The 115,343-nt window shown below is 42.8% G+C and carries 105 protein-coding genes and 1 pseudogene (1 of these 106 running past the window's edge); 41 read left to right on the forward strand and 65 right to left on the reverse strand.

Annotation, left to right across the window (positions count from 1 at the left end; all coding sequences use genetic code 11):
* Positions 1-212 precede the first annotated feature (212 nt).
* The 4 genes from AY605_RS11235 to AY605_RS11250 all read right to left on the reverse strand — a co-directional run bounded on the left by AY605_RS11235 (position 213) and on the right by AY605_RS11250 (position 4,533).
* Complete coding sequence (locus AY605_RS11235; RefSeq protein ID WP_064096480.1) at positions 213-2,852, reverse strand: bifunctional aconitate hydratase 2/2-methylisocitrate dehydratase; 2,640 nt, start codon at positions 2,850-2,852, stop codon at positions 213-215.
* Between the two features lie 297 nt (positions 2,853-3,149).
* On the reverse strand, positions 3,150-3,419 hold the full coding sequence (locus AY605_RS11240) for a hypothetical protein (RefSeq protein ID WP_064096481.1): 270 nt from the start codon (positions 3,417-3,419) through the stop codon (positions 3,150-3,152).
* Between the two features lie 206 nt (positions 3,420-3,625).
* Positions 3,626-3,985 (reverse strand): hypothetical protein, encoded by a 360-nt coding sequence (locus AY605_RS11245; protein WP_064096482.1) that lies wholly within the window; start codon positions 3,983-3,985, stop codon positions 3,626-3,628.
* Positions 3,986-4,098: 113 nt separating this feature from the next.
* Positions 4,099-4,533, reverse strand: coding sequence for an I78 family peptidase inhibitor (locus AY605_RS11250; protein WP_064096667.1), 435 nt, complete (start codon positions 4,531-4,533; stop codon positions 4,099-4,101).
* Positions 4,534-4,881: 348 nt separating this feature from the next.
* On the opposite strand from AY605_RS11250, the gene xseA reads away from it, so the two are divergent.
* Both xseA and xseB read left to right on the forward strand, forming a co-directional pair.
* Positions 4,882-6,153 (forward strand): exodeoxyribonuclease VII large subunit, encoded by a 1,272-nt coding sequence (xseA, locus tag AY605_RS11255; RefSeq protein ID WP_064096483.1) that lies wholly within the window; start codon positions 4,882-4,884, stop codon positions 6,151-6,153.
* Positions 6,143-6,337, forward strand: coding sequence for an exodeoxyribonuclease VII small subunit (xseB, locus tag AY605_RS11260; protein ID WP_064096484.1), 195 nt, complete (start codon positions 6,143-6,145; stop codon positions 6,335-6,337). The genes xseA and xseB overlap by 11 nt, the downstream gene beginning before the upstream one ends.
* Positions 6,338-6,555: 218 nt before the next feature.
* Here the strand turns inward: xseB and AY605_RS11265 are convergent, their stop codons facing one another.
* From AY605_RS11265 to AY605_RS11290, 6 genes are all read right to left on the reverse strand, one after another.
* Positions 6,556-6,756: a hypothetical protein gene (locus AY605_RS11265; RefSeq protein WP_064096485.1), complete on the reverse strand. Its 201-nt coding sequence runs from the start codon at positions 6,754-6,756 to the stop codon at positions 6,556-6,558.
* 623 nt (positions 6,757-7,379) lie between these two features.
* Complete coding sequence (locus tag AY605_RS11270; RefSeq protein ID WP_064096486.1) at positions 7,380-7,661, reverse strand: hypothetical protein; 282 nt, start codon at positions 7,659-7,661, stop codon at positions 7,380-7,382.
* A 449-nt stretch (positions 7,662-8,110) separates the two neighbouring features.
* A complete protein-coding gene (locus AY605_RS11275) occupies positions 8,111-8,380 on the reverse strand; it encodes a hypothetical protein (protein ID WP_064096487.1) in 270 nt (89 codons plus the stop codon).
* Between the two features lie 262 nt (positions 8,381-8,642).
* On the reverse strand, positions 8,643-8,846 hold the full coding sequence (locus AY605_RS11280; protein WP_064096488.1) for a hypothetical protein: 204 nt from the start codon (positions 8,844-8,846) through the stop codon (positions 8,643-8,645).
* 319 nt (positions 8,847-9,165) lie between these two features.
* Complete coding sequence (locus tag AY605_RS11285; protein WP_064096489.1) at positions 9,166-13,689, reverse strand: translocation/assembly module TamB domain-containing protein; 4,524 nt, start codon at positions 13,687-13,689, stop codon at positions 9,166-9,168.
* A 36-nt stretch (positions 13,690-13,725) separates the two neighbouring features.
* Positions 13,726-16,482, reverse strand: coding sequence for an autotransporter assembly complex protein TamA (locus tag AY605_RS11290; protein WP_064096490.1), 2,757 nt, complete (start codon positions 16,480-16,482; stop codon positions 13,726-13,728).
* A gap of 174 nt (positions 16,483-16,656) precedes the next feature.
* Between AY605_RS11290 and AY605_RS11295 the strand changes: the two genes are divergently transcribed.
* Complete coding sequence (locus AY605_RS11295) at positions 16,657-17,976, forward strand: MFS transporter (protein ID WP_064096491.1); 1,320 nt, start codon at positions 16,657-16,659, stop codon at positions 17,974-17,976.
* Between the two features lie 3 nt (positions 17,977-17,979).
* Entirely contained in the window at positions 17,980-18,615 is a 636-nt protein-coding gene (gene coq7 / locus AY605_RS11300) for a 2-polyprenyl-3-methyl-6-methoxy-1,4-benzoquinone monooxygenase (RefSeq protein ID WP_064096492.1), read from the forward strand.
* A gap of 146 nt (positions 18,616-18,761) precedes the next feature.
* Here the strand turns inward: coq7 and AY605_RS11305 are convergent, their stop codons facing one another.
* Positions 18,762-19,463 (reverse strand): DUF1003 domain-containing protein, encoded by a 702-nt coding sequence (locus tag AY605_RS11305; protein ID WP_064096493.1) that lies wholly within the window; start codon positions 19,461-19,463, stop codon positions 18,762-18,764.
* Positions 19,464-19,746: 283 nt separating this feature from the next.
* Here AY605_RS11305 and AY605_RS11310 point away from each other — a divergent pair, with 283 nt between their 5' ends.
* Entirely contained in the window at positions 19,747-20,448 is a 702-nt protein-coding gene (locus tag AY605_RS11310) for a VIT1/CCC1 transporter family protein (RefSeq protein ID WP_064096494.1), read from the forward strand.
* A 593-nt stretch (positions 20,449-21,041) separates the two neighbouring features.
* Here AY605_RS11310 and AY605_RS11315 read toward each other — a convergent pair.
* From AY605_RS11315 to AY605_RS11330, 4 genes are all read right to left on the reverse strand, one after another.
* A complete protein-coding gene (locus tag AY605_RS11315; protein WP_064096495.1) occupies positions 21,042-21,479 on the reverse strand; it encodes a 2-amino-4-hydroxy-6-hydroxymethyldihydropteridine diphosphokinase in 438 nt (145 codons plus the stop codon).
* Positions 21,436-21,816: a dihydroneopterin aldolase gene (folB, locus tag AY605_RS11320; protein WP_064096496.1), complete on the reverse strand. Its 381-nt coding sequence runs from the start codon at positions 21,814-21,816 to the stop codon at positions 21,436-21,438. The genes AY605_RS11315 and folB overlap by 44 nt, the downstream gene beginning before the upstream one ends.
* A 169-nt stretch (positions 21,817-21,985) precedes the next feature.
* Positions 21,986-23,284, reverse strand: a complete 1,299-nt coding sequence (locus AY605_RS11325) for an ABC1 kinase family protein (RefSeq protein WP_064096497.1) — start codon at positions 23,282-23,284, stop codon at positions 21,986-21,988.
* A gap of 58 nt (positions 23,285-23,342) precedes the next feature.
* Positions 23,343-24,128, reverse strand: coding sequence for a HesA/MoeB/ThiF family protein (locus tag AY605_RS11330; RefSeq protein ID WP_228138652.1), 786 nt, complete (start codon positions 24,126-24,128; stop codon positions 23,343-23,345).
* Between the two features lie 686 nt (positions 24,129-24,814).
* On the opposite strand from AY605_RS11330, the gene AY605_RS11335 reads away from it, so the two are divergent.
* On the forward strand, positions 24,815-25,327 hold the full coding sequence (locus tag AY605_RS11335; RefSeq protein WP_064096498.1) for a pyridoxamine 5'-phosphate oxidase family protein: 513 nt from the start codon (positions 24,815-24,817) through the stop codon (positions 25,325-25,327).
* A 196-nt stretch (positions 25,328-25,523) separates the two neighbouring features.
* Here AY605_RS11335 and AY605_RS11340 read toward each other — a convergent pair whose 3' ends face one another.
* The 3 genes from AY605_RS11340 to AY605_RS11350 all read right to left on the reverse strand — a co-directional run bounded on the left by AY605_RS11340 (position 25,524) and on the right by AY605_RS11350 (position 29,508).
* On the reverse strand, positions 25,524-27,170 hold the full coding sequence (locus tag AY605_RS11340) for an AMP-binding protein (protein ID WP_064096499.1): 1,647 nt from the start codon (positions 27,168-27,170) through the stop codon (positions 25,524-25,526).
* Positions 27,171-27,437: 267 nt separating this feature from the next.
* A complete protein-coding gene (locus tag AY605_RS11345; protein WP_064096500.1) occupies positions 27,438-28,574 on the reverse strand; it encodes an acyl-CoA dehydrogenase family protein in 1,137 nt (378 codons plus the stop codon).
* 163 nt (positions 28,575-28,737) lie between these two features.
* Positions 28,738-29,508 (reverse strand): 3-hydroxyacyl-CoA dehydrogenase, encoded by a 771-nt coding sequence (locus AY605_RS11350; protein WP_064096501.1) that lies wholly within the window; start codon positions 29,506-29,508, stop codon positions 28,738-28,740.
* Between the two features lie 135 nt (positions 29,509-29,643).
* Between AY605_RS11350 and AY605_RS11355 the strand changes: the two genes are divergently transcribed.
* Together AY605_RS11355 and AY605_RS11360 are read left to right on the forward strand one after the other, a co-directional pair.
* Complete coding sequence (locus AY605_RS11355) at positions 29,644-30,666, forward strand: AraC family transcriptional regulator (protein WP_064096502.1); 1,023 nt, start codon at positions 29,644-29,646, stop codon at positions 30,664-30,666.
* 223 nt (positions 30,667-30,889) lie between these two features.
* Positions 30,890-31,243 carry a hypothetical protein gene (locus tag AY605_RS11360; RefSeq protein WP_064096503.1) on the forward strand — a complete coding sequence of 118 codons (354 nt, stop codon included), beginning with the start codon at positions 30,890-30,892 and terminating at the stop codon, positions 31,241-31,243.
* 183 nt (positions 31,244-31,426) lie between these two features.
* On the opposite strand, the gene prmC is transcribed toward AY605_RS11360, so the two are convergent.
* Together prmC and prfA are read right to left on the reverse strand one after the other, a co-directional pair.
* Positions 31,427-32,245 carry a peptide chain release factor N(5)-glutamine methyltransferase gene (gene prmC, locus AY605_RS11365; protein WP_064096504.1) on the reverse strand — a complete coding sequence of 273 codons (819 nt, stop codon included), beginning with the start codon at positions 32,243-32,245 and terminating at the stop codon, positions 31,427-31,429.
* Positions 32,245-33,333 carry a peptide chain release factor 1 gene (gene prfA, locus AY605_RS11370; protein ID WP_064096505.1) on the reverse strand — a complete coding sequence of 363 codons (1,089 nt, stop codon included), beginning with the start codon at positions 33,331-33,333 and terminating at the stop codon, positions 32,245-32,247. Before prfA ends, prmC begins: the two co-directional genes overlap by 1 nt.
* 346 nt (positions 33,334-33,679) lie before the next feature.
* Here prfA and AY605_RS11375 point away from each other — a divergent pair, with 346 nt between their 5' ends.
* The 4 genes from AY605_RS11375 to AY605_RS11390 all read left to right on the forward strand — a co-directional run bounded on the left by AY605_RS11375 (position 33,680) and on the right by AY605_RS11390 (position 36,962).
* Positions 33,680-34,096, forward strand: coding sequence for a glycine zipper 2TM domain-containing protein (locus AY605_RS11375; protein ID WP_064096506.1), 417 nt, complete (start codon positions 33,680-33,682; stop codon positions 34,094-34,096).
* Between the two features lie 244 nt (positions 34,097-34,340).
* The gene (locus AY605_RS11380; protein WP_064096507.1) at positions 34,341-34,796 is read left to right on the forward strand and encodes a hypothetical protein; all 456 of its coding nucleotides are present in this window, start codon (positions 34,341-34,343) and stop codon (positions 34,794-34,796) included.
* 156 nt (positions 34,797-34,952) lie between these two features.
* Complete coding sequence (locus AY605_RS11385; protein WP_064096508.1) at positions 34,953-35,957, forward strand: LLM class flavin-dependent oxidoreductase; 1,005 nt, start codon at positions 34,953-34,955, stop codon at positions 35,955-35,957.
* 447 nt (positions 35,958-36,404) lie between these two features.
* Complete coding sequence (locus AY605_RS11390; protein ID WP_064096509.1) at positions 36,405-36,962, forward strand: hypothetical protein; 558 nt, start codon at positions 36,405-36,407, stop codon at positions 36,960-36,962.
* Positions 36,963-37,212: 250 nt separating this feature from the next.
* On the opposite strand, the gene AY605_RS11395 is transcribed toward AY605_RS11390, so the two are convergent.
* On the reverse strand, positions 37,213-38,049 hold the full coding sequence (locus AY605_RS11395; RefSeq protein ID WP_064096510.1) for a pyruvate, water dikinase regulatory protein: 837 nt from the start codon (positions 38,047-38,049) through the stop codon (positions 37,213-37,215).
* A gap of 154 nt (positions 38,050-38,203) precedes the next feature.
* On the opposite strand from AY605_RS11395, the gene ppsA reads away from it, so the two are divergent.
* From ppsA to alr, 12 genes are all read left to right on the forward strand, one after another.
* Positions 38,204-40,582, forward strand: a complete 2,379-nt coding sequence (gene ppsA / locus AY605_RS11400; protein WP_064096511.1) for a phosphoenolpyruvate synthase — start codon at positions 38,204-38,206, stop codon at positions 40,580-40,582.
* 416 nt (positions 40,583-40,998) lie between these two features.
* Complete coding sequence (locus AY605_RS11405) at positions 40,999-41,793, forward strand: RDD family protein (RefSeq protein WP_064096512.1); 795 nt, start codon at positions 40,999-41,001, stop codon at positions 41,791-41,793.
* Between the two features lie 303 nt (positions 41,794-42,096).
* Positions 42,097-43,191, forward strand: coding sequence for a ubiquinol oxidase subunit II (gene cyoA / locus AY605_RS11410; RefSeq protein ID WP_064096513.1), 1,095 nt, complete (start codon positions 42,097-42,099; stop codon positions 43,189-43,191).
* Between the two features lie 3 nt (positions 43,192-43,194).
* Complete coding sequence (cyoB, locus tag AY605_RS11415; protein ID WP_064096514.1) at positions 43,195-45,183, forward strand: cytochrome o ubiquinol oxidase subunit I; 1,989 nt, start codon at positions 43,195-43,197, stop codon at positions 45,181-45,183.
* Positions 45,184-45,187: 4 nt separating this feature from the next.
* A complete protein-coding gene (gene cyoC, locus AY605_RS11420) occupies positions 45,188-45,808 on the forward strand; it encodes a cytochrome o ubiquinol oxidase subunit III (protein ID WP_004278786.1) in 621 nt (206 codons plus the stop codon).
* Entirely contained in the window at positions 45,808-46,134 is a 327-nt protein-coding gene (locus AY605_RS11425) for a cytochrome o ubiquinol oxidase subunit IV (protein ID WP_064096515.1), read from the forward strand. The genes cyoC and AY605_RS11425 overlap by 1 nt, the downstream gene beginning before the upstream one ends.
* Positions 46,135-46,144: 10 nt before the next feature.
* A complete protein-coding gene (cyoE, locus tag AY605_RS11430) occupies positions 46,145-47,023 on the forward strand; it encodes a heme o synthase (protein WP_064096516.1) in 879 nt (292 codons plus the stop codon).
* 439 nt (positions 47,024-47,462) lie between these two features.
* A complete protein-coding gene (gene rpsF, locus AY605_RS11435; RefSeq protein ID WP_004278789.1) occupies positions 47,463-47,849 on the forward strand; it encodes a 30S ribosomal protein S6 in 387 nt (128 codons plus the stop codon).
* A 12-nt stretch (positions 47,850-47,861) separates the two neighbouring features.
* Positions 47,862-48,089: a 30S ribosomal protein S18 gene (rpsR, locus tag AY605_RS11440; RefSeq protein WP_004278792.1), complete on the forward strand. Its 228-nt coding sequence runs from the start codon at positions 47,862-47,864 to the stop codon at positions 48,087-48,089.
* A gap of 9 nt (positions 48,090-48,098) precedes the next feature.
* Positions 48,099-48,545, forward strand: a complete 447-nt coding sequence (rplI, locus tag AY605_RS11445) for a 50S ribosomal protein L9 (RefSeq protein ID WP_064096517.1) — start codon at positions 48,099-48,101, stop codon at positions 48,543-48,545.
* A 215-nt stretch (positions 48,546-48,760) separates the two neighbouring features.
* Positions 48,761-50,203 carry a replicative DNA helicase gene (dnaB, locus tag AY605_RS11450; RefSeq protein WP_064096518.1) on the forward strand — a complete coding sequence of 481 codons (1,443 nt, stop codon included), beginning with the start codon at positions 48,761-48,763 and terminating at the stop codon, positions 50,201-50,203.
* Positions 50,204-50,252: 49 nt separating this feature from the next.
* On the forward strand, positions 50,253-51,323 hold the full coding sequence (alr, locus tag AY605_RS11455) for an alanine racemase (RefSeq protein WP_064096519.1): 1,071 nt from the start codon (positions 50,253-50,255) through the stop codon (positions 51,321-51,323).
* Between the two features lie 45 nt (positions 51,324-51,368).
* On the opposite strand, the gene AY605_RS11460 is transcribed toward alr, so the two are convergent.
* The 5 genes from AY605_RS11460 to AY605_RS11480 all read right to left on the reverse strand — a co-directional run bounded on the left by AY605_RS11460 (position 51,369) and on the right by AY605_RS11480 (position 55,589).
* Complete coding sequence (locus AY605_RS11460; RefSeq protein ID WP_064096520.1) at positions 51,369-51,800, reverse strand: BLUF domain-containing protein; 432 nt, start codon at positions 51,798-51,800, stop codon at positions 51,369-51,371.
* A 79-nt stretch (positions 51,801-51,879) separates the two neighbouring features.
* Positions 51,880-52,614 (reverse strand): proteasome-type protease, encoded by a 735-nt coding sequence (locus AY605_RS11465; RefSeq protein ID WP_064096521.1) that lies wholly within the window; start codon positions 52,612-52,614, stop codon positions 51,880-51,882.
* Positions 52,615-52,627: 13 nt separating this feature from the next.
* Positions 52,628-53,407 carry a transglutaminase family protein gene (locus AY605_RS11470; protein ID WP_064096522.1) on the reverse strand — a complete coding sequence of 260 codons (780 nt, stop codon included), beginning with the start codon at positions 53,405-53,407 and terminating at the stop codon, positions 52,628-52,630.
* Positions 53,404-54,006, reverse strand: coding sequence for an alpha-E domain-containing protein (locus tag AY605_RS11475; RefSeq protein WP_064096523.1), 603 nt, complete (start codon positions 54,004-54,006; stop codon positions 53,404-53,406). The genes AY605_RS11470 and AY605_RS11475 overlap by 4 nt, the downstream gene beginning before the upstream one ends.
* A gap of 23 nt (positions 54,007-54,029) precedes the next feature.
* Complete coding sequence (locus tag AY605_RS11480) at positions 54,030-55,589, reverse strand: circularly permuted type 2 ATP-grasp protein (protein WP_064096524.1); 1,560 nt, start codon at positions 55,587-55,589, stop codon at positions 54,030-54,032.
* 238 nt (positions 55,590-55,827) lie between these two features.
* Between AY605_RS11480 and AY605_RS11485 the strand changes: the two genes are divergently transcribed.
* Both AY605_RS11485 and AY605_RS11490 read left to right on the forward strand, forming a co-directional pair.
* On the forward strand, positions 55,828-56,835 hold the full coding sequence (locus AY605_RS11485) for a helix-turn-helix transcriptional regulator (RefSeq protein WP_064096525.1): 1,008 nt from the start codon (positions 55,828-55,830) through the stop codon (positions 56,833-56,835).
* A gap of 499 nt (positions 56,836-57,334) precedes the next feature.
* A complete protein-coding gene (locus AY605_RS11490; RefSeq protein ID WP_064096526.1) occupies positions 57,335-59,005 on the forward strand; it encodes an FMN-binding glutamate synthase family protein in 1,671 nt (556 codons plus the stop codon).
* Between the two features lie 86 nt (positions 59,006-59,091).
* Here AY605_RS11490 and AY605_RS11495 read toward each other — a convergent pair whose 3' ends face one another.
* The 4 genes from AY605_RS11495 to AY605_RS11510 are packed head-to-tail and all read right to left on the reverse strand — an operon-like array spanning position 59,092 to position 62,826.
* The gene (locus AY605_RS11495; RefSeq protein WP_064096527.1) at positions 59,092-60,135 is read right to left on the reverse strand and encodes an alpha/beta hydrolase; all 1,044 of its coding nucleotides are present in this window, start codon (positions 60,133-60,135) and stop codon (positions 59,092-59,094) included.
* The gene (locus tag AY605_RS11500) at positions 60,135-61,274 is read right to left on the reverse strand and encodes a YdcF family protein (protein ID WP_064096528.1); all 1,140 of its coding nucleotides are present in this window, start codon (positions 61,272-61,274) and stop codon (positions 60,135-60,137) included. The genes AY605_RS11495 and AY605_RS11500 overlap by 1 nt, the downstream gene beginning before the upstream one ends.
* A 1-nt stretch (position 61,275) precedes the next feature.
* Positions 61,276-62,316 carry a UDP-N-acetylmuramate dehydrogenase gene (gene murB, locus AY605_RS11505; RefSeq protein ID WP_064096529.1) on the reverse strand — a complete coding sequence of 347 codons (1,041 nt, stop codon included), beginning with the start codon at positions 62,314-62,316 and terminating at the stop codon, positions 61,276-61,278.
* 3 nt (positions 62,317-62,319) lie between these two features.
* The gene (locus tag AY605_RS11510; protein WP_064096530.1) at positions 62,320-62,826 is read right to left on the reverse strand and encodes a low molecular weight protein-tyrosine-phosphatase; all 507 of its coding nucleotides are present in this window, start codon (positions 62,824-62,826) and stop codon (positions 62,320-62,322) included.
* A 120-nt stretch (positions 62,827-62,946) separates the two neighbouring features.
* On the opposite strand from AY605_RS11510, the gene AY605_RS11515 reads away from it, so the two are divergent.
* A complete protein-coding gene (locus AY605_RS11515) occupies positions 62,947-64,107 on the forward strand; it encodes an iron-containing alcohol dehydrogenase (RefSeq protein ID WP_064096531.1) in 1,161 nt (386 codons plus the stop codon).
* Between the two features lie 41 nt (positions 64,108-64,148).
* Positions 64,149-64,583, forward strand: a complete 435-nt coding sequence (locus AY605_RS11520) for an acyl-CoA thioesterase (RefSeq protein WP_064096532.1) — start codon at positions 64,149-64,151, stop codon at positions 64,581-64,583.
* An 8-nt stretch (positions 64,584-64,591) separates the two neighbouring features.
* Here the strand turns inward: AY605_RS11520 and dnaX are convergent, their stop codons facing one another.
* The 5 genes from dnaX to AY605_RS11545 all read right to left on the reverse strand — a co-directional run bounded on the left by dnaX (position 64,592) and on the right by AY605_RS11545 (position 71,108).
* A complete protein-coding gene (dnaX, locus tag AY605_RS11525; RefSeq protein ID WP_064096533.1) occupies positions 64,592-66,724 on the reverse strand; it encodes a DNA polymerase III subunit gamma/tau in 2,133 nt (710 codons plus the stop codon).
* A gap of 133 nt (positions 66,725-66,857) precedes the next feature.
* Entirely contained in the window at positions 66,858-67,301 is a 444-nt protein-coding gene (locus AY605_RS11530; protein WP_064096534.1) for a copper resistance protein NlpE N-terminal domain-containing protein, read from the reverse strand.
* 78 nt (positions 67,302-67,379) lie between these two features.
* Positions 67,380-68,645, reverse strand: coding sequence for a serine hydrolase domain-containing protein (locus AY605_RS11535; RefSeq protein ID WP_081406366.1), 1,266 nt, complete (start codon positions 68,643-68,645; stop codon positions 67,380-67,382).
* Positions 68,646-68,704: 59 nt separating this feature from the next.
* Positions 68,705-69,559: a MaoC family dehydratase gene (locus AY605_RS11540; protein WP_064096536.1), complete on the reverse strand. Its 855-nt coding sequence runs from the start codon at positions 69,557-69,559 to the stop codon at positions 68,705-68,707.
* Between the two features lie 157 nt (positions 69,560-69,716).
* On the reverse strand, positions 69,717-71,108 hold the full coding sequence (locus AY605_RS11545) for a 3-oxoacyl-ACP reductase (RefSeq protein WP_064096537.1): 1,392 nt from the start codon (positions 71,106-71,108) through the stop codon (positions 69,717-69,719).
* Positions 71,109-71,348: 240 nt separating this feature from the next.
* Here AY605_RS11545 and AY605_RS11550 point away from each other — a divergent pair, with 240 nt between their 5' ends.
* Positions 71,349-72,866, forward strand: coding sequence for an acetyl-CoA C-acetyltransferase (locus AY605_RS11550; RefSeq protein ID WP_064096538.1), 1,518 nt, complete (start codon positions 71,349-71,351; stop codon positions 72,864-72,866).
* 53 nt (positions 72,867-72,919) lie between these two features.
* Here AY605_RS11550 and AY605_RS11555 read toward each other — a convergent pair whose 3' ends face one another.
* Both AY605_RS11555 and AY605_RS11560 read right to left on the reverse strand, forming a co-directional pair.
* Positions 72,920-75,109, reverse strand: coding sequence for a hypothetical protein (locus AY605_RS11555; RefSeq protein WP_064096539.1), 2,190 nt, complete (start codon positions 75,107-75,109; stop codon positions 72,920-72,922).
* Positions 75,110-75,273: 164 nt separating this feature from the next.
* Entirely contained in the window at positions 75,274-75,723 is a 450-nt protein-coding gene (locus AY605_RS11560) for an AceI family chlorhexidine efflux PACE transporter (RefSeq protein ID WP_064096540.1), read from the reverse strand.
* Positions 75,724-75,821: 98 nt separating this feature from the next.
* Here AY605_RS11560 and AY605_RS11565 point away from each other — a divergent pair, with 98 nt between their 5' ends.
* The 4 genes from AY605_RS11565 to AY605_RS11580 all read left to right on the forward strand — a co-directional run bounded on the left by AY605_RS11565 (position 75,822) and on the right by AY605_RS11580 (position 79,798).
* On the forward strand, positions 75,822-76,712 hold the full coding sequence (locus tag AY605_RS11565) for a LysR family transcriptional regulator (RefSeq protein ID WP_064096541.1): 891 nt from the start codon (positions 75,822-75,824) through the stop codon (positions 76,710-76,712).
* A gap of 89 nt (positions 76,713-76,801) precedes the next feature.
* A complete protein-coding gene (tal, locus tag AY605_RS11570; protein WP_064096542.1) occupies positions 76,802-77,779 on the forward strand; it encodes a transaldolase in 978 nt (325 codons plus the stop codon).
* Positions 77,780-77,854: 75 nt separating this feature from the next.
* Positions 77,855-78,514, forward strand: a complete 660-nt coding sequence (gene leuE, locus AY605_RS11575) for a leucine efflux protein LeuE (RefSeq protein ID WP_064096543.1) — start codon at positions 77,855-77,857, stop codon at positions 78,512-78,514.
* Between the two features lie 108 nt (positions 78,515-78,622).
* Positions 78,623-79,798, forward strand: coding sequence for a benzoate/H(+) symporter BenE family transporter (locus tag AY605_RS11580; RefSeq protein ID WP_064096669.1), 1,176 nt, complete (start codon positions 78,623-78,625; stop codon positions 79,796-79,798).
* Between the two features lie 39 nt (positions 79,799-79,837).
* Here the strand turns inward: AY605_RS11580 and AY605_RS11585 are convergent.
* Both AY605_RS11585 and AY605_RS11590 read right to left on the reverse strand, forming a co-directional pair.
* Positions 79,838-80,182: pseudogene (locus AY605_RS11585) on the reverse strand (SMR family transporter).
* Between the two features lie 88 nt (positions 80,183-80,270).
* Positions 80,271-81,257, reverse strand: coding sequence for an alpha/beta hydrolase (locus AY605_RS11590; protein ID WP_064096544.1), 987 nt, complete (start codon positions 81,255-81,257; stop codon positions 80,271-80,273).
* Positions 81,258-81,524: 267 nt separating this feature from the next.
* Between AY605_RS11590 and AY605_RS11595 the strand changes: the two genes are divergently transcribed.
* Together AY605_RS11595 and AY605_RS11600 are read left to right on the forward strand one after the other, a co-directional pair.
* Entirely contained in the window at positions 81,525-81,968 is a 444-nt protein-coding gene (locus AY605_RS11595) for a universal stress protein (protein WP_064096545.1), read from the forward strand.
* A gap of 146 nt (positions 81,969-82,114) precedes the next feature.
* Positions 82,115-82,561 (forward strand): universal stress protein, encoded by a 447-nt coding sequence (locus tag AY605_RS11600; RefSeq protein ID WP_064096546.1) that lies wholly within the window; start codon positions 82,115-82,117, stop codon positions 82,559-82,561.
* A gap of 43 nt (positions 82,562-82,604) precedes the next feature.
* Here the strand turns inward: AY605_RS11600 and AY605_RS11605 are convergent, their stop codons facing one another.
* Positions 82,605-82,814 carry a hypothetical protein gene (locus tag AY605_RS11605; RefSeq protein ID WP_064096547.1) on the reverse strand — a complete coding sequence of 70 codons (210 nt, stop codon included), beginning with the start codon at positions 82,812-82,814 and terminating at the stop codon, positions 82,605-82,607.
* A 207-nt stretch (positions 82,815-83,021) separates the two neighbouring features.
* The gene (gene pepN / locus AY605_RS11610) at positions 83,022-85,628 is read right to left on the reverse strand and encodes an aminopeptidase N (RefSeq protein ID WP_064096548.1); all 2,607 of its coding nucleotides are present in this window, start codon (positions 85,626-85,628) and stop codon (positions 83,022-83,024) included.
* A gap of 360 nt (positions 85,629-85,988) precedes the next feature.
* Here pepN and AY605_RS11615 point away from each other — a divergent pair, with 360 nt between their 5' ends.
* The 3 genes from AY605_RS11615 to thiM all read left to right on the forward strand — a co-directional run bounded on the left by AY605_RS11615 (position 85,989) and on the right by thiM (position 88,448).
* Positions 85,989-86,246, forward strand: coding sequence for a hypothetical protein (locus AY605_RS11615; protein WP_064096549.1), 258 nt, complete (start codon positions 85,989-85,991; stop codon positions 86,244-86,246).
* 160 nt (positions 86,247-86,406) lie between these two features.
* Entirely contained in the window at positions 86,407-87,567 is a 1,161-nt protein-coding gene (locus tag AY605_RS11620) for a hypothetical protein (RefSeq protein WP_064096550.1), read from the forward strand.
* Positions 87,568-87,599: 32 nt separating this feature from the next.
* Positions 87,600-88,448, forward strand: a complete 849-nt coding sequence (gene thiM, locus AY605_RS11625) for a hydroxyethylthiazole kinase (RefSeq protein WP_081406367.1) — start codon at positions 87,600-87,602, stop codon at positions 88,446-88,448.
* Between the two features lie 570 nt (positions 88,449-89,018).
* Here thiM and AY605_RS11630 read toward each other — a convergent pair.
* Complete coding sequence (locus AY605_RS11630; protein ID WP_064096551.1) at positions 89,019-90,542, reverse strand: TerC family protein; 1,524 nt, start codon at positions 90,540-90,542, stop codon at positions 89,019-89,021.
* Positions 90,543-91,288: 746 nt separating this feature from the next.
* Here AY605_RS11630 and AY605_RS11635 point away from each other — a divergent pair.
* A complete protein-coding gene (locus AY605_RS11635; protein WP_064096552.1) occupies positions 91,289-91,753 on the forward strand; it encodes a MarR family winged helix-turn-helix transcriptional regulator in 465 nt (154 codons plus the stop codon).
* 78 nt (positions 91,754-91,831) lie between these two features.
* Here AY605_RS11635 and AY605_RS11640 read toward each other — a convergent pair whose 3' ends face one another.
* The 5 genes from AY605_RS11640 to AY605_RS11660 all read right to left on the reverse strand — a co-directional run bounded on the left by AY605_RS11640 (position 91,832) and on the right by AY605_RS11660 (position 98,937).
* Entirely contained in the window at positions 91,832-92,494 is a 663-nt protein-coding gene (locus AY605_RS11640) for an SOS response-associated peptidase (protein ID WP_064096553.1), read from the reverse strand.
* 92 nt (positions 92,495-92,586) lie between these two features.
* Positions 92,587-94,035: an aldehyde dehydrogenase family protein gene (locus AY605_RS11645; protein WP_081406368.1), complete on the reverse strand. Its 1,449-nt coding sequence runs from the start codon at positions 94,033-94,035 to the stop codon at positions 92,587-92,589.
* A gap of 127 nt (positions 94,036-94,162) precedes the next feature.
* Complete coding sequence (locus AY605_RS11650; protein ID WP_064096554.1) at positions 94,163-96,328, reverse strand: malate synthase G; 2,166 nt, start codon at positions 96,326-96,328, stop codon at positions 94,163-94,165.
* A 365-nt stretch (positions 96,329-96,693) separates the two neighbouring features.
* Complete coding sequence (zapE, locus tag AY605_RS11655; protein ID WP_064096555.1) at positions 96,694-97,845, reverse strand: cell division protein ZapE; 1,152 nt, start codon at positions 97,843-97,845, stop codon at positions 96,694-96,696.
* Between the two features lie 84 nt (positions 97,846-97,929).
* Positions 97,930-98,937 carry a helix-turn-helix domain-containing protein gene (locus AY605_RS11660; RefSeq protein WP_064096672.1) on the reverse strand — a complete coding sequence of 336 codons (1,008 nt, stop codon included), beginning with the start codon at positions 98,935-98,937 and terminating at the stop codon, positions 97,930-97,932.
* A 144-nt stretch (positions 98,938-99,081) separates the two neighbouring features.
* Here AY605_RS11660 and AY605_RS11665 point away from each other — a divergent pair, with 144 nt between their 5' ends.
* Positions 99,082-100,578 carry a flavin-containing monooxygenase gene (locus AY605_RS11665; RefSeq protein WP_064096556.1) on the forward strand — a complete coding sequence of 499 codons (1,497 nt, stop codon included), beginning with the start codon at positions 99,082-99,084 and terminating at the stop codon, positions 100,576-100,578.
* A gap of 67 nt (positions 100,579-100,645) precedes the next feature.
* Entirely contained in the window at positions 100,646-101,554 is a 909-nt protein-coding gene (locus tag AY605_RS11670) for a lysine exporter LysO family protein (RefSeq protein WP_064096557.1), read from the forward strand.
* Between the two features lie 403 nt (positions 101,555-101,957).
* On the opposite strand, the gene pyrF is transcribed toward AY605_RS11670, so the two are convergent.
* From pyrF to AY605_RS11760, 18 genes are all read right to left on the reverse strand, one after another.
* Positions 101,958-102,638, reverse strand: a complete 681-nt coding sequence (pyrF, locus tag AY605_RS11675; protein ID WP_064096558.1) for an orotidine-5'-phosphate decarboxylase — start codon at positions 102,636-102,638, stop codon at positions 101,958-101,960.
* 249 nt (positions 102,639-102,887) lie between these two features.
* Positions 102,888-103,253 carry a lipopolysaccharide assembly protein LapA domain-containing protein gene (locus AY605_RS11680; RefSeq protein WP_064096559.1) on the reverse strand — a complete coding sequence of 122 codons (366 nt, stop codon included), beginning with the start codon at positions 103,251-103,253 and terminating at the stop codon, positions 102,888-102,890.
* A gap of 21 nt (positions 103,254-103,274) precedes the next feature.
* Positions 103,275-103,580 carry an integration host factor subunit beta gene (locus AY605_RS11685; RefSeq protein ID WP_064096560.1) on the reverse strand — a complete coding sequence of 102 codons (306 nt, stop codon included), beginning with the start codon at positions 103,578-103,580 and terminating at the stop codon, positions 103,275-103,277.
* 163 nt (positions 103,581-103,743) lie between these two features.
* Positions 103,744-105,420: a 30S ribosomal protein S1 gene (gene rpsA, locus AY605_RS11690; RefSeq protein WP_064096561.1), complete on the reverse strand. Its 1,677-nt coding sequence runs from the start codon at positions 105,418-105,420 to the stop codon at positions 103,744-103,746.
* Positions 105,421-105,530: 110 nt separating this feature from the next.
* The gene (cmk, locus tag AY605_RS11695; RefSeq protein ID WP_064096562.1) at positions 105,531-106,214 is read right to left on the reverse strand and encodes a (d)CMP kinase; all 684 of its coding nucleotides are present in this window, start codon (positions 106,212-106,214) and stop codon (positions 105,531-105,533) included.
* Between the two features lie 17 nt (positions 106,215-106,231).
* On the reverse strand, positions 106,232-106,663 hold the full coding sequence (locus tag AY605_RS11700; protein ID WP_064096563.1) for an SRPBCC family protein: 432 nt from the start codon (positions 106,661-106,663) through the stop codon (positions 106,232-106,234).
* Positions 106,664-106,722: 59 nt separating this feature from the next.
* Positions 106,723-107,238, reverse strand: coding sequence for a tRNA adenosine(34) deaminase TadA (tadA, locus tag AY605_RS11705; RefSeq protein WP_064096564.1), 516 nt, complete (start codon positions 107,236-107,238; stop codon positions 106,723-106,725).
* A gap of 6 nt (positions 107,239-107,244) precedes the next feature.
* Positions 107,245-108,366: an enoyl-CoA hydratase/isomerase family protein gene (locus AY605_RS11710; protein ID WP_064096565.1), complete on the reverse strand. Its 1,122-nt coding sequence runs from the start codon at positions 108,364-108,366 to the stop codon at positions 107,245-107,247.
* Positions 108,363-109,076: a uracil-DNA glycosylase gene (gene ung, locus AY605_RS11715; protein ID WP_064096566.1), complete on the reverse strand. Its 714-nt coding sequence runs from the start codon at positions 109,074-109,076 to the stop codon at positions 108,363-108,365. The genes AY605_RS11710 and ung overlap by 4 nt, the downstream gene beginning before the upstream one ends.
* 46 nt (positions 109,077-109,122) lie before the next feature.
* Positions 109,123-109,719, reverse strand: a complete 597-nt coding sequence (locus AY605_RS11720) for a 6-pyruvoyl trahydropterin synthase family protein (protein ID WP_064096567.1) — start codon at positions 109,717-109,719, stop codon at positions 109,123-109,125.
* A gap of 151 nt (positions 109,720-109,870) precedes the next feature.
* A complete protein-coding gene (gene gspK / locus AY605_RS11725; RefSeq protein WP_081406369.1) occupies positions 109,871-110,842 on the reverse strand; it encodes a type II secretion system minor pseudopilin GspK in 972 nt (323 codons plus the stop codon).
* A 12-nt stretch (positions 110,843-110,854) separates the two neighbouring features.
* Positions 110,855-111,490 (reverse strand): type II secretion system minor pseudopilin GspJ, encoded by a 636-nt coding sequence (gspJ, locus tag AY605_RS11730; protein ID WP_064096568.1) that lies wholly within the window; start codon positions 111,488-111,490, stop codon positions 110,855-110,857.
* A complete protein-coding gene (gene gspI, locus AY605_RS11735; RefSeq protein WP_228138653.1) occupies positions 111,487-112,005 on the reverse strand; it encodes a type II secretion system minor pseudopilin GspI in 519 nt (172 codons plus the stop codon). Before gspI ends, gspJ begins: the two co-directional genes overlap by 4 nt.
* Positions 111,995-112,546 carry a type II secretion system protein gene (locus AY605_RS11740; RefSeq protein ID WP_064096570.1) on the reverse strand — a complete coding sequence of 184 codons (552 nt, stop codon included), beginning with the start codon at positions 112,544-112,546 and terminating at the stop codon, positions 111,995-111,997. Before AY605_RS11740 ends, gspI begins: the two co-directional genes overlap by 11 nt.
* A 9-nt stretch (positions 112,547-112,555) precedes the next feature.
* A complete protein-coding gene (locus AY605_RS11745) occupies positions 112,556-113,170 on the reverse strand; it encodes a TetR/AcrR family transcriptional regulator (RefSeq protein WP_064096571.1) in 615 nt (204 codons plus the stop codon).
* 40 nt (positions 113,171-113,210) lie between these two features.
* Positions 113,211-113,984: a TatD family hydrolase gene (locus AY605_RS11750; protein WP_064096572.1), complete on the reverse strand. Its 774-nt coding sequence runs from the start codon at positions 113,982-113,984 to the stop codon at positions 113,211-113,213.
* Positions 113,985-114,011: 27 nt separating this feature from the next.
* On the reverse strand, positions 114,012-114,353 hold the full coding sequence (locus AY605_RS11755) for a PilZ domain-containing protein (protein ID WP_004278877.1): 342 nt from the start codon (positions 114,351-114,353) through the stop codon (positions 114,012-114,014).
* Positions 114,354-114,368: 15 nt separating this feature from the next.
* Positions 114,369-115,343: the 3' portion of a DNA polymerase III subunit delta' C-terminal domain-containing protein gene (locus AY605_RS11760; RefSeq protein WP_064096573.1), read on the reverse strand. Its footprint extends 6 nt past the window's final position; the window shows 975 of its 981 coding nt (coding positions 7-981); its start codon lies off the right edge, out of view — the gene reads right to left on this strand; its stop codon occupies positions 114,369-114,371.

Consider the following 115,343-nt stretch of genomic DNA (forward strand, 5'->3'; position numbering starts at 1 on the left):
CAGGATATCGTTTGCTACTGCTCATAAACACCTCGTTAATTAGCCATTTTATCTAACTAAAGAGTGTCTACAAAATCGGTGGCTATTCAAATAGACTTATTATTTATTTCTAAACTCTGAATTTCTAATGACTTCACTATAAATATCTCAAAAAATAAGGGCTGATAAATCAGCCCTTACTCTTAACTCAAATTAATTTAATTATCAATACATTAAGCTAATTGAGCAGCAGCAATTTTCTTAGTATCGATGTCTTTAGCAGCATCTGTATACTCGCTCATCTTGTCGAAGTTCAAGTATTGGTAGATGTCAGCAGACATGCTGTCGATTTGAGCAGCGTACTGTTGGTATTCTTCTGGAGAAGGTAATTTACCCAATACAGCAGCAACAGAAGCAAGCTCAGCAGATGCCAGGTAAACGTTCGCACCTTGACCTAAACGGTTCGGGAAGTTACGAGTAGAAGTCGATACACAAGTCGTGTTCGGTGCTACACGTGCCTGGTTACCCATACACAGTGAACAGCCTGGCATTTCTGTACGAGCGCCAGCTTTACCATAAGTATTGTAGAAACCTTCTTCCATTAACTGGTGTTCGTCCATACGAGTTGGAGGAGCCAACCATAGACGAGTAGATAAAGAACCACCAGGTACTTTGTCTAGAAGTTTACCAGCTGCACGGAAGTGACCGATGTTAGTCATACAAGAACCGATGAATACTTCATCAATTTTCACGCCTTGAACGTCAGAAAGAAGTTTTGCATCATCTGGGTCGTTCGGGCAGCAAAGAACTGGTTCAGTAATCGTAGAAAGGTCGATTTCATACACTTTAGTGTATTCAGCATCAGCATCAGCTTTAAGAAGTGATGGATTTTCCAACCATTTTTCCATGTTCTCAACACGGCGCGCCATAGTACGAGCATCGCCATAGCCTTGTGAAATCATCCATTTCAGCATAGTGATGTTAGAACGTAGGTATTCAGCAACTTTCTCTTCAGAAAGAGTGATCGCACAACCAGCAGCAGAACGTTCAGCAGAAGCATCAGAAAGTTCGAATGCTTGCTCAACAGTCAGGTCAGTTTCCATTTCTGTCAGGTCGATCTCAAGGATACGGCCAGAGAAGATGTTTTTCTTACCTTTCTTCTCAACAGTCAGGTCACCTTCTTGGATCGCTACGTAAGGAATTGCATGTACCAGGTCACGTAGTGTGATACCAGGTTGCATTTTACCTTTGAACTTCACAAGAACAGACTCTGGCATGTCAAGTGGCATAACACCAGTTGCAGCAGCGAACGCTACCAGACCAGAACCCGCAGGGAATGAAATACCGATTGGGAAACGAGTATGTGAGTCACCACCAGTACCAACTGTATCTGGAAGAAGCATACGGTTTAACCAAGAGTGGATAATACCGTCACCTGGACGTAGAGAAACACCACCACGGTTCATGATGAAATCAGGAAGCGTGTGTTGCATTTGAACGTCAACTGGTTTTGGATACGCAGCTGTGTGACAGAAAGATTGCATTACCAGGTCAGCAGAGAAGCCCAGGCATGCAAGGTCTTTAAGTTCGTCACGCGTCATTGGACCTGTTGTATCTTGAGAACCAACAGTTGTCATACGTGGTTCACAGTATGTACCTGGAACAACACCTTGACCTTCTGGAAGACCACAAGCACGACCAACCATCTTCTGAGCAAGCGTGAAGCCTTTGCCAGTTGCAGCAGGTTGTACAGGCGTACGGAACAATGTAGATACAGGAAGACCTAGCTCTTCACGTGCTTTAGTAGTCAAACCACGACCAATGATCAGGTTAATACGACCGCCCGCACGAACTTCGTCTAGAAGTACTGGAGTTTTAAGATCAGCTTCAGCAATTTGCGCGCCGTCTTTGAACGCAGTTACTTTAGCAGCAGCTTTGTCGATCTTAAGGGTGATCTCGTCGCCCATGTTCATGTTTGCTACATCGATTTCAACTGGTAACGCACCAGCGTCTTCCATTGTGTTGAAGAAAATTGGAGCAATTTTAGAACCTAGGCAGTAACCGCCTTCTTTCTTGTTCGGAATGTGCGGAATTTCGTCACCGAAGAACCAAAGTACAGAGTTAGTAGCAGACTTACGAGATGAACCTGTACCAACAACGTCACCTACGTAAGCAACTTTGTTGCCTTTCGCGATCAGTTCTTTGATCTGGTTTAATGGACCAACTTCACCCGGAACTTCTGGGTTGATACCATCACGTTCGTTTTTCAGCATTGCATTTGCGTGCAATGGAATGTCTGGACGGCTCCAAGCGTCTTGAGCTGGAGACAGGTCATCAGTGTTGGTTTCGCCAGTGACTTTGAAAACTGTCAGTTTGATTTCTTCAGGAACATCTGGACGGTTTGTGAACCATTCAGCATCTGCCCATGATTGAAGAACTGCTTTCGCATTTTCATTGCCTGCACGTGCTTTGTCAGCAACGTCATGGAACGCGTCAAATACAAGAAGCGTTTTTTTCAATGCTTCAGCTGCAAGTTCAGCAAGCTCGGTATTGTCTAAAAGTTCAACTAAAGGCGCTACGTTATAACCACCAAGCATAGTGCCCAGTAAGTAAACAGCACGTTCTTTAGAAACAAGTGGAGAGGTTGCTTCGCCTTTTGCCAATGCAGCTAAGAACGCAGCTTTTACATATGCAGCTTGGTCAACACCTGCTGGTACACGGTTTTCAAGCAAATCTACCAAGTATGCTTCTTCACCAGCTGGCGGGTTTTTTAGTAGTTCAACTAATGCAGCTGTTTGGGCATCGTCAAGTGGCTTCGGTGGGACTCCGAGTGCGGCACGTTCTTCAACGTGTTGGCGGTAAGCTTCTAGCACAGTGTTATTCCTCTTTTTTAAAAAATTACTTATGAATTCCTGCTTATTCCAAGCTTCACAAATAATATGGACTCCGAAATTTTACTAAATTTCCAGTTAAAAGTTAATGCAACTCAAGTGTTTCTTTGTGATGCTCGTTATTTTATAACTAAATGATGCCCTTAATGATTATTCCATAATCAGTTCCAGCTTACACCACATGAAACGAGCGCATGAATTGACTCTTTTAACGGAATTTAATGTATAAAAAAGGCAACCATGATGTTGCCTGATTTGAAGTGAAAAAGATACTCCACCTTAGTGTACAGTGGTTGAGTTTAAATACTGCTGATATGAGTTTCGGCAGCCTTGGAATTTCACCACGCATTCATCTTCACAGGTTGTACTGTGATTATTGCTGGCAAAGGAAATATCTATCTGATAAAGCTTTTTATCCTGTTCTAGCATCTTCTTTAAAATGACTTTATCACCGATGCTGAGTACATAGCGGCTTCCGCCAATAATCACTACACCATGTTCATCTTCTAATAGCAGATCCGAATGATGCAAATATCTTACGACTTCCATATAGTGCTACTCCTCGGTTAATTGGAGTTGAGTTCATTATTCAGTATTAAGATAAGCTTTTCTATATTTGAGATTTAGAAATTGTCACAAAGTGTGCGTTTGCTTAGGCTATTTTTATTCAGTCGTATTTTAAATGTTGATGGTTAAATATCTTGTAGTTGTAATATTTACCGAGTGATTTTAGTTATTCATAAAAAAACCGTTCCTTAGAACGGTTTGTAATCTGGTAATTCATCATGCGGAGTCGCAATACACTTTGCAGTAAATTCAGCGCGAACTTTTTCACGAGCTGCTTTTACATCTGTCTTGATCTCAGCTTCTGGAAGCGCATAAACTTCATCAATAATATCCAGTATAAAACCTTTAGTGGTTTCATCGTCAATCTTGTTGGCATGCTCGATTGCTTTTTCTTTCTCAATTGCATTCTGACGATCCAGCATAATGGTACGCGCTGCATTACCGACACTTCGACAATAACCTTGCCACTGCTCTTCAGGGGTTAAGGGTTTCTTCTCGGCACAACCAGCCAGAGCCAGCATAAACGATAAAGCCAATAACTTTTTCATGAATTTCTCCTTCCGAGGGGCAATATAAAAGATCGGAGAAGATTTGTCATTTCAAAATGCCGGTCATGCTAAATTTTAAAAAACTCCTCAACGGATTTCTTCAATCTGCATGATTACCCGCATGAGGCCTGAATAATCTTTTTACTTACAGGATCCACCGTTACAGTCACCCGTTCTTCACGATAATCCATGGTTACCGCTTGTCCCGGTTCGACCATACGTACAATTTGTGCTTTGGTTTTTTGCTTGATTTGTTCTTCAGTCAGATTAGATTGACCGACCAAAGCCGTTGCCTGATCAGCAATACATTTAGGTTGATTCAAGTGCAGCAACTCCCACTCCTCGACAACCTGACCATTCTTTAAATGACAATATCCAACCTGCCCCTTACTTTCAGTGCGGATTTCAATCTTACCACCCTGCTTGACACAATACTCACTTGCGGGATTTGCCATCCCTAATTTAGGAGTTTCCTTTTCTGATGATGGCATGGTAGTACATGCGCTTAAAGTGATAGCTAATATACTAAACAGTATTGTTTTTTTCATGAGAGCTAATTCTTTCTTAATCATTCTTTGTCAATCTAGCATATTTTTTAATCACCATCAGGCTGAAGTCTGTATAGATTTTTAGCCTTTCTAATTATTAAAAACTGAAAATAAAACAGCAATAAATTAGGCTCTATAATGCTTTGAAATCTCGATTAAAAGAATACATATCAAATAAAAAAATTGCTTTAGAATAAAATACAATCAATTAATCATCCCATGTAGATATTTATACATTCCAAAAGAATTACATTGTAATTACATCACTCCTATCTATTCTTACTTTTAAATTTGTGATCTCAACGGGATTGATTTAAGATTTGATTGAATTTTAAACTTTCTATTAGCATGACAGACGATCCTCAACTCTCCCTTAAGGAATATCTTGCTACGGTGCAGGAAGTGGTCAAACACACTTTCGATACACCGGTATGGGTCAAAGCCGAGATTCGAAATTTAAGTATTAAAGCCGGCCATTATTATCTTGAGCTGGCAGAAAAAGAAGCGGATAGTAATCAGGTCATTGCCAGTTGCCGTGCAACCATCTGGAAGTTTAGTGCCCAGAAAATGGTCTCGCAGTTTGAACGTGAAAGCGGGATTGAACTGAGTCGAGACCTAAAAGTGCTGATTAAGGTCAAAGCCAATTTTGATCCACAGTATGGATTTTCATTAAATATCGTCGAAATTGACTCGGGCTACACGTTGGGAGATATTGCCCGGCGCTACCAGCAGATTGTCGAGCGGTTGACGGCTGAAGGACTCATTCAGCGTAATAAAAATTTGCCCAGTCCCTTTGATCTAAACCGGGTTTTAGTGATTTCTCCCGAAAATGCAGCAGGACTTGGAGATTTTAGAAAAGATGCCGATGCATTACAGCGAGCACAGGTGTGTGAGTTTATTTATCATAGTGCGACTTTTCAGGGAAATACAGCCCCTCAAAATATTATGCAAAGTCTGGCACAAGCACTTAAACAATGGGTGCAGACCTATGAGGCTGCACCGGATCTGATCGTCATTATACGGGGCGGCGGTGTAGTCAATGATCTGGCTTATTTGAACGATTATGATCTGGCTGCCCTGCTCTGCAAACGCTCGGTACCCATTTGGGTCGGCATTGGTCATGAGAAAGACCGTACTATTCTGGATGAAATTGCGCATCGTTCCTTTGATACTCCAAGTAAAGTCATTGCAGGCATCCGCAATCATATAGTTGAACTGACTCAGGAGGTGGCGAATTGTCTACAGCGGATTCAGCGTTTATCTCAACAACAGATTCAGGCTTACCAGAACCAGAATGATCATTTTTTTAAACTGATTCAAACTCTGGCCAACAACCAGATTTTCGATGCCCTGCAACGTCTGCAACAGATCAAGTCTAATACTGCCAGTCTAGCCCAGCAGCATACCCAGCTCATGAATCAGCAGCTTGATGCCCTGATGCGAGAAACGCTGCTACAAAACCCTCAACACGTTTTATCCAAAGGTTATGCCATCGTTCGCCAGCAAGATCATGTGATGAGTTCAATTACTCAAATTGATAATCAGCAGCCTGTTCAGATTGAATTACACGATGGCCTATTTTCAGCACAGCTCATACAGGTACTTCCTCATGAATCATGATACTTTAAGCTTTGAAGAAGGTTATAACATCTTGAAAAAGAATGCGGAACTGCTGGAATCCCAGCAAGAACCAGATATCGACAACTTGATGAGAATCGTGGAAGAGTCCATGACAGCTTATAAAGCCTGTAAAGCACGCGTTGAAGCGGTGCAAACCGCTCTCAATGAGACCTTTAAAGAGTAAATCTCTTTTCACTCAAAAGATAACTTCGGCTATTTATTGTTTTATCTGATCTAGAAGATCTCGTAATGGAGAGCTTTTTATGAAGATGAAAAATAAGATTAGTGATCATTTTTTTAGGTATTTTTTATTCAATAGCTTGACTCATTAAATGAAAAATACTGCAGCTCATATTTCTTCTGCCATACAATAAAAAGCCCAATATTAAATTGGGCTTTTTATTACTCTTCTATTTCAATCGGGTCGCCATCTTCAGGTCGAATATGACGTGTCCCGTCATCTGCAGGATCAACACTTGAACCGTCTTTGGTAATAGCGTTGTACATTTCATCCTCTTTCTGATCATCGATAAATTCTTCATCTTCAAAATCTTGAGGCACATTATCATCGTCAAAGTTCAACGGCTTTTCTTCATCTATCATGGCGGTCCCTCATTTATTTAACCAAGAAAATATCATGCTCAAATATTTACGGGATTCATTCAATAGTTAACGATGATCATTTGTGTAACTGAATAAACAAAATAGAGGTTTGAATTTTGGTCTTCTCTGTTCAAAAAATCCTCCTTAGAAAGGAAGGCAACAACTGGAAGAAACTACAGCTATAGAATATAGAGTTCTTTAATATAAGATTACATCAGTTTTTCAATTAAAAAACCTCTTTAACCTTTTGAATAAGCAGGCTAATACTGTAGTCAATATCTCTATATTATGTACATTTTCTTATTTTTCATAAAACATATATAGCATTTCAAATTTATAAATAGAATATAAAGAGTATTAATAATCTTCACCTTTACATTCACTTTAAATTACATTTCGTGAAATGAAATGTAAATCTAAAAAAAAGCCTATCTAACGATAGGCTTTCCCCTTCCTCAATTTTGCGCTGATTCAGGTATGTTGTTAAAATGAACAACATGCAGAGCATAGGCAATTTCTAAATAAAAATATATAATTACCCATAAGCATATAAAAAAACTATAGTTGCATAATAAATAGCTATAGTTGTTGAATTAATTAAAGATTTTAACCATAAATATACTTCAAAATTTACTTAATTGACGATACATATATCTCATAAATAATCTTTTATCCTGATAATCAGGAATTTCAAACACCCAAAAAATATAATTCTTAGATCTTAACTTAAACTTAATATTTACTGTCTTTATCTGAATAGTTGCCTCATCATTACGCATCTCGACAAATAATTCTAAAATCAGGGCAAAGAATCTAAGTTTATCAATTGCCTTATAACTTGATGTTTTATGTAGTCTTAAAGCCTCAGAATATATAAGTTCACACCATTCATCTTCATCGCCCATTTTTTCTCATTTAATTATTTAAAATAGCCAATGTAATAGCTTTATAGCACGCTGAGTATAATAAAACTGCTTTTAATATGAATATTAAAGTTATAAGCTTTTAGAAAATAAAAAAGCTCACTATTTTATGAGCTTTTTTATAAAATAAATCAGGAATGTGAAGCTGCAAATTCTTGCAAGACAAACCGTTTTACACTTTCATCAAAGTCAGGCTTTGAAAGAGCGAGCTTGCCATTTTTCATAGTTTTATAACAATAACTTGCTGCAACTCCCATACCTACCAAAGTTAACAACCTCATTGTTCACCTCATCACTGGGAAGATTTAAATATAAAGTTATCATTCAAGTTTGTAGCTTTCCAATCCAGTTTTGATTATTTTCTGTACTACATGTTACTGAATGTATGAATAATAACTAGAATCCAGCCTATGATGAGTCAGTGTGAAGACTTAACAGTTAATCTGCGCATCAATCCAGTTAATGAAATTTTCTTTATCAGTGAATTTTGGCATAGATCCTAAATTTATGATTTCTTTAGCACCAAATTTTCCTGCTACAACATGAGGTGTTTGAACCCTGAAATCCAGAGGATCACTTTCATGTAGAGTTTTAAAATACTCTATTGATTTATCAAATTCGCTTTGATTTTTAAAATTTGGACGCTCTATTAAAAATTCATAAACTTGTTCTAGAGCTGGCAAATAGTTATTTCTAGGCATTCTTTTTTCTCTAAAATAATGAGTTATGATGAATCCCTATATTGAATGAGTAAGGATTGGAATATTCCACTATTTTTTAGGGTTTATGTAAATTAGATAATTACAAGCTTAAATCAAAACTATCAGATCAAGCCATAAAAAATGAGCATATACATGCACTCATTTTTTGACGTACTAAGGTGTCGTGTATTACTTAAAAAATTTATTAGGAATAAATTCACCAAAATGGCGGCTACTCTAACTTTTAGCTCAAGATTGGAGTCTAATTCACGCTATGAAGGTCCAGCTCTTCATTGGTCGCCAATACAACAGAAGCTAAAATTGGTATACCCAAAATGAAAGGCACAGCAAAAATCCATAGCACGATGGTTACATCTGGGCTAAAGAAGAATTTAATAACTAATGCCGCCAAAATAAGTATAGAAAATAGTATTGCAGAAAAACGGATGATAAATTTAGTCGACATACAAAGATGCTCTTATACAAAAAAAATTGTATTTCCAATATACACCTAATTTTATTATGGGTTTATTGATTTTTAGGCAGTTATTCTATCTTTTAATTAATTTTTTATATTTTATTGTGGTCATAACATAAGAAGTATTTAACTTTCTTAGGAGATAAAATCGCCAGGATTTAGTCATGTTGGATGAATTATTTATTTCTATTGAGCTTAATTTTAGACATTCATTGTTTCCACTGATTGATACTTAAACTGGATGATTTTATGATAAATAAAAATTTTCTACATAAAAAGCCCTCAGTTGAGGGCTTTTTTACTGCGCTTAGAAGCGCCAGTTATAGAACAAGTCTATTGCACGCTCTAAGGACTGACTAGCTTCTAAGTAAAGACGCTGATTTACCTGATAACGTAAAGTCAGTTTATTTACTGGTGTAAATACCCCAACTCCATAACGAAGATAGAGATCTGGCGTAATGTAACCAGTCACAGAAACCTGCGTATCATCTCCTGTTCCCTGTGCATCCAAGGCTAAGCCACTCAAGCCAAAACTACGCCCAATCTGGTTAGTCAGTGCACGGGTACCACCCAAGCCCAGACTGATACCTGCGGCAGCGATCGTATTATTTACATCAGACCTGAATCCTTCAGTCTGGTTTAAACCGGATGCACCTTCATTGATACGACCGGTAATCAAGGCATTTAAGGCTTCCTGCTCTGACAAGCCCGCATCATTATAAATCTGAATGCTTGGACTCGATGCAGTACCCGTTACGCGCACCCCAACCGTACTACCCTGAACCATTTTATTGGCATCAATGTCTAGCGTCGGATTGGTGAGTTCACCATTAAAACGCGCGATGGCACGATTCAAATCCAGACTCTGACCATAGGCTTCGATTTTCACCCGTTGTGATACCCCGATTGCACCATTGGCGCGCATTGCGGTTTCCAGACCACGCTGTGACAGGTTCACTCGGCCTAATAGCGGGATACGACTATCAAAGCCCTGGAAGATCACCTGATTACCCAAAGAAACAGCCACATCCGCCCGGATATCCCATGGACGTGCCGCTCTCAAAATCGCCAGTTGATCCTCACCTTCACGCACGACACGTACATCTGGGGATAAGCCGACTACCGGTTCCGAAGCTTCAGGCATTGAAATCAGTGCACGCGGTACATCTACCGTACCACTTAAACTCAGTTTTTTATTAAATGGATACATGTCCAAGGTCAGATCAGGCGTCACCATGGCCGTAATTAATGGTGCCTGACGAATCAGCAGATTTTCACCTTGCAGTTTTAACTGTACCCTTGGATCACCTTTCCAGTCGACTGAACCGGTTAATTTACCGACACCCTGACCACTGTTAAATGCCCCATTAATGCTGGCAGAGTTCTGACGTATGGATGAATATAGTTGTACATTGGTCAGATTCACGGGTAAAGAGATCATACTGATCGAGGCATCTTTGACCCGAAGCTCACCTTCCAGCAAAGGATCCGTTAAAGTGCCACCAATCTTTCCGGCATAGGATAAAGTTCCGTCTAGATTACGAATGTCCTCAATAAATGGTTTAAAGACCTTGAGCTGCACCTGGTTAAAGGCAATTTCGCCACGCATCGGTTTGCTGTCCCGATATGGGTCAATAATCACATTGGCATAACCTGCACCTATATCTGGAGTTTTTACATCCAGGCGAAGCTGCAAGCCTTGTGCCACACTTTTTGCTACCAAGCCAACTTCATCGTATTTTAGCGTAGAACCTAAATATTCCGGGTCTTCAGAAGATAAACCTACAACGCCATTTCGGGTGACCAGACGTGCATCAATTTTTGGTTTAGCCCCTTGTGCCCAAGCTGCCTTGGCATAACCATTGACTTTACCTGTCAACGCCAATCCATCAGGCAGGAATGCGCTGAAATCTTCCAGATCAAGGTTTTGGGTAATAAAAGAGACACTACCTCCAGTTTTATTGACCCGGATCGGCTGATCAAAACACAACTGGCTTTGTTGACTCATCCAGCAATGAGCACCGATAAACAGACTAGACTGGGCAGTATTATAAATCACTGCCGCATTTTGACGCTGCACCAAATGGGCGCGCAAAGAGTCGAAGTCACCTTTTTGAATCTGACCCAGCCAGTTATTTTGTGCATTAAAGCCACCAGCCAGCTGAACAAAGAATTTTGACAGTTTATTTTCTGCCTGAACTTTAAGTATATGCGCAGAACGTGTGCCGGCGAGTGATACTTCGCCTCGAACAATTTCCCGTGAGCCATTACGCAAGCGATCCATTGTTGCAGTTAATAAGGTTGGTGTAGTCTGCGATGTTGGCAACTGTCCACGAATACGGACTTTCTGTACGCTGAACAGGTTTTTAAAAGCAAAATTGTCGATTGAAAGATTTGCCGAAGCCTGCAAACGCGGTTGCGCCTGCATATTGATATAGCCCTGCGCACGACCTCTTAAGCCCGGATATAACTCATACAATGCCGGCGCATTCACCTTCAGTTGCAGGTTTTGTGCATTTCCAGTCGCCTGAATCTGGTTGCTGGCATAAGACAGGAACAGGTTATTGGCTTCAAATTGCTCTGGAACAAAACCGCGCTGATTTGAGTTAATAATCACCGATAAATTCCCTGTGCCGCGCACCAGTTTGTCATTCAGCATACCGGCCAGATTCAAACGCTGGATCTGAATACGTTTTAAAGCATCTGACCAAACCCCTTGGGTTTTCACATTGCCTGACAACTCACCCTTCAATTGGGCATTAAAGTATTGCGGCTTAAAGCGAATTAATGAAGCATTAATATCCCAGCCAATACCATTTTTCAAATTGACCAGACCGCTCGCGTTAATCTTGCCAGCCACCCCATCATGACGGAATTCATTGACTTTCAGTAGCTCGGGTGTACCTGAAACCCGAAGTTTCAGCATGCCCTGACTGGCTTTAAGCTGACTGGCATTTAAAGCGCCATCATAATTGACTGCATAGCCTTTAAATCCACCGCCAGCTTTTTCATTATGGAATAACAGGGCAATAGTACTGTTACCAGTCAGACGCACAGTTTCATTCTGCTCTGCCAAGCGTCCGGTCAGGTTGACATTATTCAGTTTAATAATCTGCTGATTCGGTTGTGCATAGCCATTGGCCTTGATCTGGCCATTCAAACGGTCTACCGGTGAAGCTGCTGCAATACTTTGGGTATTTAAATTTTTGGCATTTAATACCGCTGTCCATTTCAACTGACGTTTTTCTTGTGGCAGTTCAATCCGTGCATTGCCGCTTAAACTGCCTGCCTGTGCATTGCTACTATAATTATAACTTGGGACATTCAGGATATTATTTTTCAGATTCAGCTTGGCCTGATACATGCCTGCAGGCAAAAGACCTTGTTCATGCTGCTCGACTTTGGTCGCCACATGAATATTCTGCTGACCTTCAACCAGTGCCAATTTGACATCACCAGACTGGCTGCTGAGCCAGCCCACATAAGGTACGGCGCGATCAATATTTTTCCAGGCAATATCCAGTAGCATCGGCTGCGCTTTATTGCCCTTGGCCGGGTTTTGATCCAGCTTCAGATTCCAGCTTTCATAACGGTCGAAATCAACCAGTCCGGTAAGGTGCAGGCCATTTTCCAGGTTACCCGCAGAAGCAATATTGGCATCCAGACTTGGCGGCAAGAAATCCTGTACGACTTGCGGAATGCGCTCATGTTTAGGATCAATGCCATTTAAGCGCCCCGTCAGATCCCAACTGACCCGATCTTTCCAGCCCACTGTTCCAGCAAGGCTGACTGCACCTTTCATCAACTGGCCATTCAGGTCGGTAATATTCAGCTGATTGACCAGATCAGTAAACATCACCGCATTATATTGACCTTGCGGAATATTTTCCCCAATCAGGTCAGTATCAACATTCAGATCCAGACGCTTGATATCACCATTAAACTTGGCAACCCCGTCTTTGCTAAACAGTTTCTGCTCAGTCAGAATAGGCCAATGATAATCTTTGAACTGTAATTCACCGCGCATCGGTACCTGTGGACGCATTGGATGTACGATAACCCAACCCGTCAACAAATCAGGCGTATTGGTCGCTACTCCTGCCTGAATAGTATCTAGCGTTCCACGCGCCCGAACCTGAATATCATGAATATTCAGGCTTTCTCTTAAAGAAGGCAGATTGAGGATACCCGTGGCATCCAGAGGATATTTGCCTTCGAACTGCATTTTTCCCGTGGCTTCACGTAGCGAAAGATAGCCCATATCCATACGGGAGTCTTCAAAATTTAATTCGGTGCCGGACCAAAGTGCATCATTTAATTCAATATTGTAAAAATCTACGGCATTGGTCTGGGTGTTAATGACCAGATGATCCAGCAGCAGATGATCGACACGCAGTATAAAAGGCAAGCGGATAGCATTAAACTTGAATGGTTCGCCTGTAGACGGATTTTTATTAATAATTTGCAGATTGCGAACATCCGCCTCTGTAAGATGAATTTCTTTTTTGACAATTGCCCGCCAGCCCAGTTTGACATCAGCACGATCAATTTTGACATCCACCGGTTTTAAAGTGACGAGCACATTTTTAAGGATAATCCCACGCCATAAATTACCGCCTTCATATTCATAATGAATAATTTGCTGGCGTTGCAGAACCTGATCCAGCAGAAATTTACTGCCCTGATTGGTCGAAAACAAGAGGGCCAGCACAGACAGCAGAAAAATCAGGGAGAAAAGTACTGACAATAAGATACTTCTAAATATACGCCGCTTTTTCGGCACAACGCTATTTTGTGGTTCTTGTTCTGGCTGTGGTTGGTTCTCGACCATGATCTACCCAAATAACTATTTTTTAAAATTGAAGTTTTATAACTGTGATCCAATAAAGAAATGTAACCGAATCGGGTGATTGTCATCAGACAGCCCCGTCGCAACATCTACACGTATTGGCCCAATCGGTGAAGCCCAACGTAAGCCTACCCCCGCACCATATTCGGTCGGATTACTGAATTCCTTATTATAGGCATTTCCGGCATCTGCAAAGACCGCAGCACGCCAGCCTTCCTTAAACTGATAATTATATTCTAATGAAGCCACACCCAAGGCCTGACCACCCACTTTAAAGCCGTCAATTTCCGGAGAAAGACTCTTGTAGTCAAAACCGCGAATACTCTGGTCACCACCAGTGAAATATCTCAGGTTATATGGCACTTTGGCAAAATCATCGGTAAAGATATACCCTAAATCCATACGCCCAACAAACTGATAATCTGCATTTTCACCCAATGAATAGATAAAACGCCAGCCTGCATTCACAATGGCCATATCCGCATCGGATAATAAAGCCTCGCTACCCAGCTCAATCTTATAGGTTTGCTTGAAGCCCTTGGTCGGATTGACCCGACGATCGCTATCGGTACGTGAAACTTCATAACCCACCAGTAGCGATTGCTGTTCATCTTCGGTATTAAAGCGAAACGCTTCTGGAATCTGATTAAAATCGACAGAACCATCCTGTGTTAAGCGATCCAGACGATAACGGGCTCCAAAAGTACGCTGCCAGTTACCCAGTGGATTTTTAATAATCCGGTCTGCACCTAACACTGCTGATTCAATCATCAGTCCTTGGCCCTGTGCGACGCTATCACGTTCTTCACGTTCGTAGCCCCCCACAATACTGACATAATCATTCAGCGGATGGTTATAAGGAATATTATAACGTCCATCAATCGACTGGCGGATGCCTGACAACTCGATATTGGCATCAAAAGAGTGGCCACGCTTATTTACAATAGCGCGCCTGTATTGACCACGCAGACGGATATCGGTATCTGTTCCATAACCCAGACCCAGCTCTGCACTGTTTACCCGGTCTGCATTTAAAGTCACGATGACCGGGATTTTCTTCTCTTCCCGTGCCTGTTCCTTTAAACGATCCTGTTCATTTTCTTTGGTCTGCTGCTCAACCCGTAAGGTTCTTAAGTTTGGATTTTCCTGATCACGACTACCGGCAAACTGATCTTCATCCACGACATTCTGGGTCACCTCCTGAGAAGAGGCTGGCGAGCGGGCAGGTTTTTTCTCTACAGACTGATCTTCAGAAAGTTTTTGTTCTTCAATCAGCTGCTGAATATCCGGTGCCAATTCCAATTCCTTTTCAATCGGATCAGGGCGAACCGCATCGACCATGGTATAGTTAAAGTAGCGTGAATTGGTCAGATTGTTGGCCAGGCTATTGACTCGCCAGAAGGTATAATCCGCCCCATCTTTCCAGGTAACCAGACTTTCGAGTACATCGCGGTCGAGTGGGAGTTCCTTTTCAGGATCACTCATTCTGAACTCGACATTCCCCAGCTTATAACGATCACCAGTCTCAAAACGAAGATTCACATCTGCCGTATTCTGTGGCAATGCAATCCTGACATCATGCATACGCCAGTATGAATCAAAATAACCATTATTATTGGCTGCAGTAACAATCCGGTTCTTGGTCTTTTCATAATCACCATGATTAAAAATATCGCCATCTTGCTGTTCAGGCAAAATACTGATGACCTGAAATTGTGGCTGCTCTGCGCCAGCTCCGGTAAATTCCAGGTCATAACTGGTAATAATCACAGGTTCATTAGGTGTGACAAAAACACGAAGCCTGCTGTCTGATACTTTTTCAAACCTGAACTGGGCATCGTAATAACCCACCGCCTGAGCTGCCTGCCGTGACAGTGTCCGCAATTGAGGCAAAGCTGAATTAAAATCGCCAAAAGACTCCTGGGTAAAACTGGAGAGCTTGGCTTTGACATTATTTCTTAAATTCAGATAACCTTGGGATTCACTCTTGCGATTCAGTGTGCCGTTGCTTTGCGCCACACCTTCCTCATTCACAATGACGACGTCTGCATTAATCCGAGGAACTCTTGCCGTCATAATCTGGCGTGGCGGGCGGATCTTATAAAACAGTCTTTTAAAAATATTTGGCCGCTTGTCATTTTCAGGTGAAAGCGAGTCTGGTATTTCTGCTAAGGTCATGCCTGCTTCGTTGTTTTGCACCATAATCTGGCTGTCTGCCTGAATGGACTGCATCAACTGATCCACATTGACCGGCGCCTGATTGATTTCCAGCAGTTCTTGCTGGCTGATATCTGCGACTACAGTTTCGGTGGTCTGGCTATTGCGATAATTTTGCGCTTCCTGTTTGGCTTGTTCAGCCACACGATAAATTTCATTGGCCATGTTCTGGTCAATAGTCTGAACTGGCAATTCTTCCAGATCATCAAATTCGATTGGCGTAAATTCATCCAGACCCGATCCTGCATTTTGCTGTTGTTCCAGCATCAGCATACTGTCAACTGGCACTTCCTGTTCTAAAGCTTCTTCAACTTTTTCTTCTGCTTCTGTTTCAGACGTAACTAAGCCCTGACGAATCGCCTCTTTGGACAGCTCATCTACCATTTCTGCCTGGGAAATAGCCACGGGCGTTTCGGGCTGTTCGGTTTGTGCCATGCTCTGATGGGATAACATCATAAAAAAGATGCTCATACACAGCTGCATACCACTGTGCGGTGGTATATGAGGCCCCATACTGCGATTTAGCATCGTTTTTTTAAAATTTTTCTTTGCAGGCATAGCAAACTCTAAACGAATACATTCTTTAATTGATTATTTGACCGAAAAATATAAGCTAAGGAGCTTAATTAATTGGTTTTTACCTTTACATAGCTGAAAGTATCTTACATGATTTTTCTCAATGTTTACGCATAACTGACATTTCTTAATAAAACTTAATGTAGCACGGCCTATATGAACAAAAATGAACATTTGTTAGCTTCTCGGCGCTTTCTTCCGATGTTTCTGACTCAGTTTTTCGGTGCATTAAATGATAATGTATTTAAGCAAGCGTTACTGCTGGTCATCACTTATGGCTGGATTCAACAGCAATCAGCCAGCATCAGCACCTTGAATAATCTGGCGGCTTTACTATTTATTCTTCCTTATTTTATTTTTTCGGCCACTGCCGGTCAGATTGCCGACAAATACGAACGTTCACAGCTGATTCGCTATCTCAAGCTTCTGGAAATTGTCATCATGCTGCTGGGAACTATCGGTTTCCTGCTGGGCAATTTATGGATTCTGTTATTTGCCCTGTTCCTGATGGGAACCCAGTCCACTTTCTTTGGCCCGATCAAATATGCCATTTTACCTGAAGTCCTGAAACCGGATGAACTGATGTCCGGCAATGCCCTGTTCCAGTCTGGAACTTCTCTGGCAATCCTGTTCGGTATGATTCTGGGCGGCGCAGTTATTGCAGCTTCGGCTGGCAACCTGATTTGGATCAGTTTAACCATCATCAGCATCGCACTGATGGGTTATATATCAAGCCGTTATATTCTGAAGCAAAACATTTCCGCACCGGAGTTGCAAATAGACTGGAACTTTTTTCGTACCAGCTTGCAGACTTTGAAATATGCCAAAAGCTTACCATTGGTTTTTACCATTTTACTGGGCAATTCATGGTACTGGTTTTATGGTGCAACCTATCTGACCCAGATTCCTCAGCTGACGTTACAGAATCTGCATGCATCTGAAAATGTCGCCAGTCTGCTCTTAACCTTTTTCTCTGTCGGGATTGGGTTAGGCTCATACTTATGCCGTAAAATTGGTGGCAGTCAGGTCAATATCAAGATGGTGCCTTTTGGGGCAATCGGTCTAGTAGTGTTTGCCTTATATCTGGCCGCGAGTCTGGCCTTTGTTCCAGAACGTGCAGGTGCATTAATTGGTCTGGCAGAAGTGTTCCAGCAAGGCTGGAGTTATTATCATGTGATGCTAGCCATTACCTTGCTCGGTATTAGTGGTGGTTTTTATATTGTCCCGCTGTATGCCATGATGCAGGCGCATTCTCCACGCTCACATCGTGCGCGTGTGGTTGCAGCAAATAATATTCTGAATGCCGTTTTCATGGTATCTTCTGCTATATTTTCTATTATTATTTTAAGTATTCTAGAGCTTGATCTTAAAATACTTTTTTGTATTACTGCAGTATTAAGTGGCCTGTTTACTTTATGGTTACTTTACCGCCTAAAACCAATGATCAAAATCGCGAAAGCACCCTTGGAGGATTAATTCATGCGTCAATATACAGGTCTGGATAAGTTGATTCATTCTTTTGACCAGGCATTACGCAGTCTAGTCCCGGGCACGACTTCAGCGCAACGTGAAAACCCGGCCCAACCGGTAGAAACGCAGTTGACGGTCAGTGATGCACGACATGTGGCAGGGTTAATGCGGGTCAACCATAGTGGTGAGGTCTGTGCACAGGCGTTGTACCATGGTCAGGCCATGACGGCAAAACTCCCGAATGTACGTCGTGAAATGGAACAGGCTGCGATTGAAGAACAGGATCATCTGGCATGGTGTGAAGACCGCTTAAAAGAACTGGATAGCCATACCAGTCTGCTCAATCCGGTATGGTACGGTCTTTCCTTTGGTATGGGCGCAATTGCCGGAATCGCAGGTGATAAATACAGTCTGGGTTTTGTGGCTGAAACAGAACGTCAGGTCAGCATGCATTTACAGCATCATATTAGCCAATTACCCCCTCAGGATGAACGTTCTCGCCGTATTCTGAAACAGATGAACGAAGATGAACTGCATCATCGGGATACAGCTTTAAAGGCAGGTGGTGTAGATTTGCCCATTCCTGTCAAAATTGCAATGACTGGCATTTCCAAGCTGATGACCAAAACCAGCTATTTTATTTAAACCAGTTATTTTCATTCTTAGCCCACTCATTTGTGGGCTTTTTAATAAGTCTCAAATCTTGAGCAAGATAATATTAACTCAAGGCATGTGGTGATCTTATTACTTTTAAGCTCTATAAAATAATAGAGATTGCCTACAGTATCCTTTTAATCTTTTTTGTTCATTTCAGAAAGTAGGTCTAGCTGAATTTCCTGGATTTGTGCCAGCCTTTCCCATTGATGTAGCAGCAAATGATCTAATTTTTCATGTAAATACTGAATTTCCAGTTCAGCTTTTAAATTAATCTGATAATCATTTTGTGAACGTAAACGGTCTTTTGCTTCCTGTCTGTTCTGGCTCATCATAATAATAGGCGCCTGAATCGCTGCAAGACAGGACAGGATTAAATTCAACAGAATAAATGGATAAGGGTCTGCAGGCTGAGTCACCATCACCACAGTATTTATCGTAATCCATAGACCTAGAAAAATTGCAAAACAGATCAGAAAGACCCAACTTCCACCAAAAGTTGCAATTTTATCGGCCAGCCTTTCACCCAAGGTCCATTTTTGTTCCAATGCCGTTTCTACATTTTTGGTGATCAGCTCATGTTCATGCATGCTATGAATCACTTCAAACTCAAGATCAGTCAATTCACCCTTTTCTGAGCTTAATAATGAATGCACATACTGCATGCGATATCGGGTCAGATCTGTCTGGCAGATATAATTTTGCGGTGTCCAGTCAGGAATATCCTTTGCAATTTCTTCGGTAATGACCTTTCTGACAGTTCCCATCGGTGTAAGATTTTTTAAAGGAAAACGTTTGCCGCACACCAAGCAGCTATGATTTTCATTTTTTTCTTTCATGATAATTCTCTTTTATACCAGCTTTCCTAGCTATCATTTGGATATATCTTATTGGTTTATTGATTTTTTACTTTTATAATTTTTATATCAGTTCAGTATTACTTTCCCTCGAACTATTAAATTATTAAGTCCCAAATCGGTTAGATCTTTGGTTGATAAAATGCTTTGCCAAGTGCACTATGATCTGATCATTCAGGTTAATTTTCAGATCGATTTCATCTATCTGTCTCTACCTAACATAAATTTACTATAATCATAATAATAATAAAGAAGAGGCTTCATTATGCGCCACTCATACCATCTTGAAAAACATTATATTGAACGTGCGGGCTGGCTTCGCGCAGCTGTACTGGGGGCAAATGACGGAATTATTTCAGTCACCAGTCTGGTGGTGGGTATCGCAGCCAGTGGAGCATCCAAGGAAATTTTACTGGTGACCTGTGTTGCCGGATTGATTTCTGGTGCCGCCTCTATGGCAGCGGGTGAATATATTTCAGTCAAATCCCAGCAGGATATTGAAAAAAATGACCTTCTCATGGAAGAGCGTGAACTGCAACGCCATCCCAATAATGAACTAAATGAGCTGAAGACGATTTATATACAACGCGGCCTGGAACCAGGTTTGGCACAAAGGGTTGCTGAGCAGTTGACTGAACATAATGCTTTGGATGCTCATGCCCGTGATGAGATTGGTATTTCAGCGCATACCTCTGCCCGACCCTTTCTTGCGGCATTTTCTTCAGCTCTGGCATTTACCGTAGGCTCATTATTTCCTTTAATCTCGATTATGATTCTGCCAGATCGATATCTGGATAAAGGCGTCATGCTGATTGGCGTTTTAAGTTTGGGGATGATGGGTGCACTGGCGAGCTATGCCGGTGGAGTAAGTGTCTGGAGAGGTGCAGTCCGGGTGATGCTCTGGGGAATTATCGCCATGTTGTTTAGTGCCTGGATAGGATCATTATTTAATGTGTCAGTTGCCTAAATATGGGTTTATTTTTTAGTTAAATACAGAATAGGATTGAGCGGTTCTTCTATTAACATCACTGAAAAATGTTTTTTCGAAAAACTAACGGCTCTAACAAAACTTGAGTTTAATTAATATATGTTCGGTCTTAATTTAGATGCTTAAAACCTAAGATCTATGCCTGAGAGGTATTGTTATGGAAACTACGATCATTCTTGCCATCTTGGCGATCATTATCGTATTGCTGATCATTTTTTATAACAAGAAAAAGTGAAATAGCGATGATTCATTTCTTGCTACTTTGAGGTTTTTTATCGAGCTTAAAATAAATTCCAGAGCTTTAAATCAATCAAATATTAATTCCCTGTCGGAAAACCATGAAATCCCCATTGGATCACATAAAGGATCCCAAGGATTAAAATCACCGAAACCACAATTTCCAATATTTTCATTTTTAAATGATTCCTAAACTCTGCCTGAGCTATCTTATCTGAATTTTTCTTTTCATATAAAAACAAAAAACTGCATCATAAAAAAGCCTGATCTTGTTTGATCAGGCAATCCATCAATACTGAATAAAATGCATAAACAAAAAAATCATGGGATTTGATTTAAATAAACTGCTTGATTGTTGGAAAACTATGTTGTCCGTATTCAAATATGGCAGCATCCCAGATATCAAACATCGGAACTTTCACATCCAGAGCCAAAGGCAGTTTTTTTTCATTAAACTGCATATGCGTTAGATCTGTTCCCCAGGCGATCAAATCAACATCCAAAGTAATCTGATGTGATGGACGCACTCGCCCAGATGCCTTTTCTAGCTGTTTAAGCAGATCAATCATGTCTTCACTGGACACCGAACTTCGCAATAAACACGCAGCATTCCAGTAATTGGCTCCTATGCCATCACGGCAAGGAATCATATAAACAGGAGAAAACTGAACTTCCCCCCATTCGGAAATACGTTGCTGTGCAGCCTGAAAATGTTGTTGAGGATGACAATTACTCGCTAATGCTAGGGCGAAAATCGTTTCGGTGGCGTTCAAGACGTATTCCTACAGAATTGGCTTGCGCGATAATGGCAGGCTTACGGATCGTAATATTAATCGATTCAATTGCTGTAAAGGTAGTAAAAAGTGCATTTAGCACCAACTTTGCTGCATGTTCAATCAATTCAGGCTTGGCTTCTTGAATGACCTTGCTGGAAATCTCACAAATTTCTGCATAATTTAGCGTATCTGCAAGCGCATCTGAGTTTGATGCCTGTTCTAAATCGGTGTGAATAGTCAAATCCAGCATTAAAGGCTGAATAATCTGGCGCTCCCAGTTAAAGCAGCCCACAACTGTCTCGACTTTTAAGCCTTCAATAATAATGGCGTCCATTGGATTGCTCGATAAGATGATATTTACCACTAATTTCCCGAAGTCCCTTTTTATTAAAGAGGGACTTGCATTGCTTATATTTTATCAAGCAATGAGACACTCCTCCATGCGCTTTTTTAAAGCCCTGCTTTAAAATTTGCGAAAGAAAAGAAGGTCGGGAGAGATTAAATTAATGCTTTAACAGCAGATTTGGATCCATACTTTGCACCATTTGCAAACGCTGATCTGCATAAATGTCTGTATATGGCGCAAGAATCCGCATAAAACGATCGAAATACAGCATTTGCTTGAACAGTAAGGCAAAATCACGCGGGAAGCGGATGCCATGACGCTCACCCACAGCGACCATATCCATCATGATATCGTTGAGATCTGCAGGACTTGAGGTCAGCAGTTCCTGCGGATCGGCAAGCATCACCCCGCCAAACAGACGCTCAAGATCAGCAGCCAGCACTTTAGTGTCAATCTCAACTGCAGTCATGCCCATTTTCAGCATGTTTTCTGCCATCAAGGTATAATTGGTATGCTGCAAAGCATCCATAAAGGCCATACATGCAGTCCATACTTCAGGTTTGAGCTGCCCAACAATACCGAAATCAATAAAACCAACCCGGCCATCTTCAAGAAGCATCAGATTACCGGCATGCAGATCGGCATGGAAACTATTACACATCATCAGACTACCAAACCAGGTATTCATGGCTGTAATTAATACCTGTGACGGGTCCTTTGCGACTTTTTTCACCACTTCAAAATCGGTCAGTGGCACACCATACAAACGTTGCATGGTCAGGACACGACGAGTTGAATACTGATGATAAACTTTTGGTGCCGTGGCCGCCTTGTTGTTGGTAATATTCAGATAATTGACGAAGTCATCCAGATTTTGTGCTTCTTCAATAAAGTCGACTTCACGTACCATCCGGGTTTTGATTTCTTCGACAATATCGGCCAGTGAGGCAAATTTCACTTTTGGTACGGCTTTTTCCAGCAGCTTTGTTGCCCAATGCAGGACATTCAAGTCGGTATAAAGAATGGTTTCCACACCCGGCTTTTGCACCTTAATAACAACATCTTCACCCGATACCAGTTTGGCCGCATGTACCTGTGCAATTGAGGCAGAAGCCAGTGGTGTTTCCTCGATTGAGGCAAAAATCTCATCCAGATTACGGCCAGCAAATTCTGAGGCCAGTACTTCCTGAATATAGCTAAATGGCAAAGTCGGCGTCTGGTCCAGACAGCCCTGAAATTCTTCTACATATTCACGTGGAAATAATGACGGCGTACTGGCAATAAACTGACCGAGCTTGATATAAGTTGAACCTAATGATTCAAAAGTCTCGCGCATGAGTTTGGCGTTGCTTGGCTTTTCGGTAGCATATTTGATGCCTGCCTTTGCCGCAACCACCGCGGTTTCACCCATACGGGCAACCGAGCGTATTCCATCTAACCAGATATTGTTTTTCATAATGTCTTAGGAAAAATTAATTACATGCAGTGTAGCAAAAAAATTAAAAATTGCAGGTTTATCTTGCCTGACAGATTGGACAATCTGTATCTTTTTCGAAACTTAAAATTCGCTGCTTGAAGCTGAGACCATCCCAAAGCAGAAGTTTCTGTCTCAGTGGCATTACTCCCAAGCCCAAATATAGCAATGCATGATGTGCCTGCAGACTTGCCATCACGTTGGGTGTGGTTGCGAGTACACCAGAATCGGCACAGCGTAAACTAGTATCCTCTTGATGCTCTGGCGGGAAGAGGCAGGCATAACAGGCAGAATCACCTTCAATCATAAACATTTGACCTTGCATGCCAATGGCCGAGGCGCTGATTAAGGGTACATTGAGTTTTACACAGATCTGATTGACCAGGTAGCGTGTTTCAAACTGGTCACAGCCATCCAGCACCAGATCCTGCTGCCCAATAATACTTTCTGCATTGTTCTCAGTTAAGGCCTGATTGATATAGTCAATCCGCACATTCGGATTAATCTGCCCCAGCCTTTCTGCCAGTGTTTCTGCCTTATAAAAACCTAAATCCTGTGGAGTAAAAGCCAGTTGTCGTTGCAGATTACTCATTTCAATTGTATCTGGATCAATCAGGGTAATTTTACCGACACCGGCACGGGCCAGCAGTTCTGCTAAAGCACAACCAATCCCGCCACATCCCACAATACAGATATTAGAAAATTTCAGTTTTTCCTGTGCTTCGATATCCCATCCCTCTAAGAGGAGCTGTCGAGCATATAAGTGCATTTCTGCATCGCTCAGTTCGAATTCTGAAGATACAGTATCCGTATTAAATGTAGACAATGTCTTTCCCTGTTTTGAAAATATTTAAAAAGTAATCGTCATAGAAGTATGGGTACTGAAATTTCAATATATAGATATATTTCAGATAAATTGACTTCCCTGCGTATAACCAGCAAACCAATCAATGGTTTAGAAACGGCGCCAAATATCATATCAGTTAAATGCTCGCGATCAAGTTGCCAATATTGTGGTGCCACAGGATTTTTTAATGATACCAATTAGATCACAACTCGTGGAAAATTCTCATTTGTTTGATAGAAGCTATCAGAAATTTTAGATACTTACGTTGATTTAGAATAGCGTATGAAAATTTTTAGCTTCCTCTACTGTTGCAACATTGTGCCTGATGATCTGCTAAATATTTCTCTCAATAAGTTATATTGCCACGTTAAACATGCCGAATGTTAACTTGCTATAGGAGTGAGTTCATTTTTATAGTGCTCAACTCCTTCACTTTTCTTCATTTTCACTTGCGATTTCTTATAATTTTCTCTCATTTATTATCATATATTCACTCTTTACCACCCTGTAACTGCCCCCTGCTTGTTTAGTGCTTCTGTAGTCACTTTCTGCCATTCAGTATGAAAATGTATAAGTTCAGTGAGACCTTCTGTATCGGTTCTTAAATATGGTTAAGCTGCTTAAAGCCACAAAAAACTGAATCTTAAGAACCATGGAGCAATGATATGACTGAACAGCATTCAGAACATAATAACCGTGAAAAATTATGGGAATTGATCAAAGACGTCCGCTTTACCATGATCAGTCATCAGACCGATACTCAAGAACTTCACTCACAGCCAATGACCATGCTTAACTCTGAAGCGATGAATGAGGATCAGAATCTTTATTTTATTATGAAGGACACCAACGATATTGTTCAGGCTGTAAATGCGGGCCGTCGCCATTTGGGACTGTCTTTTTCCAAGCCCTCTGATGATATTTATGTATCCATTAGTGCACATGGGGAAATCAGTACAGACCGCATGCTGATTGAGAAGCTATGGAATCCCTGGGCAGAAAACTGGTTTCAGGGTAAAGACGACCCAAGCGTTCGTGTTCTGATTGCCAAAGCAGTAAGTGCTGAATACTGGAATGTGAAAGATAATAAAGTGACCCATTTACTCAAAGTTCTTAAAGGAAATGTAACAGGTAAACCGGAAGAACCAGATACAGAACATGAGAAAGTGACTCTATAAATTTTAAACTTTTCTCTCCTGTTTAGCCTCTTTTCATAAGAGGCTAAATATTTGATTATTTTAAATTTAAATGATTAAAAATTACATTGTAATGACTCAAATAGCGTGATTAATATTTTAAACAGCTCCTCAAAAGTAATCGGCTAAAAAATTAAAAAGGCCGCAATTGCAACCTTATAAATTTTCTTTAGTAAAATCAACTGACCTGTTTTATTGCTTGAATTTTAGCAATTTCCTGCTGTTTAAGCAGATTGCGCTGAATTTTACCACTGGATGTTTTGGGTAAATCACTAACAAATTCAATCTCTTTTGGATAGGCATGTTTAGACAAGCGGGAACGCACATAGTTCTGCAGCTTGATCATCAAGTCTTCATTGGCGGTATATTGTGACTTGAGCACCACGAAGGCCTTCACAATTTCAGTGCGTTCAGGATCTGGCTTACCCACTACGGCGGATTCCAATACTTCCTCACATTCCAGCAAGGTGCTTTCTACATCAAAAGGCCCAACCCGATAGCCCGACGTGGTAATGACATCATCTGCACGACCAATAAAATCAATGCCACCATATTCATTCAGTTTGACTGTGTCACCGGTTAAATAATACTGACCAATAAAGGCTTTCCGGTTATTTCCGCCATAGCCGTCAAACCACATCAAAGGTGAAGCTGAACAGTCTATTGCCAGGGTACCGACACCGCCTTTTTCTACTTCCTGATGCTCTTTATTCAATACTGCAAAACGATGCCCCGGAATCGCAAATCCAGCCGAACCAACTTTTTTATAATGCTCCAGAGCATGATGATTGGCAATCACCATCCCAAGTTCAGTCTGTCCATACTGGTCATAAATATTGACGTTTAGATCCAGATTGAACCATTGAATCACTTCTGGAGTTAAGGGCTCACCTGCACTGCTGACTACACGTAAATATGCACTGATTTCAGCATCAAATTTTTCTTTAAAGCCAAAGAACATCCTGAATGCCGTTGGTGAGCCCGTCAGGTTATTCACCTGATATTTTTTAATGATTTCAATTGCATTGTCTACACTAAAAGCACGCTCATCCATAATGATGCTATGCCCTAAGCTCAAAGGACCTGCAATGCCATAATACAGGCCATAGGCCCAACCCGGATCGGCCAGATTCCAGAATGAATCCTCCTCACGTAAATCGACAGCGTGTAGCATATAGCCTTTAAATGCCAGTAAAGCCTTTAAAGGAACAGGCACTGATTTCGCCAGTCCGGTGGTACCTGAAGTAAACATCATCAAAAAAATATCACTGAATCGGCCTTGAACCGGTTCAAAATCGCTTGGATATTCCTTGATTTCAGTCCAGAAATCGGCATCTTCTTCAGCACAATCAGGAGTTGGATGTACAGTTAAAATATGAGGAATACTCAGATCATTCAGTTTTGAATGCTGCTCCTGATTGGTAATAATCAGCTTGGTTTGAGCAGTATTGATCCGATGTTCAATAGCCTTGCTTTCAAAAGCAGTAAATAGAGGCTGATAAACCGCACCGATACGCCAGGTCGCCAGTATGGTAATCAGGAGTTCGGGAGTACGTGGAAGCAGACCGGCAATACAGTCGCCTGCTCGCAGCCCCAGTACAGTCATGTAATGGGCCAGTTGTCCTGAAGCTTCAGCCAGCTGCTCAAAAGTCCATTGTTGTGCGTTCCCATTTTTGCCTTGCCAGATCAGTGCAGTTCGGTTTTGACCCAGGTAGCGACCACAGCATTCGGTATAAGCATTGATGTTCTCTGTACTTCCAACCAGATGTTCCTGAACCATATTTTCAAAATTAAAATCAGCATATGCCTGCTCTAGTGTCTTCATGACGACAACCTCTTTCCTATTGTAGTTTTCAGGCGAGCTTGCCTGAGTTTATCCATTTGTATTTGTTGTTCCTGCTGATTCCATCAGCATAATTTTTCAAATCTGCATTCATGCCTTATAGCTAGGACCTGAATAAGGCTTATTTTCGATTATTCGCACTGTATGTCTTTAGAGCATCATATTCAGTTAAATCCTGCAATTTCCATATCCATCAATGTAAGTGCAGGATTTGAACATCCCTCAAAGTCTGTTTTTTTAAATTAAAAATCAGCGTTGACATACTTCACGCGCAATCACCAGTCGTTGAATATCTGATGCACCTTCATAAATCTGGCTCACTCGCACATCACGATAGATACGTTCAACCGGAAAATCCGACACATAGCCATAGCCACCATGAATCTGGATCGCATCCGAACAGACTCGCTCTGCGATAGTCGAAGCAAACAGCTTGGCCATAGAAGCTTCTTTTAAGCATGGCTGGCCAGCATCTTTGAGCGTTGCCGCATGCAAGACCAGTTGTCGCGCCGCTTCAATCTGGGTGGCCATATCGGCAAGCCGGAATGCCACAGCCTGATGTTGAACCAGTTCCACCCCAAAGGATTTACGCTGATTGGCATACTCTACCGCGGCATCCAGTGCAGCACGTGCCATACCGACAGATTGTGCTGCAATCCCGATCCGGCCCGACTCCAGATTAGACAAGGCAATTTTGTATCCTTCGCCTTCCTGCCCCAGCAGGTTGGCAGCAGGAATCCGGCAATTATCCAGAACGATGGTCGCGGTATCGGAACAATGTTGCCCCATTTTTTCTTCCAGACTGGACACGATATAACCCGGTATATCGGTCGGCACCAGAAAACATGAAATACCTTTTTTCCCTGCAGATTTATCGGTCACAGCAAATACTAGTGCAATCTGTGCGTGTTTACCTGTGGTGATAAATTGCTTGATGCCATTTAAAACCCACTCGTCGCCATCACGTTCGGCTTTACATTCCAGAGCGCTGGCATCCGACCCAGCTTGTGGCTCCGTCAGGCAAAAACACCCCAGCCATTCACCTGTCGCCAGTTTGGTCAGATATTTCTGTTTTTGTTCCTCTGTGCCATAGCGCTGGGTAATACCACAAGGCAAAGAATTCTGCACGCTGACAATCGTCGAGATCGCTCCATCTCCGGCAGCGATTTCCTCAAGAGCCAGTACCAGCGAAACATAGTCCAGACCTGCTCCACCCCATTGCTCGGAAACAGTCATGCCCAAAGCACCCAGCTCACCCAGTTCTTTGAGTTCCTGTGCAGGAAATTGTGCTGTTTTATCGCGCAAACCAGCGGTTGGTTTCAACTTCTGCTGCGAATAATTCCGCATCATTTCCTGAATCATTTTTTGTTCGTCATTTAAAATCACGGGTCTTTCCCTTCTTTATTCGTTCTATCCAGCATCAGCACAGACTTTTTAATTTTCAAAATGTGATATTTTTTTGGATGTATTCGGCAAATTCAACATACAACTTTCCCTGACACATCATTGCCATTTTGATGAATCAGAGAAAGTATCTTTATTTAATGAATTATTTTGGTGCCATACGGATTGCACCATCCAGACGAATCACTTCACCATTCAAATAACTATTTTCGAAAATATGACCAACTAACTGAGCAAATTCTTTTGGTTTGGCCAGCCGTGGTGGAAACGGGACCATCTGTCCTAAAGCATCCTGGACATTTTGCGGCATGCCTTTCAGCATTGGAGTTTCCATGATACCCGGCGCGATGGTCATGACACGGATCGCTTCACGAGCCAGTTCACGTGCCAATGGTAAAGTCATTGCGACTACTGCACCTTTGGATGCCGCATAGGCAGTTTGACCAATTTGGCCATCATAAGCGGCAACCGAAGCAGTATTCACAATCACGCCACGTTCTTCTTCACCCGATTGCAGCTCATATTTTGCGATTAAAGCCGCCGCATGACGCAGCATATTAAAAGTACCGCTCACATTAATATTCAGTACTTTCTGGAACATCGCCAATTCATGGATGCCGTTTCGTCCCAACACTTTGGCAGACGGGGCAATCCCGGCACAGTTCACCAGACCATTTAGCTGACCATAATTGCTTTCGACTTCAGCAAAGAAGGCTTCGACAGCCTGCTCGTCAGTGACATCCAGTTGTACAAATTCGGCCTGCTCACCCAGTTGCTCCTGCAGCGCGACACCCTGTTCCTGGTTCATGTCTACCAAAATGACCTTGGCACCTTGTTCCACCAGATAAGTTGCTGTGGCTGCACCCAGACCCGACGCACCACCGGTAACCACTATCACTTTTCCCTGAATTTTCATGTTTCTGTCCTTTAGATATTTTAAAAGTTACGACTTATGAAGAAGAGTAAACAGAGATTTTATTCTGTACAATTTCCAAATATTGCATCTTGATTGATGGATTTGGACAATATAAAAAAGGATATTTGACCGGCCATGCATTTACCTGTCTTGGAATATAGCAAGGGAACCATCTCGATTGATCTGGTTCATGAAGCATTATTGAATGCCAAAGCACAACATTACGATATTGCTGTTATCTTAAATAAAGCCGGTATTCCGTTAGAGATTCTGCACTCAGCCAAGGCTCGGGTTTCAGTGGCGCAATATGCAGCGCTATGGACCGCGCTAGCAGACAGCATGAACGATGAATTTTTTGGTATGGACAGCCATGCCATGCGCCGTGGCAGTTTCAAGCTGTTATCCAAAATGCTGTTGCAGACAGAGACACTAGAAAAAGCCTTGCAACAAATCCTGCAGTTTTTCAACCTGATTCTGGATGATCTGTACAGTACACTCATGGTCGAGGAAAACTTTGCCTATATCGTGATTTATGACCAGAAACAGACCAAACGCATGTTCAGTTATGCCACCTATATAATGCTGATCCACACCCTCTTATGCTGGTTAAGCGGCCAGCGAATTTTACTCAATCAGATTCAGCTGAAATGCACCGCGCCAATCAATGATTTTGACTATAAAGTCCGGTTTTGTGAACAGATTGAATATCAGGCCAGTGAAAACTATATCCAGTTTGATGCTGCCTATTTGCAACTCCCAGTAAAACAGGATCAGACTTCCTGGTATCAGTTTATTCAGCAGACGCCACATAACCTGCTGGTCCGTTTTAAAAATCCGTATGCTTTAAGCACCCAGATTCGCAAACAGCTATTAGATGTACCACCCGCAGACTGGCTGGAACTGAATGAACTTGCTTTGAAAATGAATCTCTCTGAAGCCACCATACAACGCCGTCTGAAAAATGAAGGCCTGAGTTATCAGCAACTTAAAAATGAAATTCGTTGTGATACTGCGATTGATCTCTTAACCCGTACAGAGCAAAGTCTGCAGGATATCAGTGATCAGTTAAATTTCCAGGAAGTCAGTGCCTTTCATCGTGCCTTTAAAAAATGGACTGGTGTCAGTCCGGGGGCTTACCGGCAAAATATTACAAAATAATCTATATATTAAGACTTAAAAACGATTAAAACTCAATCAATAAATTTAACCATATGTTTATTCAATAGTTATATAGTTCAAGGGTCGTAGTCTTAAATTACAGAACTATACAGTCACCCTAAAAGCTTTTATTTTCCTATTAATATGGGTTATTTTTCAATCAATTTAGAACATCCACTTTTGGCTGTATTTTTTATTTTCCTTTCTTGTTGAAGGTATCTCCATGTTAAAGATGACTGATGTATTTGAACAAAATCTTGTTCAAAATTTCTCGAAAGCTTTATTTTCTTCAACTGATCTCATCACAGAACAGTTGAATCAAGGGATTTTAAATGCATCGGATGCAGAACTTAAACATGCAATTCTGCACTTCTTTAATCAGGTAGACGCTGTAGAAGCTGCTCAAGCCCTTGAAATACCAGAAGAACGTATCAACGAATTACAGCAAGGTATTGCCTTGAAAGATGAAAAATCTTTGGCAGATACTTTGAAGGTTGTGGCACTTTGTCTGGCAATGGAAACCGGCAGTCTGGATCAGGTCGAAGTATATGACTGTCTACAAGACTATCCGATGTAATTCTTTTTAAGTATTCCTCGAAAGCAGTGCTCTGGCATTGCTTTTTTTATTTTTAGTTATACTGCCTTGGCGTGATGTCATTAAGAATGTTTAAGGTTTCAGATTCAGCTGGGAATTGATAAAAACTTGAATAAAAAAGCGACCATACCGGTCGCTTTTTAATAAAGAAAGATAGATTACAGATTAATGTGGCCACTTCGCCAAAGTCACACGATCATTACCACCATAATCTTTAACCGTGCGGACTTGCTTATAGCCCGCCTGTTTAAATAGATGTTGTACGGCGTCTGCCTGATCATAACCATGCTCAAGCACCACCCAACCATTCACAGTCAAATGCTTCTTGGCTTGAATAATAATGTCCTCCAGATCCGCCAGACCCTTTTTGTCTGCCACCAGAGCACGTTCCGGCTCAGTCGCCAGATTCGACATATGTGCATCATTCGCATCGATATACGGCGGGTTTGATACAATCGCATCAAAGAACTGACGGCCAAATGGCTTCAACCATGAACCGAGAACAAATTCCACATTCTCAATATCATGCTGCTCTGCATTATACTTCGCCACCTCCAGCGTAGGCGCGTAAATATCCGAAGCCGTTATGGACCAGTTTGGACGTTCAGAAGCAAGTGATAACGCAATTGCGCCAGTACCTGTACCTAAATCTGCCACACGGGCATCTTCAGGCAGGTCCAATTTCAACACAGTCTCAACCAGTACTTCAGTATCTGGACGTGGTACCAAAGTATCTTTGGTCACTTTGAGGTCCAAAGTCCAGAATGGCTGTGAACCAGTGACATAAGCCAAAGGCTCACCGGCAGCTATACGCGCCAGACCGTCTTTATACGCCTGTTCCTGTTCCGGCGTTAGTTCCTGATCCTTTTTCATCAGCAGATCAAATGAATCAATCTTGGTGATGTGTTCCAGTAACCAGGCATTTTCCTGACGTTCGTAACTCTCAGCTTCGCCGCGCAAAGCCAGCGCTTGTAAAATATTCATTATCCACCATTCTGCTGTGCAAGCATGGCCAACTGATCAGCCTGATATTCACGATGCAGACTGTCCAGCAATTCAGTCAGGTCACCTTCCATCACCGCATCAAGCTTGTATAAGGTCAAGTTAATACGATGATCGGTCATACGGCCTTGTGGATAGTTGTAGGTACGAATACGTTCTGACCGGTCACCTGAACCAACTAGGTCACGACGCATTTCAGAAGTAGCCGCATCCGCAGCAGCACGTTTGGCATTTTCCAGACGTGAAACCAGTAAAGCCATGGCTTTGGCTTTATTTTTATGCTGTGAACGTTCATCCTGACACTCAACCACTGTACCGGTTGGGAGGTGGGTAATACGAACAGCAGAGTCAGTTTTGTTAATATGCTGACCACCGGCACCTGAAGCACGGTAAGTATCAATACGCAAATCAGATGAATTGATTTCAACCGAAGTATCGACATCCACTTCCGGAAGAATCGCTACCGTACATGCAGAAGTATGGACGCGGCCCTGAGATTCGGTTGCAGGTACACGCTGCACACGGTGCGCACCACTTTCGAATTTCAGGCGACCATAGACACCTTCACCATTAATCAGACAAATGACTTCTTTATAACCGCCATGCTCGCCTTCATTTTCGGACAGGATTTCAAGTTTCCAGCCTTGAGACTCAGCATATTTACTATACATACGGAACAGGTCACCCGAGAAAATTGCCGCTTCATCACCGCCTGTTCCAGCACGGATTTCTAAATAAGCCGAGTTGGCATCATTCGGATCTTTCGGAATCATCAGGATATTCAGATCAGCTTCAAGCGATTCGATTAAAGCTTTATTTTCTTTAATTTCTTCCTGTGCCATTTCCTTGAAATCCGGGTCTGACAGCATGGCCTGAGCCGTTTCGATGTCTTCTTCAGCCTGTCTGTACTTGGTCCAGACATTGGTGATTTCTGTTAAGTCATTATGCTCACGTGATAATTGACGGAAGCGCTTGTTATCAGAAATGACTTCTACATCAGCTAGCAATGCGGTCAGTTCTTCATGGCGGTCAGAGAGCTGGTCTAATCGTAAACGTAACGATTCTTTCATTTTCTAAAAAATCTCAAACATATGGCTGCAGCTAAATATTCATTTAGCACAGCGAAATCAAAAAATTGCGCCTAGTTTAACGACTCTGGCCTCTAATGAACATCATTATTGAGTAAGTCCGGCTTGCTATTGTTCTCGTTCTAATGTCTTTGTTAATAAATATGATTAAAAATAGTAAAACTGCCTTTTTAGTAATCGATCTTATGCTTATTTACTGCAGATTTTACAATTTGCCAAATAAATCCAGTAATTATGAAGAAAGATCTTCATATTGTTTGCAGCATGATTTGTTACATTTTCTGCATCGAAATAACTACAGTCCCATAAATGGACACGGAGTAATGACATGAAGCTTAATGCACTTTTAATGAGTACAGTTTTAGCTGCTGGTTCAATGATGACTGTAAACGCATATGCAGACAGTACAGCACGCGTTGCAGCAGCAAGTGCTTTGGGTAGTGTTGCGGGTACAGCTTTAGGTAAAAATATGGGTGGCAATACTGGTGCAACCTTGGGTGCTGCTTTAGGTGGTGCTGGTGGTGCAGCGGTTGCAAGCAGCAAGAAAAACCGGACTGAATCTGCAATTGGTGGCGCTCTAGGTGGCGGTGCAGGATATACAGTAGGTAAAAATATGGGCGGCTCTAACGGTGGCTATATTGGATCAGCATTGGGCGCTGCGGGTGGTGCTGCATTAGGTAACAAGATTTCCAAGGATAAAACTGCTGAAAAACGCTCTAAACACTGGAAAAAACGTTACCGTTAATTTGAATTCAGGCATTTTAGGCCAGCGGCTACATTTAACACAAGAGGCACCTTCGGGTGCTTTTTTATTGCTCTTTTATTCCCTCCAAATTCATGTAAAGCATCAACTTATCTTGCCAACATCATGAATAAATTAAGGAGATAAAAATCACAATTCGCCAACACTGCCTCCATGCTGTTTGGCGCTTGCTAGATTAAATTGATTTTATCAACAAAATACAGCTAGATATATAAAAGGTGTCCTCATGAACTATAAATCTCTAATGATCGCTGTCGTAGCAACCTCAGCCATGGGTATGACAGCTGCCAATGCAGGCAATACAACCAATACAGCTTTAGCTTCTGCTTTGGGGGGCGTTGTGGGTGCCGCAGTCGGTAATAAAATGGGCGGTACCACTGGCGCAACAATCGGTTCAGCGATTGGTGGTGGTGCAGGTGCCGCAGTGGCAGCAAATAAACGTGACCGTAATGGTGCGATTATCGGCGGTGCTTTAGGTGGCGGTGCAGGTTATGCAGTAGGTCGAAATATGGCTGGCAGCAATGGTGGTTATATCGGTGCAGCACTCGGTTCAGCAGGCGGTTCAGCTTTAGGTAAAAAAGTTAGCGAAGACCGTCGTTATGATGATCGTAGCGAACGTCGCTATAACTCTTCTCGCAATTACCGTTACAACGATTATCGCTACAATAACCGTCGTCGTTAAGACTTCATCTTTTATCCTTTCCTCCTTTATAAGCATCTTCGGATGCTTATTTTTTTTATCTTTATAATTTAGTTTACACTTATATCGATTTTCTTCGATATACAAATACAATCTAAAGTCGTATGCTTTTAAAGATGTCTATTTAAGAGTAATACTATGCGTACACTTAACGATACCCAGTTCTCTATCCTCGAACTGGTTCCTGTTCGTGACGACAAGAGCATTCAATTTGCGCTAAACCATGCGCTCGAACTTGCCCAAACAGCAGAAAAATTGGGTTATCGCCGGATGTGGCTGGCAGAACATCATAATATGGATGGCATCGCCAGCTCAGCAACCGCAGTTCTCTTAGGCTATTTACTGGCAAATACCAAAACCTTAACTTTAGGTTCTGGCGGAATTATGTTACCCAACCATGCCCCGTTGGTCGTGGCTGAACAGTTCGGCACATTGGCAACGCTCTATCCGGATCGTATTGAACTGGGTCTGGGCCGTGCTCCAGGCACCGATCAAATGACCATGCGTGCCCTACGTCGTGGCCGTCAGGAAACCGAAGACCAGTTTCCACAAGATGTACTGGAAATTCTGCAGTATTTTAAAGATCCAATTCCTGGACAACGTATCGTGGCAACACCGGGTCAAAGTACCCATGTTCCAGTGTGGTTATTAGGCTCCAGCCTGTTTAGTGCCCAGCTCGCAGCGAAACTTGGTCTGCCTTATTCATTTGCTTCGCATTTTGCTCCACGTATGCTGGGTCAGGCGATTCAGCTGTATCGTGACAATTTCCAACCCTCTGAATATCTGGATCGCCCCTATGTTTCCATGGGCGTACCGACCTGTGTCGCAGATACCGAGGAAGAAGCAGAATATCTGGCAACGAGTGCTTACCAACGAGTGCTTTCCCTGATTCGCGGTCAGAGCCTCAAACTGAAAGCTCCGATTGGCTCAATGGAAGGGCTTTGGTCACCACCAGAAAAAATGTCTGTCGATAATTTCTTTGCCATGGCACAAGTGGGTTCTAAAGAAACTGTTAAAGCGGGGCTGGAAACACTTCTGGCAAAATATGATGTGGATGAGTTTATTTTCACCTGTGATATTTATGATACAGAGAAACGTCTGCATAACTTTGAATTACTGATGCAAATCAAGAACGGGCAATAGATCTCATCTCTAAGTCAAAAAATGATTTTTTATTAATATTTAAATGGGTATTTAAATTTCCTTCTCCTCTAAGGAGGAGCATGCTACGCAAGGGGGAGAAGAAATTTTTATACACAACCTCTTCCTAGCCTTTCCTATAAGGAAAGGGAATTTCTTTGATAATGCTGACTTTTTCTAGTTTGTGTTATTGTCATCTACAATACCCATTCTTCGGAATGGGTATTGTTTTTAATCTATACATTGATCTGTATGGCCAGCCACACAAATTCACGTGTTATCTTTTTTAATAGATATTTTTCTCTGGGCTTACTCTTTTGCACTAAAAACAACTATAGAAAATAGAATGACTGTCTAAGTTAAATTTTAAACTTTACTGCTCTGGGGCTTTTGTTAATATCTATAGAAAAGCAAATAAAATCAATTATTAAAAAATTTCAAGGAAAAACAATGTCTACCAAGCAGGATGTACATATGGGCATATTCGAGAATCGTCCCGAAAATTTCCAGCATTTTACTGGCCTTAAAGTGCCCTCTTCCCAGCTTGCTGAATTAGACTGCGCTGGGAAAGATATTGCGATTATTGGCACGGACCAGTTTACCGTGAGTCATCTCAATCACATTAGCCAGCACGCCCGATCTGTGAAAGTTTTTCAGATTAATCCGCAATTCGTGCTTCCCGGTACAGAGCATGGTCTGCAACGACTGTTGAATCATCCTCTGATTATCAAAAATCGACGCTTATTTAATAGCCGGATCAAAAGCATTTTGTCTTTACGTTATCTGGAAAATCAGGTCCAGAATTTATGGTTAAGACGTCAACTTATGCCAAATCTCGCCGAAGTGTCTAAAGTTTATTTAAAATCTGATCATTACTATACTGCCCTGCAACGTGAAAATTGCCAGCTGATTACCTGGCCTATTTCAAAAATTTCTAAAGATAGCATTTATTGTATTAATGGCGCTGAGCATCAGGTCGAACTGATTGTGTATACGTTTTCAGTATGAAACTGATCAATGGATAGGCTAGTAAACTGAAATTATAAGCTGTATTTAAAAAATACAGGGTCTATAAAATTGAATTTTTTGGTGAGTATCTAGACAAGTTGATTAAAAAATAGCGGCATGTATTTTTAAAAAAAATATTCAGTATTTTATTTATTGATAATATTGATATTTTATTTCTATGAATCTGGCTCTTTTATTAATTTTTTATCTATAAATCAGAGCCAAGTCCTCGCTTGGCTCTGCACTTTTCTTAACCGATACGACGTTTAAGACCAGTCATTTGCAGGATCCGGGTAGAAATCTCCTCAATCGACATTTCAGAGACATTCAGGTATTTGATTCCTTCTGAAATATAGATGCCTTCAATCGCACGCAGTTCCATCTGACACTGGCTAAAGCTGGCATAACGGCTGTTCGCCTTACGTTCAGTGCGGATGGCAACCAGACGTTCTGCATCAATCATCAGACCAAAAAGCTTGTTTTTATGGGGTCTTAGCACTGCTGGCAGACGGTTATCATCCAGATCTTCTTCTGTTAGCGGATAGTTTGCTACACGAATACCGAACTGCAAAGACAGATAAATAGAAGTTGGTGTTTTACCAGAACGTGATACACCAATCAGAATCAGATCGGCTTTATCATAATGACGGGTACGTGCGCCATCATCATTATCCAAAGCAAAATGGACAGCATCAATACGGGCTTTATAGGATTCGGAGTCCGTCACTGCATGAGTCTGTCCGACTAAAGTCGTAGGAATCGTGCCTAACTCATCAGCCAATTTACTAATAAGCCCTTCAAATACATCAAGATTTACCGCATTTGCTGTATTAATAATATCGCGAACATAAGGATCAACCAAAGTATCAAATACCAGAGGTTTTTCACCGTCTATTTGAGCTCTTGCATTGATCTCTGCCACCACACTTGTAGCGGCTTCTTCAGAGCTAATGTAAGGGATAATATGAATGTCAAATTTTACGTGTGGAAACTGCGCTAACAACGAGTGGCCAAGCGTTTCAGCGGTGATGGCAGTACCATCTGAAATAAAGAAAACACTACGCTGAATTTGTTTACCTTCCGACATTAAAATTCTCCTCCAACATTTGTCTTAGTGCTATATAATCTTTATAGTAAACCGATCTTACATGACTGTCGCTTAGTAAAATCAAAAACCTAGATGATTTGCTATACTCTCATGCCAAGATAGTGATTAATACTGCAAAAGTGGAGTAACAACTTTGGAAGCGCGCGTAATTGGTCTGGAAAAATTAGGGAAGCACGACGTTGAGCTGGTTGGTGGGAAAAACTCATCACTAGGCGAAATGATCAGCCATTTATCAAATGCTGGTGTATCTGTGCCAGGTGGTTTCGCAACGACTGCCGATGCCTACCGTGAATTTCTCGAGCAAAGTGGCCTAAACGCTAAAATCAATGCAGAGCTTGCTGCACTCAATGTTGATGACGTGAATGCACTCGCTGAAACTGGCGCAAAAATTCGTCAATGGATTGTGGATACTCCACTTACACCTGCATTAGAACAAGAAGTTCGTACAGCATTTGCAGAACTTTCTAACGGCAACCCTGACATCGCGGTTGCCGTTCGTTCTTCTGCAACTGCAGAAGATTTGCCGGATGCTTCTTTTGCCGGACAGCAAGAAACTTTCCTGAACATTCGTGGTATCGATAACGTTCTGATTGCAATCAAAGAAGTGTTTGCCTCTTTGTACAACGACCGCGCAATCTCTTACCGTGTACACCAAAACTTTGCCCATGATGTAGTGGCTTTGTCCGCTGGTGTACAACGCATGGTTCGTTCAGAAACTGGTGCTGCGGGTGTAATGTTCACACTAGATACTGAATCAGGCTTCCGTGATGCAGTATTCATTACCGCTTCTTATGGTTTGGGTGAAATGGTTGTTCAGGGTGCAGTTAACCCGGATGAATTCTATATTTCCAAACCACTTTTAAATGCAGGTCGACACGCAATTCTTCGTCGTAACCTGGGTTCTAAGCACCAGAAAATGATTTATGGTGAAGAAGCCTCTGCGGGTAAATCAGTAGTTGTAGTTGACGTAGAAAAAGCAGATCGTCAGCAATTTGCATTGAATGATCACGAGCTACAAGAACTGGCTAAACAAGCGTTGATCATTGAAAACCATTACGGTTCTCCAATGGACATCGAATGGGCAAAAGACGGTGATGATGGCAAAATTTATATCGTTCAGGCACGTCCTGAAACAGTAAAAAGCCGTGAAAATGTCGGTACCATGGAACGCTATCTGTTGAAACAACGCGGCACTGTAATCTGTGAAGGCCGTTCAATTGGTCAACGTATCGGTTCTGGTAAAGTCCGTATCGTGACGTCGATTAAAGAAATGGACAAAGTACAAGACGGTGATGTACTTGTATCTGACATGACTGACCCGGACTGGGAACCAGTGATGAAACGTGCTGCTGCGATTATCACCAACCGTGGTGGTCGTACTTGTCACGCTGCAATCATTGCACGTGAATTAGGTGTTCCTGCAATTGTAGGTTGTGGTAATGCCACTGAAGTACTGGTTGATGGTCAAGAAGTCACTGTATCTTGTGCTGAAGGCGATACCGGCTTCATCTACGAAGGTGCGCTTGATTTCGAAATTCAAACCAACTCGATCGAATCAATGCCAGCATTACCGTTCAAAGTCATGATGAACGTGGGTAACCCGGATCGTGCATTCGACTTTGCTCAAATTCCAAACGAAGGTATTGGTCTTGCACGTCTAGAGTTCATCATCAACCGTATGATCGGTGTACACCCTAAAGCATTACTGAACATCGACAGCCTGCCACGTGAAACACGTGCAGCAGTCATGGCACGTACTGCGGGTTATGCATCTCCAATCGAATTTTACGTAGAAAAACTGGTTGAAGGTATTTCTACTCTTGCTGCTGCATTCGCAGACAAGCCAGTGATCGTACGTATGTCTGACTTCAAGTCAAACGAATATGCGAATTTGATCGGTGGTAAGTTATACGAACCAGAGGAAGAAAACCCGATGCTGGGCTTCCGTGGTGCAAGCCGTTATGTCTCTGACAACTTCCGTGATTGCTTCGAGCTGGAATGCCGTGCATTGAAGAAAGTTCGTGATGAAATGGGCTTAACCAACGTACAGATCATGATTCCATTCGTTCGTACTGTAGCTGAAGCAAAACGCGTGATTGAACTTCTTGCTTTAAATGGCTTGAAACGTGGCGAGAATGGCCTGAAAGTCATCATGATGTGTGAACTTCCAACTAATGCCTTGTTAGCTGAACAGTTCCTTGAACACTTCGATGGTTTCTCTATCGGTTCAAACGACTTGACTCAGTTAACTCTTGGTCTGGACCGTGACTCGGGGATCGTATCTCACCTGTTTGATGAACGTGATCCTGCAGTTAAAGTACTTCTGTCTATGGCAATCCATGCATGTCGTAAAGCAGGCAAATATGTCGGTATCTGTGGTCAAGGCCCTTCTGACCATCCAGATCTTGCACAATGGCTAATGGAACAAGGAATTGAATCTGTGTCGCTTAACCCAGACTCAGTATTGGATACCTGGTTCTTCCTTGCTGAAGAAAAAGTAAAAAAAGCATAAATTCATTTTGAATATAAAAAAGACCCTTTAATAGGGTCTTTTTTATAAGCTCACTATCATTTACTAGTTCAAATCAATGGACTAAAAATATTCAAAATTTAAGCAATTGAATTACCTGAAATAATTAAATTAAATTTCTGAACATACCCCTACTGTAATGACAAACAAATACCAACAGTAAAGTCATACCAAACTAGCAATAATAAATGTCTACCTGAAGTCCAGACATGTATCTTTTTAGAACACAGAAGTTTTCAGTTTATGTGTAGGATGCATTTTAATGAGAAATATGATTGAAAATCCTCAATTAATCTATATCTTACGATGAGAGAGTGTTTGTTTTCAAAACAGAATTCACTACAATCTTGATTAAACCTATTTATCAGTTCACATTTAAATATTGAGATTCAGTTTATATGCAGATTTACTTGGCACGAAACAATCAACAAGCTGGTCCATATACGCTCGAGCAATTGAATCAGATGCTGGCGAATCAACAAGTCATGCTGACAGATTTAGCCTGGCATCAAGGCATGACAGAATGGAAAGCCTTAGGTGAACTTACCCAAGGAAAATCAGTATATCAACCTGAAGGCTATATCGCTCCAGCACCAACTTCTGAAACACCTGTATTTCAGAATAATCAAACCGAAAAAACCTCTTATGGCCAGCAGCCTCGAGTATCTGCAAGAAAAAATGAACTGGCCAGTATTCCCAGTCGTATCCTGGCTAAAATTGTAGACCTGCTATTGTGGTTGCCGGCGACTTTTATCCTGACTGCATTTTTCACTCCTGAACAGGAAGCACGGTTCGCAGAATTGAACCAAGAATTCATGAACGTGGTGCTGAGCAGCGATGCAGATCCGGCAATGGCCCAGCAATTACAGACTCAAATGTTTGAGATGTTTTCTCAGCAGGCCTGGCTTGCCACAGCGGTCTATTTACTGATTATGCTGGCTATTCAGGCATTTCTGATTGCAAAATCAGGTCAAAGTATTGGTAAAAAACTCACGAAAATCAAAATTGTAGATGCTGATTCTGGCGAAAAAACCAGCTTGTTACGCGCTTTTACTATCCGCAGTGTGTTGTTCATTTTCTTCAATATCATGTTTATGCCTCTCAGCTTAATTATAGACTGGGCATTCGGACTGGGTAAAAAACGTCAGACACTACATGACAAACTAGCCAAAACTCAAGTAGTAAAACAATAATTTAGCAGCAAATAAAAACGGGATAATCTTCATCCCGTTTTTTCTTACATAACTTTGAAATTGAAATAAAATTCCTATAAATATTACCCAAATCATCCTACCAAAATCGGTTTTTATTACAGGCATTTAAAGCACCTTTACATATAGCTTAGTTCGTTAATCTCAGGCATAATGCCCTACAACGTAGCGGTGTATTATGATTAAAAGGATGTTTTTTTAAAAATCAGCCTTTTTTAGTCATGTGCACTTTAATCGCTATCCCATATTAAATTAGGGAATGGGACTCTTCACCGAGGTTGTAAAATGAGACAAACGATTTTAGCTGTATTGTCTTTATCTGCGATGACTGCACTCTTGACCGGGTGTGGTGGTGATATGGTACTTCTGAACTCTAAAGGTCCAGTTGCAGCAGGTCAAAGTAACCTGATGATGACTGCGATTTATTTAATGCTATTGGTGGTTATTCCATCAATCATCATGGCATTATGGTTCGGTTGGAAATATCGTGCATCGAATAAAGACGCAGACTATAAACCTACATGGGCACACTCTACTGCGATTGAAATTGTAGTATGGGGTATCCCTGTCATTATTATTGGTATTTTAGCTTGGTTAACTTGGTGGGGTTCCCACAAGTATGACCCATACCGTCCAATTGAAGCAGATAAAGCACCTTTAACTGTTCAAGTTATTGCTGAACAATTTAAATGGATCTTCATCTACCCTGAGCAAGGTATTGCAACAATCAACGAAATGCGTTTCCCAGAGAAAACTCCGGTAAGCCTTCGTTTAACCTCTAACTTCACGATGAACTCATTCTTCATCCCGGCGTTAAGTGGTCAGATTTATGCAATGGCAGGTATGCAAACTCACCTCAACCTATTAGCTGATGAAACTAGCCCAGCTGAAGGCTACCGTGGTTTCTCTTCAAACTATTCAGGTTACGGCTTCTCACAAATGCGCTTCCGTGCACATTCTGTGACTGATGCCCAGTTTGCCGAATGGGTTTCTGCTATTCAGGCAGGAAACGGTACTTCAGTTAACCCTAATGCAGTACAAAAAACTGTTCTAGACCAAGCTGAATTTGCAAGCTTACGTGACGGTAACCGTGGTGTTCACCAGATCGAAGCGATTATTGCAAGAGCTAAGACTCCTGAAGAGAAGGCTGCTGCTGAAGCAATGAAGCCTTACCCTACTAAGCCACACCCTGTGACTTACTACTCTTCTGTAGAGCAAGGTTTGTTTGAATCTGTGATTCACAAGTATATGAGTAACTACCACGGTGCTGACCATTCAGCTCCTGTAGAAGCTGCAGCAACTGATGCTGTTGCTCATGAAGCGTCTGCTTCTGAAGCTCATGTAGCTGGTGAACATGCGACTGCTTCTCAAGGAGAATAAGACATGAGCTTCTTAGGTAAGTTAGGTCCGGATGCAATTCCTTACGATCCAATCGTACTGGCAACTGTTGCAATGATGATCTTGGGTGGTATCGTAGTTGTTGCCGGTATTACCTACTTCAAAAAATGGGGCTACCTGTGGAACGAATGGTTCACATCTGTAGACCATAAAAAAATTGGTATCATGTATATCTTCGTATCTGTGATCATGCTGGTGCGTGGTTTCGCCGATGCGATCATGATGCGTCTTCAGCAGTTCCTTGCAAAAGGTGGCGGCGAAGGTTATTTACACCCTGAGCATTACGACCAGATCTTTACCGCCCATGGCGTGATCATGATCTTCTTCGTGGCAATGGGTCTTGTAGTTGGTTTAATGAACATCTCTGTACCGCTTCAAATCGGTGCACGTGACGTTGCATTCCCGTTATTGAACTCTCTGAGCTTCTGGTTATTCGCCGGTGCTGCGGGTCTGATGATGGTGTCACTCGCGTTAGGTGAGTTCGCTGCAACAGGCTGGATGGCATACCCGCCACTGTCTGGTATCGAATATTCTCCAGGCGTGGGTATGGACTACTACATCTGGGCACTGCAAATTTCAGGTCTAGGTACGCTATTAACGGGTGTTAACTTCTTCGTTACCATCATCAAAATGCGTGCGCCTGGCATGAAACTTATGGAAATGCCAATCTTTACCTGGACATCTTTATGTACAGCAGTATTGATTATTGCGGCTTTCCCAGTGTTGACTGCAACAATCGCAATGTTAACGCTTGACCGTTACTTCGGTTTCCACTTCTTTACCAACGACATGGGTGGTAGCCCAATGTTGTATGTAAACCTGATTTGGACTTGGGGTCACCCGGAAGTGTATATCTTGGTATTACCAGCATTTGGTATTTACTCAGAAGTTGTTGCGACTTTCTCGCGCAAAGCATTGTTCGGTTACAAATCAATGGTGTATGCAACAGTAGCAATCACAGTATTGTCATTCGTTGTATGGGTTCACCACTTCTTTACCATGGGTGCAGGTGCCAACGTTAACGCGTTCTTCGGTATCATGACCATGATTATCGCGATTCCTACAGGTGTGAAGATCTTCTCTTGGCTGTTCACCATGTACAAGGGTCGTATTGTTTACACTACCCCAATGCTATGGACACTTGGCTTCCTTGTGACTTTCGGTATCGGTGGTTTAACAGGTGTATTGATGGCGGTTCCACCAGCGGACTTCCTGGTACACAACTCTTTATTCCTGATTGCCCACTTCCATAACGTAATTATTGGTGGTGTAGTATTCGCGATGTTCGCAGGTATCATCTTCTACTGGCCGAAAATGTTCGGTTGGAGACTGAATGAAACTTGGGGTAAAGCAGCGTTCTGGTTCTGGTTCTTCGGTTTCTACTTTGCATTCATGCCGCTTTATATCCTTGGTTTCATGGGTATGACTCGTCGTTTGAATACATTTGACAACCCGGACTGGGATCCGTATGTAAACATTGCCATGTTTGGTGCGGTTCTGATTGCGCTAGGTATTGTATGTTTCATCATGCAAATCGTGGTTGGTTTCCTACAACGTGAGCAACGTCTAGATTTGACTGGCGATCCATGGGATGGTCGTACCCTTGAATGGTCGACATCATCTCCTGCTCCATTCTATAACTTCGCTCATCTTCCAAAGATCCATGGTATTGATACTTTCTGGATCGAGAAAGAAAATGGTGTTGCATACGCAAAACCGACGAAGTATGAAGACGTGCATATGCCGACTAACCGTGCTGCTGGTTTCGTTATCGCGATGTTCATCACTATTATGGGCTTCGGTTTAATCTGGCACATCTGGTGGTTAGTAGTTGTTACGTTCATTGCTTCTATCATTAGCTTCATCGTGTCTTCTTTCACCAAGAAAGTGGATTACTATGTTCCAGCTGCTGAAGTTGAGCGTATTGAAAACGAACGCTATGCGATTCTTGAAAAACACTTGAAGAAGGACTAAGACAATGGCTGAAGTACTTCATCACGATAACCACGGACATGATGAGCATCATCATCACGATGATACTGACATCACTGTCTTTGGTTTCTGGACTTACTTGATGAGTGACCTTGTCCTGTTCGGTACACTCTTCATTGCGTTCGCTGTTTTGAGTAGCCACATCCCTGTGGGTACTCCAAGTGCGAGAGACCTGTTTGGCGACTCTTTAGGTTTCGTTCTTACTGAAACCTTCGCCCTCTTGATCTCTTCTGTAACCTTTGGTTTTGCAGTTCTTGCTGCATACAAAAAAGACGTTGCAAAAGTACTGACTTGGTTAGCGATTACTTGGGTATTCGGTGCTATCTTCATCGGCATGGAACTATATGAATTCAATCACCTGGTTCATGCGGGTCACGGTCCAAGCACAAGTGCGTTCTTATCTGCGTTCTTTACTTTGGTAGGTACGCACGGTATTCACGTAACTTCTGGTCTGGTCTGGATGATCGTGCTTATGGTTCAAATCAAGAAATATGGTTTGACTCTTGCAAACACGCGTCGTCTAGCTTGCCTAAGCTTGTTCTGGCACTTCCTTGACATCGTTTGGATCTGTGTATTCAGCGTAGTTTACTTGATGGGAGTTCTGTAATGAGTCACGATCATAACGCTGCTGGCGAATCACACGGTAACGTTAAGCAATATACTGTTGGCTTCATCCTTTCTATCATCCTTACCGTAATTCCATTCGGTATGGTGATGGCAGGCGGTTTTGGCCGTGGTACTTTGATTACCGTCATTGCGATTACTGCGGTTGCTCAGATTCTTGTGCAGTTAATTTATTTCCTGCATATGAACTCTTCTTCAGAGCAACGCTGGAACGTAATTGCGTTTGTGTATACCATCTTAACCATTGCTATTCTTCTAGTAGGTTCTGTATGGATCATGAACTACCTACACTACAACATGATGATCTAAACTGATCGTCATGCTGAAAAAGTATTTATTCCTGACTAAGCCAGGAATTCTCTTCGGTAACTTTGTTACCACTTTGGGTGGCTACTTTGTAGCCACTCAAGGTTCTGTAGATTTCCTTCTCCTGCTTATTACCTTGCTCGGTACTACGCTTGTCGTAGCATCAGGATGTGTGGTCAACAACGTGATTGACCAGGACATCGACCAAAAAATGCAGCGCACAAAAAATCGTGCTCTCGTCACCAAAGCCATCTCTGTACCTGTTGCCCTGGCCTTTGCCCTGGTATTAGGCATTATTGGTTTTAGTCTTTTATGGTTCTGGGTAAATGCGTACGCTTTCTTATTCGCGGTGATTGGTTTTGTCGTATATGTCGGTTTTTACAGCCTATGGACAAAACGAACCACAATTCATCAAACTGTTGTAGGTAGTATTTCTGGTGCAGCTCCGCCTGTCATTGGTTATACCGCAGTAGCCAATCAATTTGATTTAGGTGCATTACTGATCTTTTTAGGTTATGCATTATGGCAAATGCCTCACTCATGGGCGATTGCGATTTACCGCTTTGATGATTACAAAAATGCAGGTATTCCGATTTTGCCTGTAGCGCGTTCGATTCATCGTACCAAGGTTGAATCACTGGTTTACGTGTTTTTATTCACACTGATCATGAATGCGTTATTTGTCTTTGGTTATGCCAACTGGCTTTATGCAGTGGTTCTAAATTTACTGTGTATATACTGGCTGTATCTGGGTGTGATTGGATTTAAAGCTGAAAATGATCAACTTTGGGCAAAGAAATATTTCTTGTTCTCGGTGATCCTGATTACTGTCATCAGTATTATCTTTAGTTTTACCTCCACTGCGCCATCTATACAGATTGTGTTTTTTTAAAAAGGATAGAGTTAGTCTCTATCTTTTTTATTTTGATTTCTCTTAATCCCCTGCTTCCAATAGTTGTAGAGCAGCATCAAAAATTCGGCTTTATAAAGCTAAACCTCGATCTTCCTGATCGCTTAAAAAAATTCAATCTTTCTGGCTCCAGACTCCGATTATTCAGTTTTTCTAGATTTTTAACCTGATAAGTCCAGCTTGATCTTCGCAACAATACATGTGCTGAATTTAACCAGTCCAAATTTGGTTAAAGCCAAAATAAGGTTGTGATAATCGGTCTGGTTATAGAGATAATTTCGCAAAAATCTCTTATTTGGTTGAAATTATCCTTAAAGATCACTACAATTCCCCCTTCGCAAACACTGCGACACAACTTTGGTTGTGACTCCTTGCTTCAATTTACTTAAATTGGGGCTGTCCAAACCGTAAGGAGCTGACAATGCGTCATTACGAAATCGTACTTTTAGTACACCCTGATCAAAGCGATCAAGTAGTTGGTATGGTAGAACGCTACCTAACTCACATCAAAGAAGCTGAAGGTCAAATCCACCGTCTTGAAGACTGGGGCCGTCGTCAATTGGCTTACCCAATCAACAAGATCCACAAAGCTCACTACATTCTTATGAATGTTGAGTGTGGTCAAACTACTCTTGATGAGCTTGAAGAATTATTCCGTTATAACGACGCAATCATTCGTAGCCTTATCATCCGTCGTGAAAACGCTATCACTGAAGAGTCACTATTGGCTAAAAGTGCTGAAGAAAAACGTGCGCGTAAAGCTCAACGTGAAGAAGCACAACACGCTCAAGACTCTGCTGAAGCTTAAGGAGAACATAACATGGCACGTTTTTACCGTCGTCGCAAGTTCTGCCGCTTTACAGCTGAGAACGTTACGTACATCGACTACAAAGATATCGACACTTTAAAACAGTACATCACTGAAAACGGCAAGATTGTTCCTAGCCGTATTACAGGTACTAAAGCTCGTTACCAACGTCAATTAGCGCTAGCTATCAAACAAGCTCGCTACTTGTCTTTGATCCCTTACACTGACAATCATAAGTGAGGTTGAGCTGTGGATATTATCTTATTACAACGCATTAAAAACCTAGGTAAACTAGGCGATAAAGTTTCAGTTAAAGCTGGTTACGGCCGTAACTTCCTTATCCCACAAGGTATGGCAGTTGCTGCAACAGAATCAAATACTGCTGCTTTTGAAGCTCGTCGTGCTGAACTTGAGAAAGCTGAAGCTGATGTTTTAGCTGCTGCTCAAGCACGTGCTGACCAATTGAACGAAGTGAACATCGTTATTACTGCGAAAGCGGGCGACGAAGGTAAACTATTCGGTTCTATCGGTACTCGTGACATCGCTGACGCGTTGACAAATGCTGGTCTAGAAGTAGACCGTGCTGAAGTACGTCTTCCAAATGGCGCACTTCGTCACACTGGCGAATTTAACATCGCAATCCAATTGCACCATGATGTTATTGCAGAAGTTCTGGTTACTATCGTAGCTGAGTAATTTCTCGCCTCAAAAAGAGCATGCTTTCGCATGCTCTTTTTTATTTCTAAAAAATATAATCTAGTCAATACTGCCCAATTCATTTTATCATTCGTGTTTCTAAAAAATTGCACTTCGCATTTTTGATCAGAGCGCGTATCATTTCATCTCGTAGTGAATAAACGCTATTCATCTCCGACGATATTTTACCATTGTATTTAAAATCAGGGATTTATATGTCACAGGCGAATGCCAGCAAAAAGGTACCTATTACTAAACCGGAAATTGTTACTGAAAATAGCAATCTCAAGGAGTTCCGTACCCCGCCCCACAATTTAGCAATTGAACAGGCTGTACTTGCTGCCCTTATGACTGTGGCTGAATCTTTTGAACAGGTCGGTGATGTACTGACCGAAAATGATTTTTATGCTACCCGACATAAATATATTTTCCGCGCCATTGAACAGCTCTCTAAAGAAAACTCACCTTATGATGCGGTTCTGGTACATGACTGGCTAATCAAACAGAACTTGCTCGATGCCATTGGTGGCGAAGAGTATTTGATGCAGCTGATGGCAGATTCACCTTCGAGTTTCTATAACCTGGAAACTTATGCTGGGAAAATTAAAGAGTTTGCTACCCTGCGCAGCATGATTAAAGTCAGCTCTGAAATTTTACAAAATGCCTATGACACCAAAGGCCGCACAGTGAGTGAAATTCTGGATCTGGCTGAGACGAATATTTTCTCGATTGCCGAACAGCATAATAACAATGCCAAAGCGCAAGGCCCTAAGCCGATCAACTCGGTGGTTGCAGACGTATTCGACAAATTAAATGAACTGTCACAAATGGAAGGCAGCATTACCGGTTTAACTACTGGTTTTGTGGAACTGGATAACAAAACTTCCGGCATGCAATCTGGTGATTTAATTATTGTCGCGGCGCGTCCTTCCATGGGTAAAACCACCTTTGCCATGAATCTGGTCGAAAGTGTTTTATTCAATAACAACCTGCCTGCTCTGGTCTATTCAATGGAGATGCCAGCCGACTCGATCGCCATGCGTTTGATTTCTTCATTTGGTCGCGTGCATCAGGGACATTTACGTTCTGGTAAAATGGACAGTGATGAATGGTCAAAAGTCACCAGTACCATTGTGCATTTACAAGAAAAAAATCTGTATATCGATGATTCTTCTGCGCTTCCACCGACAGAATTACGTGCCCGTGCGCGTCGTATTGCCAAAATGCATGGCGGAAAACTAGGCTGTATCATGGTCGATTACCTGCAGCTGATGAAAGTCCCTGGCATGGGTGATAACCGTGTTGGCGAAATCTCGGAAATTTCCCGAAGCTTAAAAGCCTTGGCAAAGGAAATGCAGTGTCCCGTAATTGCCTTGTCGCAGCTCAACCGATCGCTGGAGAACCGTCCAAACAAACGCCCGGTGATGTCCGACTTGCGTGAATCCGGTGCGATCGAGCAGGATGCCGACTTGATCATGTTTATTTACCGTGATGAGGTTTATAACAAAGAATCAAAGGAAGCTGGCACCGCTGAAATCATTATCGGCAAACAGCGTAACGGCCCGATTGGTACCGTGCGTCTGGCATTCGAAGGTCAATATACCCGCTTTAGTAATCTCTCGCCTGAGTTCTATGCTCAGTATGATGATGAAGAGTAATCAGGCTCTCGTCATCACATTTCCATCGTCCCTCTAGGAGTAATTTAGGGTGCGTCAAGCTACAGTTTATATTGACAGCGCTGCGCTGCAATATAATTTAAACCGTGTCAAACAACTTGCCCCAACCGCGAAAATCGTCAGCATGGTGAAAGCCAATGCTTATGGACACGGAGTTAAAGACTGCTTAGCAGCCTTAAGCGAAACCGATGCCTTTGGTGTCGCCTGCCTGCAAGAAGCCTTGGAAATTCGTGAATTGGGCTATTTACAGCCGATCACGCTCATCGAAGGTATTTTTTCAGCCGATGAAATGCAGCTTGTAATCGATCAGAATATTGAAGTTGTGGTACATCATCAGGCCCAACTCGACTGGTTACTGGCTCATAAAGAGACCTATATCGCCAAAGGCCTAAAAGTCTGGGTCAAACTGAACAGCGGCATGAACCGTCTAGGCTTTAAAATTGATGTGATTAAAACCGTGATCAATCAGTTGAAAGCTGAAGGCTTTACTTGTGTACTTGCCATGCACTTTGCCAATGCAGATGCCGATCATCCATTGAATGAACAGCAAATCCAGCAGTTCCTTGAAGTGAAAAATGACTGTGCACCACTCATGGGTTCATGCTGTAACTCGGCTGCAATCTATAAATATCCAGAATTGCATTTTGACTATGTCCGTCCCGGGATTATGCTCTATGGTGCGACGCCCTTTGCAGACCGTGATGTACATGACCTGGATTTAAAACCGGTTATGACCTTTACAGCTGAAATTATTGCCTTGAATGATATTCAAGCGGGTGAGCATGTCGGTTATGGTTCGACGTTCACCGCAGATCAGAACATGACTTTGGCCATTGTTTCAATTGGCTATGGTGATGGCTATCCTCGTGCTTTCCCCAAACAGAACTATGTCGCAATCAATCGTCAGCAAACTCGCGTGATTGGCCGCGTAGCGATGGATATGATCGCTATTGATGTCACAGGATTAGAAGTGCAATTAGGTACAGAAGTCGAACTTTGGGGGGAAACCCGTCTGGTGGATGATGTAGCGACAGCCAATGGTACGATTGGTTATGAACTATTATGTCGATTAAGCAATCGGGCACGACGTAAAGTAATCTGATTTAATCTAAAGATCCAAAAAAGCCCAACCAGTGTTGGGCTTTATTTAGGCTGACTTTTGTTCTTCACCTTGCTCTACACATAATTGCAGCAATAGAGCATCAACATGACTTTGCTGAAATGCAAAAGGGTTAAAGTCATTAAATCCCATGTCCTGACAGAATTGCTGGATTTGACTGCGTTTAGAAATATATTTCATCGACCAGTCCGGGAAACTCGGATATTCAATTTCCTTGGTTTCAAATAGTTTAATGTCCTGATGGCGCGGATCTTTATTCAGCCTCTCGACCAGCAGACTTTTTAAAGTAAGACACTCACCTTCCAGACATTGAAAAAAACAACCATCAGCAAAATACAGTACACCTGTAACTTGATGCTGGTAATTAAAATCACGAGCCTCTTTCAAAATATTCGCTAAATCTTCAAGCAAATCAGTTTTGGGAGAAGTACTTTTACTGGCGTAACAAAATTGGTACATGTACTAACTTCTCTTTTTTATTATGCCTGATGCATAGAAGTTAACACTGTACGTGAAAAACCGGACCTAGGATAGATTTTTACAAGAAATACTCATTAGATGGAACCGGAAGTTCTGCCAGTCCTTTTTTCAAGGTTTCCGACCATTGCCGGCTGATTGCCGTGAAATACTCATCATCTTCAGCAATACGCTTACCTCTCGGCATCATCAGACTGTCTTTTTTATAGACCAGTACATCGAGCGGCATACCAACTGAAACATTAGAGCGCAAGGTAGATGCAAATGAAATCAGGGAACAGCGCAAGGCTTCATCCAGCGGCATATCATAAGTCAGCGCGCGATCCAGGATGGGCTTGCCATATTTGCTTTCGCCAATCTGGAAATATGGTGTATCGCGTGTCGCACAGATAAAATTTCCCTGCGGATAAACATGATAAAGCTGCATATCTTGGTCTTTGAGTTGTCCACCCACCAGCAGATTACAATAATAATTACTCTGTTCCGAAATATCGCTCGTGACGTTGGCAATTACTTTTTTCAGCATGCTTCCCACCAGTTCCGCGACATCAAACATGGTATGCAGGCTCAATATATTAGGTTCCTGCTTCAGTTCAAGCTGATTTTTGATATGTCCGATCACGGCTTGGGTGGTTGCCAGATTGCCGGATGCCTGTATCACGATCATACGTTCCCCAGGAACTCCGAAGGTGTATAGCTTTCGAAATATAGAGATGTGATCTACTCCGGCATTGGTCCGGGTATCACTGATAAATAGCATACCTTGCTCTAAACGCAATGCACAACAATACGTCATTAGTTCGTCCTTATTAACATCCTAGCACCTGAACGCTGGAAAGCATGGATTCCACACCGCCCATCTCTCTTACACCGCGTACCGGTGCCACATCCCAATAATCTCGTCCAATCGCCACATAAACATGCGAACTCGGAGTGAACAGCAGATTACTGACATCAAAACAATACCATGTCTGGTCTACAAACACCTCTGCCCAAGCGTGACTGGCCAGATGCGAGGCATTTTGTGCATATAAATAACCAGACACATACCGGGCAGGTAAACCCAGATATTTACACATGGCAATAAAAATATGGCTATGATCCTGACAAACCCCCTGTCTGGACTCAAAAGCATTTATTGCTGTGCCTTGTACAGAAGTGCTGTTGGAAATATAAGGTACATGCTCCAGCAATGCCTGCGCCAGTCCAATCAGATGCTGACGGCTTAATACAGGGACATGACGTTGTGCAAAATCCTTCATTGCTGCATTACACTGGGTCGATTCGGTCGGCTGTAAAAAAAGATTGGGATTAATTGAATCATTCAGCCCACTCTGATGTGCAGGATTCAGCTCGACAATCCCCTGTGCCATAATGGTTAAGGAATAGTACGGCTCGCGCTGGTTACAGGTCATCCACAAATTTTGGAATGCATCTTTTCGTATCTGTTTATAACCCGGCACGCTGATATCCCACGAATGTACCCGCTGATGCGCATTATTCGAAGGCATCATTTTGATGTACTGAATACTGTTCCTCACCTCGGCCGTATACATATAATGGGTTTGGTGATTCACCATCAATTTCATACATCTGCCTCAAACAGTTGATGAATATGGTCGCTAAACTGATAGAATTCAATCCGGTTTGGCTCTGCACGCAACTGTTCCCAGTACTGTTCCAGATCGCCCCAGCCCATTTCCACCAAAATTTTGACGATATAATCAATTTTACCCAGTGTAGTACCAGTTTCCTCACCCAGACGCAAATGATGATCAAGCTGTTCTAGACATTGGCCTAAACTAAAAAACAGAAAGATATCGGAAGACTCCGCTTCCAGAATATCTTCACATTCATTCACTACTTCACAAATATAACCGGCATTTTTGTCTGCAGTTTTGATCAGTTTCATCATTTCCGCATAGCCTGATGCCGACAATACTCCGCGCAACTCCTGAATATTATCTTTAGCAATTCCCAACTGCTGGCTAAAAGATGCCAGTTGAGTAGGATCAAGTAGCAGCTCATTTAAGGAGCTGGCATCGAAGGCAGGTAAACAAAAAGCGTGTGCATAAGTTAAAGCCGCCTCATCTTCTAAAAATGGAAAGCGGGCACATAAAAAATGTGTGCGGGCTAAATAGCGCCCTAACCAAAAAATATGTTTTGCATTGCTATTTAGCAAAACCATGACATTTTTCCTTCTTTGGAATCTTATGAATGTAAATTGTCGACTACCCAGGTATCTTTAATACCGCCGCCCTGTGATGAATTTACTACCAGTGAGCCAGGCTGCATCGCTACACGTGTCAAGCCACCCTGTACGATTTCAGTACGATAAGGTGAACTCAGTACAAATGGGCGTAAGTCGATATGACGTTCAGCAATACCAAAATTGGTTAAAGTAGGACTAACCGATAAGTCCAAAGTTGGCTGCGCAATATATAAATGTGGCGCAGCTAAAATTTTCTCCCTAAAATCTTCAATTTGCTGTTTAGATGCCTGTGGGCCAATGAGCATGCCATAGCCACCAGAACCTTGTGCTTCTTTAACCACCAGCTGATCCATATGAGCCATGACATAGTCCAGTTCTTGTGAATTACGACATTGATAAGTCGGAACATTCTTCAGAATTGGCTGTTCGCCCAAATAAAAATGAATCATTTTGTCGACATATGGATAAACTGATTTGTCATCTGCCACACCAGTTCCTGGAGCATTTGCAATCACGACATTATTTTGCAAATAAGCTGACATCAAGCCAGCTACACCCAAGGTGCTATCCGGTTTAAAGCATAATGGATCGAGAAAAGCGTCATCGACACGTCTATAAATAACATCGACTCGTTGGCGACCACGTATAGTTTTTACATAAACCTTCGAGTCATCAACAAAAAGATCACGTGATGTTACCAATGGTACATCCATCTCTATTGCAAGAACTGCATGCTCGTAGTATGCACTATTGAAACGTCCTGGCGTCAGTACCACAACAAATGGCTTATCGACATAGGCATTTTCTATCAAAATTTCTTTTAATAATTGTGGATATTGCTCAATTGCAGCAATCTTGGACTGTTCGAATACTTTCGGCATCAGCTTTTCACTGATCTTGCGGCATTCCAGCATATAAGCTACACCCGATGGCGTTCTGAGATTATCTTCCAGAACATAAAACTCGCCTTTGGAATCACGGATCAGATCTATACCGCTGATCTGGCTATAAATCCCGCCTTTCAAGCTATGTTGATACATGTGTGGCTGATAGGCCTCATGAGTCAAAATCTGCAGTTCAGGAATAATATTGGCTCTTAAAATATCTTGTTGATGATAAATATCATGCAGGAATAGATTTAGTGCCCGTACACGTTGGGCCGAACCTAAAGCCACCATATTCCACTGTTTCCGGTCAATGACTCTCGGAATGATATCAAAGGGAATCGTTCGCTCTACGCCTTCTTCCTCCCCATAAACCGTAAAAGTAATACCGTGATGTAAAAAATGTTCTTTTGCAACCTGATTAAGTGTATTAAGTTCATCAAGAGTATGTTGAGATAACCATTCTTCCAGTCTTTGGCCGGCCTGACTGGACAGCACATGCTCATCCTGCATTTCATTAAAAAACTTTGAAGACAGTTGCTGCAATAAAAGTTGTGGATTGGTTGTTGTAGATACCGTTGGGGTTTTAGTGTCTATAAAATTCTTCCCAAGATTCAGAGAAGTAAATTTATCAATCGTTTCAATCACATTTGTATCCTGATTTCCTTTAAGCATACAAACCCTCGTATTATCATCTATTCTAATTTAATCAAAGCAATATCTATGCCAGCGCATCTATATTCCGCCTATCATTAATCTAGGAAATACCATTTAAACTCAATGCTATTTCTTGCCAAGTTGTTTTTAGTTTGTAGGACAATTGTTGCGTTTAAGGACTTGCGAAAAAATGTGAGTTTTCTTATTGTGTTAATCTAAGTTTAAATCCCGTCTTTTATTGCCAGTAAAATACACTATGTCAGCACAAGAAAAAGAAACCTCGAACAGCCTGTATCGCCAATGGCAAATCTTGTCGCGTCTTTCTACCGGCAAATGGATGGGAACACGTGAATTACAGGAAATCCTGAATCGCGAAGGTATCGATATCAGTCTGCGTACCATTCAGCGTGACCTGAACCAGATTGCGCAACGCTTTCCAATTGAAAGTAGTAAGACCACACCACAAGGCTGGCGTTGGCGCTCAGATGCGCCACTGCAAAGTTTGCCGCATATGACCAGCTCGCAAGCCGTCACCTTTATGATGGTCGAAGAACATTTAAAACACCTGCTGCCACCGAGCCTGATCGAAGAAATGAATCCCTGGTTTGATCTGGCGCGACGCAGTCTTTCCTCCCAGAACAATGTCCGGCAATGGATTAATCGCGTGCGTATTGTTCCAGCTACCCAGCCGCTGATTCCACCTGTCGTCGATAAAGCGGCTCAACAAGCCGTGTATGAAGGTCTGTTACAGGACAAACAACTGGAATGTGTGTATCAGGGACGTGTTCATAACAGCGAAGAAAAAACCTATATTCTCAATCCTCTGGCCTTGGTGCAAAAAGGTTCCATTATCTATTTAATATGTACCCGTCATGACAAGTCCGATATCCAGACTTTTGCCCTGCATCGCTTTAAATCTGCCGTAGTACTGAATTCACGTGCCTTGCATCCGGTGAATTTTGACATTGATGAATATATTGATTCTGGTGCACTGGGTTTCCGGGTGGATTTCAATCAGCCTACAGAGAACGTCACGCTTAAATTAACCATGTCGGAAGCAGATGCACATTATCTGGAAGAAAGCCAGCTTAGCAAAGACCAGAAAATTGAAAAAATAGATAAGGGTATGGCATTAATCACAGCCACCGTGCCATTCACCTCACAACTGGTCTGGTGGCTGCGTAGCTTTGGTAAAAAGATTAAACATATTGAACCGAGTATTGTGGCGGATGCAGTCAATCAACGGGATGAGGGGAATCCTTAGCCAGGGTTTCATCGAGATTTTATAAGAATTAAAAATAAAAAAGCCCCCAAATTGGGGACTGGAGAATTATGCTTATATTTTTGTAATTATTGTGGTGATCTGTCGCTGTGCCCACCTGCCTCTCTTTGGTACCCCGGAATTCAGGTTGGATAAAAGTTCGATATTTAAAAATAACTGAGACATGAGCAAGCCAGTTCAGCAGTATTAAAGCGAATGGACTTTTTGGTCATGGGATCAAGCTCCTATATAATAGTGGATAAACCAACTATAAAATTATCTCTCCATCTTGTGAAATAAAGAGAATATCTATCTTATGCAGATTTTTTCTATAGGAATTTTTCAGTAATGTTTATCAGCAATCGCTGTGGAATCATTGCATCGCTTGGTAGGGTTTTCGGCAAGTTTATAAAATTGAATAACAATTCTCTGCTTGTATAAGATAACGGGCTCTGCACATCATAAAGCCCTGTAGAAGTCGAAATAGGGACTTAATTTTACAATGGCTAACCCTGCGCAATTAGTACGTCATAAACTGCTTAATACGTTTTTTTCCCGCCATTCGGTCTGGTTTGCCTGCATTCTGATAGCAGTGATTTTTACCACATTCCATATCGGTTATTCGCCGCGTTATATCTATTATTTCATGCCGCAAACTTTGGTGAATACCCTGTGGATTCTGAGTATTCTCCTCAGCCTATTGGGTTTGTATGATGTACTGCAAAATAAGCATTCTATTCTGAAAAATTACCCAATTATGGGACATTTCCGCTTTATCTTTGAAGAATTCCGGCCAGAGATTCGTCAGTATTTTATTGAAGCCGACCGGGATGCACTGCCTTTTTCCCGCATGCAACGCAGTCTGGTGTACCAGCGGGCGAAAAACGAAAACTCAGATAAACCTTTCGGCTCGATATTGAATGTTTATGAAGATAATTACCGCTTTGTCAGTCACTCTATCACCCCCTGTAAAGTTGCCGATCCGCAGACTTTTCGTATCCTGATTGGGAATGAGCAATGTACACAGCCATTTTCAGCGTCTATTTTAAATATTTCAGCCATGAGCTTTGGCAGCATGAGTGCCAATGCGATACGTGCACTTAATCTCGGCGCTCAAAAAGGTGATTTTTTTCATGATACAGGCGAAGGCAGTATCAGTCCCTATCACCTGGAATATGGCGGTGATCTGGTCTGGGAAATTGGCAGTGGATATTTTGGCTGCCGTACTTTAGACGGACAGTTCGACCCGGAACGTTTTGCTGCTCAGGCCAAATTACCCCAAGTCAAGATGATTGAAATCAAACTTTCGCAAGGCGCAAAGCCTGGACATGGTGGCATTTTACCTAAAAGTAAAATATCGGAAGAAATCGCACAAATCCGGGGTATCAGCCGTGATCATGACTGCGTTTCACCTTCTAGCCATCCGGCATTTAGCACCCCAATTGAAATGATGAATTTCATTCAACAATTACGTGAACTTTCCAACGGAAAACCAGTCGGTTTTAAGCTTTGTCTGGGTCAGCCTTGGCAATTTATGAGTATCGTAAAAGCCATGTTACATACCCAGATTTACCCGGATTTTATCGTGGTCGATGGATCTGAAGGTGGGACCGGAGCTGCGCCAATTGAGCTAATTGACTATGTCGGCGCACCATTAAGAGAAGGTTTACTGTTTGTACATAATACCCTTGTTGGTGCAGGATTGAGAGATAAGATCAAAATTGGTGCAAGTGGTAAAATTATTAGTGCATTTGATATTGCAAGCACGCTTGCCATTGGTGCGGATTGGGTGAATTCCGCCCGTGGTTTTATGTTTGCAGTGGGCTGTATTCAGGCACAAAGTTGCCACACCAATCAATGTCCGGTTGGAGTCACCACCCAGGACAAAGATCGCCAGAAAGCATTACACGTGCCAACCAAGGCAGAACGCGTCTTTCATTTTCATAAAAACACCTTGCATGCCCTGTCTGAACTGATCGCTTCCGCAGGTTTAAAACACCCTTCAGCCATTAAGGCGCATCATCTGGCACAACGTGTGAATAATCACGAAATAAAAAACTTTGCACAGATTCATTTTTGGTTGAAAGAGGGAGAATTATTATCTTGTGAAAATAAGGATGATGAGAACTTCTACTTCCGGATGTGGAATTTGGCCAAATTAGAACATTTTTAAATCAACATAGTTAGAAATAAAAAGGCGTTCTAAAAAAACGCCTTTTTTTTACTTGAATGTTTAATTTTCACTCTCTTAACAATAAATTAATAATAAGTTTTACTGCCATGGGCATGTAGAAAGGCTGGAATCAAGCCTGTCAATGCAGCACGAATATCTGCACGCTCGTTGATTAACTGATGTGAACCTTCTTCCAACATCAATAAGGTTTGGAGCCGGAATTTACGCCGGATAAATTCAATATTATAGCGCCAGTCCACAGTCTGATCTTGCGCACCCTGCGCCAGCCATACCGGAATACGGCAAGCAGGTCGTGCTTCCATTTCCAGCATCCAGCGCGACATCGCTAAAATCCAATCCATGCCCATCATTCGCGGTTGTAATGGATCTTTAAGCCGGATAAAACGCAGAAACTCCGGATTATGATTATTACGTCTGAAATGTCGGGGAACTTCACGTTTGATGCGGCTAATAATGCCCAGCCCCACCGAATTATGCCACCAGGCAGTTTTGGCAGGTCGAATCAAAGGTGATAACAGCAGAACCCGTTCCACAAAAGGATTTTCGCGACGCTGTGCAAATTCCAGTAAATGATGCATCCAGATCGCACCGCCGGTACTTTGTCCGATCCCCACCCAAGGTTTAGGTAATTGTGAGGCGTGCTGTACATAACGCTGTACTGCATGCAAAACCTGCTGATAGTGATCAAAATTCTGAATGCTGGCAGATGAACCATCACTCAGACCATGTCCAGGCAGATCATAGGTCAACACACTAAAACCCTGCTCCAGCAGCTCTTTTACAATCGGCTGATAAATACCACTATGTTCCAGATAACCATGCAACAGAAAAGCGGTTCCCTGAATCTTGTCAAAGCGGGTATTTTCCAGATTTGGCTCAAACACCTGTACATGCAGCCTGAATAATGGCATCTGCACATAGCCCTGCCAGTGTTTGCAGTCCAGCAAATCAAAACCATAAAGTTTTCGATAGGACTGCAAATCAATTGGCGGTTGATCACTACGATTCAGGTTCAAAGGTGGCAAAAGCTGTGGGGTAATGTCCCGACTAGGAATAGGTAAATCCAGCTGTTTGAGAACGGCGGGATTTAAAAATGGGATATCAGACATTATGGCACCTCCCGACAGTCACTGGACCCAAACCAGACATCGCGCATGGTCGCCAACATTTCATAATTGGCACGACGACTATGATCATAATTTTGTGCACTTGGACGCCAGCGGGTCAAAGGCGTTGGCATCGGTGCTTCTACCGGAATAGTTTGTATACCATTTAAAGCAAATAAACGGCGGGTACGCGGCATATGATAACGATCAGTAATCAGAATCACTGTAGGTGCTCCACCTTTCTTTTGTAATAATAATGAACTGAAACGGGTATTTTCACAGGTATTCATACTGCGATCTTCCAGTAATTTTGCATCGACTCCGTGATTTTTCAGCCAGCGCTGCATATAGGGTGCTTCGACCCCACTCAGGACAATCGGTAACTGGTAATGTTTCTCTACTGCCAGCGTGGTTTCCAGTCGTAGTCGCGTATAATTATTGACGACAATTTCTTTGCGTTGCTCATCCAGAGTTAACCCACCACCCAGCACCACAATGGCATAAGGCTGAGAGCGATTCGCTGGTTTAACCTGCTGCTGATCTTGTAGTAAAGCCAAATCCTGCCGGATTTCTTCGCCATTAGTTTCCTGTACTGAACTAGCCTCCCTCTGCTCAAGTGGATGTGTCGTCAGAAACTCTATATATTGCTCAATACGTTCCTTGTTTTCACTCCTATCCCACTCCAGTAATTCCCGGACATTCGCTGCCGGATCGACTGGTTCTGCATCTTCCTGTGAGGGCAATAACGGTACTTGGGCAGATGGACTTTGCTCTAATTTTTGATCTTGCTGCTCGCGCTGAAAGTCTTCAATCACCTTCTGTAGCGCTTTATAACGCGCCTGAATCAGAAGCAGATTAGCCGAGTTATTTTGCTGAATATCCTGTTCCATGACCTTTAAATATGCCTGTCGGGCAATCCACAAGTCAGACCCAGGTTCCAGATTTTCATGTTCGCTGAGTGCAGCCATTTTCTGGCTTTGAGCCGCAACTTCATTGAGTTCTACTGATGCAAAGTGATTTAAACCCTTTACGATGATTTTTGAGTAAAAAGGCGTATAAATAAACACCAGCAGACAGCCGCATAGTACAAACAGTCCAGTGACAATTTGTAGAAAACGTACCATCCAATGGGTGTTCTTCATGTTATTCCTCTTCCTGATGAGAGCGGATCAGACCATTTTTATCGAACAATACAGGTTCAGGTTCCAGCATCAGCTGGAATTTATCCCAAACCGCTTGCTGTACCGCACGATACGTTTTACGTACATCGGTGAGAGAGGCTTGACCATAATTCACCAAGACCAATGCCTGTTTATGAAACATACCGACAGGGCCCAACTGTTTGCCTTTCCAGCCAGCCTGATCGATTAACCAGCCTGCTGCAAGTTTAACTTGCGCATTGGCTTGCTGGTAATGGGGTAAATTCGGGAAAGATGCAGCAATTCGGTCAAAGACCACCTGATCAACCACAGGATTTTTGAAGAAGCTGCCCACGTTAGGGAATTCTTGCGGATCAGGCAATTTACTCTGGCGAATCTGGATGACCTGTTGTTGCAGGTTTTCTGGCGAGAGCTGGTTACCAACTGCAGTTTTAAGATCACCATAATTCAGCTTTAAATCTGGCTGTTTAAGCAAGCTAAAAGTCACATGGGTAATCACATAACGATTTGGATCATCTTTAAAAATACTATGCCGATAGGCAAATTGGCAATCGGCTGCCTGAATCGAAGCAAACTGTTTCAGCTGACGGTCGTAGACCTCGACGGAATCAATAAACTCGCCGACTTCAACGCCATAAGCGCCAATATTCTGTACTGGCGAAGCACCGACCCGACCCGGAATTAAAGCCAGATTTTGTAAACCATACAGATCTTGTGCTGTAGTCCAGAGCACGAAGTCATGCCAGCCTTGACCACCGCCTACACGTAAGCGTTGCGTCTGATCATCAGCATCCAGCATCTCTATGCCATGAATATCCATATGCAGAACCAGTGCATCAATCTGCTCCGGCAACAACATATTGCTGCCGCCTGAAAGGATCAGCACATTGAGTTGCTGCTGTTCCGCAAAATCCAGTGCAGCCAACAGATCAGTGGTGGACTGAATATGAGCGTAATATGAAGCAACTGCTTCTAAATTTAAGGTATTAAAAGGTTTAAGTTGAACCTGGGTTTGAATCTGCATTGCTTAAACCTTGTTTAAATTCTGTTTAAAAATTTCAATCCAGGCCTGGCTGCTGGACTCACACTGATCAAGCACCCGCTCAAAGCCATCCGCTTCGCCATAATAGGGATCGGGTAAAGCCTGTTTTGGATAGATCTGATCATGCTCACTCATCAGTGCCACGCTTGCACGTACATGACCAAACCGAATTTCTGCCAGACGCTGTATGTTCTGGATATTGGATAAATTCTCCAGATCCATCGCCAGAATCAGATCATAATCAATAAAATCATGCGGAGTCAGCTGACGCGCCCGCAAGCCAGCAAGATCGTAACCACGTTTCAGCGCATGCTTTTGGCTACGCAAGTCCGGAGCCTTGCCGGGATGATAATTACTGGTTCCAACAGAATCGACCACGATATTCAGTTGCTGTTCATCACAATAATGTCTGAGTACCACTTCTGCCGTGGGAGAACGGCAAATATTCCCCAAACAAACACATAACACCTTGTATGGCGTTCTGGATGACATAAACAACCTCAGAGCTACTTTATTTTAAGGATTCTTATGTTAAGTTATTTATATACTGATTCCTATCTTACAACCATAGAATAATCTCGTATTTGCAATAAAAATATTAAGGATATCGCCATGAATCGTTTTCAATTTCAAACCGTCCCTAATGTCATTGCCGGACTAGGCACGATTCAGGAATTATTTAAAATTCTAAAAAATGGCCGTTATCAACGTCTACTGCTGGTGACCGATCCTGGCATGCTGAAGCAGCAATTACATCTTCCGCTTCTGGATATTATTGAATCTGCCGGACTGGATTACGTGATTTATTCGGATGTTCAGGCCGATCCGCCCGATACAGTGGTGCTTGAAGCGGCGGCTTTTGCAAAACAGGAAAATATTGATGTGGTGCTGGGCTTTGGTGGTGGCAGCTCAATGGATGTGGCCAAACTCATCGCGATTCTGGCACATCCTGAGCAGCATCAGACGCTGGCAGATCTGTATGGCGTTGATAATGCTACCGGACCGCGTTTAGCTTTAATTCTGGTACCGACCACTGCCGGAACAGGTTCAGAAGTGACGCCGATTTCGATTGTCACCACAGGTGAAACGACCAAAACTGGCATTGTCGCGCCCATTCTCTATGCAGATGTTGCCATTCTGGATGCAACCTTTACCCAAAATCTTCCGGCACAGATCACTGCCGCTACCGGCATTGATGCCATGGTGCATGCCATTGAAGCCTATACCTCAAAACACAAGAAAAACCCTTATTCGGATATGCTGGCCAAACAGGCTTTAAGATTACTGAATGCCAATCTGCCGCGTGTGCTGCAAGACGGATATGATTTAGAGGCGCGTCAAAATATGCTGGTCGGTTCCATGCTGGCTGGACAAGCCTTTGCCAATGCACCGGTCGCTGCCGTACATGCGCTGGCTTATCCGCTTGGTGGACATTTTCACTTGTCACACGGGCATAGCAATGCGCTGGTACTAACTGAAGTATTAAAGTTTAATGCGCCAGCGGCTAAACAGCTCTATGCGGAATTAATGACCTGGCTGGATCCCCGCAGTAAAGGTTGTCATGATGGCCTGACCGATCTGTTTATTGATCATTTTAATAATCATCTGATGCAAAGCAGTTTGACTCTAAAACTAAATCAGTTGAATGTTCCAGAACATATGCTGCAGGTCATGGCAGAAGATGCGATGCAACAAAGCCGGCTGTTGCAGAATAATCCACGTGAACTCAAGCTGGAGGATGCTTATCAGATCTATCAGGCGATCTATGCCTAGACCAATTTCTACCTGCCTGAATAGCTGAGGATTTAATAATAATGCAAGCTACGATCAAACAGCGTGAACACTATACTTTTTTCCTGCCCATTCAAACCCGGTGGGCAGACAATGATCTGTATGGCCATGTCAACAATGTCACTTATTACAGTTATTTTGATACCGCCGCCAATGCTCTGCTGATTCAGGAAGCTGCTTTTGACCCAAAATATTCACCCATGATTGGACTGGTCGTCAGCTCCAACTGTCAGTTTAATCAGGAACTGTCTTATCCGGAAATTATTGAAGTGGGCGTGGCCATTGAAAGTATGGGAAATTCATCGCTCAGCTATGATCTGGCTATTTTTAAACGCAACTCAGATACAGCTGCTGCACAAGGCAATTTTGTCCATGTATTTGTTGATCGTGAAACACGAAAAAGCTCCACGATTCCAGTTGAAATGCGGGATGCTTTATCTCGATTTGTTGTGACTTAAAATCCAGCCTATTTCAGCTGGATATTTTGCAGTTCACCGTCAAACTGCTGTAACAGATCGTGTACTGCCGGTTCAGCATGTAACAATTCTTCGGCACGTTTAAAGGCACGTGCCTTACGCTGATGCTGCATGGTATACGGCGTTAACTGTTCCACATTTTCAAATTTCACCTGGAAGTTAGTTTGCGGCCATTGCTGTTGCAAAGCTGCTTCCAGATGATGTTGCAACTGGGTTAACAATTGCTGGTACTGTTCAGGAATATGGAAAACGGATTCGCCATTAATCTGACCAGTCATGATGCCATACTGTGCCAGTTCCTGTACTGCCGGAGAAAGCTGGCTGTTACGGAACCAGTACTCCCATTTTTCTACGCTCCACTCGCCTTCCAACGCTTGCTCAGGTATCTTCAAAATATCCTGTGGCATCAGATTCTGAGTATTTACATTTTGGGAAATATCTTCCAGCAAAGCTGTCTGTGCGACTGGCTGAACCGGAGCTGTATTTTCAAGAACAGGCTGATCGGTTGTTTCCTGTGAAAGCTCTATTTCCGGTGCAGCAAGACTAAACTCCTCATCAGCAGACATGATGTCTTGTACTGGCTCACTAGGAATGACGGCATCTGCAGGAATAAAATCTTCAAGCAGGAAATCATCCGAACTGTTGCTAGTAGCCGGTGCTTCTGGCGTACTCTCGATTTCATCAAAACCAAATAAGCCTTTATCATCATTTGGATCAAAAACAATTTGATCACTAGACCGCACTTCTTCAATCACTGTTTGAGTTGCTACAGGCTGGACAGGTTCAGGTGCATTGATGCTGGTTGGCTCTTCTTCATCGAGAAAATCATCCGAAGAAGGCTCAGACGCTGATGCGACATCAATCTCCTCATCCGTCCCATCATCCAGAGAGAAATCATCAAATACCGGTTCTGCCTCCAACGATTGTGTTTCTACTGATTCAGATTGAAGTTGTGTCTGAACAGGTTGCTGTAGGCGTGTTGTATGGGTTGTTGCCTGTTGCGGTGCAGTCTCCTGCATCACCGGAATTTCACTTGGTTGTAATGGACGGAAAGCCAGTAAGCGTAGCACCGTCATTTCAAAGCCTTGTTCCTGCGTAACTGCAAGCTGTAAATCGGCACGACCCTTACAGGCAATCTGATAATACAGTTGCAGGTCCTGAGCAGAAATCAGACCGGATAATTGCATGATCTTTCGATTGATCTCAGCACTGTATTTCAGGCTCAGATCTGGCAGGTACTGCAATAAAGCCAGTTCATGTAGGGTTGAAATCAGCTGGTCGAGCACCAGTGACACATCCAGAGCTTGCTGACGGAACTGTAGCAATAACTGACTGACTTGCGCTTTCTGATTCTGGTGAATCGCCAGAATCAGATCATAAATAATGGTACGGTCAATCAGCCCTAGCATGTCTTTAACATCCTGATGCTGAATCGCTCCCTGACCATAGGCAATCGCCTGATCGGTCAACGACAAGGCATCACGTAATGAACCTTGCGCAGATTCAGCAATCTGCCAGATGGCATCCTGATCAGACTGAATGCTTTCTTTGCTAAGAATATGGCCCAGATGTTCGGTAATTTCATCAACTGCCAATGGGCGCAAGGTAAATTGCAGACAGCGAGAAATTACGGTAATCGGTAGTTTTTGTGGATCGGTGGTTGCAAACAAGAATTTGACATGTTCTGGCGGTTCTTCCAGCGTCTTTAACAGCGCATTGAAAGAATGCGTGGACAGCATGTGCACTTCATCGATCAGGTAGACCTTGAAGCGGCCTTGAGTCGGTGCATAAGGAACATTGTCGAGCAGCTCGCGGGTATCTTCTACCTTGGTGCGTGATGCTGCATCGATTTCGATTAAATCAATAAACCGACCTTCATTGACTGCGGTACAGGTCGCACAGACTTCACAAGGCGTTGAGGTAATACCGGTCTCACAGTTCAAGCACTTCGCCAAAATACGTGCAATCGTGGTTTTTCCGACACCACGCGTTCCCGTAAACAAATAGGCATGATGCAAACGGCTACGTTCGAGCGCGCTGGTTAAAGCACGAGAAACGTGGTTTTGCCCCACCAATTCATTGAAATTACGAGGACGGTATTTTCGCGCAAGTACTTGATACATGTATGCTCCTTTTTACAGGTCTAAGCATACTGTTTTTTTATGAAATAGTGAAATGAATGCCAGTTTATAAAGAATAAAAATCCCTTGATCAAAATCATTGAAAAAGGGATATAAAACAAATGCTTTTTTAAAATTAGACCGATTCAAACAGGATAAAGTCACTTTGCATCTGGTAGCGTTTGCCTGTTTGATCTTCACGAATTTCCAGAACATGCTTTTTCAGATCGACATAGAGCAGATTTCGGGTAGCGACATTCAGCAGTTCGATCTTTTGTTGTGATTCATCCTGAAACCGAATCTGCCCGCTCATCGTTTCAATTTCATTATGACCACTTAAACTTTCACGCTGTAAAGTAAAGGTCTGATCTTCATTTAAAGTTAAGGCCACTGCCATGCCGGGACAGTCTTCACAACTTGAAAAGCATCCCATACATGGCGTTGTGCCCTGATAGTTTCCCACCCATGTGGGTAGCTGCACCTTGGCTTCAGCGACAGTATTTGTAACTGATTGATTTTGATCCTGACAACCAAATAAAGCACCGGTTACCACCAAAGGAATCAATATCACTTTCTTCATGCTTTCATTTCACAGAACTGGAATTCGCCACAAAATAGCACATTTTAAAGGATGGATTAAGTCCTGGATCAGGGTGATCTAACGCCAGCCTTTGCGCCCGGTCAGTACCGCATCCGCACAGCGCAAGGTTTCCTGCGTCAGGCCCCAAAGACGGTAATCTCCGGTCAATGAACCTGTAGGAAAGTTATGTGTATAGGCAAAACTTAAACCGCGCTCAGGATCGCACCAGGCACCAGAGCCATTAAAACCCATATGACCAAAACCTTTAGAGGCTTTTCCTAAAGTGAGAACACGGTGATAACCCAAGCGCCAGTGCATCGGTAAAGGCATAACCCGATCTCTTGTTTTATATTGCACCTGACTAAGTTGCTGGAATACCTCCTGCGAAATCAGTTGCTGTCCTTGCCATTCACCACGACTGGCCAGCATGGCATAGATTTTTGCCAGACTCTCTGCGGTAAATACTCCATTAGCAGACGGAATAATGGCCTGTAGACCCTCATGACTAAAGAAACTAAAGTTCTTCATGCCCTTTGGAATCATGCCATCCTGAAAATCCTGTGGACTCTGACCACTCCAGACCAAGGCTCGTTCCATCAGGCTGGGCTGCCTTGACACAGTTTTTTTCGCAGTCTGTGTTTGAGACTTGGCTGCTTTAGGCTTTAAAATGGGCAGCGCTACCCGAGCTAACTCATTCGTCGGTACGCTAAAATAAGCGCCATTTAACTGTAGTGGCTGTACCAGATATTCCTGCATCAGTTCACCCAGTTTTTTACCCGTCGCTTTTTCCAGTACACCACCTACTTGCCAGCCAAAAGTCAGCGGTTGATAGGCTGCATCTGTTGCAACTCGAAAACGTGGTTCCGCTGCCGCAATCCGGTCCAGCATATGCGACCAGTCGGCCATTTCAGTGGCATCATCAATCATATTACGGATATCAAACAGGCCACTTTGATGACTGAGCATATGCGCCAGAGTAATATTTTCTTTACCCTTTTGTGCAAATTCAGGCCAGTATTCTGCAACCGGTCTATCATAATCCAGATAACCTTGACTGACCAGAATATGCGCCAAAGTCGCCAGCACGCCTTTGCCGGTGGAATAACATAGCGACATGGTATCGGGTTGCCAGTTTTCAGTTAAAGATTTTTTACCGGTATAAATATCGACGACCTTTTGTCCCTCAAAATATACCACCAGTGCGGCACCACCCTGTCCGGTACGTGCATCCTGCAAACGGCTAAACTGACGGGCAAGGTCACTGAAACGCTCATCGACATTGCCCTGATAATTATGCTGATCAGCAAACAGATAATCTTTAATTGGCTGCATCATTCTATCCATAGAATATTGGTCCCTTAAAATGAAAAAGCCTAAATCGGGTTTAGGCTTTTGATTCAGATTTAAATTGCTTTGATATGACCGGTGACGTGCGGTTTTTGATTTTTACTGCTTCGAATCAGGAAGTCTGTATCATTGGCTGCCTGCGCGGTCAGGAACTCAACTTTAGATGGCAAGTACATCGGCAACTTGAACCAGACATCAGCTTCATAGGCATCTGGCAATGACAGATTCGCCAGTGCTTTGGCCTTGCTCCACATGCCATGTGCAATTGCCTGTTTAAAGCCAAAGGCTTTCGCTGTGACTGCATGAATATGGATCAGGTTAAAATCACCTGAAGTCATAGCATAACGACGACCAGTATTTTCCGAGATGTTCCATTCATTGTTCAGCTTATATTCTGATGCCTTACTTTCTACAGGTTTAGCAGCAGCTTTAGCACTGGTCTTTTGACGTGACAGATAAGTCGTCAATGCTTCAACTACGACCTCGCCTCCCACTTTCACTGTAGTAATGAAATCAAACTGAACGCCTTTATCGTGCGGCTGCAATTCGCCAAACTTACATGACAGCGTCAAAGTCTCATTCACACCGACTTTACGGTATTGCTTGACCTGATTACGGATATGTACCAGACCTAAAATCGGAAACGGAAATGCTTCTGAAGTCATCATGTGCATTTGCAGACTTTGTGAAAGTACCGTCAGATAGATTGCTGGAATATACCCATTATTTTTAAAACCACAAACTTCGTTATAGGCTTTCAGATGTTTCTGATCGACCTTGAATGAATCCACCACATATTCAACTTGCGGTAGAACTTTTTCAGCTTTCGGCTTTTTAAAAATCAAGCCTTGAATCACTTTTGGATAGGCTAAATAAGGTTTTGGAAGTTGACTAAAATGGCGCGTATTCATACTGAACCTTTAAAATATTCTTTTCATTTATATATGAGTGGAGTTATCTCTCCCTTTGGGAGAGAGTTAGAGAGAGGGCTAAAAAAAGGCCCCTAATCTCCCTCTCCTAAATCCTCTCCCTGAGCTTTAATTAAACTGCAAGAAAGGACTTGATGCTTTAAGCCCCTAACAGACTTTGACCACATACACGTACCACGTTGCCATTTAAACCTGTTGATGCAGTAGAGGCAAACATTGCAATTGTTTCTGCAACATCGACAGGTAGACCGCCCTGACTCATCGAATTCATACGACGGCCCGCTTCACGGATCGCAAATGGGATCGCGGCCGTCATCTGAGTTTCGATAAAGCCTGGTGCAACGGCATTAATGGTTATACCATTTTTTAATGTCGGTGCTGTGAATTTTACTACACCAATCACACCGGCTTTAGATGCTGCATAGTTGGTTTGACCCAGGTTACCTGCAATCCCAGAAATTGAGGATACACAGATAATACGGCCATTGGCATTTAGACCATCGTGGGAGATTAAATAATCATTCACGCGTTCTATTGCAGACAGGTTGATGTTAATCACCAGATCCCACAGCTCAGGCTTCATATTGGCCAAGGTCTTGTCACGGGTAATTCCGGCATTGTGCACAATGATGTCTAAGCCGCCATGCTCAGCTGCCGCTGCCTTGATCTTTTCACCTGCATCTGCAGCTGTAATATCAATAGCCAAGGTAGAACCGCCGATCTCACCGGCTACGCGGTCAAGGTCTGCCTGCTGTTGTGGAACGTCCAGACAGATGACATATGCGCCATCACGTGCCAGTACATGGGCAATCGCTTCGCCAATACCACGGCTTGCGCCTGTCACAACCGCAGTTTTACCCGCTAATGGCTTGGTCCAGTCTACATCTACTTTTTCAGCTGGTGAAACACGGATCACCTGACCAGAAACATAGGCAGAACGTGGCGAAACCGTAAAACGTAATGCAGATTCAAGATTTGCTTCAGCACCTGCATCGACATAGATCAGGTTTGCTGCGATACCTTTCTTGAATTCTTTAGCCACTGATTTCACGAAACCTTCCAGTGCACGTTGAGCAATCGCCTGGCTCACCGATTTTGCTGTTTCAGGGGTAGTCCCCACAATTACCACACGACCCGAACTCTGGATCTGACGTGCAATCGGGTTAAAGAAATCATAAAGTGATTTTAACTGTTCTGAATTTTCGATTCCTGAAGCATCAAAAATAACGACCTTGAATTTTGATTCTTTATCGCCCGGGTTAAATGCACCCAGATTCAGTCCAGATGCTGCAGCTGCCTGTTGCAACTCAGTATTATTGCCTGCATAGCTGTTGGCATGAATATTTGCCAGAACCTGAGCAATAGCACCCGTTAATTGACTTGCTGGTGCTGCGCCCAATAATACTGCACCTTTTACCACTGGCGTAGCAGACTCAAAACGGTCTAAAGAAGTTGGGGATGGCAGACCCAAATTTTTAATGACAAATTTACCAATAGGAGATTTTGCAAAAGTTTGGTACTGATCAGTCATGTTTATTATCTCTCATACAAATTAATTTTTGGTTGATCTAAAGTTATCCTTAAACTTCAATATGATGCCAGACACTTATATTTCAACAGATCCACCAGATTCTGCCCAATCATACTTGAGATAATAGGCAGATGACTTGACCTGAGCGCAGTCTGTAATGTCATTGTAGTCAATACAGCCTATCTTCTTCTGTGCTAATGTAAGCGCCAAGAAGATGATCTATTTGCCTGGTCAAGCCTTATGAGCAAAACAACTCAACAAAATCCAGCAGTCGAGAACCCTGCGACAGAAACTGTGTCAAAACCATCAACGCGTGCTAAGCGTAGCACTAAAAATACTGATACAGTTAATACAGCAGAAAAAAGTCCGGCTAAAACCACGCGTACACGCAATACGGCTACACGTGCCAAAAAAACGACTTCAAGCCAACAAGATTCAAAATCTATAACACAAACTTCTGTTCAACAGGTACCAAACATGAGCCAAAATACAGTTCGCCGCGTTGCGATCATCGGTGGTAACCGCATTCCATTTGCACGTTCAAATGGTGCTTACTTTACGGCATCCAATACTGATATGTTCACAGCAGCCCTGAACGGTCTGGTTGAGCGTTTTAATCTACAAGGTCAACGCTTAGGGGAAGTTGTTGCCGGTGCAGTCCTGAAACACAGCCGTGATTTCAATATGACCCGTGAATGTGTCCTAAATACTGCTCTTGCAGCTGAAACACCTGCTTATGACATTCAGCAGGCCTGTGGTACTGGTTTGCAGGCAGCATTTCTGGTTGCCAACAAGATTGCTTTAGGTCAAATCGAAGTGGGCATTGCAGGTGGTGTGGATACGACTTCCGATGCACCGATTGCTTTTGGTGATGGCCTACGTAAGGCACTGCTTGAGCTGAATATCGCGAAAACTGCAAAAGACCGTCTGAAAGCATTGACCAAGATTAATGTGAAAGACCTGATGGATGCACCAAAAAATGGCGAGCCACGCACAGGTCTGTCTATGGGTGATCATCAGGCGATTACCACACTGGAATGGGGAATTTCCCGTGAAGCACAGGATGAACTTGCTGCATCTTCACACCAGAAAATGGCTGCAGCGTACGAAGAAGGTTTCTTTGATGACCTGATCACGCCATTCTTAGGCCTTGAGCGTGATAACAACCTGCGCCCAGACTCTTCAGTCGAGAAGCTGGCAAAACTTAAACCTGCTTTTGGTAAAGGTGATGCACGTACCATGACGGCGGGTAACTCTACGCCGTTAACAGATGGTGCTTCTTGTGTACTGCTCGCTTCTGAAGAATGGGCGAAGGCAAACGGTCATGAAGTGCTGGCTTACCTGACTTTCCAGGAAACTGCTGCAGTTGACTTTGTCGAGAAAAAAGAAGGGCTGTTGATGGCGCCTGCTTATGCAGTGCCACGCATGCTTGAGCGTGCGGGTCTGAAACTGCAAGACTTCGACTATTATGAAATTCATGAAGCTTTTGCATCTCAAGTATTATGTACTTTAAAAGCGTGGGAAGATCCTAAATTCTGTAAGGAGCGTTTAGGTTTAGACGCTCCACTAGGTTCAATTGACCGTGCAAAACTGAACGTAAAAGGCTCTTCACTTGCTGCTGGTCACCCGTTTGCAGCAACTGGCGGTCGTATCATTGCGACAGCAGCAAAACTGATTAACCAGAAAGGTTCAGGCCGCGTACTGGTGTCGATCTGTGCCGCAGGTGGTCAAGGTGTAACGGCAATTATTGAAAAATAATCCGTTGACCGATCCAATTAAAAAGCCCCTCATTTGAGGGGCTTTTTTATGTTTTAGCGATTTGGCATTGGATTATTTTTAAAATATTCATCCACTTTGTTCCACGGTGCAGTCGATGCTACACCTTTCACCATATTCTGGTTTATCTCCTGCCCCTGACAAAGCGCACTGTCCGGCGTTAAATGGAAAGCATTCACATTTGGATCCATATAAGGATTTGAGCCAGGACGGCGCTGGAAATAGAAATTCAGCCAGTCCACCATGGCTTCAAAACCATGTCCTGCCATTGCCCATGCACTGTTATGCCCACCCCAATGATGTCCGAATTCATGTGCAATAATACGATAGCCAGATAATCTGTAGTGGCCATAGAATAACCAGGTATCTACTCCTAATACTGCTCCACCTCCCAGACCACCACCCATATTCGTCACGCCAAGATTAATTTCATTGCGGTTAAGAATTTCTCCATAGATCTGGACATAATCTTCTGGCTGAAAGAAACCGTTCGGTCCTTCTACCTGACCATCATTGCCAAAAAAGTCGTGTCCCATGACAGATTTATGGTTAAACCATAAGGTTTCAAATTCTGGAGTACTGAGCATATAGGCCAAGTTGGTCATCATCATGACCCATTCCCGGGCATAGACCGGCGTAATACGGCACCATTTATTTGGCTCATTATAGTTACCGAAATAAATTTTCCATTTGGCTTTAATCTGGTTCAGCTTTTTGACGTGCTCATCAGTCTCAGAGCTAATTTTCAGATCAAAAATATTGCTTGGGTTTTGCGTGGTCAGACTCAAACCTGCCAGCTGGATCGAACCTGTGCCATCAAGCAACGGGAAACGGGATTGATCGGTCAACTTGAGATCAAAATTTGCCTTCGAAAATGGCGTCAAATGATCCAGCTTAGCCAGAATCACCCAGTCTTCTGAGTTTTTAATCTTGGCACGAATCTGCAAATCACGTACAGGCACAGCACTGTAACTTTGCACATGCAGGTGGTTGCCATTTAGGGTTGCCGATAAAATCTGGTTCATATAAACGTGACGCTGGCTGCTATTGGTCAAGGTTTCCCATGATTCACCATCCTGTAAAACACGGCTTCTCTCGCGTGCCTGAGATTCGGTCAAGATCACAGGTGGACTGAGTTGAGTCGATTTATTCTGTTGCAGGGTCAGCATTGGCAGAATATAAATTTTCTGATTGGCCATGTATAATAGATTCTGACCATAAATATAAAGATCGCTGGCCTTGGCCAGTCGACTGCTCTGATTTTGCCCTTTTAAAATATAATCTCGGAATGTATCTATACTTTTATTGGGTAAGATAGAGTCAAGATTAAAGGATTTTTCCTTGTAACTTTCTACAGTGCCATCATTCCGTGACACATAGACCAAGCCATCGTTATGGCGATGCATGACTGCCGACAAATGGGTTTCTGTTAAAATGGGCGCAATATTATTTTCATTTTCCTGAATCTGATTGATATCGTGGACATAGGTCATACCATCCGGCATGCTGGTATACAGATAATCACCTATGACTTCCATGCGTGCATTACAGTTGCGTGCACAGCCCGGCAAGCTGAGCCGTGCAAATTTCCGCGCTTTTAAATGGTTTTGCGCCGTTACATCACTTTGACGCCACACATTAATGCGGCCTTCAATATCAGGCACATAAACGTAACGATCATCGGCAGTCACTGCATTGCTATGTACCAGCGCATAATTAAGCGCATCGCCCCACCATACACCTGTGCCGAGTGCCATAATGAAGCTCGGCTGTTCACCACTAATATCTAGAATATCAATTCGGTTTGAGCCATAGTTGGCCACATATAAACGCCCTGCATGAATTTCCAGATCATTCAGACTGTCCCATTTTTTGGCAAGACCCGAAATTTTCATAGGATCTATGGAACTCAGAGCACGTTTTTGTCTTAAGTCATAACGTAAAATATTCGATTCTGCCTGACTGTTGGCAATATAAAGAACATCGCCCTCTACCACCATGGCGGTAGGATTCCAGCTGGTCAGACCAAAATTTCCTGCGCTTAATTCTGAACCTATATCCAGAACCTTAAACTCTGCAATTTTGCTCAGCTGCTCTCCCGTACCTGGTGTTATCACTGAATCTGGTCCTGTTGGCTGTGAGGTACTGCTATCGCTTCCTCCGCCTCCACATCCAGAGACCAATAATCCAATGAATACTGACAAGACCGTATACCTAAACAACATTAAATTCCCCAATAATTTTAAAAATTAAAATAAAAAATCAGAGTCTTATAGCTTAATTTTCAGTAGGGTTCGAGCATAAAAAATGAGGACCTGATCAAGTCCTCATCGCTGAATATTTCACCTTTGGCATTTTCCCTAAAGGAGTCTGAACTGTGTGGTATTTTTTATGGCTTATGTGATGATGAGATTTTCCGATAATCCGGCTCTAGCCCCAGCCTGGCTTCTAGATGATCATAAATCCACTGGAAGATAAAGGTATATACGAGGATACAAAGGGTTAAAGCTAAGTCCAGCAAAAAAGCTTGACCCAGACTCATGTGTAAGGCATAAGCCACCATTGGAATAGTCGCTAGCATCAAACCGCCTTCAAAGCCAATTGCATGGGCAATCCGCACTTTAATAGTCCTTTTCAAGCGATGTTTCGCTTCAAACTTTTCAAAATAATGATTAAACAGCATATTCCAGAGTACTGAAGTCACAGCCATAGCAATCCCGAGAACGCCTGTTACCTCAAGAGGCATATGCATCAATGTACTTAGCAGGACAGCGATCACGACCAGTAGAATACCTTCATATAAGGTGGCATGAATCAGTCTTCTTTTGGTAATTAACATATCAAATCAGCTTAATTCATTAGAGAGTTTAGAAATTATATTTCTTTAAACCTGATTATTCGAGTTAGAATCCATCAATAAAAATGAAAGATTGAACTATGAATGTTAATCAGGAACAACTGCTGATGTTCAAAACCGTGATGGAAACCAGTTCTTTCTCTGCGGCTGCGCGTCAACTGGGTAAAGTACCTTCAGCAGTCAGTATGGCGATTGCCAATCTGGAAATTGACCTGAATCTGGAGCTGTTCCAGCGCTCCGGCCGTGAACCTAAACCGACCCCGCAGGCACAGGTACTGTATGAGAAAACCCAGCAATTACTGGTAGAAATGAACCAGTGGAAACAGCACGCTCAAGCCTTAAGTTCAGGCCAAGAATCTGAACTGAATATCGTGGTGGTATCAGAATTGCTGCATACGCGCTGGACCGATTATATCGTGTTGCTGGAACAGGAATTTCCCTCACTGCAAATCAATGTCTTTAGTGCACCTCAGGAAGATGCACATCGTATGCTGTTTGAAGGTTCAGCACAGCTGGCCCTGATGTTTGAACGCGAACAACTGGAAACCCGTGAACAGTTTGTGGAAGTAAAGCGTGAGGTGCTGGTCGCTGTAGTCGCCAAACAGCACCCCTTAAGTCAGTTTGCTCAAGTCAGCTATGAACAGATTTTGCAAAACAGGCAGATTGTGGTGGCCAGTCGCGATCGCACCATCAAGCCAGAACTGCTCTTTTCAAGAAATTACTGGCGCACCGACAACCATCACTCGGCTTGCAGCATGATTCAGCAAGGACTGGGCTGGGGGGTTCTGCCACTCGAGATGCTGAATGAGCAACCACATTTGCAAGATCAGTTACAGGTTTTAAATCTGCTCGATTTCACACCAAAGTTTGCATATTTTGTTGATCTGGTCTGGAGCCGGGAAACCCGACTAGGCACAGCTGCTCATTTTTTGATTGATCACTTGCGCAAACAACGTCAAATCGGGCATTAATCACAGAAATTCAACGACAGTCTACTTGGTTAACTGGCTATTTATGATATATAAGAATGCATAAGCAATAACCATAGAACTAGATCGTAATGACATTAACTGCGTTAAACCAATTAAAAAACTTGACGACCATTGTGGCAGATAGCAGTGATTTAAGTGCAATTGAAAAATTTCGCCCTCTGGATGCAACGACCAATCCATCGCTGATTACTGCAGCAGCGAAACAACCTGAAAATCAGGCTTTAATTGAAGCTGCTTTTGAGCAGGCCCAGCAAGAAGGTTATGTGGATAATGCCCTGATCGAACGTACCATTGATATTTTGACGGTCAAATTCGGGGTTGAAATCTTAAAACTGGTTGAAGGCCGTGTTTCGACAGAAGTCGATGCTTCGCTCTCCTTTAATACCGAAGCTACGATTGCCAAAGCCAAAGAACTGCTGGCACTTTATGCACAATATGGAATTGATTCAGACCGCATCCTGATCAAGATTGCCTCTACCTGGCAAGGTATCCAGGCAGCAAAAGCGCTGGAAGAAGAAGGTATTCATACCAACCTGACTTTATTATTTGGCCAGCACCAGGCCCATGCCTGTGCGGATGCAAAAGTAACCTTAATCTCGCCTTTTGTCGGCCGTATTCTGGACTGGTACAAAAAAGCTGAAGGTGTTGAAGCTTACCCGATTGAAAAAGATCCGGGTGTACTTTCGGTCAAGCGTATTTATGAATTTTACAAGGCACACGGTATTCAGACTGAAATCATGGGCGCCAGCTTCCGCAGTATTGATCAGGTTTTAGGCTTGAGCGGCTGCGACCTGCTCACGGTAGCACCAAACCTGCTGGCCGAACTGGAAAATGATCAGCGTGAAGTGCAGGCGCAACTCTCAGCCAAAGATATTCAAGTTCAAGGTGAACTCAGTCCAATCAGCCATGCCGAGTTTGATGCACAATTGAAGCAGGATCCGATGGCCAGTGAATTATTGCAAGGCGGCATTGATGGTTTCATTAAAGCACGTGAACAACTGGCTGCTTTATTACGTGAAACTTTCCTGAGTACCACTGAAATTTAAAGAAAATTTAGCCAGTTTCTCCAAGCCGATGTTGCTATAATGCTGCATCGGCTTTTTTGTTCTTGCGAGCTTTTCGTGTTTGGTATCACAGATCTAACGACCTTTATCATTGGAACTACGTTGATTGTGTTACTACCCGGACCGAACTCTCTGTATGTCATGTCGATTGCCTCCCGTTTTGGCATTAAAACAGGTTATAAGGGCGCATTGGGGGTATATACAGGCGACCTGATCCTGATTACATGTACAGCACTGGGTGCGGCCTCGCTTCTACATGCCTTTCCGGTACTGTTTATCGCCCTGAAAATTATCGGAGCGATCTATCTCAGTTACCTCGGTATCAAGCTGCTCATTGCAGCCTATCAGACTTTCTTTCCGGCAAAGGCATCGCAACGTGTACAGATTAAAAAGACGACCTCAGATACGGTAGAATCGATTCAGCCCTTTCGTACCGCACTTACCATTAGCATCTTAAATCCCAAAGCAATTCTGTTTTACCTGTCTTTTTTTGTGCAATTTGTCGATCCTGCCTATCCTTACCCTGCCCTGACAATCACGATACTGGCTGTGATCCTGCAATTGATCAGCATGACCTATCTTTCAATCCTGATTGTTTCCGGGGTTAAACTGGCGTCCTATTTCAACCAGAATTATAAAGTAACTGCCAGCTGTGTCGCGGCGGTCGGGATTCTATTTTGTGGTTTTGGTCTTAAACTGGCGACCTCAACATTCTAGAATCCAGGTTTTTCAACCCCTTTCGCCTTTCTTAAATTTGTTAAAAGCATTGTTTTGATACATGAAAAGCGTATGATTTAAACGCATTTAGAAATAGTGTCATGGATGATGCCTAAACTTTTACAAGATCTCTCCTTTCCTGCCATCATGGCCGGTTTTATTACCTGCATGATTGGTATCAGTGTTTCTGCCGTACTGGTCATTGAAGCTGCGCAAAGTCTGGGTGCCAATGCTGCACAAATCAGTTCCTGGTTATGGGCACTGGGTATAGGTATTGGAGTTTCCGGGTTTCTGCTTTCCTGGAAATATCGCTATCCGATTTCAACCGCCTGGTCGACTGCCGGTCTGGCGCTGGTCATTGCTTCTGCCGGTCACTATAGTCTGGGTGAAGCAATTGGCGCTTTTCTGATTTCAGGTATCCTGATTGCCTGTCTGGGATTTTTTGGAATTTTCGAGCGAATTTTCCAGTTTATTCCACAAAGTTTGACCAGTGCCATGCTGGCAGGTGTGCTACTAAAATTTGGCATCTCGGTCTTTGGCAGTCTGCAACAGTCCTGGCCATTTGTACTTTGTGTACTGGCAGTTTATCTGGTTTCCAAAAAACTGAGTATGCGTTATAGCATCGTGATTACTGTCTTGATGGCTATCCTCCTATGCCCTTTCTTTATTGATTTCACTATTCCTGCACTGAACTGGAGTATTGCCCAGCCGGTCTGGACTACGCCTGAATTTAGCCTACAAGCCCTTTTAGGCTTGGCCTTACCCTTATTGGTGATTAACCTGGCATCGCAATACCTGCCCGGCTTGGCTGTGATTAAAAGTTATGGCTATCCACCCAAGGTCAATCCGATTTTAGGCTGGACGGGTATTACCCAGGCAATGTTGGCACCCTTTGGCTGTTTCAGTGTCAACCTTGCCGCAATCAGTGCGGCAGTCAGTCTGGATGCCCAAGCGCATCCTGATCCGGCCAAACGTTATATTGCAGGGATGAGCTGCGGCCTGTTTTATATTTTGATGGGTTTTTTTGCTGCGACCTTGACCAGTGTACTGATGACTTTTCCGGGGATTCTGATTACCGTCTTAGCAGGAATTGCCCTGTTTGGCACCATTGGCCACAATATTGCGCTGGCTTTTCAGGACAGTCACGACCGTGAAGCGGCACTGATGACCTTCCTGTTTAGTGCATCCAATATCCAGTTTTTTGGAATCGGTTCAGCTTTCTGGGGACTGCTACTTGGTTTGACGGTTTATTTGCTATTTAAACTTAAACCGCAAATGGCATAAGCTTATTGTAAAAATGAGGCAGCTACTTTGTCTGCCTTTTTAATGCCCTGCAGTTTGGGAAAACAGGTTAATCACCACCACACCGGAAATGATCAGTGCAATCCCGATAAAAGCTGGCAAATCCAGCGCCTGTTTAAATATGACATAGCCTACAATTGCCGTAAGAACGATGCCTACTCCCGCCCAGATCGCATAGGCAATGCCTAAAGGAATTACTTTAATCACCTGAGAGAGTAAATAAAACGCAATACAGAATAAAATGACCACAGCTAGAGAAGGTCATAATCGGGTAAAACCTTCCGACTTCACCAGAAATGTAGATCCAGTTACTTCTGCAATGATGGCCAAAGCCAACAATAAATATGCCCATGAGACAGGATTCATCTCTTAAACTCCAGAATATTTTTTAATGATTTGTCGGGGCTATTGACTAAAACTAGACATAAGAAATTCATCCTGCTTAATCCCATCTTTAAGGGGAAAGCTGATGTAAAAAATCCAGTGTCTTGATAAAAGTTTCCTGACTTTCTTTCTTGCCCATAAAAAACTGATATTCATGAATCAGCCAGGCTTTAGATTCCGGATAAAACACTGCAGTCACTGGAATCTTCTGCTCCTGTAAGGCTTTCACAAAAGGCAAAGACTGGGTATCGGTCAGAAAGTCCTTATTGCCTCCACTGATGAACACCGGCGGATAAGACGGCGTAATATACTGAATCGGAGAAATATGCTTTAAAAATGTCGCATCATTCTTGCGCTCACCCGTATAAGCCTGAATCAGGTTATACACCCCCCACTCCACAATTTTCATTTCTTCAGGTGCAGTGCTGGCAAATGCTTCCAGATCATATATCCCGCAGTGCAGAATCAGCCCCTTAAGCTGCCCGGGTTGCAGATAAGGCTGAATACCGGATTCCTCGGCAAATGCGGGATTAGTCAAAAGTGCGGCATAATGACTGGCGAGATTGGCTCCGGCAGAATCCCCGGCCAGATATAGGTTCTGGGCATCAATATGGTAGGTTTCCGCATAAGTATCTAGAAATTTGAGTGCCTGATTGATCTGGTGTAGCTGGCTAGGATAGGTAGCTTTAGGCGCAAACTGATATTGTACGGAGACTACATTATAACCTTGAGCGGCCAGAAGCTTGAAATATCCCCGTGCATGCTCTTTAGAACCTGAAATCCAGCCTCCCCCATGAATCCAGACAATGGTGGGGCGTGGGCCAATACTGGCAATATTCTGTGGCTGATACAAATCCAGAGACAAGTTTTGCTGCGGCGCATAGATAATATTTTGCTGCACGATGACAGCACCAGGCGCATAACGATCCATCACTTTTTGCTGCAAGCCCGTGGTCAGGTTAAAAGCACTGGCAATAACTTTACTGTTCTGTACAGTCTGGCAGCCGGAGAGGATGACTGAACTTATCAGCAAAAGATGAATAGCGAAAAACCTCAACACTTTCTCCTCTATATATGATCTAAAAACAGGCTACAGCAGTCTAAACCATCCTTGTGTAAACGAGGACCATTCATCCACTTTTTTTTAATCATTAAAACTGCTATCCCGAGTTTTTTACTCTGTTTTTTTCATTACTTTTACATTAAAAATATTTGTAATTTAATGAGTTTTTTCAATTTTACCGCTTTTTTGCAATTGCACCTGTTACAGCACTATGCTATCAATAAACCAAGGCAAAAATTAAACAACCTGCGGAGAAAAGCCATGACCTATCAACATATTTTAGTCCCAGTGGACGGTTCAGAAATTTCCTTTTCTGCAGTAAGACATGCTGCCAAAATTGCCAAGGCATTCGGTAGTCAGCTTTCTCTGATCAGCCTGATTGCAGAAGATCCTTTTACCGAGGCTGATTTTTATTACAGCTCTTCTATCATGAAAGAATATTTTGTCGAGGCACATGCTAATGCCAAAAAGGCATTGAAAGAAGCTACTGCCATCGCAGCCGCTGAAGGTATTGAAGCAGACTCCCGCATAGTCACAGGTTTAGTCAATGCAGAGCATATTGCGCAAACCGCCAATGAAGTAAACGCGGACTTGATTGTCATGGGTTCTCATGGTCGCAAAGGCTTCCAGAAAATGATTCTAGGCAGCTTTGCACAGGATGTTTTGGGTGCAAGTGAAATCCCGGTATTGATCGTGAAAAAATAATCCAGTTACTGCGCATCTTCAGGATGCGCAGTACTTATTCATTTATCTTTTCAGTTATTTTTGCAGTTCAAACAAGACATCCTGTAGCGATTCATTCATTCAAGCCATATTCGCCCTTAGCACCATAATAAATATGAGGAAGCACCATGAATAACTATGATCATATTCTCGTAGCAGTCGATGAATCCCCGATTTCCTATGCTGCCGCAGAACATGCCCTCGAGCTGGCCAAAGTTTTTCATAGCCATGTTACTTTGCTCAGTGTGATTGCAGTGGACCCCTTCACGGGCGTAGATTTCTACAAAGTTGCTCCGGCAGTCACAGACTACTTTATGCATGCAGAACAAAATGCACTTGATCGTTTAAACGAGCTAAAATTGAACTTTGTTCGTGATGGCATAGAGGTTACAACAAAAGTCGTGCATGGTATGCCACCCTCAGAAGGCATTATGCAGGCTGCAGATGAATCATCAGCTGATCTCATCATCATGGGCTCACATGGCCGTAAGGGCCTGCAAAAACTGATGCTCGGCAGCGTAGCGCAGAATGTTCTGGCAATTTCTCCAATACCTGTACTCATCGTCAGACAATAAATAATAGTACCTGATCAAAGCAGAGCCTGCGTCATGCAGGCTTTTAACGGAGCTTTTGATTGAGTTCACTTAAGAAAATTTCAGCATCAAGTTGGCTTTGAAATACTTTTTTGTATTCTCCGACCTGCTGAATAGAATGCGGCGTATATTGAATAGAAATTTCAAATAAACCATTTTCAGGATTCTTGCTGACATGTATGGCAATAATATGCTGGCTATTTAAATAAAAACCATCTTCAATTTTCACTAACATATCTTGGACAACCTCTAGTAAGTGAATCTGTAGATCCCTTTACCTAGCTTACAGCTTAATAAACAAATACTCTTTTCCGTATAATCATACTGTAACACCCTTTGATACTTGACTCGGCCTTTAGGGAAATTCAACTGTATTTAAAGACAGCATTTGAAAAAGTAAAAAAAACCGGATCATGTCGATCCGGTTTTTTAACAATGAATGTTATACGCTGAGCATACTATTGAGTGTCTCAGACACGTTTTTAGATTTGACCAGTGGCTTTAAGGTTTCAAGCTGTGCTTTCACTTCACTGCGTTGCGGTTCTGCCAAGGTATACCAGCGTGACAATACCTGTAGCAAACGTGAGCCCACGATCGGATTTTTCTCATCCAGATATTTTGCCAGACCAATAAAATGCTGTACGCCAAAGCTCCAGGTATTGACTGGGTTGGCATTCAAACCACCACTGACTGCACGAATACGGTTAGGCACCGCCAGATCATAATCCGGATGTTGGGTCAAATACGCAATCGTTGCATCCGTGGCTTTTGGATGTGCTGCCTGAACCATAAACCATTGATCCAAAGACAAGGCTTCGTCTTCAAAACGGCTATAGAAATCGGCCAGAGCTTCTTGTGCTTGTGGCGCATCATTCCAGACCAGGACTTTCAGCGCCCCTAAACGTTCAGACATATTGCCTGTATGATACCGCTCATAGGCCAAATCAAAGGCAGATGCATCTCCCTGACGAGCCATCATCGTCAGCATGATGTTTCTCAGGGCACGCACCCCCATCGCTTGCGAGAAATCAGATTGCAGATCTGGATCCAGACTCAGATAAGTTTCTTTCGCTGTTTCTCCAAAGGCACGGGCCAGAGTATGCAGCAAAGCCTCACGCTTTTCCTGAATCATGGCTGGCTGATAATCCTGATCAATACGGCTGCCCAAGTAACCTTCAGATGGTACATCAAATAGACGTGATGCCAGCAGTGGATCTTTCTCAATCATATCCGGCAAGGTATTAAGCATGGCCTGAATATAGATCTCGGCAGGTTGATCATCCAGCAGGATACGTTCAAGTAAGGTTTGGGTCGCCTGCCACTGGTTAAAACCATTGGTCTCATATTGCAACAGGAAAGCCAGTTCTTTTTCTGAATAGTCAAAGTCCAGATTTACCGGTGCAGAGAAATTGCGCAGCAAGGACACCACCGGTTTCGCTGCAACACCACTAAACTCGATCGTTGCCTCATCCTGATCAAACAGATACATGCCATCCTTAACGCCATTTTCAAAGAGTGCCTTAGAATTTAGCGTTAGCTGTTCACCGCTTTCAGCATCAAACAGTGCTAAAGCAACTGGAATTGGAACTGCTTTCAGATTCGGGTATTTGGCATGCGGTTTCAGGCTTTGCTTAAAGCTGAGACGATAGATTTGGGTCTCTACATCGTACTCAGCTTTTACTTGCAGTTTAGGCGTACCTGGCTGGTTGTACCAGGTCAGGAAGTTTGAAAGATCCACACCTGAACCTGCTGTAAGCGCGGCCACCCAATCTTCAACTGTTACCGCCTGACCATCATGACGGCGGAAATATTCATCTGTACCTTGGCGGAATTTTTCCTTGCCAAGCAAGGTCGCCATCATGCGGTTAATTTCCGCACCTTTTTCATAAACAGTGGCAGTATAGAAGTTGTTAATTTCTACAAAATGATCCGGACGCGGTGGATGTGACAATGGTCCTGAATCTTCCGGGAACTGATGCGCTTTCAGAACCGCCACATCATCAATACGCTGTACCGCAGCCGACTGCAAATCTTCCGAGAAAGACTGGTCACGGAATACAGTCAGGCCCTCCTTAAGACATAACTGGAACCAGTCACGACAGGTAATCCGGTTACCGGTCCAGTTATGGAAGTATTCATGGGCAATGACTGACTGCACCCGCATGATGGCGGCATCAGTAGTGTACTCTTCATCGGCCAGCACGCATGAAGTATTAAAGATATTCAGACCTTTATTTTCCATGGCACCCATGTTGAATGCACTGGTCGCCACAATCATGTAGTTATCCAGATCATAAGGCAGACCATAATGCTCCTCATCCCAGCGCATGGAATGTTTGAGCGCTTCCATGGCAATCTTGCATTTTGGAATATCTTTTTCTTCTGCATAGATTTCCAGAGCCACATTGCGGCCTTCCGAAGTAACATAATGATCTTTCATCACGGCCAGATCACCAATCACACAGGCGAACAAATAGCTCGGTTTTTTGGTCGGATCCTGCCAGATGGCATAGTGACGATTGGCATCTACTTCACCAGTTTCCAGCAGGTTACCATTCGCAAGCAAGACCGGATATTTCTTGTCTGCCTCTACACGCGTCGTAAAGACCGACAACACATCAGGACGGTCTGGATAGAAAGTAATTTTACGGAACCCTTCTGGTTCATTTTGGGTCACAAACAGATCTGAGCTGGCCTGATATAAGCCTTCCAGCATCGTATTACTTTCAGGATGGATTTTAACCACAATTTCAAGTGATACCTGATCAGGTGCATTGGCAATGACCAGCTGTTCAGCATCCAGGTGGTAGTCACTGGCATTCAGGGGTTGACCATTTAACCGGATCGATTGCAGTTCCAGATCACGGCCAAGCAGAACCAGATCGCCAGCTGTCTGACGCTGCATCTCGAGCTTGCTGCTGACCAGACTGTGGTCACTGTAGACTTGAATATTCAGGTCTACAGAATCGACGACAAAGGAAGGTTTTTGATAGTCTTTTAAATAAATGGTTTGATCCGCTTCGATCACCGGGTTTGCCGCAATATTCATGTCCTGTCCTAATCTTTTATCGTGTTCGACATTGTTCATGTCAAAATCATACGCCAAGTTTGAAACGCTGTCTGTGCATTTGTATTGTCAGATCTAATATGGGCATTTCATGCACCACTTTCAATGCATTCTGCCTAAATGGGCAGCACTCAGCTCTACATAAGAAATATCTGTGCCATAAAAATAGTCAGAATCATAATTTCTTACATTCTCATAAATAACTGATTTAAAAATACATAATTTTATTTGCAGAGTACCGCATAAATGCAGATTAAAAAATGAGCACACTTCTTGCTACAGTTAAACTGTGTTTTCCACACTTCCAATGAAAGAATAATGATAACAATGATGAGGTGAGTCATGTATTTAAAACAGCATGTAATACGGATTGAAAATATTAAAACTTTGCAGACTCTGGACCAGGCCAATATTGACCATAAAGTGATTGCGCTCTTGATGAGCTGTGAAGGCATTCCGCTTCAGGCCCATGAAGTGACTGCCATTCTCAACACCTACGATGCACTCGGTGCCAAAAAAGTTCCTTCTAAAAAGGTTCAGGCCTTAATTCATGCCAAACATCGCGGAGAGCAGGACGATACTTTACCCTGCCCGGTTTAAAAAGTGTCATTTCATGTTTTAAAATCAGAGCTACTTCGGTAGCTCTTCTCCTGTTTGTGTGGCTGTTTTTGATTATAAAAAATTGCGCCAGTCCACTACGTTTGCATCTCATCAGCCGTGTATAATCAAATGCCCTTCCATTCTAGAGTTGCTCGCGACCATGGTATTCAGTGTTCTGCAAAAACAGCTTGATGAAAGTACTCACTGCCCATTGTGTAAGGCATCGATGTATTGGATTGAGGCAGAACAATATGATCAGGAGCTGAGCTATCATGAATGTAGCCATTGCCAGCATCAGCTTTATTCCGATCAAAAGCACAATTGTTATTGTGAACACTGTCTGGCGCAACGTAAACGCATGCTCAAGGAAGTCCGTTTACAGGAAAACCGGCAATATCATAAAAAGCAGGATCGACCGGTTCTTGAGCTCAATCAGCTCAGTTTTATCAATAAACTGTTTTTACTCGCGATTCTGGATGAACAGGTGCAGGAATATAGCCAGCACCGCGAATATATTGACTGGCATCAAATTCGATATTATTCCATCAGTCCCAACTATCTGTTCCAACATGGTCTGGTGAAAAGCCTGATCCGGGATCAGGTGCTGATTCCCAAAGATGTCCAGCAGGAAAACCAGCACTATTATATTAATGTGCGTCTGGATGGCTATTCTGAACCCACCCTGTTCAGCATTACCCAGCAGCTGCGCAATTGGTTTTATCAAAACCTGGGCCAAGGTGTGCCCTTTAAAAGTGCAGATGAAGTCAAAGATGCACTCTATTGCCTGCTGTATGAAGAAATCATTCAGTTTGCCCAATTCTATTGCCGTAGCTGGAATGTGCAGATTGCCGGAAATCAGAGCTTTCAGACTTTTTGCTATCGTCTTTTGGATGTACTGGCTGTGGGACAGATTTATTATCTGGTACAAACAGGACTGGAATATCTGTACAAGCAAAAAGCCCTTAAGCCTCGTAATGAAAACTTTATTAATACCAATCTGCTAAAAAAAACCTTGCAGCAGTACCGGGAACGTTCCATCACGGAAAAATGGGAAACCTCTACTTTGCCTCGCCCACCTCAACTGGCATTTAGCAAGATGAGCGAAATCCTGTTTTACCGTTTTCTGGGCTATGATGAAAATATCTTCTTTCAGCCAGTGTGGCGTTCTTGGCACAAGATCGAACCCCGCCTGAAATTTTATTCCCAGAAACGTTGTATGTACTGCGGCTCACAGGAACTGTCGGTGGATTATGATGCCAGTGACTATGTCAGCCTGTTCTGTCGTAGCTGCAAGCATCAAGACCATTATTTTACCCGCTGACCGAATAGACAACTTATCTTCCACTTTTATAAATGACCACGATGACGACTTCGATGCAAGCATTACAGCAAACACTTCTGGACCAGATCTGTGAAGCCTGGTTGAAACTTCAGCAACAGCAGCCCTTGGTGCATATCATGACCAATACGGTGGCCAGCAACCATGTCGCCAATATTGTACTGGCTGCACATGCGTCTCCGGCCATGATCGACAATCCTTTTGAAGCTGAAAGTTTTGCCAAGATTGCAGCAGCAATCAGTCTGAATCTGGGCACACCGACGACAGAACAGGTTCAGGCGATGCAGATTGCTGCGGAAACTGCACATCAGCTGCAAAAACCTTGGGTGCTTGATCCGGTCGGTTATGGAACAGTTCTGCACTGGCGTTCAGGCATCGCAGATCAGTTGATGCATTTCCATCCTGCCATTTTGCGTGGTAATGCCTCTGAAATTGGTGCTTTGGCCGGCAAGCAGATTGAGTCCAAAGGTGTGGACAGTACGGTAGACAGTGCGGATGTTTATTTACAGGCGCAAAGTTTGCTGGATTATTGTGAATGTATCGCGATCTCCGGTGAATCCGATTACATTATTTCTAGAGACTATCCTGTGATACAGGTGTCAGGCGGTTCTGCTTTACAGCCCCGAATCACGGCGATGGGATGTGCGCTCGGTGCACTGATTGCTGCATATAGCGCAGTAACGTCTCCCGCCGTTGCTGCATTAACGGCACATGTACATTTTGCCATTGCCGGTCAATTGGCATTTGAACGCGCACAACAGTTAGGCAGTTTTAATGTCGCCTTTCTGGATGAAATCCATCAACTCAATACTGAAACAATCCGACAATACGCAAGCTTCAAAATTCTGCCGGAATCCATTTAGTTTATTGGCTGCTTTACGGGGTGTGTAGGTTTAAATAGGTGAACACGCCCCTATCTAGTTTACCTACTTCTTTTATATCCATATCGATAGAAATCTTCTATTTGAGTCTTATGTGCCAAGCATTTTGATAAATGCTTTGCTTGATGAGCAGAGCTTCATGAAATTTATATATCGATTTCCTTAAAAAGCATATCTTCTTTAATTAAGATATCTTTGCATAAGGTTAATTTAGTTCATGTGAATTGTAGTTTATTTTCTTATTCCTATTTAAATAGGACTTTTAAGTTTTGATTAACAGGCTGTATGAATCCACACCCAATGCCTGATCATGCTTATTTTTAACGATCGATTTGACCTCTTTTGGCTTGAATTTTTTAGTCTAATACCAGCATATTTAGCTCAATTTGGAACTTGAAATATAGTATGAATAAACTGATAAAAATCAGTTTAAACAAAGGCTCATATTATTTTAATAAACCAGATTCAACAGACATACATTAAAAAAAGCCAGCTGCCACTCAAGCAACTGACTTTTAGAATTTGAACAAATAACGTGTTTAAAACACCTGTTTAACCTGCGTAATGAATGCTGACCGACTTGATACGATTGCTTTCAATTTCAGTGACTTTGAACTGCACACCTTGATAATTTAACTCGGTGCCCACTTCAACCGTACTGTTGGTTTTATCTAGAATCAGACCTGCCACACTAATATAACCAGCATCTTCATCAATCAGATCAATCATGCCAAGTTCTAGCTCAAGCTGATACAGGTCTAACATGCCCGATGCGATCCAGTGCGTATCATCGATTTTAACTAGATCTAGCTGTTCATCAGCATCCGGGAATTCACCGGCAATTGCTTCAAACACATCCAGCGGTGAAATCAGACCCTGTACATTACCAAATTCATCGCTGACCAGAACCAAAGAACCCTTAGAAGTACGCAAGGTATTGATCGCATCAATAACTTTCATTCTTTCAAAGATATAAATTGGACGATGACGTTTGATCAGTGCTTTTAATTCTTCTGGCTCTTCCAGTACATCCAGTAATTCTTTTGCACGTACTACGCTAATGACCTTATCCAGGCTACCGCGACATACCGGGAACAGGCTGTGTGGAACGGAAAGAATTTTTTCACGGATCTCTTCTGGACTATCTTCCAGATCGACCCATGAAATCTGGCTTCGGGGCGTCATGATCGAAGCGACTGAACGCTCTGCAAGGGTAAGCACCCCACCAATCATATAACGCTCTTCATCTGCAAAGGTTTCTTGTGCCTCATTATTTTGAGTATCAGTCGTCTCCAGCTTACCGCCCATCAATTTCAGAATCGAGTCAGCCGTACGATGACGCAAAGGGATCTTCGATTCATGTTTAGCAGCATTACGCTGACCGAACTGGTTAAATGCTTCGATTATGATCGCGACACCAATACCTGAATAGATATAGCCTTTTGGAATATGGAAGCCAAAACCTTCTGCAATCAGACTGATACCAATCAAAAGCAGGAAACTTAAACACAGAATCACCACGGTTGGATGACGGTTCACAAAGTTGGTCAATGGTTTCGATGCCAGTAGCATCACGCCCATTGCGACAATCATAGCAGCCATCATGACATAAATATTGTCGACCATACCAATTGCGGTAATCACTGAATCTAAAGAGAAAACAGCATCTAAAACAACAATCTGTGCAACAACGGCAGTGAAACTTGCATATACCACGTTGGTAGATACTGTGATTTCAGGTTTGCCTTCAATTTTTTCATGCAGCTCAGTAACGGCCTTATACACCAGGAACAAGCCACCAAATAACAAGATCAGGTCCCGACCGGAGAAGGTCCAGTCAAACACAGTAATCAATGGTTGTGTCAAAGTGACCAACCAGGCAATCGCAAATAACAGGCCTAGACGCATGAATAATGCGAGTGACAAACCGACAACACGCGCTTTATCGCGTTGTTCAGGAGGAAGTTTTTCAGCCAGAATGGCAATGAAGACTAGGTTATCAATACCTAAAACAATTTCGAGAATAATAAGAGTAATTAAACCTACCCAGATTCCGGGATCTAATAAAAATTCCATTAGAGAATTACCCCGTTCGAGTAAGCTAGAAATAGAGATGGAAGATCAACGCACGGCGAGGGATCCATTAAAATAAAACCTATGCAACTTAAGACCATTCCATTATGCATAAACTGAATATTTTGTAATGTATTAATTTACAAAAAAATTACATGGTCATATGGTTACCGCGGCATTTTAACTATCTAGCAGATGCTGAAATTGATTAATTTCAAGTTTTTCTACATAACTTATTATAATTTAATGAAAAATCATCATAAGTTAACTATAGATAGATTATCCCTCTTATTTTTAATGTGATTTGAGAAGTGAACTATAAAATATTTTTTCATTGAAGGAACAATCACTTAAAAGTTTAGCTTCGAATGAGCAGTCTAGGAAGTTCTCTAAACTACTTTACCGTCCTCTCCTCCTAATCAGTTAATTTATTAAAATACAATATATTATACGAAAACTTATTTGGAGCGCCTGATGAGTAATCATCAAGTGTCCTACAACACTTTTCTACAAGCCAAATATCCAATGAAGAATTAAATTTTAACAAAATGTTATCGCCTTTTATCTGATTTTAATGAGCAATCCCTACTCCTGAAAGGGCTGACGTGCAGAACTCGTCAATATCTTGGGCTGTTAAGCAAAACTAAAAAGTGTCAGGACCTTAACATTTTTAAAATAAAGGTTGAAACATGCATAAACTTTTTCATAAAATGAACGGGCCCTAGAAAAATAAATACAAGGAACATTTCATGACTAAAAAATATGCAAAATTTTTGCCGTGTACGGAAGAATTTAATTTAGAAAACTTTCCATATTATTGGGTAACTCAGGTTCATGCTCAATACGTCCTTAATGTCGACCATGCACTTAAAAAGTATGGTGTTGACAATTCACGTCGCCGCATTCTTCTTGCCTTAAAATCCAAACCGCATGCCAGTGTTTCTGACTTATCAGAGATGGTTGTCTCTAAAATGTCGACCACGACGAAAATTGTTTACCGCTTAAAAGATGAAGGTCTGGTTGAAACCTATTCATGTGAGGATGATGCACGGATTACCCGGGTGATTTTGACCGAAAAAGGCACGCAAATGACCCATAAGATCAATGACCTGACCAATGTTGTCCTGGAACAGTCCTTTGAAGGCCTGACACCTTTGCAAATTGAAAAAACCATGGAAAGTTTACGTCATATTTTTAAAAATTTAGCTCGTTAAGAGTCTCATTTTTTATTTTAAATAGACGCTGGCGAATTTCTTACATACTTTTAATAATAAATAATTCGCCAGAGCTTTCTAAGAATCAAAAAAGTTTAGTTGCGCACTGACTTTTTTGATTTTTTCTTTAGGTACATGTGAACATTCAAACTCTTCTACCGGAAAACCCTCTACAAAGCTGTGAATAGCTGGATGACCTAGTGTTAACCATTCTTTTAGGCGCTCTTGAGGAATTACAATCACCGATCGTTTGACATTACCCGGCTCATGAAATTCTTTCATCATTGGATGATTAATTGCATCCATGGTTATCATGCTGGCCGAGCGTATAATTTCTCCTTGTATCCGAGCAATCTCATAGATGGCCGCGATAAAAGTTGCGTGACCATCTTTACGTCTTATTCCCCAACGTTGCGGCTTATTGTCGAAATATTTCGACTCATAAAATTCTGATACCGGGATGACACCAAAATGACACTTGGCAGTAGCTTCAGCAAAGGTAGGCTTTTCAAGTAAAGTTTCATTTCTGGCATTATAGGTTTTGGTTCCTATTTTTTTATCTTCTGCCCATTTCGGAATAAGACCAAAGTTCACCAACCGCCACTCTGGTCCTTGAGCTGAATGAAATAAAAGTGGTGTGGCATAATTGGGATAGACCTCTTCTGGATATTCAAAAGAAATTTCTGGCAACTCCAGATTATGCAACTGCTCTAGGGTTAAAGGTTTAAAATTGGCGCACATGCTTCATCAGATAAATCATTTGATTTACAGATTATAACTTGGCGCCTGCAGTGAACCTGTATGGATTATAGGTAAGTTTATATTATTTACTATTATTCACTTGGAACCGTCAGCCAGTGCGTGCGGGTAAATTCTTCAAAAATCCAGCGTCCATTAAAACGTCCCAGTCCTGAATTTTTCTCCCCCCCAAAAGGTGCGTTCGGCTGGTCTGCAACACTAATCCCATTAATATGCGTCATACCAATATCCAGTTGTGCCGCAAAAGCAGTGCCTCGCTCGATGTTTGAAGTACATACGGCACTGGACAAACCAAAATCGGTTGCATTGGCCAGCTCTAAAGCATGTGCTTCATCACGGGCTTTTAGGATAGGTAAAATCGGTCCAAAGCTTTCTTGTTGTGCCAGATCGGAATTTTCAGCGACATCAATAAAAATATGCGGAGAAACCAGATTTCCTTCAATGCCTCCTTCATAGACCAGTTGCGCGCCCTGCTCGCTGCCCGTTTGAATGATCTGCTGATGTTTTTTGACCTGACTCTGATTAATGATTGGTCCGATCACGGTATCTTCCAGATTTGGATCACCCACCGGAATCATTTTGACCCGATCCAGAAGCTTATCTACATATGCATCATGGATAGAGGCATCGACAATAACCCGGTTGGTACTCATACAAATTTGCCCCTGATGCAAAAAACGCCCCATCAAGGTCAGTTCAACAGCCAAATCAAGATCAGCATCATCTAGAATGACCAAAGGTGCATTACCCCCCAGCTCCAGCGCCAGACGCTTGATTCGGGAACTGGCTAAACCTTTGCTACCGACACTTTTTCCCACTTCAGTCGAACCGGTAAATGAAATCATTTTGGGTACCGGATGCTCAACAAAATAATCCCCGATTTCACTGCCAGCACCGGCAACGATATTCAAAGCACCTGCAGCTAACCCTGCTTCTTCAAAGAGTTTGCCGATTAATGTGCCGCCAGTCACGGGGGTATCACTGGCTGGCTTCAGTACAACTGTATTGCCACAGGCAATTGCTGTTGCTACTGAGCGTAAAGACAAATGAAATGGAAAGTTCCATGGGCTAATGACAGCAATCACGCCTAAAGGCTTACGCAAAACTAAACTTTTACGTGCCGGATCCTTACTTTCCAGCTGTTCTGTTTGGATCCGGTCTGGAAAAGCCAGACTTTCCTGAATAATGCCTAAAGCAGCATTTATCTCAAGGCCTGCCTTAATACGTGTACTACCAGATTCAATGATCAGCCAGTCAATGATTTCGTCACGACGCTGCTGAATAATTGAGATCACATTGTGCAGCACTGTTTTACGTACTTCAATGGATTTCAAGGCACCTTGCTGGAAAGCCTGCGCTGCTGCGGTATAAGCACTGTCTACGTCAACAGAACTGGCAGCTGGCATACTAAAAATTTCACTCTGGGTATAAGGATTAACATTTTTTATAGTTCTGGTTGAAGTACCGGCTTGCCACTGGCCATGAATAAACTGCTGGTCTAAATTTTGATATACCGTCATCATTTTATTGTTTCCTGGAATACTTTTCCTCACTTTAAGAGTTCGGCTAGAAAATTTCCAGTCAGAACGACAACGGCTTACCATTAGACAATAAAAAAGCCTCCGAAGAGGCTTTTTCAATTAGACAGGATTAGTCACCTGTATAACCTTTCAGTTTTAAACGCGCTGCATGTAAAAGTGGTTCAGTATAGCCTGATGGTTGCTCGTCACCTTTAAAGATCAAGTCAGACGCTGCCTGGAATGCAATATTGTTGGCAAAGTCATTAGACATTGGCGTATAAAGTGGATCATTGGCATTTTGCTCATCCACAATTTTTGCCATACGTTGCATGACTTCTTCTACTTGCTCACGACTGACGATGCCGTGACGTAACCAGTTAGCAACATGTTGTGAAGAAATACGGAGTGTCGCACGGTCTTCCATTAAACCGACATCATTAATGTCTGGCACCTTAGAACAACCCACGCCTAAATCCACCCAACGCACGACATAACCTAGAATACCTTGACAGTTATTTTCAAGCTCTTTGAGCTTCTCTTCTTCTGTCCAGTTGGTATCTTTTGCAAGCGGTGGCGTTAACAAGTCATCAAGTGGCAATGCTTCAGTCGCAAGAAGCTCTTTCTGACGGTTTGCCACATTGATTTGATGATAGTGAATCGCGTGAATCACCGCACCTGTTGGAGATGGTACCCATGCACAGCTTGCGCCCGCTTCAGGATGCTCAGTCTTGGTCTTGTACATGTCAAGCAACATGTCTGGTTTTGGCCACATGCCTTTACCAATTTGTGCTTTACCACGTAGACCTGCTTGCAGACCAATCATCACGTTACGGTTTTCGTATGCTGGGAACCATACCTGGCCTTTGATCTCGCCCTTACGAACGAATGGACCTGCTTCCATTAAGGTATGGATTTCATCACCCGTACGGTCCATGAAGCCTGTGTTAATGAAGATGGTACGATCTTTGGCTTGAGCAATACAGTTCTTCAAGTTTACAGATGTACGGCGTTCTTCATCCATGATACCGATTTTTAATGTCTTCGCAGGTAAGCCAAGTGCCTGTTCAGCACGCTCGAACAGTTCAACTGCAAATGCAACTTCTTCAGGACCATGCATTTTTGGCTTCACGATGTACATCGAACCCTTACGTGAGTTCTTGATCGTGTTTTCACCGCGAATGTCAGCAATAGTAAGAAGCGGGGTCACCAAAGCATCCATGATGCCTTCATAGATTTCTTCGCCATCTACCAGAATTGCCGGGTTGGTCATCAAATGACCCACGTTACGAAGTAACATCAATGAACGACCGTGAACCTTAGTTTCACCGCCTTCAACATTTTTGAAAGTACGGTCTTCATTTAGTTTACGTGTAACAGTTTTGCCATTCTTTTCGATGGATTCTTCCAGCGTACCGCGCATCAGGCCTAACCAGTTACGGTAACCTTCAACTTTCTCTTCGGCATCTACTGCTGCAACCGAGTCTTCCAAATCTTGAATGGTAGTTACAGCTGCCTCAAGTACCACATCTTTTACGCCAGCAGCGTCAGTTTGACCAATCGGGCTAGTGGCATCAATTTGAATGATGGCATGCAGGCCGTTGTTTTTTAAAACAACCTCTGTTGGTGCAGAGGCTTCACCGTTATAACCTACAAATTTAGACGCATCTGCAAGCGTTGTGGTTGAACCATCTTTCAGGGTTACAACCAGTTTACTGCCTTCAACCGCGTATTGAGTCGCCTCGGCATGTGAGCCTTGCGCCAGCGGGAAAGTTTCATCCAAGAAGTTTTTCGCAAATGCGATAACTTTCTCACCACGTTTCGGGTTATAGCCTTTGCCCTTTTCTGCGCCATCTTCTTCAGAGATCACATCAAAGCCATAAAGTGCATCGTACAATGAACCCCAACGTGCATTCGCTGCATTCAGGCAGTAACGTGCATTACGTACTGGTACGACCAACTGTGGACCTGCCAATACTGCAATTTCTTCGTCTACATTTTCGGTGCTGATTTGAAAATCTTCTACTTCTGGTAACAAGTAGCCAATTTCAGTCAAGAAAGCTTTGTAAGCTTGTAATTCAAATGTGTTATTGCGGTGCCATTCGTCAATTTTTGCCTGAATGTCATTACGCTTAGCCAAAAGTGCTTTATTTTTAGGGCTAAGATCAACAACGACTTGTTCAAAGTTCTTCCAGTATGTTTCGCTGTCCAAACCAGAACCTGGTAGTGCTTCATTTTCGATAAAATCGTAAAGTTCTTTAGCAATCGCTAACTTGCCTTTTTGAATACGTGCAGTCATTGTCTTTCCTGATATTGCTACTTTTTATACAAGAGATTCTAGTATACCGATTAAAATCTAGCTGAATAGTATTATCACATTGCTAAATACTGAGCATTTTTTCCAATATGAATACCCTCATAAACATATTTGATCCATCTCAGTCACAATTAGATATCATTATGCTAAATACCCTAATGACAGTGTATAAAGTTTTCGAAATGTAGAAATTAGACTTAAGTTCAGATTTTCGAGCAAAAATTATGCATTCTAGTTATACACGATCATATTTAGATCAAGATTAAGCCATGTTTGATCAGGCTTGTCGATAATTTAAGTACCTATTTTTATAAAAAAGCGCCAGTAAATAACCAGCGCTTTTATTGTTATTCTTCGTTTAACGAGACTATTTTCTCGATCTGACGATGTTCTGAATTCAGGTATTCATCCGACTGCATTTCCAGCAAACGGGAACGGGTTCGTTCAATTTCAAAGGCCAGCTTCTCTCCCTGATAAATATCCACAATATTATCTTCCGAAGTCAAGAGCAACTTGACGCCGCGGTCATAAAATTCATCGACCAGATAAATAAAACGGCGCGTGCCATCACTCAGAAAATCGGTTAGATGGGGAACATTGCTGACCAAAACAGTATTATAAATATTGGCGATTTCAATAAAATCAGCCGGGCTACGTGGTTTTAAACATAGTTCAGAGAATTCACACCACAATACATCTTCGGTATGCGCTACGGTTTCAACAATACGGTTGTTGATAATAATCGGTTCTTCAGAGCGTGTTTGAGTCTGGGTCAAAGCATTAAAACGCTGCGCAATCCAGTTTTTATGATCATGCGTTAACGGGAATTTAAACAGTTGTGCCTGTTTTAAAACCCGTAAACGGTAATCGACTCCGGCATCGACATTTAATACCACACAGTTTTTCTTGACCAGTTCAATCGTTGGCAAGAAACGGTCACGGTGAATGCCGTTTTTATATAACCCGTCTGGTGCAATATTCGAGGTAGCGATCAAGGTAATGCCGCGCTCAAACAGCTTCTGGAATAAATCGCTCAAGATCATTGCATCTGTCACATTCGATACAAAAAACTCATCAAAACAGATGACGACAGCTTCTTTATAAATCCGGTCCGCTACAATATCTAGCGGATTACGCTGCCCGGATAACTTATTTAATTCACGATGCACATGCTGCATAAAATGATGAAAATGCATCCGGGTTTTACGGCGAAACGGAATGGAATCATAGAACTGATCCATGAGCCAGGTTTTGCCACGCCCCACCCCACCCCACATGTATACCCCTTTCGGAGATGTCTGACGGCGAAAACGGCGGAATGCTTTTTTCGATGCCTTAAAGCGCTGAATTAATTCCAGCCAGACACGATTCAGTTCATGTACTGCCATCGCTTGTGCTTCATCAGGCATAAACTGTCCAGAAGATATTGCTTGTGCATAACGTTCTGCAGGAGAAATCGGACTAAAGGCGGTGCTGTGCTGTGAATTAAAATCGGACATAGAATTTCGTACTATTTGGGATCAATTTAATTATAACGGAGTTTAATCAACACGCTATAACACTTTGGCATAAACAAACTTAGGCTATTTTATATATTGCCGAGGACTTTGCCCAAACCAGCGTTTAAAGGCATGGTTAAAAGCGGCCGGCTCGGAATAGCCCAATAATTCTGCAATCATTTCAATCGAATACTGCTTATATTCAATTAATCGTAAAGCTTTATCTTTAATAATCTCTTCACGAATCTGCTTATAACTGGTATCACATTGCTGTAACTGATGCCGCAAGGTTCGTTCCGGAATATTCAGTGCCTGTGCAGTTTCAGCCATACTTGGCATCAGACCGCTTTGGATTTCCAGATAATCCTGCACCCGCTGCACCACAGTCGGTGTCTTTTCGTCCTCCTGCAACCGTTCCAGTTCAGCCAGACATTTGGCTTCATAGACTGCAAAAGTTTCCTCATCCTTCGAGGGAATTTTAATATCCAGAACTGCTTCATCAAACCAGAATGCCGCCCGAGGTGCATCAAACTGTACTTGATTACCATAATAATCATGATAGATCTTTAAGGTATTCGGATTTGCCGGATAGGCAAATGGCAACTCAATCCGCAAATCAGGTTTGGATAAACCCATCATTTTGTAAATTTCCCGGATAAACTTAAAAGTTCCGGAAATCTCCGCCTGTGCCAGCAACATTCCCAAATGATCATCTAGCTGCTTGGCTCGATAACATAGCGCACTATAATGTTCGCTGTGTTCCAAAGCCAATTGACCGGTCAGATGCGTCAACTGCTGAAAACGGATCACCTGATTCAGTGCATCACGTACCGTAGGGCTCGTCACCAGCAACATGAGTAAGGGACCATAGCCTGCCAAGGCATAATGCTGGCCAATCAACAATCCTTGTTCAGGCTGAATTTCCTGCCCCACCACCTTGAGCACATCATTTTCCAGACTCGGATGGATAATCGAGCTTGGATCAAAGGCATCTACACGCAGCCCAATGTTTTGCAGTTTCTGATCGACCTGCATACCAGCCTTACGCATCCCTTGAATCAAATACATCAGACTGAGAACAGAACGTTTCATAACCATACAAGTACAATGTGATTTCTCTAGTTGTACTATAAAAATAATATGCCGGCTATTGCCGTTTAGATCAATTTTCTGTCTAATCACTAAGGAGCAGATTACGATAAATATCCCACATTAAAATAAGCAAGGAATGTATAAATGCTAGATCACGCCACTGCTACAGGCTCCCATCCCCATACCAAAGTTGCCATTATTGGAGCCGGTTTCGGCGGTATTGCCATGGCAATACGTTTACAGCAACATGGTATTTATGACTTCGTTATTCTGGAAAAAGGAAGTGATTTTGGTGGGACTTGGCGAGATAACCAATATCCGGGAGCAGCCTGTGATGTGCAATCACATTTGTATTCCCTGTCATTTGCTCCAAAAAGCAATTGGTCCAGGCGTTACGCTGAAGCACCAGAAATATTTTCTTATATTCAGGATCTGGTAACTGACTATAATCTCCGTGCTTTCTGCCGTTTAAATACTGAAGTTCTGGCTGCACATTACCAGGCAGATCGCTGTCTATGGCAATTACAGCTTCAGGATCAAAGTATCCTTGAAGCCCAGTTCGTTATCTTCGCTTCTGGGCCATTGCATATTCCCCAAATCCCACATATACCCGGTATTGAGAAATTTCAGGGCAAAGTCTTTCATTCCGCACAATGGGATCACACATATGACCTGAATGGCAAAAATGTTGCTTCAATCGGGACAGGTGGTAGCGCGATTCAATATATTCCGGAAATCGCTCCACAATGCAAACAACTTTACGTCATGCAACGTACAGCGGCCTGGATCATTCCTCGTGATGAACGTGTCTACCCCGACTTTGAAAAGAAACTATTTAAAAAATATGACTGGTTTCGAAAGTTACATCGCACCCGCCTGTATTGGTCAAATGAATCGCGCGTCGTACCGATTGTCAAACCTGGCATAATGAAATTCACCCAAAAACTTGCAGAACTGCTGATTAAATATAAGGTTAAAAATCCTGAATTGGCCAAAAAACTGACTCCCGATTACATCATGGGCTGTAAACGCATTCTGGTTTCAAACCGCTACTTTCCGACTTTTAACCGCCACAATGTAGAACTGGTGACCGAGAAGATTCAGGAACTGACTGAACACAGTGTCATTACACAAGATGGAAAAGAGCGGCCGATTGACTGTCTGATTTATGGTACCGGATTCATTACAGATCCACGTATCTATATGAAGAATTTCCAATGCACCGGACTCCATGGTGCAGAGCTGAATGACGTCTGGAAACAAGGCGCTGAAAGCTATTATGGAATTTGTGTAAAAGATTTTCCAAACCTGTTTCAGTTATTGGGACCCAATACTTTATTGGCGCACAATTCTGTGATTTTTATGATCGAGGCGCAAGTTGAGTATATCTTGCAACTAATAAAACTAGTCGATCAATCTCATAGTGATGCCATCATGGTCAAAGAGCAGGCGCAAGATACATTTAATCAGCAGGTGCAACATATGTTTGAAAAGACTGTTTGGCAATCTGGCTGTGTAAGCTGGTATCAGCAGGAAGGTGGTAAGAATTTCGCCTTGTGGCCGACTTATACCTGGAAATACTGGCTAAAAACCAAAAAAATCAATGCTGCAGATTATCAATTATTCAATAAACTTACCTAAAAGACTTTAGCATCCGATATCAAGCGATGGCATAATTTAAAGGTAAATTTTTCAATCCATTAAACTTATGCAATCGCTCTGGCTCATCTTTCAGCTTCTATTCTGTCTAGCACTCGGTTTTGCTATGGCAAAACGAATTCCGCAACCTATTATTAAAATCTGTTTCAAGCTATTGCCCTATTTTAGCTATGTATTATTGATTGCAATTGCCTTTGAATTTTCACAGCTTGTCGATGAATTACAGCATCCTCTCCAGATTCTGAGCACCTCGATCAGTATTGCCTTTCTGACTTCACTCGGTGCTTTTGCATTTTGTTATCTTCTATTTAAATGGGCAGGTTATCTTCCTAGTTCCGGTCGGGTATCCGTCGACCTGGTGCTTAAATCCCTACTGAACATGAGCTATGCCTTTTTGGCTCTCGCCGGCGGATACTTTTTACATGCAGGCTTGAGTCTATTTGATCTGTCCCTGCAAATCAGCACCTGGCATTTATTACTGGTATTTATGTTCATGATTGGCCTAGATCTGGCCAACTCACCCTTAGATCGATCCTGGTTAAATTTTAAAATTCTACTGGTCCCGATCGGTTGTATTTTTGGTTCATTATTTGCAGTCATCGCATATTCATTCTGGAATACCCAGATGGATCTGAAAGATTTGATCATGCTGTCACAAGGCTATGGCTTTTATTCGATGTCAGGCGTCGTTGTCACGGAACTTCGTAACGCTGAACTCGGCAGTATCGCCCTGATGAATGACCTGTTTAGAGAAATTTTTGCCATTTTACTGATGTATTGTATGGGCTGGAGATATCCAAGATCTGCGATTTCAGCAGCGGGTGCAACTGCAATGGATGTGACTTTACCGATGGTTAAACAGGCGTGCGGGCATGATTTTATTCCGCATGCTATGGTCAGCGGTTTCATTTTGTCACTGTTAGCACCAGTCATGGTAAGTGTACTGGCAGTGATTTAATTACTTTATCGCTTTCTCACTCTCTTCCCTGAGTCAGTTTTAAAGCAGGGTTTTAAAACGAAACACAAACAAGGAGGCTGAGAGGGCTGACTAAAAACTTAAATCAATATCACTTAAGGCATCGCCTACTGTTTCAACAACATCCGAAACCAGACTGATAGCATCAGATGCCAAACTGACCACATCAATTCCCGCTGTCCAATCTGTTGAGCTTGCCTGTTATTGCTGCTGTTCTTGTTGCTGAAGCTGTTCCGCCTGTTGAACACTTTGAATTAGATCATTCTGTTCCTTTTCTGAAGGTAATTCAGATGCATTCATAGGTTTTCCTTTAATTATTATTGATATTTTCTGAATATATAAAAAAAGCCTTTCATTGGAAAGGCTTTTTGTTGGTCAAATCATATTACAAGGTATCTAGAATATCTTTTAAGGTTTGGCGCATATTTTTAGACTGGGTAATCGGACGACCAATCACCAGATGCGTTGAACCATCTAGCATCGCCTGTTTCGGTGTCACAATACGTTTCTGGTCATCTGCATTTGATCCTTCTGGACGAATGCCTGGCGTCACTAATGCAAAGTCTTTTCCAATCGTTTCACGCAACATTTTTGCTTCTTGAGCTGAGCAGACCACACCATCTAGACCACTGTCTTTGGTCAGCTGAGCCAGACGTTTTACATGCTCATTGGGTTCAATATCCAGACCAATATCCTTTAAGTCTTCACGGCCCATCGAGGTAAGAACTGTGACGGCAATCAACTGAGTCTTATAATTACCTGCTTTTAACCGCTCTACACAGGTTTCCATCATTTTACGGCCACCTGAAGCATGTACATTGACCATCCACACTCCCAGATCTGCTGCCGCGCATACTGCCTGTGCTGTTGTATTTGGAATGTCATGAAATTTCAGATCCAGAAATACATCAAAACCTTTATCTTGAAGTGCTTTGACAATGATTGGCCCCTCATGGGTAAATAACTCTTTGCCAATCTTTACTCGACATAAAGCAGGATCTAGCTGTTCCGCAATCGTTAAGGCATCAAATTGGCTTTTAGCATCCAGTGCAACGATGATACTCATGAGTAGACCCTTCAAATTGACAAAATTAAGATATTATACGGACTAAGCTCATGCCGACCAAGAATATTTTCACAAAATATACTTGGTAATTCAAACTAAGTTATTTATTTATATAATTTTAAATATTATTTTAGATATAATTATATATAGATAAATAATAAAAAACGCCTTTAAAGCTAAGTTAAAAGGCGTTTAATTAAAATTGGCAATATAAAATGTTTAAAAACAACTTTTGCCTGGCACTTTCACCTAAAGTGGTGTCGATGGTCGGTCATTAGAATTAATATCTAACACAGTTTTTTCATGCCGGGTATGGACGGCTGCTTCAGCAGCCATTAACTTGGCTGAATTCAATTGTTCTTTACGTAGGTGTTCAATGTCTTTACGAAGCCTTTTAATTTCCCAATTCGCCTGAAAAACCCTGAAGATCTGAACACCTAATAACAGGCCCAAAACTACACCCAAAGATAAAGTGAGGAGAAGTAATAATCCCAGGCGCATTGCTGGAACTTGAGTAAATAACAAGTCCACTGACAATTCAGTACCATTTTGCAGAACTAAAGCTAATGAATAACCAAACAGTACTAATAATAGAATGACCAGAACGTAACGCATGAGCACCCCGTATATTTACAATTATTTTTGTGCAGACTCGTTTACCGCATCACGAAGTGCCTTACCTGGTTTGAAGTGCGGAACTGCTTTTGCAGCCACTTCTACTGATTTACCAGTTTTAGGGTTACGCCCTACGCGCGGTTCACGGTGATGCAATGCAAAACTACCAAATCCACGAATCTCGATACGATTATCAGATGATAAAGCCTCTATCATTTGATCGATCATGATTTTGACTGCTTCTTCCACTAAGGGTTCAGCCAAATGCGGATTTTTTAACGCAATACGCTCTATTAAGTCAGACTTATTAAGTGCTTCAGTAGTCATCTGCGACCTCTTTAATTATCAAGCTACTTGGGATCTATTTCCAGATAATAACCTGTTTAAATACAAAACGGTAGCGCAATAATTAAATACTACGCTACCGTTTACAGTATTTGTATAAAAAGTATTAGTTAATTTACATTAACAATACAATTCAGACGCTTACTTAGTTGCTCATTTGCGCCTTGATCAGGTCACCAATAGTTTTAGGACCATTGTCTTGACCAGCTGGTGCTGTTTTCAAGTTAGCAACTGCTTCTTTCTCTTCAGCTTCGTCTTTCGCTTTGATAGACAAGTTGATTGCGCGAGATTTACGATCAACGTTGATGATCTTCGCTTCAACTTCTTGACCAACTTCAAGGAACTTAGTTGCATCTTCAACGCGATCGCGATTGATTTCAGATGCTTTCAGAGTCGCTTCAACTTCGTCAGCCAACTTAACAGTTGCGCCTTTAGCATCAACTGCAGTTACAGTACCTTTAACCAAAGCACCGCGTTCGTTAGCAGCAAGGAAATCATTGAACGGGTCGTTGTTCATTTGCTTGATGCCAAGGCTGATACGGTTGCCTTCAGCGTCTACAGAAAGGATAACCGCTTCAACAGTGTCACCTTTCTTGTAACGACGAATTGCTTCTTCGCCTTGTTCGTTCCAAGAAATATCAGACAGGTGAACTAGACCGTCGATACCACCTGGTAAACCGATGAAGATACCGAAGTCAGTGATAGATTTGATCGTACCAGAAACTTTTTCGCCTTTATCGTGCTCTTTAGCAAACTCTTCCCATGGGTTAGCACGAGTTTGTTTGATACCAAGAGAAATACGACGACGCTCTTCATCAACTTCAAGAACCATAACATCAACTTCGTCACCAATCTGAACAACTTTAGATGGGTGGATGTTTTTGTTTGTATGGTCCATTTCCGAAACGTGTACTAAACCTTCAACGCCTTCAGCGATTTCAGCGAAACAACCATAATCAGTCAGGTTAGTTACGCGCGCTTTAACGATTGAACCTTTAGGGTAACGGTTCATGATCGCTAACCATGGATCTTCGCCAAGTTGTTTAAGACCTAGAGAAACACGGTTACGTTCGCGGTCGAACTTAAGTACTTTAACAGTAACTTCTTGACCCACTTCAACCACTTCTGAAGGATGCTTGATACGTTTCCAAGCCATGTCAGTGATGTGAAGAAGACCATCAATACCGCCAAGGTCAACGAATGCACCGTAGTCAGTAAGATTTTTAATAGTACCAGTAACTGTTTGACCTTCTTCAAGCTGAGCAAGAAGAGCTTCACGGTCAGCTGAAGATTCAGCTTCCATAACAGCACGACGTGAAACAACAACGTTGTTACGTTTAGCGTCAAGTTTGATTACTTTGAATTCTAACTCTTTGCCTTCTAGGTGAGTAGTATCACGAATAGGACGAGTATCAACTAAAGAACCTGGAAGGAACGCACGTACTGGACCGATGTCAACAGTGAAACCACCTTTAACTTTACCAGAGATAACACCAGTAACGATTTCGCCGTCTTCAAAGATTTTTTCAAGTTTAGTCCAAGTTTCTGCGCGTTTAGCTTTTTCGCGAGAAAGAACTGTTTGACCCATACCGTTGTCAAGTGCTTCAACAACTACGTCTACAGTGTCGCCAACTTGAACTTCAAGTTCACGTTGTTCATTTAAGAACTCAGCACGGTCAACAACGCCTTCAGATTTAAGGCCAGTGTCAACAGTTACCCAATCAGAGTCAATGCTTACTACAACGCCCTGGATTACTGCACCCTTTTCAACGTTGAGGTTTAATTCGCTTGCTTCAAAGAGGGCTGCAAAAGATTCGGTCATGATATTTCCGATAAAGTCAGCGGTCTTGGATCAGACAAGGCCGGTTTAATTAAGCATCTACATAGTCCATATAAAACTGATCAAGCTATGCGTTTGCTGATAAAATTGGGTTAATTTGCTAACTGCTGATCTACATAAGTAGTCATCAGCTGGAATACTTCATCGATGTTCAAATCTGAACTGTCGATAATGTAAGCATCATCGGCAGGCTTGAGTGGAGCAACAATGCGTTCCATATCTCGTTTATCGCGTGCAATGATATTAGCTAAAATGTCGTTTATTTTAACATCCAGCCCCATACCCTGCAACTGCTTTACACGTCTTTGCGCGCGCGATTCAGCCGAGGCCGTCAAATATATCTTTGCCTGGGCGTTAGGAAAGATACTGGTTGCCATATCACGCCCGTCTGCCACCAGGCCCGGCGCCTGTGCAAAAGCATGTTGACGTGAAACCATGGCGGCTCTAAGCTCAGGAATTGCTGCAACTTTTGAAGCAAATTCTCCCACCCGCTCAGTGCGAATGGTTTGGGACACATCTTCGCCATCCAGCCACACCTGCACCCCGGTATCTGTATTGACAAACTGGATATCTAGATTTGTTGCGATTTGTACGCATTCTGGCAATTTGGTATCCAATGAGTCCAGCAAATCATGATGATGCAATGACAAACCCAAAAGACGGTATAAAGCACCAGAGTCTAATAAATGAAACTGATAATGCGCAGCCAGTTTCGCTGCCAACGTACCTTTGCCCGACCCACTTGGACCATCAATGGTAATAATTTGAACTGTCATTGCTTTCCCGTTGTTGTTTAAACAGATTTTGCGAGTTTTGTCAGGCCTAGTTTAATCGCTGCCCGTAACTGTGCAAGGATTAATTTACTCACAAAAGGTGCACGTGCCTGCAATTCAATCGTATAAGTCACTAGTGTTTTATCATCAGCCAGCGCTTCAAATTCAATAATACCCAAATGATGCTTGATCAGCGGATTTTTAATAATCTGGTATTCGATGCGGCTATTCGGCTCGAACAGGGTAATTTGTTCTTTCAGCGGCTTTACAGGCCCCACCCCCATTGCACGCACTGAACCCAGCCCATCTGGATATTCAACATCTGCAGAATCCTTGATTCGCTCAACCTGCATCGGTGCAAAAGCCACATTATAGGTGGCATGCTTGGACATCAAATTAAAGACATCATCAATTGCTGCCGGAAATTCTTTTTTTACTTGAATACTGTTCATTATTATTCCTGAAATTACAGATATTTGAAAGTGAGCAAATTCTAGCGGATAAGCTAGAATTATTTCTGCGTATTTAATGACTTTTCTTGTAACTTGAGTTGCCGTTTCTGTTCACGACGCACTTTAAAAAATACACTTAACTGTTCCGAGCATTGCTGCTGCATACAACCCGCCTTGAAAGGAAACACATGATTATAATAGCCAGTTTCAAACAGTTGGCGTGCGCTCACCAGTGAGCCTGCTTTCGATTCAAATGCCCCAAATACTACCCGTGAAACCCGTGAATGAACCAGTGCGCCGACACACATGGTGCATGGCTCGAGGGTTACATACAGTACCGCATCTTCAGGTAACCGATAATTTTGAATGTTTTGACAGGCATCCCGCAGTGCAACAATTTCTGCATGTGCAGTCGGATCATTTAATGTGATGGGCGCATTGAACCCTTGGCCAATGATCTGATTCTGGCTGACGATAATCGCACCCACGGGAATTTCACCCTGTGTAGCAGCAAGTGCAGCCTGCTCGTAAGCATGCTGCATCCAGTATTCATCTGTAAATTGTGTTTCGGACATTAAGACTTAAATCACACCATACTGCTTGAGCATGTCATTCCAGCTTTCAATAGTCGTAACCGGAGGATTTTGGGATAAGATTCCTTTCAGGCTCATATCCGTACCCTTTTTCCATTCAGGAGAAAGGTCTTTATCGACCAGACGTGCTCGTACACCCTCAACAAAGTCATGATGACGAATTTTCCAGTCTGAGATCTGAACTTCCAGTTCAAAAACTTCCTTCCAGGAATGTACCTGCTTACCCCATTGCCATAATAGCCAGGTCAAGGCTGCAGTGGTGGGTGAACCTTTTTTCAGGTTTTCACTGGCCTGACGCAACCAGTCACTGCGTGCGTCACTGAGGCCAATAATTGACTCATAATCATGCTCAAAGTTGATACCACGGCAAACACTATGAATGACATCCAGGGAGTTTTGCAGCGGCCCCGGACCTACCGGACGGTGCATACTGTTCAGGGTGTCATCAATGGCGCGAAAGTCACCTGCAGGATAATGACCCCAATCGATATTAACGACTTTATGCAAAACTGAATCACGCTGTGCATCACAAATATGAGTGGCCCAGCCAATCCCATAAGCGCCGGCAGCGGTCATAATGGAACCGGTCAAGCCTGTGAATAGACCTATTGCACCACGATCCGCCAAGAAACGGGTTGCACCTACATCTGGATATAAACCGATATTAATTTCAGGCATCGCCAAACGTGAATACGGCGTCACCAAACGGAAAGGTGCCGCCATAAACAGGCCCAAGCCACCACCCATCACATAGCCTTCACCCCAGACTAAAATGGGTTTGGCATAATTATGCAATAACAGATCGAGCGCGTATTCCTGCTCAAAGAACTTATTGGCAGCCGCCACTTCATCATTAATGACCAGTTGACGCAGCTTACGTACATCCCCACCTGCGCAGAAAGCTTTCGGTGTAGTTGAATCCAGCCAGATGGCTTTGACGCTGTCATCATGATGAAAATCCTGAAATACTTCCAGAAGTGCGGAAGCAATCGATTCATCCAGCGCGTGTAAAGATTTTGGCCGATTCAAGCGAACGATACGCCAGCCATTGTGCGCTTCTTCAACAATCAGATCCGGATGGTAAGGTTTAGTTACAGGAGAATATGTCATGCGTCCAGCTGCCAATCTATAGGCTCAATGCCATGTTGTTTAAGATAATTATTTGTTTTCGAAAAAACTTTACAACCAAAAAAACCACCCCGGTTAGCCGACAAAGGCGACGGATGCGCTGCTTTTAATACCAGGTGTTTATTTTGGTCGATGCGCTGTCCTTTACGCTGTGCGTATGCGCCCCAAAGAATAAATACAATATGTTCACGCTGTTCATTCAATACATCAATGACGTGATCAGTAAAATCTTCCCAGCCACGTTTCTGATGTGAAGTTGGTTGAGCGGCTTCCACTGTCAGTACAGCATTCAGCAGAAGTACGCCCTGCTCCGCCCAGTGCGTCAAGTCACCATGCTTAGGAATCTTTATGCCTAAATCACTGTGCAACTCGTGAAAGATATTACGTAAAGATGGGGGCAATGCAACCCCTTTTTGCACTGAAAAGCTTAAGCCATGTGCCTGATTCGGACCATGATAGGGATCCTGACCAATAATTACGACTTTGACCCGATCTAGCGGCGTGGTATTCAAAGCATTAAAAATCAGGTGATTCGGTGGATAAATGACTTTATCCGCTTTTTTTTCTTCAAGGAGAAATGCTTTTAATTCATCCATTTTCGGACTGAGTAAAAAATCACTCAATCCGTATTTCCAGCTTTCATCCAGCTGAACTTTATTCAGTTTGGCCAGTTGCTGTTCATTTAAAGACATTCTTCAATCCTAAATCTATGTCAATCGATTTAAAGTCATGCAGACTCTAGATCTGTACCTGTAAATCTACTGCAGGGTTATGAAATGGCACACCCTGTTTCAGCTTGGCAAACATGTCCGGATCTGCCCATTCAGCCTGCACCTGCTCCGAGAACTCGATCTGGTCAAGACTCAAAACCCCCATCTGTTCATTTTGAATATCTTCTAGAAAACTCTGTGCATAGCCTGTATCAGTTTCATGCACAATCACAGAATGGACTTCAACATCACCTTCACCATTTTGCGTCACCGTCGATGCCAGCACCTGCTGTGCCAGAAAGAAGAAAATGCGAGAAAACTGTTCTGCAGACGGCGAAACCGGCAAAGAAACCCAACGCGCACTAAAATTCTTGCAAGCCTGAATATATTCAGGATCATCTTTTTGCCAGAAGCAGATTGCATGGTCAAATGAATCAAAGAAATCCTTAATCACCCCTTTGAGCAGACCAAAATCATAAACCATCTGGCCATGATCCAGCTTCGAGGCTTTCAGCAATAACTCGACTTTATAGCTATGGCCATGGATCGAACGCTTACAGCGATCTGACGTGCAGTTACGCACAATATGAGCATTCTCAAACTTAAATAACTTACGAATTAACATATGCCGTAATGTCGTCAAAAAATAGGTGAATTAATTATGATTATAAAGCAAAAGTAGAGCTTTGAGGATTAATTTTGCTGTTTAGCATGATAGGGAAAAGGCATCAAGCCATATTCAGATCCATTCGATTTGTATAATTTATAAACTATACTTAAAAGGGCGCCATGCTGCGGTAAGCGACATAAACCTGTTTATCCCGACGCACCAGCTCACTGCTAAACTGACGCTTGCGCTCACTTAAAACCACTTCAATTTGGGCTTTAAAATAATTGGATTGCACTCCAAGCAGACTGTTCAACACATTTCGCTTAGCTGCCTCGACCTGAGCAAAAGGCTCAAGCGCCCATAACTCAGAAACATTGGAAAAATGCTCCAAATTGGCCTGACGCTGATCCAGTAACTGCTGCACTGCATTCACATCAAGCTTTTCATCCATACTGGCCAGAAGAAAAGCCGAGGCTGTATTGATATTGACTGTACTGTCCTGCATGGGTGCGGCAGTGAGATAAGATTCAATCAGTTTATATTTATTTTCTTCAAAGCCGCGAATCAGTTTTAATTCTTCCACACTATGAAACTTTGCGTTTGGGGGCAAAGCCGCATTGGGCAAGCCTTGATAATAATTAGATTCAGCACCCATCGAACCGCTGGGAATCTCATTTTCATCCTGCCAGTCAATGACTGCTTCACTCAGCTGTGCGGGTAAACCGGCGCGCTTTAAGATCAGCTCAAACCATACCTTGGCATTTTCATTCACCGTACCTTCAGCAGTGACCAGGCTATTTAAATTAAACTTGCCCGATTCATCCTGTATTATTCCTGAGACATACCCGTCTTCTACCGGAAAAGCCGGCATGGGCTGCGCCCAGGTTTCCTGTAAATGATCAACCTCAGCGGCATTTTCGGCATCATCGACCAAGAGTTCTGAAAAAAAGGCCTCAGCACTTTTGGCATATATAAGAGACTGATTTTGGCGCATCAGATAAGCAGTACTTTCTGCTGTGGCAGCCTGACGCTTTGCAATTGTGGCAGCGAGAATAGTCGCCAATGCCACCATCACTAAAATGGTAATCAGTGCAATGCCCTGCTGCTGTTTGATCATGATCGCTTTTTTCATTTTCATTTCTTATTATTCTTAGCCTGGTTGGCCTGTATTTTGAGCATCAAGCAAAAAATCTGTGTTTAACAAACTAAATATCCATTCATAGCTAATACCATTTACGGTTAAATTGATTTTAATCCCTTTGGGCAAACGTTGCTTCTGCTCTAACTGGTTCAGATCCACAGAGGCATCCGGCCATTGCGTGAGTTCATTCGGATTAAGCACCACAATCTGAAATTGTTCCACTTCCGATAGTAAAACACTGGATTCCGGCTGGTCTTGGCCGGTTTGGTTCAAATTCCGGTATTTCAGGCGATAAAGTTTCTGCTCATCGGGCCGGTACTGATATTCAATGCGCTCATCGGGGGAAATTCCTTCTTGCAAAGGATCAGTTACCCCGGTTTTACTGAAATTAAAGCGTCCGTTCTGCAACACCAGAGCCGGCTGTATATCTCCATTGATGTTGGCCGTTAAGGGTACTGCCTGTACGGTATCTCGCAGAATTTGCTGATATGTTTCCTGTAACTGCCCTAAACGCTGTTCATGAATCACATTCTGATCTTTGGTTTTGACAATATAATCAAAAACTTTCCAGCCTAAAGCAGACAATACTGCAAAGATCGCAATTGCGACCAATAATTCAACCAGGGTAAATCCTTTAGGTTTCATGGAGTATTGTTCATGCGATGATTAAAGAACATCAGGCTGCTGATGCCAGATTCCACCTGACCATTGTCCGGGTTAACCAGACTAACCTGCAACTCAATTCGTTGTACGTTGGGACTTACCGTCGGCTCACTGCGTTTATCAACTTTCCAGGTTTCACCTTGCTGGGTCAGCTGTTTGGAAGCCGTCCCTTCCATCCATTCCTGATTAATTTCCATTTTTGCCACTTCATTCAGGGCAATAAATTGAGCCTTGGTCCGCAAAATAGCATTTGAGGTCGATTGGGTATATTGCATCGCGACTTTGGTCAAGGTCATGGCTGCGGTCGCAAAAATTGCCAGGGCCACCATGACTTCCAGTAAGGTAAAACCTGAGCGAGGATAAACGAAACAACGTTTCGTCCGAACGCAAGACGAAGTCCTATGCTCGCAGTACACATGATCAAATCCATAAACACTGGGCTTAAACGACTTGATAGCATCCGAACCAGCATTCTGCTTGAAATATCTAGATTTCATTGATTTTACCCAGATGGTCAACTTCAATGGCAGCTCCTATTTCACGCTCTTCGAAAAAGAACTGAATCCGTACCGGTTTAACCTCACCATTGCCGAGCCAGATTAACTGAGGAGAATTTACCTGAGTCAGATCACGGTTTTTTGCATTGGCAAAACGCTGCTGCTCCAAGCTCTGAATCTGGAAGGAAACATGATCAGGCAAACTGCGCAATTTAAAATCTGCATAACTTTGCCATTTCTCATTTTGCAGGTTCTGACCGCTCTGCGCTGCTGAACGATACTCTATAATTCCATAACGAAATGGCGTGACATCTGTCGCAGTCTGAACATCAAGCGCGAGTATCCTGGACTGGTCATTGGCTTCTCGTAATACCCGCTGCAAGTCCATCAATAAAATTTCACGCGCCTGCATGGCCTTACGCTGATCGACACCACTGGTATTTAACAGCACCAAAGACGCCATGATACCCATGATCACAATCACCACCATCAATTCGATTAAGGTAAAGCCACGAACTGCGCTGTGAGGTGATCTGATCATAGGACGACCTTAGGCAAACTGCTCGGCAGGATGTACCTGCTTGGGCAAAGCCAGTGCCTGATCAATATAGGCCACACGCAAGGTATCCCGTGAACCCAGATAACGCTGATAGAAACTGGAATTGAGAATTGCTGCAGCACCATGGGTCAGCGACCAGATCGAAGCCAGATAATCGCGTACTGACATATGGCTGTTGATGGATGCCAGATAAGTTTCTGTCATACGGATAATCAGACGTAAGCGCTGTTTACGTACCTGATAGAGTTCGCTAAACAGGTGCTGAATTCCAACGCCAGTTGTTGACAGGCGTTCTTCAATCTGGTGAAACAGCACGGTACGCTCAGGATGATGCAAATGATGCAGCATAAAGAAGGCCAGATGTTCAGGAAAAGCTTTATCGCTATCCTGAATCATTTCCAGCAACATGCGCTCATTACGGATAATCAGCAGCATGTATAGCTCATCTTTACTCTGGAAATGTTTATAAAGTGTCCCTTTGGCCAGATCAAGCTCGGCAGCAAGCGCATCTAGCGTCATTCCCGCTTCACCATTTTCCAGCAGGAGCTGTTCTGCAACTTGAAAAATCAAGGTTTCTCTTGCTCGAAACTGAGCCTGACGATCCATCTTCACCCTATAAACTCTCTTGTACTTTATATAACTTTATTTACTTTAAATTCAGAAGATTTTCAAAGTTCTGCTTTGTGATATAAGCCATTTCTTCTATTGACTTATCATATACATCGCAAAGCGCTTTGGCTACATAAGGAACGTATTTAGGCTCATTAGATTTACCACGATACGGCATTGGCGCAAGATAAGGACTATCAGTTTCAATCAGCACACGATCCAGCGGAACCTGCTTGGCGACATCACGCAAATCTTGCGCATTCTTAAAGGAAATAATTCCGGAAAATGACACATAATAACCGCAGTCCAGTACTGCTTTTGCAGTTTCCCAGTCTTCGGTAAAACAGTGCAAAATCCCGTGTGTCGATTTTTCCGCCCGGATAATATCGACAGTATCATGCTTGGCGGAACGGGTATGAACAACTACAGGCTTTTTGGTGATTTGTGATGCATGGATATGCCGGGCAAAGCAGGCTTTCTGTTCTGCAATAAAATCGGTACTGTGATAATAGTCCAGACCGGTTTCACCGAGCGCCCAGACTTTCTCCGGTTGCGCCAGCTCGACCAGATATTCAGTCGTGGCACGCGCCATCGTGGCAGCATCTTCGCAAGGATGTACGCCAACGGTATAACCGACATCTGCATGACGCGCGGCAATTTTGGCCAGCTCGATATGATCATCCAGATCGACCGAGATACTCATGAATTTGGAAACACCGGCTTCACGAGCCTGAGCCAATGCCTGATCCAGATCACCATGATATGGGGTCAAATCAAGCAGGGTTAAATGACAATGAGTATCTACAAACACGATGCGTTCCTACCAAGGGTAAATTAACTACATAGTGTAACTTTTACGTCCTTCAGATTTAAGACCCGCAACCAGACGATCTGCTTCATTTTTGAAATAAACGCCTTTTTCACCGCTTAACTGGATGCCAAAGCCTTGGGGCTTGATGCCATTCTGCTTTTGCGAGACCCAGATGACTTTACCGGTTAAAGGAATTTTCTGGGTCTGGTCAGGCAAAGTCGTCAATACAAAAACTTCTTCGCCCAGTTTGACCGGCTGCTTGGAAGGAATAAAAAGCCCACCACCCACAACATAAGGCATATAGCTGGCAAACAGTGTTTCGATGTCAGGAATATTGGCCTGAATAATACCGCCCATACGTGGTTGCATGTGATTTCCCCTTAATTAAAGATTCATCAGCTTGATAAACAATTCATCGATGACCAGATTGCTTTGGACATTCTGTTCGAGGTATTGCTTGGCTTGCTGAAAATCCTCATAAATTTTAAAAAGTGCTTCTAATGAATATTGTTCGGCAAGGACATTGAATTCAAGGTCAATGTTTTTCACCGTCTGATTTAGCTTGACACAAATTAAATCGGACAACAAGTATTCAAACATTTGAGCAAAGTCACTAAAATTCAGGTTTTTATTCCATTTGGTCGCAATTGCCATCGGCATATTTTTTTGCATGACCAGTTTTTGCCAGTCTTGCAGGAATTCCTGACGCAGTGGCAGCCAGGCACTTTGTGCAACCTCTAATGCCTGTAACGGCATCTGATTGGACAGGTTCATCAATAACTGTTGTTGGCTAGCACCTGCATCCGGGAGCTGATTCTGGACATAATCGCTAAATTGCTCGGCGGAAATCCGGTCCAAAGCAAAGTGCTGCAAACGACTGCGTATGGTCGCGGGCAATTTTAAATAATGGTTCGCCAGTAAAATAATGACTGTATTATCACCGGGTTCTTCCAGCGTTTTGAGCAAGGCATTGGCAGAGGCAATATTCAAGGCTTCTGCAGGCTCAATCACAATCACGCGCCAACCATCTACAGTCTGTTGCACAAAAGGTAAAAGATCACGAATCTTCTCGATCTTGATTTTGGCATTTTGTTTTTTATTGTCGTCATCGGTACTGATATGCACATAGTTGGGATGGGTGTCTGCCTTTAACCATTGACAGCTACTGCACTCACCACATGGCCCGGCAGGCTGACGATTCAGGCATAACACCCAGGCCAGAAAATGCTGAGTAAACGCTTCTTTGCCACAGCCTTTTTTTCCATAAAACAATAAACCATGCCCAAGCTTGGGAAAGCGCCCGGTCAGGGTTTCCCAAACCTGTTGCTGCCATGGATAGATATGTGCATTGACATCAAA

It is taken from the genome of Acinetobacter sp. SFD, from assembly GCF_001647575.1.
In the GTDB taxonomy this organism is placed as follows: domain Bacteria; phylum Pseudomonadota; class Gammaproteobacteria; order Pseudomonadales; family Moraxellaceae; genus Acinetobacter; species Acinetobacter pecorum.

What these genes read in the sequence shown, in the direction of transcription:
- gspJ (WP_064096568.1), bottom strand. Translation starts at nt 111,490, where the DNA reads ATGAAACCTAAAGGATTTACCCTGGTTGAATTATTGGTCGCAATTGCG.
- AY605_RS11600 (WP_064096546.1), top strand. Translation starts at nt 82,115, where the DNA reads ATGAATAACTATGATCATATTCTCGTAGCAGTCGATGAATCCCCGATT.
- AY605_RS11560 (WP_064096540.1), bottom strand. Translation starts at nt 75,723, where the DNA reads ATGTTAATTACCAAAAGAAGACTGATTCATGCCACCTTATATGAAGGT.
- AY605_RS11275 (WP_064096487.1), bottom strand. Translation starts at nt 8,380, where the DNA reads ATGCCTAGAAATAACTATTTGCCAGCTCTAGAACAAGTTTATGAATTT.
- AY605_RS11620 (WP_064096550.1), top strand. Translation starts at nt 86,407, where the DNA reads ATGGTATTCAGTGTTCTGCAAAAACAGCTTGATGAAAGTACTCACTGC.
- murB (WP_064096529.1), bottom strand. Translation starts at nt 62,316, where the DNA reads ATGCAGATTCAAACCCAGGTTCAACTTAAACCTTTTAATACCTTAAAT.
- AY605_RS11390 (WP_064096509.1), top strand. Translation starts at nt 36,405, where the DNA reads ATGTCTACCAAGCAGGATGTACATATGGGCATATTCGAGAATCGTCCC.
- AY605_RS11565 (WP_064096541.1), top strand. Translation starts at nt 75,822, where the DNA reads ATGAATGTTAATCAGGAACAACTGCTGATGTTCAAAACCGTGATGGAA.
- AY605_RS11595 (WP_064096545.1), top strand. Translation starts at nt 81,525, where the DNA reads ATGACCTATCAACATATTTTAGTCCCAGTGGACGGTTCAGAAATTTCC.
- AY605_RS11660 (WP_064096672.1), bottom strand. Translation starts at nt 98,937, where the DNA reads ATGAAACGTTCTGTTCTCAGTCTGATGTATTTGATTCAAGGGATGCGT.
- pepN (WP_064096548.1), bottom strand. Translation starts at nt 85,628, where the DNA reads ATGAATATTGCGGCAAACCCGGTGATCGAAGCGGATCAAACCATTTAT.
- gspI (WP_228138653.1), bottom strand. Translation starts at nt 112,005, where the DNA reads ATGAAATCTAGATATTTCAAGCAGAATGCTGGTTCGGATGCTATCAAG.
- AY605_RS11555 (WP_064096539.1), bottom strand. Translation starts at nt 75,109, where the DNA reads ATGTTGTTTAGGTATACGGTCTTGTCAGTATTCATTGGATTATTGGTC.
- gspK (WP_081406369.1), bottom strand. Translation starts at nt 110,842, where the DNA reads ATGAAAATGAAAAAAGCGATCATGATCAAACAGCAGCAGGGCATTGCA.
- xseB (WP_064096484.1), top strand. Translation starts at nt 6,143, where the DNA reads ATGAATCATGATACTTTAAGCTTTGAAGAAGGTTATAACATCTTGAAA.
- AY605_RS11550 (WP_064096538.1), top strand. Translation starts at nt 71,349, where the DNA reads ATGAGCAAAACAACTCAACAAAATCCAGCAGTCGAGAACCCTGCGACA.
- AY605_RS11475 (WP_064096523.1), bottom strand. Translation starts at nt 54,006, where the DNA reads ATGGTTTTGCTAAATAGCAATGCAAAACATATTTTTTGGTTAGGGCGC.
- tal (WP_064096542.1), top strand. Translation starts at nt 76,802, where the DNA reads ATGACATTAACTGCGTTAAACCAATTAAAAAACTTGACGACCATTGTG.
- cmk (WP_064096562.1), bottom strand. Translation starts at nt 106,214, where the DNA reads ATGACAGTTCAAATTATTACCATTGATGGTCCAAGTGGGTCGGGCAAA.
- AY605_RS11490 (WP_064096526.1), top strand. Translation starts at nt 57,335, where the DNA reads ATGGCTAACCCTGCGCAATTAGTACGTCATAAACTGCTTAATACGTTT.
- AY605_RS11535 (WP_081406366.1), bottom strand. Translation starts at nt 68,645, where the DNA reads ATGGATAGAATGATGCAGCCAATTAAAGATTATCTGTTTGCTGATCAG.
- AY605_RS11290 (WP_064096490.1), bottom strand. Translation starts at nt 16,482, where the DNA reads ATGCCTGCAAAGAAAAATTTTAAAAAAACGATGCTAAATCGCAGTATG.
- AY605_RS11240 (WP_064096481.1), bottom strand. Translation starts at nt 3,419, where the DNA reads ATGGAAGTCGTAAGATATTTGCATCATTCGGATCTGCTATTAGAAGAT.
- AY605_RS11395 (WP_064096510.1), bottom strand. Translation starts at nt 38,049, where the DNA reads ATGTCGGAAGGTAAACAAATTCAGCGTAGTGTTTTCTTTATTTCAGAT.
- AY605_RS11250 (WP_064096667.1), bottom strand. Translation starts at nt 4,533, where the DNA reads ATGAAAAAAACAATACTGTTTAGTATATTAGCTATCACTTTAAGCGCA.
- dnaB (WP_064096518.1), top strand. Translation starts at nt 48,761, where the DNA reads ATGTCACAGGCGAATGCCAGCAAAAAGGTACCTATTACTAAACCGGAA.
- AY605_RS11745 (WP_064096571.1), bottom strand. Translation starts at nt 113,170, where the DNA reads ATGGATCGTCAGGCTCAGTTTCGAGCAAGAGAAACCTTGATTTTTCAA.
- AY605_RS11385 (WP_064096508.1), top strand. Translation starts at nt 34,953, where the DNA reads ATGCGTACACTTAACGATACCCAGTTCTCTATCCTCGAACTGGTTCCT.
- AY605_RS11630 (WP_064096551.1), bottom strand. Translation starts at nt 90,542, where the DNA reads ATGGAATTTTTATTAGATCCCGGAATCTGGGTAGGTTTAATTACTCTT.
- AY605_RS11425 (WP_064096515.1), top strand. Translation starts at nt 45,808, where the DNA reads ATGAGTCACGATCATAACGCTGCTGGCGAATCACACGGTAACGTTAAG.
- rpsA (WP_064096561.1), bottom strand. Translation starts at nt 105,420, where the DNA reads ATGACCGAATCTTTTGCAGCCCTCTTTGAAGCAAGCGAATTAAACCTC.
- pyrF (WP_064096558.1), bottom strand. Translation starts at nt 102,638, where the DNA reads ATGAGTATCATCGTTGCACTGGATGCTAAAAGCCAATTTGATGCCTTA.
- AY605_RS11245 (WP_064096482.1), bottom strand. Translation starts at nt 3,985, where the DNA reads ATGAAAAAGTTATTGGCTTTATCGTTTATGCTGGCTCTGGCTGGTTGT.
- coq7 (WP_064096492.1), top strand. Translation starts at nt 17,980, where the DNA reads ATGCGTCAATATACAGGTCTGGATAAGTTGATTCATTCTTTTGACCAG.
- AY605_RS11520 (WP_064096532.1), top strand. Translation starts at nt 64,149, where the DNA reads ATGCAAGCTACGATCAAACAGCGTGAACACTATACTTTTTTCCTGCCC.
- AY605_RS11530 (WP_064096534.1), bottom strand. Translation starts at nt 67,301, where the DNA reads ATGAAGAAAGTGATATTGATTCCTTTGGTGGTAACCGGTGCTTTATTT.
- AY605_RS11680 (WP_064096559.1), bottom strand. Translation starts at nt 103,253, where the DNA reads ATGCGTTACGTTCTGGTCATTCTATTATTAGTACTGTTTGGTTATTCA.
- AY605_RS11270 (WP_064096486.1), bottom strand. Translation starts at nt 7,661, where the DNA reads ATGGGCGATGAAGATGAATGGTGTGAACTTATATATTCTGAGGCTTTA.
- AY605_RS11295 (WP_064096491.1), top strand. Translation starts at nt 16,657, where the DNA reads ATGAACAAAAATGAACATTTGTTAGCTTCTCGGCGCTTTCTTCCGATG.
- AY605_RS11340 (WP_064096499.1), bottom strand. Translation starts at nt 27,170, where the DNA reads ATGAAGACACTAGAGCAGGCATATGCTGATTTTAATTTTGAAAATATG.
- AY605_RS11540 (WP_064096536.1), bottom strand. Translation starts at nt 69,559, where the DNA reads ATGAATACGCGCCATTTTAGTCAACTTCCAAAACCTTATTTAGCCTAT.
- AY605_RS11470 (WP_064096522.1), bottom strand. Translation starts at nt 53,407, where the DNA reads ATGAAATTGATGGTGAATCACCAAACCCATTATATGTATACGGCCGAG.
- AY605_RS11580 (WP_064096669.1), top strand. Translation starts at nt 78,623, where the DNA reads ATGCCTAAACTTTTACAAGATCTCTCCTTTCCTGCCATCATGGCCGGT.
- AY605_RS11375 (WP_064096506.1), top strand. Translation starts at nt 33,680, where the DNA reads ATGAAGCTTAATGCACTTTTAATGAGTACAGTTTTAGCTGCTGGTTCA.
- prfA (WP_064096505.1), bottom strand. Translation starts at nt 33,333, where the DNA reads ATGAAAGAATCGTTACGTTTACGATTAGACCAGCTCTCTGACCGCCAT.
- AY605_RS11685 (WP_064096560.1), bottom strand. Translation starts at nt 103,580, where the DNA reads ATGACTACTGAAGCACTTAATAAGTCTGACTTAATAGAGCGTATTGCG.
- AY605_RS11710 (WP_064096565.1), bottom strand. Translation starts at nt 108,366, where the DNA reads ATGACATATTCTCCTGTAACTAAACCTTACCATCCGGATCTGATTGTT.
- AY605_RS11665 (WP_064096556.1), top strand. Translation starts at nt 99,082, where the DNA reads ATGCTAGATCACGCCACTGCTACAGGCTCCCATCCCCATACCAAAGTT.
- AY605_RS11670 (WP_064096557.1), top strand. Translation starts at nt 100,646, where the DNA reads ATGCAATCGCTCTGGCTCATCTTTCAGCTTCTATTCTGTCTAGCACTC.
- AY605_RS11650 (WP_064096554.1), bottom strand. Translation starts at nt 96,328, where the DNA reads ATGACTGCACGTATTCAAAAAGGCAAGTTAGCGATTGCTAAAGAACTT.
- xseA (WP_064096483.1), top strand. Translation starts at nt 4,882, where the DNA reads ATGACAGACGATCCTCAACTCTCCCTTAAGGAATATCTTGCTACGGTG.
- cyoB (WP_064096514.1), top strand. Translation starts at nt 43,195, where the DNA reads ATGAGCTTCTTAGGTAAGTTAGGTCCGGATGCAATTCCTTACGATCCA.
- AY605_RS11380 (WP_064096507.1), top strand. Translation starts at nt 34,341, where the DNA reads ATGAACTATAAATCTCTAATGATCGCTGTCGTAGCAACCTCAGCCATG.
- AY605_RS11405 (WP_064096512.1), top strand. Translation starts at nt 40,999, where the DNA reads ATGCAGATTTACTTGGCACGAAACAATCAACAAGCTGGTCCATATACG.
- AY605_RS11360 (WP_064096503.1), top strand. Translation starts at nt 30,890, where the DNA reads ATGTTAAAGATGACTGATGTATTTGAACAAAATCTTGTTCAAAATTTC.
- AY605_RS11280 (WP_064096488.1), bottom strand. Translation starts at nt 8,846, where the DNA reads ATGTCGACTAAATTTATCATCCGTTTTTCTGCAATACTATTTTCTATA.
- AY605_RS11485 (WP_064096525.1), top strand. Translation starts at nt 55,828, where the DNA reads ATGTCAGCACAAGAAAAAGAAACCTCGAACAGCCTGTATCGCCAATGG.
- rpsR (WP_004278792.1), top strand. Translation starts at nt 47,862, where the DNA reads ATGGCACGTTTTTACCGTCGTCGCAAGTTCTGCCGCTTTACAGCTGAG.
- AY605_RS11720 (WP_064096567.1), bottom strand. Translation starts at nt 109,719, where the DNA reads ATGTTAATTCGTAAGTTATTTAAGTTTGAGAATGCTCATATTGTGCGT.
- AY605_RS11265 (WP_064096485.1), bottom strand. Translation starts at nt 6,756, where the DNA reads ATGATAGATGAAGAAAAGCCGTTGAACTTTGACGATGATAATGTGCCT.
- AY605_RS11305 (WP_064096493.1), bottom strand. Translation starts at nt 19,463, where the DNA reads ATGAAAGAAAAAAATGAAAATCATAGCTGCTTGGTGTGCGGCAAACGT.
- thiM (WP_081406367.1), top strand. Translation starts at nt 87,600, where the DNA reads ATGACCACGATGACGACTTCGATGCAAGCATTACAGCAAACACTTCTG.
- AY605_RS11325 (WP_064096497.1), bottom strand. Translation starts at nt 23,284, where the DNA reads ATGAAAAACAATATCTGGTTAGATGGAATACGCTCGGTTGCCCGTATG.
- zapE (WP_064096555.1), bottom strand. Translation starts at nt 97,845, where the DNA reads ATGTCCGATTTTAATTCACAGCACAGCACCGCCTTTAGTCCGATTTCT.
- AY605_RS11480 (WP_064096524.1), bottom strand. Translation starts at nt 55,589, where the DNA reads ATGCTTAAAGGAAATCAGGATACAAATGTGATTGAAACGATTGATAAA.
- AY605_RS11740 (WP_064096570.1), bottom strand. Translation starts at nt 112,546, where the DNA reads ATGATCAGATCACCTCACAGCGCAGTTCGTGGCTTTACCTTAATCGAA.
- AY605_RS11605 (WP_064096547.1), bottom strand. Translation starts at nt 82,814, where the DNA reads ATGTTAGTGAAAATTGAAGATGGTTTTTATTTAAATAGCCAGCATATT.
- AY605_RS11355 (WP_064096502.1), top strand. Translation starts at nt 29,644, where the DNA reads ATGCATTTACCTGTCTTGGAATATAGCAAGGGAACCATCTCGATTGAT.
- AY605_RS11645 (WP_081406368.1), bottom strand. Translation starts at nt 94,035, where the DNA reads ATGATGACGGTATATCAAAATTTAGACCAGCAGTTTATTCATGGCCAG.
- AY605_RS11335 (WP_064096498.1), top strand. Translation starts at nt 24,815, where the DNA reads ATGACTGAACAGCATTCAGAACATAATAACCGTGAAAAATTATGGGAA.
- dnaX (WP_064096533.1), bottom strand. Translation starts at nt 66,724, where the DNA reads ATGTATCAAGTACTTGCGCGAAAATACCGTCCTCGTAATTTCAATGAA.
- AY605_RS11460 (WP_064096520.1), bottom strand. Translation starts at nt 51,800, where the DNA reads ATGTACCAATTTTGTTACGCCAGTAAAAGTACTTCTCCCAAAACTGAT.
- prmC (WP_064096504.1), bottom strand. Translation starts at nt 32,245, where the DNA reads ATGAATATTTTACAAGCGCTGGCTTTGCGCGGCGAAGCTGAGAGTTAC.
- AY605_RS11635 (WP_064096552.1), top strand. Translation starts at nt 91,289, where the DNA reads ATGACTAAAAAATATGCAAAATTTTTGCCGTGTACGGAAGAATTTAAT.
- AY605_RS11285 (WP_064096489.1), bottom strand. Translation starts at nt 13,689, where the DNA reads ATGGTCGAGAACCAACCACAGCCAGAACAAGAACCACAAAATAGCGTT.
- tadA (WP_064096564.1), bottom strand. Translation starts at nt 107,238, where the DNA reads ATGTCCGAAACACAATTTACAGATGAATACTGGATGCAGCATGCTTAC.
- AY605_RS11755 (WP_004278877.1), bottom strand. Translation starts at nt 114,353, where the DNA reads ATGCAACCACGTATGGGCGGTATTATTCAGGCCAATATTCCTGACATC.
- AY605_RS11350 (WP_064096501.1), bottom strand. Translation starts at nt 29,508, where the DNA reads ATGAAAATTCAGGGAAAAGTGATAGTGGTTACCGGTGGTGCGTCGGGT.
- ung (WP_064096566.1), bottom strand. Translation starts at nt 109,076, where the DNA reads ATGTCTTTAAATGAACAGCAACTGGCCAAACTGAATAAAGTTCAGCTG.
- cyoE (WP_064096516.1), top strand. Translation starts at nt 46,145, where the DNA reads ATGCTGAAAAAGTATTTATTCCTGACTAAGCCAGGAATTCTCTTCGGT.
- AY605_RS11700 (WP_064096563.1), bottom strand. Translation starts at nt 106,663, where the DNA reads ATGAACAGTATTCAAGTAAAAAAAGAATTTCCGGCAGCAATTGATGAT.
- rpsF (WP_004278789.1), top strand. Translation starts at nt 47,463, where the DNA reads ATGCGTCATTACGAAATCGTACTTTTAGTACACCCTGATCAAAGCGAT.
- AY605_RS11310 (WP_064096494.1), top strand. Translation starts at nt 19,747, where the DNA reads ATGCGCCACTCATACCATCTTGAAAAACATTATATTGAACGTGCGGGC.
- AY605_RS11515 (WP_064096531.1), top strand. Translation starts at nt 62,947, where the DNA reads ATGAATCGTTTTCAATTTCAAACCGTCCCTAATGTCATTGCCGGACTA.
- AY605_RS11500 (WP_064096528.1), bottom strand. Translation starts at nt 61,274, where the DNA reads ATGAAGAACACCCATTGGATGGTACGTTTTCTACAAATTGTCACTGGA.
- cyoA (WP_064096513.1), top strand. Translation starts at nt 42,097, where the DNA reads ATGAGACAAACGATTTTAGCTGTATTGTCTTTATCTGCGATGACTGCA.
- AY605_RS11640 (WP_064096553.1), bottom strand. Translation starts at nt 92,494, where the DNA reads ATGTGCGCCAATTTTAAACCTTTAACCCTAGAGCAGTTGCATAATCTG.
- AY605_RS11465 (WP_064096521.1), bottom strand. Translation starts at nt 52,614, where the DNA reads ATGACGTATTGTTGTGCATTGCGTTTAGAGCAAGGTATGCTATTTATC.
- AY605_RS11615 (WP_064096549.1), top strand. Translation starts at nt 85,989, where the DNA reads ATGTATTTAAAACAGCATGTAATACGGATTGAAAATATTAAAACTTTG.
- AY605_RS11495 (WP_064096527.1), bottom strand. Translation starts at nt 60,135, where the DNA reads ATGTCTGATATCCCATTTTTAAATCCCGCCGTTCTCAAACAGCTGGAT.
- AY605_RS11510 (WP_064096530.1), bottom strand. Translation starts at nt 62,826, where the DNA reads ATGTCATCCAGAACGCCATACAAGGTGTTATGTGTTTGTTTGGGGAAT.
- cyoC (WP_004278786.1), top strand. Translation starts at nt 45,188, where the DNA reads ATGGCTGAAGTACTTCATCACGATAACCACGGACATGATGAGCATCAT.
- AY605_RS11545 (WP_064096537.1), bottom strand. Translation starts at nt 71,108, where the DNA reads ATGACTGATCAGTACCAAACTTTTGCAAAATCTCCTATTGGTAAATTT.
- folB (WP_064096496.1), bottom strand. Translation starts at nt 21,816, where the DNA reads ATGGACGCCATTATTATTGAAGGCTTAAAAGTCGAGACAGTTGTGGGC.